Raw genomic sequence first — 115,343 nt, 5'->3', positions numbered from 1 at the left:
TAACAATGCCCACGGTGAGGATGCCCAGGTCGCGGCAAATTTGTGCAATGATGGGTGCACCACCGGTGCCAGTGCCGCCGCCCATACCGGCAGTAACAAAGGCCATCTTGGTATTTACCTCCAGCATGCTGCGGAGTTCTTCCAGGCTTTCTTCGGTTGCCTGGCGGCCAATTTCGGGGTTGGCGCCGGCGCCTAAGCCCTGGGTGAGGTGTGGCCCCAGTTGCACTTTATTGGGCACATTGCTCAGGGCAATGGCCTGTGCATCGGTATTGGCAATAATAAAGTTGACGCCTTCAATATTCTGGCTGTACATGTGGTTCACGGCGTTGGAACCGCCGCCACCAATGCCAATCACTTTGATGATGGATGATTTTTCTTTCGGCAAATCAAAATGGATCATAAAATATCGTTTGTACCGCACATGCGGCTGGTAAAAAATTCGGGTGATGAAGAATGGGCTTGTTCCTGTTTGTTGATTTCATAGTGTATCGTTCCGGGAGGGCATTTATTGCGCAACGCCCCCACAGAACTTCAGACCCAAACCGCTGCCTGTTTATAAGGTGCGGTCTTCTTCCTCCTTAAAAATGTTGATCAGGCCGTCCTTGAACTTGCTCCAGATACTGGGGCCTTTCGGTCCTTCGTTTCGTTTTTGATCAGCGCTTGCTCCGCCTACTTCAACAGGCTCTTCCTCCATTTGGCCCATCAGCGACTCCGGCACTTCCAGCCTGCGGAAATCAGTTGCAAACTGTTTGCGGTTGTGCTCGTAGTCGTCGTAGCCTTTCAGGATGAGGCCCAGGCAGGTGGCATAAGTTGGTTTTGCCAACTCCTCGATGTGGCCAGCGGCCAGGTGCTCGTTGGGCAAACCCAGGCGGCAGTTGAGGCCGGTAACATACTCGGTAAGTTGCACCAGGTGCTTGAGCTGCGAGCCACCACCGGTAAGGATGATGCCGCCGTTGAGCATCTTGTTGTCGAGACCTACTTGTTTCAGGTGATACGTTACAAAGTCCAGGATCTCACTCATACGTGCCTGGATGATGTTGGCCAGGTTGCGTACGCTGATTTCCTTGGCAGGCATGCCGCGCAAACCAGGAATAGTGATGAATGCATTGGCCTTGGCCTCGTTGGCCAGCGACGAGCCAAACTGTACCTTCATTTGCTCGGCCTGTGCTTTCAACACGCCCAAGCCGGTTTTGATGTCGTTGGTAATGTTTTCGCCGGCAAACGGAATAACAGCAGTGTGTTTCAAAATGCCTTCATAAAACACGGCCAGATCGGTGGTGCCGCCACCAATGTCCACGATGGCCACGCCTGCTTCCAGGTCTTCTTCGGCCATTACGGCTGCAGCCGAAGCCAAGGGCTGCAGTACCAGGTCTTTGGTAATAAGGGCTGCTTTTTCCACCGCACGGTTGATGTTGCGGATGGCGTTTTTATCGCCGGTGATGATGTGAAAATTGGCGCCCACTTTTACACCGCTGTAACCAATCGGGTCGGCAATGTTCTGGAAATTGTCCACCGTAAATTCCTGCGGGATCACATCAATGATCTGGTCGCCTGCAGGAATGTACGTCTTGTACTGATCAGCAATCAGCTGGTCAATTTCCCGTTGCGAAATTTCATTGTCGGTGTCGTGGCGCACAATGTCGCCGCGGGTTTGCAGGCTTTTGATGTGGTGGCCGGCAATACCCACGTACACCTCGTTTACTTCAAGGTTAGGGTTCGATGCATAACAGTTGTCCAATGCGGTACGGATCGCCTTGATCGTTTCGTCGATGTTCAGCACCTGGCCGTGCTTTACACCGTTCGAAGCCGCCCTGCCAAAGCCAAGAATCTCAAGTTTTCCAAACTCGTTTTTCCGGCCGGCAATTACAGCAATCTTGGTGGTTCCGATGTCGAGGCCAACAATAATCGGTTGCTCGTTGTTCATGTTCCGTGTTTTAGCTGTTTTAGTTGTTTAAGTAAGTTTGGTTTTTACAAGAGCTTGGATTGGTGGCGGCACCATCCTGTAACCTTTGGCCTGGTACAGGTCGGCTCCGCCGGGTTGTTCCTTTTTTGTTTTACGAAATTTTAATTCCGTTCTGTTCGCCGGGGCATCACGGCTTTTGGCTGCTGCGCCCCTTTTGATTTATTGATCTGTTCCTTTTTGCTCGTACTTTTTACTTCCTTCTTAGCAGCGCTGCGCACCGGCTGCGCTACTGCCGTTTTCGGCTTTGCTTTTGTCGCTGCCACTGGTGCCGCCTCCTTTTTCACCACTGCTGCAGGCTTGCTGGTTGCAGGCTCGGCAGCTTCCGCTGCTGCAGTTTGCGCCGCGGCATGGGCCTGCATCATCTGGTCGGATTTGAGCAGGGCTGCAATGTTTTTTTGCAACTGCACCGAATCAACCGCCGCATTGGTGCCGCGTTGTACGGCCACCACCTGCCCGGCATATTGCACATCCACCACCCTGTATTTATCAAAGCCTGCCTGGCTCAACACCTTTTTGTAAAACACTTCCAGCCGGTGCAGTTTTTCTTCCACCTTTTCGGCGTTGCCCAACCGAATGATGTGGTTGCCTACTGTTGGTAACAGTTCCAGCGTCCAGTCGGGCATGATGTCGATCTGCGCAACCTGTGCACTCCAAAACTCGTGGCCGCTGATGTACTGCACCATCCGGCGCACATCTTTCACAACAGCACTGTCTTTGGGCCCTGCTGCTTTTTTTGCCGAAGGATAACCGGTAATAACCGGCACCCGGGCACTGATGTGCGACAGCAGCGGCAACCTTGCCCCGGCGCTGTCGATGTAAAACGAAGTGCCGTTGCGGGCAAACACCCGCGCAATGGGCTGGCGTTCTTTAACCACAACATGCAGTTCATCGTCGCGATCGAAATACAATTCCGCATCGGCGATCCACGCATTTTGCTCCAGGTCTTCTTCCAGTTGCGCCAGGTCGATTGTTTCGATGAGGCGCCCTTTCAGCATCGACTGGCCGTTTTCGGAAAGCTGTTTGCCAATATCTTCCTTGCTGATAAAATAGCGCTCTCCCATTCCATTAACGGTAATATGTACCGCACCGCAACGGCGCTGCTGCCCCCTGCCATTAGCCGCCACCAACAGGGTAATGACCCCGCCGGTAATGGCAGCCCAAAGGATTGTGAGTACAATGCGTTTTATGGTTCGTTTTGAGGCCATCTTTGTTAAGTTAATGGTGAGTGGTGAATGGTGAATATGGGTTTGCTAGATTGCCCATTCACCATTGACCATTCACAAATTTTCTTATGCGCTTTCCAGCACTTTTTTAATCGGCTGCACCAGCGTCTCTATATCGCCGGCGCCGGCCGTAATGATCACTTCGCCAAATTCTTTGTTGATGCCAGTTGCGTATTGTTCCATCCACTGCACCAGGCTTTCTTTCTGCACTACTGTTTTTTGCTCCCGTGAAATGTGGCGCAACAGCATATCGCTGCTCACACCCTCCATGGGCAGTTCCCTTGCCGGGTAAATGGGCAACAGCACCACTTCATCGGCAATGGAAAGGTTTTCGCCAAAGCCTGCGGCAAAATCTTTGGTCCGCGAAAAAAGATGGGGCTGAAAAATCACCGTGATCTTTCTTCCGGGGAACAAAGCTCTGGCACTTTTCAACAAGGCCTGCAACTCTTCGGGGTGGTGCGCATAATCGTCGATGAACACCGGGTACACATAACCACCCTGCTCCCGTTGCTGTGGTGCAATGATGTATTCAAAACGGCGTTTAACACCTTTGAAATCTTTTACCGCCGCCCTTATTTTGTCCGCATCTATTTCCAGGTGTGCAGCAATGGCAATAGCAGCGATTGCATTCTCCACGTTGTGCATGCCACCGATGTTGAGCTCAAAGCCTTCAATATTGCCGGTGGGCAATACGGCATCAAAGCGGTAGCCGCCCTGGCGCATTTGTATATTGGCTGCATAGGCATCGGCAAAATCGTTGCTACCGCTATAGCTCACCGTTGCAACGCTTGCCACTTCGCTCATGCGGCGCAGGCCATGTTTGTGCAGCAGCAGCCCGCCCTTTTTCAGCCCTTGTGCAAACTGCACAAAAGCATCCTGCAGCGCCTCTTCGGTGCCATATATATCCAGGTGGTCGGCATCCATAGCTGTTACTACAGCTACATCCGGCGACAACTTTAAAAAACTGCGGTCGTATTCGTCTGCTTCCACCACACACACATCCCGTTCGCTGCTCCAGAAATTGGTGCCGTAGTTGGTGGCAATGCCGCCTAAAAACGCATTGCAGCCATAACCGGTGTGCCGCAGTATATGCGCTACCATTGTGCTGGTAGTGGTTTTGCCATGCGTGCCGCCAACGCAAATGTTGAATACGCCGTTGGTGATGGCACCGAGCACATCGCTGCGTTTGGCAACCGGGTAATTATTGGCCTGGAAAAACAGGAGCTCGCTGTGGTCTTTTGGAACGGCAGGTGTGTACACTACCAGTGCAGCATCTTTTGGCGCCAGCGTCACATCATCTATGTAATGAATGGCGATGCCGCTCTTTTCCAACTCACTGGTAAGGGTGGTGGGTGTTTTATCATAACCGCTAACCCGGGCGCCCTGTGCATGGAAGTAGCGGGCAAGGGCACTCATACCAATGCCGCCGATGCCGATGAAGTATACCCCACCGCCGGCTTTTGCTGCTTCCACTGCCTCATTTATGTTGCTGCCCGTTGCCGTCATGCTTACAATTCTTTGCTCCTTTCCAGGATTATTTTATTTACCCCAACACCTGCAAATTTTGCAAGTGCCCTATTGATTAAACCCGTGCAACAGCGCCTTTTACTGTTTCCAGTATGGCTGCTGCAATTATTTCGTCGGCGTTGCGAACGCCTTCCCTTTTTATGTTTTGCGATAGCGCTTTTTGCTCCGCTTCGTTTTGCGCCAATGCAATGATCGCCGGCACTACCTTTTCAATTGCTTCACTGTCTTTGATCATCACCGCTGCATGGTGCTCCACCAGGTAACGGGCATTGGCAGTTTGGTGATCTTCGGCGGCGAACGGATACGGCACAAAAACCGTTGGCTTTCCCAGCAGGGCCAGTTCGGCAATGGCCATGGCTCCTGCGCGGGATATCACTACATCGGCAGCAGCATAAGCCTGCTCCATTTGCGTGATAAAATCGCCCACCCAAATGCCTTCTTTACCTGCAGCACGCTGCGCACCTTTTGCGGAATACTGCTTACCCGTTTGCCAGATCACTTGCAAGCCTGCTGCAATCAGTTCGTCCAGGTGTGCATCGATGGCTTCGTTGATGCTTTTGGCACCCAGGCTACCGCCAATAATCAGTACCGTTTTTTTACCCGCACTTAATCCAAAGAACTGTAGCGCATCTTCCTGTTCAATAACACGGCCGGCGATGCTGGCACGTACCGGGTTACCGGTAACCTGCAGTTTTTCAGCAGGGAAAAATTTTTCCATACCGCCACTGGCTACAAATATTTTTGTTGCGCCTTTGCCCAACAGCATGTTCGATTTGCCGGCAAAAGAATTGGACTCATGAATAAAGGTGGGGATGCCCTTTGCCTGTGCCAAACGCAACACCGGAAACGAAGAATATCCACCCACACCCACAACCAAATGGGGCGCAAAATTGCGTACAATTGACCTTACCTGCCAAAAGCTTTTTAATAATTTATACGGCAGCGCAATATTTTTTAATAAAGAGCTGCGGTTGAAGCCCGCAATGTCGATTCCGCGAATAGCAAAACCGGCCTGCGGCACCTTTTCCATTTCCATTTTGCCATTGGCACCCACAAACAAAATATTGGTGGCCGGATGCTGTTTTTTTAACGCATGTGCAATTGCAATGGCCGGAAAAATATGGCCACCGGTGCCGCCGCCCGCAATGATGACGCGCAACGCATCCTTGCCGCTAATGGCGGCAGGTGTTACGGTCATGTTATTTGCGGACATATGTTCCATATGGCTCTACTTATTATTAAAATGGCAAAGCTGCTTCTTTGAGCGGCTCCAATGTGTTGATCTTTTTCTTTTTGGCAACTGATTTTTCTATGCTGTTGCCTTCAACCGGCGCAGGTGTTTTATCATCATCGTCGCCATCATCTGGTGGGTTGTCGCCGCCGGCAGCCTTACCTTCAATCTGCTCTACGTTGCGGGCCACGCTTAAAATAATACCGATGGCAAAACAGGTAAACAGGAATGAGCTACCACCCATACTTACCAGTGGCAGCGTTACGCCGGTTACCGGAAACAGGTTTACGTTTACGGCCATGTTTGCCATTGCCTGGATCACCAAAGTGAAGGACAGCCCAAGAGCCAAAAACGCGCCAAAAGCATACGGACAACGCTTAAATAAACGAATGCTTCGATATAAAAAAACGAGGTATATAAATATGATGAGTGCACCACCAATTAATCCATATTCTTCGATGATGATAGCGTAAATAAAATCGTTGTAAGCCTGCGGCAAAAAGTTGCGCTGCTCGCTGTTGCCGGGGCCCATACCAAGTAGTCCGCCCTTTGCAATAGCAATCTTTGCCTGGTTTACCTGGTACAGGTTATCATCGGCAGCATCGGGGCTGCTGTACATAAAATTTTCTACACGGCTCACCCATGTAGATACCCGCGCAGTAATGCGGGAAGATTTTTCTTTTTTAGCAACAACTTCTTCGCTGCCGCTGGTTTTATGACTGATCATAGCAGCCATGATCAACATGACCACGGGTATGGCGGCCACACCTACTACCATGAGTAAGTGCTTGCCGCTAACACGGCCAATGAACAGCAACAGCATACAGCTGGCGCCCAGCAGCAATGCAGTTGAAAGGTTGGCTGGCGCAATGAGCAAACAGGTAACCGCCACCGGGATGATCACCGGTACAAATCCTTTTTTAAAATCTTTGATAACGCCTTGCTTTTTACTGAGCAGGCGGGCCAGGTACATAAACAAACCCAACTTGGCCAGGTCGGAGGTTTGCATGGTGAGGTTGATGATGGGCAGCTTGATCCAGCGGCTGCCTTCGTTTAACGTAACGCCAAAGAACAACGTATATAACAAAAGCGGTATAGAAAGAAGGAAGATAACTTTTGCAATGCGGGAGTAAATGGTGTAGTTAACGCGATGCGCAAAATAGATCACCACAAAGCCGATCACGATAAATGCGAACTGCTTGAACAGGTACACTTCGGTGTTGCCTTTGTACATTTTGTACGCAAGCGAACCCGTGGCACTGTATACCACCAGCAACGACACCAGCCCCAATAGCAGCACCAGGCCCCAGATGGTTTTGTCACCATGCGGCTTATGCTTTAATCCCTTCAGCGAAGTGGGTATGTTCAGGAGTTCATCCATTTCATCAATGCATTTGAAGGCAAAATTCAAAAGGCAAAAGTCAAAAGAAGCGCTGCGATTGGCAGCCGGTTTTGACTTTTAAATTTTGACTTTTCACTTAACGATATTGCTCATTTCAATCACAAGCTCATTACTGCCTGTTTGAACTGTGTGCCGCGGTCTTCGTAGTTGCGGAACAGGTCGAACGATGCGCAGGCAGGGCTCAGTAAAACAGCATCGCCAACAGTAGCCGCTTCAAACGCAGCTTTCACTGCAGCTTCGGCACTGCCAGTGCTGATAACAGGCACTACACCCTCAAACGCAGCTACGATTTTGCTATTGTCTGTGCCCATGCACACAATGGCTTTTACTTTTTCTTTTACGCCATCCATCAGCAGGTCGTAGTCGTTGCCTTTGTCTACACCGCCCAGTACCAGCACGGTTGGCTTGGTCATGCTTTCCAGCGCATACCAGGTGCTGTTTACATTGGTGGCCTTGCTGTCGTTGATAAACTCAACGCCGCGAACGGTAGCCACGGGCTCCATGCGGTGCTCCAGGCTTTGAAAGGTTTGCACCGCTTCACGAATCTTGTTTTTGCGAATGTCCATAGTGGACCCGGCCACACAAGCTGCCATGGTGTTGTATTGGTTATGTTTTCCCTTCAATGCAAAATCGTACACACTCATCTCCAAATTCTCGTTACCGGTTTTCACCTGCAGCTCGTTTTCTTTGATCTGGCCTCCTTTGGTTACTTCCTTCTTCATGGTAATCGGTAGTTGATTAGCTGTGATTGAATATTGTTGTAAGTGATCGGTGATCACTTCGTCATCCTCGTTATAAATAAAAAAATCTGCGTCTGTCTGATTCATCGCGATGCGAAACTTGCTCCGGATATAGTTTTCAAACTTGTAATCGTACCGGTCCAAGTGATCTTCGGTGATGTTGAGCAGCACCGACACATCGGGACGAAACGTTACAATGTCATCCAACTGAAAAGAACTGATCTCTGCTACATAAATCGGCTTTGGATCTTCGGCCACTTGTTTGGCAAACGAATAACCAATATTGCCCACCAGTGCTGCATCTAATCCTGCAACTTTGCAGATGTGATAGATCAGCGAAGTGGTGGTGCTTTTGCCATTGCTGCCGGTAATGGCAATGATCTTGCTATCGCCTTTGTACCGGTAAGCCAGCTCTATTTCCGAAATAACCGGAATGCCGTTTTGGCGCAACTTTTTTACCCATGCATTCTTTTCCGGAATACCCGGGCTTTTCACCACTTCGTCTGCTGCCAGCAGTGCCGCTTCATCCACGCCTTGTTCCATGAATGAAATGCCTGCTGCCTGCAGTTCTTTTCTATATAGTTCCTTCAAAGAGCCTTCATCCATCAGCACTACGCTGTATCCTTTTTGCTGCGCCAGTAGCGCAGCGCCTACTCCACTTTCTCCTCCGCCTAATACAACCAGTTTTTTCTCTGTCATTTAATCCGGATGTTTTTATCTAAGCTTCAGCGTAACGATGGCAAACACCACACAAAGCAGCGTTACGATCCAAAACCTTGTTACAATCTTCGCTTCGTGATATCCTTTCTTTTGATAATGGTGGTGCAGCGGGCTCATTAAAAAAATCCGCCTGCCTTCACCATATTTTCTTTTGGTGTATTTAAAATAACTCACCTGCATTACCACGCTTAAATTCTCTACGAGGAACACCCCGCAGAAAATCGGGATCAACAGTTCTTTGTGCACGATGATGGCCAATGCTGCAATGATGCCGCCCAAAGTCAACGAACCCGTATCGCCCATAAACACCTGCGCCGGGAACGAATTGTACCACAGGAAACCCACACAAGCCCCAATCATGGCCCCAATAAAAATGGACAGTTCGCCAAGGTTGGGGATGTACATTATGTTGAGGTAATCGGCAAAAAACACGTTGCCACTTGCGTAGGCAAATATGCCCAGACACACACCGATCAACGCTGATGTTCCCGTCGCCAAACCATCCAATCCATCCGTTATGTTCGACCCATTTGACACTGCCGTAATGATGAAAATCACGATCCCAATAAACAGCACCCAAGAGTAAGGACGCAGCCCTTCTGGCAGGAGCTTGGAATAATTGAACTCATGCGACTTTACAAACGGAATGGTAGTGATGGGATCTTCCGCCTTTACTAATACTTTCTCTTTATCGTTTACCCTAACCCGGATCACTTCTGCATTTGCCGGCGGATTGGTGCCCTGGTACTCGCGAAATATTTTTACGTTGTCGTTGAAATAAAGCGTAGCACCAATGATCACACCCAAACCCACCTGGCCAAGAATCTTAAACCAACCAGCCAATCCATCTGCATCGGTCTTTTTATATTTCTCGCCACGTTCGAGTGCAATCTTCTTTGCTTTCAGTTTCAGGTAATCGTCAATAAAACCAATCACACCCAGCCACACCGTGCTTACAATCATCAGGCGGATGTATACTTTTTCCAAATTTGCCAGCAGCAGCGTTGGAATGAGTATCGCCAGGATAATGATGATACCGCCCATTGTAGGCGTTCCTTTTTTATGTTGTTCGCCCGCCAGGCCCAGGTCGCGAACGCTTTCACCAATCTGCATATTTACAAGCAGGTTGATGAGGCGCTTGCCATAAACCGTTGTGATGAACAGCGACAACAACACCGCCACCAGCACCCGGAAGGTGATGAAACGAAATACTTCGCTTCCGGGGAAACTGATTCCTTCATTGCGCAGCCATTCAAATAAGTGATATAACATTCAGCTCTTTGTTCTTTGTTGTTCTTGCAAACTATGAGTGATTAGCTGCGAGCCTAGAGTAAACATCTACTCATAGTTCGTAACTCGAAGCTCACTTCTCTAATTCTCTAAATAATTCCCACAACACTTCTTTGTCGTCGAAATGTGTCTTCACCCCATTGATCTCCTGATACTTTTCGTGGCCTTTGCCAGCAATCAGTAAAATATCTTTTGGCCCGGCCATAGTAACGGCTGTTTTAATAGCCTGCTTACGGTCAGCGATGGACAGTGTTTTGCGCCGCGCCGCAGTGTTCAATCCTGTTTCCATATCCGCAAGGATCTGTGCAGGGTCTTCGCTGCGCGGATTGTCGGAAGTAAAAATGACGCGGTTGCTGTGTTCGGTGGCTACCTCACCCATCACTGGGCGCTTTGTTTTATCGCGGTCGCCGCCACAGCCCACAACAGTAATTACCTGCTCTTCGCCGCTGCGCAATTTGTTGATGGTAGCCAGCACATTCAGCAATGCGTCCGGCGTATGCGCATAATCCACAATCCCGATCACACCTTCGTTTGGCGAGATCATATAATCAAAACGGCCTTCGGCACCGGTAAGATTGCTCAATACCTGCAGCACTTCCAGCTTGTCTTCATCAAGACTGATGGCCGCACCATACACAGCTAAAATGTTGTATGCATTGAACTCACCAATGAGGCGGAAATGCACTTCCTGCTCGTTCACCGTCATCACCAAACCCGCCAGCCCGTTTTCCAAAATTTTTCCTTTGAAATCGGCCACAGTGCGCAGGCTGTATGTAAGCTTGCGGGCAGCGGTGTTTTGCAACATCACCATGCCGCGTTTATCGTCGAGGTTGGTGATGGCAAATGCATCTGCACGCAACCCGTCGAAGAAGCCTTTTTTTGCCTTGATGTATTCGTCAAAGGTTTTGTGGTAATCGAGGTGGTCGTGGGTAATGTTGCTAAACAGGGCGCCGGTAAAATGCAAACCTGCGATGCGGTGCTGGTGCACGGCATGCGAGCTTACTTCCATAAACACATGTGTGCAGCCCGCCGCTGCCATTTGCGCCAGCAGCGCATTGAGCTTTACCGCATCGGGTGTGGTATGTGTGGAAGGAATGATATTTCCGGCAATGATGTTTTCCACCGTGCTCACTAACCCGCAGGTATAACCGAGACCGGTAAATAATTTATACAACAGCGTGGCAATGGTGGTTTTTCCATTGGTGCCCGTCACACCCACCAACTTCATTTTGTTGGAAGGCGCGCCATAAAACGTATGGGCCATTTGCCCCGCCGCTTCGGCACTATTGCGCACCTGCACATAAGTAACCTGCGGCTGTAAAGTTTGCGGCATGGCTTCGCAAACCACTGCCACAGCACCACCTTCAATTGCGCCATCAATAAAGCGATGGCCATCGGCGGCAACACCTTTTACGGCAATAAACAGGGCACCCGACTGAACCGCACGGGAGTCGATCTGCACGTCCCGCACTTCCACGTCAGTGCTACCCGAAACCGCTTCGAGGTGAACGCCGTATAATATGTCAGAAAGTCTTTTCAAATCAGTTCAATACAATGGTGATCGTTTGGTTTTTCGTTACCGGTGTGCCGGGTGCAATGTTCTGCGCCACTACTTTGCCCCGCCCTTTTACCGCCACTTTCAGTCCTTCGTTTTCGAGCAGGTACAGCGCATCGCGCAGCGCCATGTTGCGGGTATCAGGCACTTTCTTTTTACCTGCAGGCACCGGTTTTATTACCGGCTTATTATTCACGGTTACTGCACGGGTCCACTCAGCAGGGCCGGCCGAGTCGGTATAGCGCAGGCCGGTTTGTTTCAACACCTGCGATACTTCTGGGGCATAGCCTGCATAAGCATACTGCGCACTATCGGGCACCACCTCTAGGGGCGTTACTTTCTTTTTTTGTACAAAGCTTGCGTACATCTTAGTAGCCACTTCTTTAAACACCGGCGCAGCTAACTGTCCACCGTAGTGTATGGCTGCATGCGGCTTTGTTTTGATCACCACAATGCAGGAATATTCCGGTTTATCGGCCGGGAAATAACCTACAAAAGATGCCTGGTACACGCCATCGTAGTATTTGATATTGCCGCCGGCAAAATGCGCTGTGCCGGTTTTGCCAGCCACCGGGAATGGCATATCGGCAAACACATTTTTACCGGTTCCTTCGGTGATTACTGCTTCCATCGAAGCCCGTGCAGCTGCAACGGTTTCGGGTTTGCAGATGGCATCATCCAATACCTCGGGTTCAAAATGTTTTACCGCAACGCCATCGCTTTTGATGGTGTTCACCAGGTAAGGGCGCATCATTTTGCCCTCGTTTGCAATAGCATTGTACAACATCAGTGTTTGCAGCGGGCTTACTTCAATAGCGTAGCCAAACGACATGGTGAGCATGGCGTGCAAACCTTCTTTGTTGCGTTTCCAACGAGGCAGCAACGGCGCCTCTTCGCCTACCAGGCCAATACCCGTTTTGCGATCGAGGTGAAATTTTTTGAGGTAATCTTTGAATTCATCGGGGTTGGTTGCAAACGCTTTGTAGGCCAGTTTGGCCATACCCACATTGGAGCTGTGTGCAAAAGCTTCACGCACCGTCAGCACTGCTTTTGGCGAACGTTCGGCATCGGTAACATTGCGCACCGCCACATATGCATTGCCGGAAGTACCCACTTCCACTGCTTCATTTATTTTAGTATGACCGCCTTCCAGCACCGCCAGCAGTGTAGCCAACTTAATGGTAGAACCCGGCTCAGTGGTTTGCAAAGCGTAGTTCAGGTTTTCATCATACGTGCCGTCTTTTGTGCGACCGAGATTAGCAATGGCTTTTATTTTACCGGTGGCCGTTTCCATTACCACGCAGGTGCCATGCTGCCCTTCGCTTTCCACCATCATTTTCATCAATGCGTTTTCGGCAATGTCCTGCACGGTTACATCAAGCGTTGTGATGATGTCTTTACCATTCTCCGGTTCAATCTCATACCCGTTTACCGGCACAAATGCGCCGCCTGCTAAAAAGCGCACCAGCCGATGGCCGGTAGAACCTTTCAACAAAGTATCGTAAGTCCGCTCCAGGCCTACATTCTGTGCGTTTTCGCGGGCCAGGCCGATGGTGCGTTTTGCCAATAAACCAAAGGGGTTGAGGCGCCTGGTTTTTACTTCGGCAATAACACCGCTGCGGTTGCGGCCCATGCGCACCAACGGAAATTCGCGGAAGGTTTTATACTGGTCGAACGACAGGCCTTTTTTGATTAAATAATAACGGTTCTTTTGGTTGTAGGCCAACTGCAACTCCCGCTTGTAAGTGCCCACTGATTTATCATCGAACAGGGCCGAAAGATGCCATGCAAGCGAATCGATGTTATCGCGGAAACGCTTGCCGCTTTTATCGCGCAGGCCTTCGGCACCAAAGTCCATGTAAATGTCGAAATACGGAATGGACGTCGAAAGCATTTCGCCGTCCTCACTGTAAATGGTACCCCGCTCTGCATCGAGGGTTACAAATTTCTGGTGCAAACTGTCCGACATGCCGCGCCAATAATCGCCCTGCACTTGCTGAATGTAAAAGGCACGACCCAGCACGAGCAGGCTCAGCACGCCAATGCCGATAAAGCTCAAATACACCCGCCACAGTATGTCGCTTTTTACCTCCATTATTGATTTACGATTTGGGATTTACGATGTACGATTTGTTTTCAACTGAAAACGGATTTCAAAAAGGGCAACAGTCTTTTGTTGCAAGCCCAATCGTAAATCCAAATCGTCAATCGTAAATCAACTACTCACCACTGCTATCCACCAACACCACCGGTGCGGTGGTCAATTCTTTCAATCCCAACGGCTCCACGGCTTTCACCAGCTCGCTTTGGCGGCTGCGAAACAACACATCGCCTTTCACCGTTTTAAATTCGTATTGCAGCTCTTTCAATTCCTTTGTTGTCTTGCTAATGGCACGCTCCGTTTTATCAGCACGGTGTCCATTGTAGATATAGATCACAGCAAGCAACGCCAGAAACAGGAAGAAAGGGATCTGCTTGACTACCGACTGGTAGTTGAGCACCTTCTTCCAGTAGAACTGGACTTTTTTTTCTGCTTTTGCTTGTTGCATTTTTTAAGTTTCGAGTTTTTAGCTTTGAGTTTCGAGAAGGCAGATGGTGCAACTTTTCTCGCAGCTCATAGCTCGCTATTTACAGCTTACTTTCGTTCCGCAACCCGCAGTTTTGCGCTGCGGCTGCGGGTATTCAATTTCAATTCAGCATCGGTCGCTGTAACCGGTTTTCTGTTCACCAGCTCAAAGGCACTCATGCTTTTTTTACCGCCAAAAATTTCATCTTCCTCCAGCTCAAAACCACCATCCCGAAAAAACAATTTCACCAGCCGGTCTTCCAGCGAGTGAAACGTGATGATGGCCGCACGGCCGCCGCTTTTTATTACCTGCGGCAATTGCTCCAGCAGCTCCTGCAAGGCACCCAATTCGTCGTTCACTTCAATGCGCAGCGCCTGGAACACCTGTGCGAAATATTTATTCGGATTGCCTTTTACCACGCTGTGCACCGCTGTTTTAAAACCAGCAATGGTTTTGATGGGCCCCGTTTTTCGGGCCTCCACAATGGTGCGGGCCAGCGTTCGGGAGTTGGTAACCTCGCCGTATTGCTCAAAAAGCTTATGCAACTGTGCCTCACCGTAAGTATTCAGCACATGAAAAGCAGATTTCTCCTGGCGGCGGTCCATGCGCATGTCGAGGTCGGCATCAAAGCGGGTGGAGAAACCACGGTCGGCCTGGTCAAATTGGTGACTGCTCACGCCCAGGTCGGCCAGCACGCCATCCACCGGCATCACGCCATGCAGTTGCAAAAAGCGCTTGAGGTGGCGAAAGTTGTGCGGCACAAACAGCACCCGCTCATCGTCGGGCAGGTTTTGCCGCGCATCTTCATCCTGGTCAAACGCCACCAATTTTCCGTTGGGGCCAAGCTGCTCCAGTATGGCCCTGCTATGACCACCACCACCAAAAGTGCAATCCACGTAAACCCCATCCGGCTTGATGGCTAAACCTTCTACCACTTCGTGCAGCAGCACCGGCACATGATAGTCGGATGCCTCTGGCAATGCTTCCAATTCAACTTCCTTGCTATTGTTTTTTTTAGCCATTATTACCCTCCCCTCCTGCCATTACCGACGAAGCCAGCGAACTGAAATCATCAGCCGAATAGTTATCAAAGAACTGCTGGTATTTATCTTTTGCCCAAATCTCAATCTTGTCCACGGCCGATGCCAGCACAATGTCTTTTTCCAACCCCGCGTACTCTTTCAAGTTCGGTGGCAACAACAAGCGGCCAGCCGAATCGGGCTCCACGATGGTGGCGCCGTTGAGAAAAAACCGGCGAAACTCCCGAACCTTCGGATCGAAATCGTTGAGGGTTTTGATCCGCGCAAACAGGGGCTCCCAGCTTTCCATTGTGTACAGGCTCAGGCACTTTTCGAAGCCCCGGTTGACTACAAAACGCGTATTTTCACTCTCCGCCAGCTGCCTTTTAAAGCCTGCCGGGAGCAAAAACCGACCTTTGGAGTCGAGGGTTGCTTCAAATTCGCCGAGGAAACCTGTCATTCGCGTTTGTTTGGGAGAAAACCATCCAAGATTGACACAAAATAACACAATTTCCCACTCCTGAATTGGGATTGGAATTTTTGTTTTTATCCACAAAATGCCCGGTTTCAGAACCCTTGCGGAGCAAGGCTTTCGCGTCATTTACATAACTTTTCATTATGCGTATATGTGAATAGCATGTGGATAACTGTGCATAAGTTGTGCACAAGGCATAAGTTTGCGCCTTTTAGGCCCAATTGAATAGTTACATGCAGATAAAGCCAGAAGCGATTAAGATTGACGCATACGCTTACGACCTCCCCGATCCACGGATTGCCGCCTTTCCGCTGCCTAAAAGAGACGATTCAAAGCTGCTGGTGTATAAAAGTGGGAAAATTGAAGACGATCATTTTTACAACCTGCCGCAGCACTTGCCACATGGCGCTACGCTGGTGGTAAACAATACGCGGGTGATTGAAGCCCGCTTGCTGTTTCAAAAACCAACGGGTGGCGTGATCGAGATTTTTTGCCTCGAGCCGACCGACCTACCGATGGAAAGCGCTTTGGCGCAAAGCGGCACGGTGCAGTGGAACTGCATGGTGGGCGGCGCATCGAAATGGAAGCCCGGACAGGTGCTGCGTAAAGAGCTGCCCGGCGGCGCGGAACTGCAGGCCTATTATATAGATAAGCAGCGACAACATTTTGTTATTGGCTTTGAATGGCATCCTGCCCAACTGGCTTTTGCCGAAATACTGCACGAGGCCGGCGCCATTCCGCTGCCGCCATATATTAAACGAGCGGCCCAAACCGATGATGCCACGCGGTACCAAACCATTTTTAGCCAGGAGCAGGGATCGGTAGCGGCGCCAACAGCTTCGCTGCATTTTACTCCCGAAGTGTTTAGCGCACTGGCGCAAAAAGGCATCCACACCGCACCGCTGACGCTGCATGTGGGCGCCGGCACATTTAAACCGGTAAAATCGGAAACCATTGGCGAACACCAGATGCACGCCGAGCATTTTCATGTTAGCAAAGCCACGCTGGAGCAATTGATTGCTGCGGGGCAAATTGTGGCGTCGGGCACTACATCGCTGCGCACCCTGGAAAGCCTGTACTGGATTGGCGTCAAAATGTTGCGGCAACAATTTGACGGTGCCAGTGAACTGTGGCTGGATCAGTGGGAGTGCTACAATTTAATGGACGAAACGACTTCTTATACAGAAAGCCTGGCGGCATTGGTACAGCACCTGAATCGTATAAATGAATCGGTGCTGTATTGCAAAACCAGCTTGCTGATTGTACCGGGCTACCGGTTTCGGTCGGCGGCGGCGCTGATCACTAATTTTCACCAGCCGCAATCCACCCTGCTGCTTTTAGTGGCCGCATTTATTGGCGCCGACTGGCGCAAAGTGTATGATCATGCAATGGAAAGGGACTACCGGTTTTTGAGTTATGGCGATAGCAGTTTGTTGTATCGAAAGGAGCCGGAAAATGCGCCCTTGGGCTGATGGATTAAAATGTTGACGACTGCTTAATTCAGTACCCCGCTTTACTTATTGATATCACGCTGCACCGTTCATTTGTCATGCTGTGTGCAGCGACGCATCCAAGCAGTGCTTATATATTCCTTCAGCCCGAAGGGCTGAAAGTTGAATAGCCACCGGTGCAACCGGGGGTTAGGGAATTCAAACCATAGATGGAATTTGCCCAACCCCGAAGGAGTTGAACAATTGTATGCTGCAGAACAGGTTCAACCCCTCTGGGGTTGAGTGCACCATGGGGCATTGTTATCCGCCGGTTGCACCGGCGGCTATGGATGGTTCAAGCCCTTCGGGCTTAGGCTGTAAAAAGCTTGAAACTATAGTTTGCCGAATAGAATTACTAGCCGCACAAGTGTGCGACGCAACAGAGGCTGGATAGAGATCTAGCCGTTCGTTACAAAAAACAAAACAGCCACTTCAATGAAGTAGCTGTTTATTATTAAAAGCAATTATAACGAGCGGTACTGAGAGCAGGAAAAGTCTACGCTTTCTTCAGCGGAAACTCAATGGTAAAACAGCTGCCCTTGCCCAGCGTACTATCGGCTTTGATGCCGCCGTTGTGCGCTTCCACCACGGTTTTTACATAGCTGAGGCCAAGGCCAAACCCTTTCACGTTGTGCACGTTGCCGGTGTGGGCCCGGTAAAATTTTTCAAAAATACGTTTCAGTGTTTCGCGGGTCATGCCGATGCCGTTGTCCTCGATGCGCAGGATAAAACTGCTGGGCGTGGAATCGGTGGTGAGGCAAATGCGCGGCGCCACGTTTTCCTTGCTGTATTTCACGGCATTGTCCATCAGGTTGTTCACCAGGTTGGAGATATGCACTTCGTCGGCATCAATCAAATCATTGGTTGCGTTGAGATCGGTTTGGAGCTCGCCACTTTTTTCATTCAGGCGCAGCGCAAAGTTGTCGGCCACGTCTTCGATGATCTGGTGCACATGCAGCGGCTTTTTATTGAGCTGTATTTCCTGCCGCTCCATCAGCGCGGATTTTAAAATCGTTTCCACCTGTCGGTTCATGCGCTGGTTTTCTTCTTTAATAATGCCGGAGAAATACAGGAGCTTTTGCGGATCGTGCATCACCTTTTCGTTCTTCAGCGCATCCACCGCCAGGGATATGGTTGCAATAGGCGTTTTAAACTCGTGGGTCATGTTGTTGATAAAATCGTTCTTGATCTCGCTGAGCTTTTTTTGCTTCAGCATGGTGTGGATGGTGAGGTAAAATGCTGCAATAACTACTACCATCAACAGTATAGAAAACACCATGAGCGGCACCAGGCTTTTGGCCACAATATTTTTGATGCTGGGCACCACCACAATCAGCACTTCATCAAACGTCAGGTTCTCGGCAACAGAGCCTCCTGCAGGTACCAGCGGGTAGGTGTACGAATAGTGCGAAATCGAGTCTTCGTACCAATCGTAAAAGTTGGCCGATTTGCGTTCGAACACCAACGGCATATTGGTGCGGAACGTGGCAAGCCCAAATTCAAAGGGCACATCTTTCATGTGCTGCGCATCAAAGGCCAGCTTTATCTTATTATAAATTTCAAGGGTGGTAAAATGCTGCCCCACAATGTATGGCTTGGCCAGTTCCAGCGAAAAATTATCGGACAGGCCCGGGAATACCCGCACTTTGGCCGTAGGTGCATTGCCTTTGTACTCGGCCAGCTGCTGCCCCACCAACGTAGTGATGGCGGCTACTTTTTCCTTTACCTGTTCTTCCTTTAAGTGCAGCATATTGCGCAGCCACGACACCTGGATCCAGATGATGCCGAGCAGCGACAACGTGATGAGTGCGATGATGATGGGAAATGTCCGTTTCACTGGAACAAGTTGATGAAAAATTATGGGTTTACAAAAATCGGTGCCATCGGCGCATTTTGCTGGCACAAGATTATTGTACCCTACGGAAAGAAAGCTTGTTTCAACTGTTCGTTTACCTTTAATTTAACGTATGACAGAACCAGCCGCCGGTATTTTGCTTATTGCCGACCCGTTTTTGAAGGATCCCAACTTTATGCGTACCGTGGTGTTGCTGACGGAGCACCAGGATGAAGGCTCGGTGGGCTTTGTACTGAACCGACAGTATGAAAACACGCTGGACGAACTGATCCCGGAAATTGAAGGTTTTAAAGTGCCGGTGTACTACGGCGGGCCGGTACAGATGAATACGGTGCATTTCTTACACGGCCGCCCCGACCTGATTCCGGGCGGTGTTGAAATAATGGAAGGCGTGTTTTGGGGCGGCGATTTTGACACGGTGCTGGAGCACCTGCGGGACGAAACGCTGGACGTAAACGAGATCCGTTTTTTCATTGGCTACTCGGGGTGGGGCAACGGGCAACTGGACGGAGAAATGGCGGAAAAAACCTGGCTTACCGTGGAGGCAACTACCGACCTGATCTTTCATCCGAAGGTGGAGGAAATATGGAAAGATTCGTTGAAACACCTGGGTGGCGATTATGAAATGATGATCAACTTTCCTATCGACCCGCAGTTGAACTAATCGAATGCTATATTTATTTCATGTGATGAAATATGACGCATTTAATATTCGTGTACACCCTAAACATCCACACTTATGAGCAACGCTATTGAAAACGGTAAACCTTTTTCGCCTGCCGATGCGGTGGGCTACGCAGATGGCTCGGTAGTGAGCAAAACCATTCTTAAAAAACCTTCGGGAAACATCACGCTGTTTTCTTTCGACGCCGGCGAAGGCTTGTCGGAGCACAGCTCTCCGCATGAAGCACTGGTGCATATTCTGGATGGCAGTGCGGAAATATCCATTGCCGGTGCAGCGCAAACAGTGCAGGCCGGCCAGTGCATTATTTTACCGGGCAATGTGCCGCATGCACTGAAAGCGGTGGAACGCTTTAAGATGATGCTGGTGATGATTAAAAGCTAGCAGTGGTGTTATTGAGGTTTTGAACCACGAAGACACGAAGGGATGAAGGGGCAGGAAGGGTTTACTTTTGTGTTAGCCTTTTTATTATTGCTGAACGGTGGCGCTGGTGGTCGGTGTTGGTTGTCATTGCGAGGCGCAGCAGCGTATTACTACTTTTCTGAAATGGTGGCGCCGAAGCAATCTCCCGGAATTTATCGTGTCAAATAAACAATTACAACAAATACTCATTTGAGGAAAGGAGATTGCTTCGGCGCTCCAGTTACAACATGACAGGGACACCGCGGCTCCTCGCAATGACGACAGAGATGGCCGCCACTGCAGCGAAAATGCAACAGCATGAGCTGTCACAAAACTCCTACTCCAACACCACTTTACGATCCTTTGGATAACGAACCCGGTAACTGCTGGTCAGCTTTTTTTCTTCGCCGGGTGCTAGTGAAACATTCCAGGTCAGCAGGCCTGTTTCGCGGTCCCATTGTGCATCCGGGGCTTTTTGTTCGTCCACTTCAATTTCCTTATTTACCGATACAGGGAATTGGTCTTCAACAATCACGGTGATGGGTATGCGCTTATTATTGCGCACCGTAATTTCAAACGCTTTTGTTTCGGTGCGGTTGGCGCCAATCAGGCGCTTTGCCGTAAACTCCTTTACCAGCTTGCGTTGCACCCTTATGCCGTTGTCTTTACCCAACGCCAAGCCCAAGGTATCGCCGGCGTTGGCCAGGTCCAAATAAGTTTTACCCAAATAAGTGCCTTCGAAAAACAAGGATGCTTCACCCGGTTGCAGGTCCAGTTCCTGCCACGAAGTAATTTTCGCTGTTAAAAACGCAGCCGGATCCAATTTTGGCGCTGCATAATATTCAAACAGCGCAGGCACCGCCAATTTGCGAATAGGTATGATGGTGGTTTTGCCGTCGGTCTCCAGAGTGTATTTGTCTTCAATAGCATACACCGTGGTGGTAGGTTTATAATCGGTGGTTACTGCCACTGTTTGCAGCTCTTCTTGCTTCGCAGGTGCTGCAACCGCTCTTTTCAATTGAGCACCCGCAACACGGCCTTCCAATGCGGCATTTTGGGTGCCATAACCAACTACCACTACTTCATCCAAGGCGTTTTGCTGTTCGTTTAATTGAACATTAAAATATCCCGGTTTTAAAGAAAAGCTTTTAGATTCAAATCCAACAGCGCTAACCACAGCCACGGCCTGTACAGGCAGGTTTTGTAATTTAAAAAATCCATTGGCATCGGTAACGGTACTGCTACCACTGCGTACTTGCACAGTGGCGCCCGCCACGGGTTCGTTTTTATTGTTAGTAACACGTCCCATGGCCACACCCGGCTGCACCCGCTGGTTGCGCATCCATGCTGTGGAAGGGTCGTAAAAATTCAGTTGCCAGGGTTGCAGTTGCGATGGTGTGGCATTGTCGGTAGGGTTGCCGGTGCTCAGCAAGAGCGCCACATCTTTCCAGGTTTCGCCGCTGCGTTGAAATACGTTGGCGGTCATGGTCAGGTCGATGGGTTTGCCCACTTCGCCCACCCGCACATCGTAAGTGGCGTACCAGCCCGCGTCCTTCACCGTGTAAGTAAGCGTAAACCGGATGCTTCGTGTTTCCTTGCTTTCAATTAACGCAACAACGGAGTTGTGCACACTATCCCGCTTCTTGCCCATTTCACCAATCTGCATGCGGGTACGCTCCCACTCCTGCTGGGCCAATTGTACCCGTTTTGTGGTTTCCAATTGCTTTTGATATAACTCGGTCAGTCGCTGCCGGTGCAGGTCCAGCGCAGCTTGCAACTCGGCTGCTTTTACGCCGGTGCTGCCGCCAATAGCCTGGTTTTTGATCAGCATGGCTTCCTCCTGTTTGTACACTTCCAGCAGTTTGTTATCGGCGTCTATTTTATCCTTCAGACCCGCTTGTTTTTCCAGCAAAGCTTTTTCTTCCTGCTCCACTTTGCGTTCGCCAAAAAAGTCTTTCACAGCCTGCACCGACAACAGCGTGATGGCCGCATCTGCTTTAAGCTGTACGCTTTGTGCATCCAGTTGATTGGACAGGTTGGTAAACTGTATTTCGGACCGGCCGGGTTGCACCGCCACGGTTGCGGTTCGTTGGATTTGTGCACCGGAAGAAAACACGGTAACAGCCTGAATGGCCGTTTCAGCAGGTACTTTGCGCACCTGCGCCTGCAGCAAACCCTGGGGCAGCAAAGAAATGATAAGCAGTAGCTGTTTCATAAAGTATGTATTGGGCAAAACAAAGAGACGCAGGAACAATGGAATTACATAAAAATACGCAGCTCCATTTTGCTGCCTTGATGTAAAGGCAGCGCCGAGGGCCAAAAGGCTGCACATAAAAAAAGCTGCTGCCTCAGCGGACAACAGCTTTTTTATACAATGTAAAAACCGGTAAACTTATTCTACAACGGTAGCACCTTCTACCAGCACCGACACGCGGTTGTTGAGCACTTCTACAAAACCACCTTTGATGTCGTAATAATCAAAATGGTTCTGGCGGTCGCGCAACACCTTGATGCGGCCGGCCTTGAGGGCACTTACCAGCGGTGCGTGTTTATCCAGCACTTCAAACGAACCCGAAATGCCCGGCATCTGCACACCATACACTTCGCCGCTGAATAATTTGCGTTCCGGAGTCAATATTTCTAAAGTCATGAAATAGATTTTTAGTACTGAGTACTTAGTACCAAGACGCAGCACTCCTGGATTTATTCCAATTTGTTGTAAAAGCCCAGAATCATTTTGTAGATCTGGAACGCTTCATCAACAGCTGTCGTCCGTTGTTCCTCGGTTATAAACTTCAGCCTGCAAGCCAGTTCCAATTGTGTAACGACTTCGTTACAAGAACCCATCGCGATTTCCAAAAAATGCCGGAACTGCGCATTTGTGCTCCGGCCTGCGCCTTCGGAAATATTACTGGGTATTGAAACCGAGCTTCGCTTTAATTGACTTACCAAACCATAGCGCTCATCCTGCGGGAACTGTTTCACCAGTTCATATACTGCCGCCACAAAGTCAATCGATCGCTGCCAAATCTTAAGTTCCCGGAAATTGTGCATGGAGTTCAGTCTAAGTACTCAAATCTAAGTACTACGTACTGAAATCTTATCCCTGCGCCTGAGCCAGCAATTTCTTGCCTTTTTCAATCGCATCGTCGATGGTACCTACCAGGTTGAAGGCAGCTTCAGGGTACTCATCTACTTCACCGTCCATGATCATGTTGAAGCCACGGATGGTTTCTTCGATGGGCACCAGTACACCTTTCAAACCGGTGAACGCCTCGGCTACGTGGAACGGCTGCGACAGGAAGCGCTGTACCCGGCGGGCACGGCTTACAGTCAGTTTGTCCTCGTCGCTCAGTTCGTCCATACCCAGGATGGCGATGATGTCCTGCAGTTCCTTGTAACGCTGAAGGATCAGTTTCACACGGTTTGCTGTATTGTAGTGCGCTTCGCCCACTACAGAAGGCATCAGGATACGCGAAGTAGAATCCAGCGGATCCACGGCCGGATAGATACCCAAATCCGCGATCTTACGGGAAAGTACCGTAGTGGCATCGAGGTGGGCAAAGGTTGTTGCCGGAGCCGGATCGGTCAAGTCATCGGCAGGTACATAAACGGCCTGTACCGAAGTGATCGAACCATTTTTGGTAGAAGTAATGCGTTCCTGCATCAGACCCATTTCGGTAGCCAGCGTAGGCTGGTAACCTACCGCCGAAGGCATCCGGCCCAACAGGGCTGATACTTCGGAACCGGCCTGGGTAAAGCGGAAGATATTGTCCACAAAGAACAGGATGTCGCGGCCACGGCCGGTGCCATCACCATCGCGGAAGTATTCGGCAATGGTCAGACCCGAAAGGGCAACACGGGCACGGGCTCCGGGAGGTTCGTTCATCTGGCCAAACACGAAGGTGGCTTTAGAATCGGCCAGCTCTTCGGCGTTTACCTTGCTCAGGTCCCAGCCGCCTTCTTCCATGCTGTGTTTAAATGCGTCGCCGTATTTCATAATGCCGGCTTCGATCATTTCACGCATCAGGTCATTTCCTTCGCGGGTACGTTCGCCCACACCGGCAAATACCGACAAACCGGAATAAGCCTTGGCGATGTTGTTGATTAGTTCCTGGATGAGTACGGTTTTACCTACACCCGCACCACCAAACAAACCGATCTTACCACCTTTTGCATAAGGCTCGATCAGGTCAATAACTTTGATACCGGTAAACAGTACTTCGGTAGCAGTAGAGAGGTTTTCGAAAGCCGGCGGCTTGGCGTGAATGGGGCGGCCGTTCACTTTGGGCACGGGCGGCAATCCATCGATGGGGTCGCCGGTTACGTTGAACAGGCGGCCTTTAATGGCTTCGGAGGCAGGCATGGTAATGGGCGCACCGGTGTCTACTGCGTCCACTCCGCGGGTCAAACCCTCGGTACCATCCATGGCGATGGTGCGCACACTGTCTTCGCCCAGGTGTTGCTGCACTTCCAGCACCAGTTTTTCGCCGTTGCCGCGATTGATTTCAAGCGCATTGAAAATTTCGGGCAGCTGGCCTTCGAACTGTACGTCCACCACCGCGCCGATGATTTGTTTAACCTTACCAACTTTTGCCATAAATAGCGTTTGTAAAGGGGGAGTTATCTATAAAAGAACCGGCACCCTTTGACACCGGTTTTAGTTTCAGGCTGCAAAGGTAAGGGGATGGGGGTAATTAGCAAATGATACCCGCACATATAATATGGCCGCAGCGGCGGATTTTTCCCCAATTGTGGGATAAAATTTTTTACGCTGGTTTAAATGAGCGGTATTACTGGCGAATACACGTTTCCCCATCGTTTCCAACCATGCATGGTTCCAACTGGTTAAACATATGAGAAGCGGTTTTAATTCGCTAACTTTCTACAGCTTAAGCCTCCACCAGAAAATCAACGCATATGCCCTTCCGGCTCCAGCTCTTTTTATTGCTGCTTTTACCGGCAATTTGTGTGGCCCAAAAACAAGCCAGCGATTATAACCAACAGATCCGGCAGCTTAGCCAGCAGGTGCAACAGGCCGCCTCCGATTCGGAAAAGGTGGCGGCACTGGGGCGGCTGGCCATCCATTATTATATTTATAAAGACGCCACTAAAGGCGACAGCGTGCTGCAGGAGCAGCTTTCGCTGGCCGAAAGCTCTGCTAACCGGAACCTGGTATTGCAGGTGCTGTTTTCCTACACAGCCCAAAACATCAACTCCTGGAATTCGGTGGCCACATTCGACAAGGCGCTGCAGTTTGTAGACCGCGGCCTTGCCCATGCCCGTTCGATAGGCAGGCACGACTATCAGGCGATGGCGCATATCCGCAAGGCCGCCATCTTGCGCAACCGGAACCGGTTTGATGCCGCTTTGGAACAAACGGCACAGGCTGCGCTGGCTCTTGAAAAATCGCCGCAGGATTCGGTGCGGACGGCGCTACTACTGGAGATTGGTGATATTTTTTTAGGTAAAGGCAACGCACTGACCGCGTATGAACACTACAATCAGGCATACGACCTGGCTTATACCGAAAAGGCCTACGGGCAGCAAACAGCCGCATTTCACCACATAGCCATGCTATACAACGGCTTGGGCCGGGCCGACCTGGCCGAAAATATTCTGCACAAAAGCCTGGAGGCAAACCGCGGCCGGAAAGATCCACATGGCATGCTCTACGATTATGTGGACCTGGCGCGGGTGGCAGAACAGAAAGAATACATCCAGCGGGCACTGCAACTGTCGGACAGCCTCGGTTCGGAACGCAACCGGATGTTTGCCAAACAACTCATGTTTGCCTACCACATGGTGGTGGAGAAAAACAGCGCTGCCGCACTGAGCTACCTGCACAACAATCCCGACCTGTACCAATTGCAACTCAACCGCGGGCCGGCACAGTTTCAGTGGCAGATCGGCTCGGTATATTTTTACGCCAGTCAGCCCGATTCGGCAATTGTTTATTATAAAAATGCGGAGTCTGAACTACGCCAGGCACTTGATGCACCGGGGCTGATCGAGCTGAACCAAAACATTGGTAATTGCTACCTGCAGCTAGGCGCACCGGACAAGGCACTCCCCTATTTTGCATCGGCCCTGAGCCTTTCCCGCCAGTTGTGCACCTTGCTCGCCAACCGGCAACTGCTGCTATCAACCAGCCAGGCACAGGCGGCCATCGGCGATTATAAAGCAGCACACAGTTCCAACGAAGAGTACCTTTTATACCTCGATTCGGCCAACCGGGTAAACAGCGGACGCGAACTGGCGCTGCTGGAGGTGGAGCGGGCCAACAATATTCACCAGCACGACCTGCAGGAACTGGAGCACAAAATGGAGCGGGAAAAATACCTGCAATACAACATTATTTCGCTGGCTATCGTGGTACTTTTCGTGTTCCTGATTGTGGCCGGCATGTTTCCCGTATCGAAGTTTGTTACCAAGATGCTGGGGTATATTTCGTTTATCTGCCTGTTCGAGTTTATTATCCTCCTCATCGATACCAGCCTGCACCACGCAGCACACGGTAAGCCGCTCTACATCTGGCTGGGCAAAATTTTTATTATCGCCCTGCTGGTGCCCATTCACCACTTTTTGGAACACCTGGTGGTGAAGTTTGTACAATCGCAAAAACTGAAGCAACTCCGCAGCCGGGTTTCTTTAAAAAACTGGAACAAGGCCGGTGGCAAACGCATTAAAACTGTGGCGGCAAGCCGGCACGAGGATGCTGCCGCCACATGACCGGTTCCGTTTTAAAAAAAACAACCTCAATTCATTTCCAGCCCATCGCCGCAGGGCGACGGTGGCGGGCAAAGTTTGTTGGGTTCAAAATATTTGTAGGTGAGTGCAACTGCGGCGGCCTTGCTGGTTTGGGCCGGCGTGTAGGCCACCTGCATCAAAATGGTAGGATCGTCGCGGCGCATGGGCCCTTCATTATCGGTGTAGGAGGCAAGGAAAAACTTTACAGTCGGCTGGTCCGACTCCTGGCTCAGGATCTGGATCAGCTCTTCGCGGTCAAATTCGGCGATGAGTTGGTTCACCTTTTTTACCCGGCCTTTTTTGTGGTTTTCGTACATGCCGTTGGCCTTGGCGCGGTCCACTTCTCTGCGTTCGGATTGCTGTTTGCCCAACTTACGCAGCAAAGAAGCTTCCTGCGCATCCTGCTGGCCGTGCAGCGTACACGATGCAATGATGATGGCGACTAAACTGTAAACAATGATTTTCATGATGGAGTTTTTTGCGTGGTGTCTTTAAAGTTCCATATTAAAAAATCCAAATGCAAGTGCCGCAGCACAATTACCTGACACGGGTTATTGTATATTTGAAATTATCGGCGCATATTTAATTACCTGCTTTTCACAGTAAGGAAAAAAGCACTTGTTTGTTCCCGTTACATCGTTTTACTAACCCCAAATACCTGTAACAATGATCAACTTCAGGCAAAGCCTGTACACCGAGGAACACGCCTTTAAGCCGCTGCAGCCGGGCACCACGCCACCCGGCGACATTTGCGGGCTGGCCATCAACCTCAATCACGTGCTGGTAAAAAATAACAACACGCCGGCGGTGGCACCGTTACCGGGTTATGCAAAACTGTATTTCCTTAACATGGTTGCAGCCAATATGGGCGGCACCAGCCTGCGGCTGCACCTGAAGGCTTTTGAAAAAGTGGAGAACGACGATGCGCTGAACGTGGACAAAACCCTGTGTTCCTGGCAGCGCAACAAACCCGGCGAAACGGCCCCTGCCGACGTACATGTGTTTTCGGCACTGATCAAAAGCAAGCAACCGCTGCGCGACACGGCTTCGGTACTTTCGGAGGTGCAGCGCGACAGCAGTTTTAAGCTGCTTTCTGCAGCGTTGGATAATTTACTGAAAAGCAAAACCGGCGTGGAGGATATCAGCAACCTGGTGTTTAACCTGGCAGGCATTGTAGGCAAATACCTGGGCAAGGTGGATGAAAAGCCGCTGTTTTGCTGGCTGCAAAGTTTTACCGACATGGGCAGCAACAGCGAAGTGTTGGGCAAAACCGAAAAGGCTGCCGGCAACCTGTATGCCTCTATGGGTTTATCGATAACTATTAAAGATGAAGTGCGGGTAGAGGATGAAGCCCTGCTGGAGCGCACCGACCGCAGGCCTGCAGCAATCGGGCGGTTATTTTAATCAAAAGCCACCAGCTTCCGACTACGCACCTTTTTGCCTTTTGACTTTTGCGTTCTTACGCTGCTTTCCCGCCCTCCATCGCCACGCCCATATTGCTGCCGGCAATGGGGCCAAACTGCTGTAGGTAACGCTGCATGGCCAGTTCCTTCATTTTGGCTTCCAGCACGATATCCACTACGTAGCCGTATGTATTGATGGGCTCGTAAATAAAATCGGCGTGGGCCTCTTTCTTAGCCGTGGGGTCTTCGTTGTGCCGTCTGGATGAAGAATAATGGAAAAGCGGCTTGACTTTCCAGGTGCTGTACGCTGCTTCAAAAGCTTCTTGCTCCGTTAAGTTGCCGGGGTGCAGGCTGTGGTGAAAATAATCAAACACTATAGGAATGCCGATGTACTGATGCAGCGGCAGCAGGTTTTCCACCGTAAACAAGCCCGGTTTATCATCGTTCTCCACCGACAGGCGGCCCCGCAAGTTGGCCGACAGCAGCGCAAAGTTTTGCGCAAAGCGGCGTAGCGTTTCGACTTTATCGCCGTAGGCGCCGCCCACGTGAATGTTTATTTTGTGCCAATGCGTGGCGGGCAGGCCCATCAGGTCGAAGATCTCGGAATGCGTTTCCAGGTCTTTGATCGTGTTGTCCAAAGTGGCGCCGCTGCCTGCCAGTTTATTGAACGGACCGGGATGCGAGGTAAGCCGCACCGGGTGCCGGCCCACGGCTTCCAGCAATTCGCGTATTTCCCGGAAATCGGGCAGCTCGGTAATGCGGTATTCTGAGGCCCAAGGGAAAAGATCGGAAGTAACACGGAACAGGTGCACACCGTTGGCCACGTTCCATTCCACAATCTGCAGCAGTGCCTGCGCATTTTGCAACGCCAGTTGCGATGCATACTGCACGCCTTTTTCCAAAAAAGTACGGCGGATCATGCCCCGGTTGGTGGTCACGCCCTGTTCGTTCAGGCTCAGGTTAATGCAGGCATATCCGAGGTTAATCATTTCTTGTTCTTTTTGGTGGGTGTATTATTAACCGGCGCAGTTTCATATTGTTCAATATGTGCCTGCGCTGCCGCCCGGTAATCGGGGTCGTTTTTGGCCTGTTGCCATTGCTCGTAAAAAATGCGCGCAGCAGCTGCTTTCTCCGGGTCGGCATCCAACGGCAGCATGTCGCGGCCATGGGCGCCGCTGCGGCCTTTCTGATCCTGCGGCACCGGGCCATCGTATTTTTTGCCGGATTTATGATTGGCGTAGCGCCGGCTGCGGGTGTAGCCCATTTGCAAAAACTTGCGGGCCATATCCATGCCCACAAAATCGCCGGCCGCCTTATAATCCAGGAACATCTGGTACAGCGTATCGGCCGACTGCCGCGCTATTTCAGGTGTTTTGAAACGCCAGTGCGGCAACAGCTCCGATTTGTATGGCTGCACCAGCAAAACGCCCTGTTCGCCTTTGCCCACCCGGTACAGGTGTGGCTGCCGGCGCAGGTCCAGCCCAGCATAATCCAGCGAATAATCGAAGGGCAACCGCTTCATATGGGGCAGGGTGCAAAATGCTGTCCAAAAGAAAAACGGCGCGGCAATTTTTATAATACCAGACGTTTTTACGGACATACAACCATTTACAAACATGATTATAATTTAAAATCCATTACTTTTGCACGCCTTTTGCAACTAACTGCTTTACCAAACCCACTTTATGAAATCGTACAAACAAATCAGACGCGTTCAGATCTCGGTATTGCGCTTTTATCACAAGCATCCTGCAATGGCCCAGCGCACCCTTCACTTTAAAATCTTTGTTTCCGCCTTGGTTTTGTTTAGTTTCCTTGTTTTGTGTTCCTCCCTATTCCTGCACTAAGCAGCGTGCCTGAAATTTGGGGAGCATGGAAAAATACTCCACACATTGTGGGGAAAACTGAGCAGTAAAACAACAAAAGGTCTATTGCCGGAAAGCAGTACCAGCACTCTGAAGCACATTTGCCCATATAAAAAGTATGGGCATTTTTTTTGTCCAGCTTAGCTGTATGAAACAGCTATTAATCCTCCTCGCATTTTGCAGCACCCTATTGAGCGCCTGTGGCAATGCACAGGTAAATGGTGAAAGCTCGGACGAAGGCAGTACCGAAGAAAAAGCCAAGAAAAACGTAAGCCGCCGCGATTACAGCATTACCCCCGACGTTGCCTATTCGGATCTGTTCCTGGATAGTGCGGCGCTGGAAAATTTTATTAGCACCAAATCCACCCCCGACTCTATTTCCCGCCGGATGCGGTCGTTTTACAATACCCGCAACTACCAGTTTGCCTGGTTTACCTCCAGCGGGCTTACCGAGCAGGCCCGCGGTTTCTGGAACCTGCACGACTACCACACATCGGCCAACAGCCACGATACCGTACTCCACGACAAGGAATTGGAAAAACGCATGGACGACCTGCTGGCAGCCGAATCGCTTTCGGTAAAAAGCAGCGATGCAAAATCCATCAACACCGAACTGGCGCTTACCCAGCATTTTATCCAGTACATGATGGCGGAGTTTGACGGCGGTTATGTAAAGCGCAAGGAAATGGAGCGGTTTATTCCGCGGAAAAAAGAAGATGCCGTGTACCTGGCCGATTCGCTGTACAACAAAAAACACAAGGACAACAAATATTTTGAAGATGTGCACCGCCCCTACGGCCTGCTGAAGGAGCAGTTGGGCAAATACATTGAAATTGTAAAAGCCGGCGGCTGGCAACCCATCCCCGCAGGCACCAAAACGCTGCGCAAAGGCACTTCAAACCCGGTGATTGCGGTGGTGAAAAAACGCCTGCAAATTACCGGCGACCTGCCCGTTGCAGACAGCAGCTATGCTTTTTCCGACACACTGGAAACTGCGGTAAAACAGTTCCAGGCAAGGCATGGCCTTACCGACGATGGCATCATCAATGCGGCAACCATCAAAGAAATGAACGTACCGGCGGAAGCCCGCTTGCAGCAATTGCTGATGAACTTGGGCCGGATGCGCTGGCTGCCACCCGATCCATCGGGCAAACTGATCCTGGTAAATATCCCGGAGTTTATGCTGCACGTGTATGAGGGCAAAAACCGGGTGTTTGATATGGTAGTGGTAGTGGGCAAACAAGGCACCAACACCACCATGTTTACTGGTGACCTGAACCAGATCGTGTTCAGCCCATACTGGAACCTGCCCACTTCTATTGTAAAAAATGAAGTACTGCCGGCAATGCAACGTAACCCCAATTACCTGGATGGGCAGAACATGGAAATTGTAAGCGACAAAGGCGATCTGCCCACCATCCGGCAAAAGCCCGGGCCGGGCAACGCGTTGGGCAAGGTGAAATTTTTGTTCCCCAACTCCTTTGATATTTATTTCCACGACACGCCTTCGAAAAGCTTGTTTGAACGCACCAAGCGGGCATTTAGCCATGGCTGTATCCGTCTGGCCGAGCCGGAGAAAATGGCTAACTACCTGCTGCGCGACCAGCCCGAGTGGACGCCCGACCGCATTAACGATGCGATGAATGCAGGCGAGGAAAAATATGTAAAACTGAAAGACCCGGTGCCTGTAGTAATTACCTACTACACTGCATGGGTGGACGATGCGGGTAAACTAAATTTCCGCGAAGACATTTACGGCCACGACAAACGCCTGGCTGCTAAAATGTTCCCCAGCTCGCTGCAGCAAAACGGAGCCAGCACAAAGGATTCGATGGCAGTGGCACAGCGCTAAGGAAAGATCCGCGTGGTTATAAAACCACGGAGACAGGGAAGGCAGGGAGGAACACGGTTTAGTTAAACAATGTGTTGCTCACTGCCTTTCCTGTCTTTTTGTTTTACTAAATGCCCGACCTGCCCATTCCTCCCCTTCCGGCTATATTTGCGCTTCAACAATTTTGGTATGATGCAATTGGTGGAGGTTACGGGCCCCGCATTGGAAAAAGCTTTTCTGGCAGTGAACGTTTGGGTAAACAAGGGCAATCCAGCCTATATCCAACCGTTGGATAAAGACATCCTGGAGACATTTGACCCGGCGAAAAACAAAGCGTTTCGTTTTGGCACCGCCCGGCGCTGGCTGCTGAAAGACGATAGCGGCCAGTACGTAGGGCGCATCGCTGCATTTATCAATAAAAAATACCGCTCAAAAGGCGATGACGGCCCTGTTGGCGGTGTGGGCTTTTTCGATTGTATCAACAACGATGAAGCAGCCAACCTGCTTTTCGACACTGCCAAACAATGGCTTGAAAGCGAAGGCATGACCGCCATGGATGGGCCCATCAACTTTGGCGAACGCGACCGCTTTTGGGGCCTGGTGGTGGAAGGTTTCCAGGAGCCGCTCTATGGCATGAACTACAACCCGCCCTACTACCAGCACCTGTTTGAGCAGTACGGCTTTCAACCTTTTTTCAATCAAATTTGCCTGGGCATGGACCCCAAAAGCAAGCTTAAAAACAAAATGTTTGAGCGCCACGCTGCCCTTGCCGCCGACCCCGATTTTTCATCGCAGCACATTCGTAAAAATAGGCTCGACAAGTTTGCACAGGATTTTACCACCGTATACAATGCAGCATGGGCGGGCCATGGCGGCATGAAGACGATGAAGCTGGAACAGGTAAAACTGATGTTCAAAAAAATGGCGCCGGTAATGGACGAACGGCTGGTTTGGTTTACCTACTATAAAGGCGAACCGATTTCGATGTTCATTAACCTGCCCGACCTGAACCAGTGGTTCAAGCACCTGCACGGCAAGTTTGACCTGTGGCACAAACTGAAATTTTTGTGGATCAAAAAAACAAAGCCGGCTAAAAAGTTTACCGGGCTGGCCTTTGGCGTGGTGCCCGAGTTTCAGGGAAAAGGTGTGGACGCCTACATGATTGGCGAAGCCGCAAAAGTGGTGCAGCAACCCAACGTTCATTACGAGGAATACGAGATGCAGTGGATCGGCGACTTCAACCCGAAAATGGTGAACATTGCCCAAAGCCTCGGCGAAACCAACATTACCCGCAGGCTGGTTACCTACCGCTACAATTTCGACCGGACGAAGGAGTTTAAGCGGCACCCGGTTTTGAATTAGGGGAAAGACCGAAAAGTCAGTAAAGACAGTAAAGTCGGAAAAGGTGTGGCTGTATTTGGCAAATGCTTTTACAAGGAGGAATTGGAACGTTCTCCTTTTTCCTTTTAAACTGATTCGGCTGGAGAAAACTTCATTCTCGGGAATTGTCATGCCGAACTTGTTTCGGCATCTCCTTCAAAATGCTATTAATGGCATGTTAGAAAAACCTTCAGATTTTAATGATGCTTCATTGCGCAGGAGGTGCCGAAACAAGTTCGGCATGACACACGCCAGGCACAAAGTCTTCCTTTATTTTCAAACAGAATGTTTTAAAAAGGACACCTTCGATCACCCCAACTTTCTTTCCCGTCTTTCCTGTCTTTTCCGACTTTCCCGACTTCTCTCTTACCTTCGCCTTCAGCAAGCACTATGGAAAAATTTATTGTTTCGGCACGTAAATACAGGCCCCAAACCTTCGATACGGTGGTGGGCCAGCAACATATCACCACGACGCTTAAAAATGCCATCCGCACGGGCCACCTGGCGCATGCGTTTTTGTTTTGTGGTCCGCGGGGCGTGGGCAAAACCACCTGTGCCCGCATCCTGGCCAAAACCATCAACTGCGAAGCGCAGCAACCCGATGGCGAAGCCTGCAATGAGTGCCACTCCTGCCGCTCATTTAACGAAGGCACTTCGCTGAATATCCACGAACTCGATGCCGCCTCCAACAACTCTGTGGAAGACATCCGGGCACTGGTAGAGCAGGTACGTTTTGCGCCGCAGGCGGGCAAATACAAAGTGTACATCATCGATGAGGTGCACATGCTGTCGTCGGCTGCGTTCAACGCGTTTTTGAAAACGCTGGAAGAGCCGCCACCCTACGCCATTTTTATTTTGGCTACTACCGAAAAACACAAGATCCTGCCCACCATTTTAAGCCGGTGCCAGATCTTCGATTTCAAACGCATTACCCTGCAGGATACGGTGGACCATCTGCAAGGCATCGGCATCAAAGAAGCATTTGCTACCGACGAAGCGGCGCTGCAAATGATTGCGCAAAAAAGCGAAGGCTGCATGCGTGATGCGCTGAGTATTTTGGATAAGATCGTTTCTTTTACAAACGGCCAGGTTACTTACGACAATACCATTGAGCACCTCAACATCCTCGACGCCGATTATTATTTCCGGCTGATGGATTGTATGCTGGCCCAGGACCTGGCCGGTGCGTTGCTGCTGTACGACGACATCAATAAAAAAGGATTTGAAGGCGATGCCGTACTCAACGGCTTTGCCGAAACCATCCGCAACCTGCTTATTTGCAAAGACGACCGCGTGGCCGGTTTGCTTGAGGTTGTGGACAGCTTCCGCCAGCGCTACCGCGATATGGCCCGCCGCACTTCGGCCGGCTACCTCATTAGCGCCCTGAACCTGCTGACTGAAGCGGAGATTGCCTATAAAACGGCCCGCAACAAACGGCTGCACGTGGAGCTGGCCCTGATCAAACTTTGTTACCTGCAGCAGGCGCTGGAACTATCGGCCACGGACGGTGGGCTGGATAAAAAAAAAACAGCTGACGCCAGGCCCGTAGCTTTTAAAAACATCAATCCAATCGTTGCCCGGTCGGTAAGCGGCGCCACACCACCGGCAAGCAAACCTATACCACCACCACCGCCGCCACCCGTGGCAGCGGGTGCTACACTGGTTATTGAAACAGCACCGACTGCGGCAAAACCCGTCGCTCCGCCGCCGCCACAACCAAGGCCGGAACCAACGCCTGTGGCCACTGCAAACACGGCTACCACTGCGACTGCCAAACCCAAATTGGGATCGCTGGCGGCGCTGCGCCAAAAAATAGAACAAACAACCGGCAGCCAAACGGAAGCCGTGCATGTGCCGCTGGAACAGGACCGCTTGCAAACCGGCTGGGATCAATTCATTGCCATACTCGAAAGCGAAAAAAACCCGGCGGCGCAAAGCTTTAAACTGGCGCAGCTCATTATCAAAGACGAAAACAGTTTTGAAGCCACTGCTACCAATAACCTGCAGCAGAAGTTCCTGGAGCTGGAACGCAACCGTGCCTGCGGCTTTTTGCAAAAAGAACTGCACAACCGGCACCTGCAGTTTGCGGTAGCGCTCATCGAGTCCGACGAACCCGTGGATCTTTCCGACCTGCCGCTTTCGTCTAAACAACAATACCAGAAAATGATTGAACAATACCCGCTGGTAAAAGAACTGCGCGAACGGCTGCGGCTGGACCTGGACTTGTAGGCCGAGTTCACGGGTTCACAAGTTCACGAGTTTACCAGTTATCGAATCAGTTTATAATTTGTTTTAACCCAACTTGTGAACCTGTGGACTAGTGAACCCGTGAACTTTCTCCACGAAAAAATCATCTGGCGGCTTTAAACTGTTTTGGCTTAATTTCACGCCGCATTTTACTGCGCATTATTACATAAATATTTACCAATGGCTGAAGTGATTTTAATGCCCCGCCTGAGCGATACAATGACCGAAGGCGTGATTGCAGCATGGCATAAAAAAGTAGGCGACCCTGTGAAAAAAGGCGACCTGCTGGCAGAAATAGAAACCGATAAAGCTACCATGGAACTGGAAAGCTATAAGGATGGCGTGTTGCTGCACACAGGTGCCGACAAGGGCGGCAAACTTCAGGTAAATGACCTGTTGGCCATCATTGGCCAGGCAGGCGAAGATATTTCGCAGCACTTGAACGGTGGCGGCGCTGCTGCCCCGCAAGCCGCTCCTGCCCCGCAAGCCGCTCCTGCAGCCGAAGCTGCTCCGGCCCCCGCCGCTGCCCCACAAGCACAAGCTGCTGCACCAGTGTCGGCCGCACAGGCGCCGGCAATGGATTTGTCGAAAATGGAAGAAGTGGTGCTGATGCCCCGACTGAGCGATACCATGACCGAAGGTGTGATTGCTGCCTGGCACAAAAAAGTTGGCGACGACGTAAAGAAAGGCGACCTGCTGGCGGAGATCGAAACCGATAAAGCCACCATGGAGCTGGAAAGCTATAAAAACGGAAAACTCTTGTTTCAGGGTGCTGAAAAAGGACAAAAGATTGCCGTAAACGACCTCCTCTGCATTATTGGCGAAGAAGGAAAAGTAGATGTTGACGGTATTGTTGCGGCATCGAAAGGTGGCGCACCTGCAGGCGCCGCAGCTCCTGCACAGCCCGAAGCTGCACCTGCAGCCCAACCCGAAGCTGCTGCTGCAGAACAGTCAGAAGCATCATCTGACGGTGGCCGCATTAAAGCATCACCGCTGGCTAAAAAACTGGCTGCCGAAAAAGGCATCGACCTGAAACAGGTACAGGGAAGCGGCGATAGCGGACGCATTACCAAAAACGACATCAATAACTTCAAACCTCAGGCCCAGCCGGCTGCACAACAAGCTGCCGCACAGGCACCAGCCGCTGCACCGCAAGCACAGGCCCAGCCCGTAATTGCCGGCCAGGAAGGTTATACCGACCATACCCTTTCGCAAATGCGCAAGGTGATTGCCAAGCGCTTGGGCGAAAGCAAGTTTACCGCGCCGCACTTCTACTTGACCATGGAAATAAACATGGACAAGGCAATGGAAGCCCGCACGCAGATGAACGAGATCAGCGCAGTGAAAATTTCGTTCAACGATATGGTGGTAAAAGCCGCCGCTATGGCCCTGCGCAAGCACCCGGCTGTAAATGCTACCTGGATGGGCGAATTTATCCGCCAGTACCAGCACATTCATATTGGTGTGGCCGTGGCTATTGAAGATGGTTTGATTGTACCGGTGGTGCGCCATGCCGACCAAAAGCCGCTGAGCGCCATTGCTGCCGAAACCAAAGAACTGGCCGGCAAAGCAAAGAACAAAAAGCTGCAGCCCAACGAATTCACCGGAAATACTTTTACCATTTCCAACCTGGGCATGATGGACATTGAAGAATTTACCGCCATCATCAACCCGCCCGATAGCGCCATCATGGCCGTGGGCCGCATCAAGGAAATCGTGGTGCGCAAAGGCGACGGATTTGGTTTCAGCAACGTGATGAAAGTAACCCTCAGCGCCGATCACCGCACCGTAGATGGCGCGGTTGGTGCCGCCTTCCTGCAAACCTTCAAGCGCTTCCTGGAAAACCCGGTGACGATGCTAGTGTAACGGGAGGAGTTGACAGTTGGTAGATGATAGTTGACAGTAGAATTTTCACTGTCCTAAAACATAAAAACAGGCCTGGAATCAATCCGGGCCTGTTTTGTTTTTATAACCTATCTTAAAAAGTTCAACTACCAACTACCAACTACCAACTACCAACTACCAACTACCAACTACCAACTACCAACTACCAACTACCGCTCTTCCCGCACACTCCCATCAAACAGCATATTCACATTTGGATCCAGGAGTAAAACGGTTGGTTTTGTGGCGGTTGGCAATGAGAAGTTGTCCCTGATTTTATTGATGCGCAGCGTGTGCAACTCCTGCTTCCCAGCGCTGTTGACTAGGGCAATTTCCAGTGGAAAATCAAAAAGATTTTCGCCTGTTTGCTGTATCACCAATTGCACGGCGCCCCGGCTGTGTTTCCACCGTATTTCAATTTTGGGCACACCGGGATTGTACAACCATTGCTGGAAAAAATCAGCAAGCGATGCGCCACTAACCTCCTCAGCTACTTTCCGAAAATCCTCGGTGTCGGCATTGCCGCCGCGGTATTGCGCATAATAACTTTGCAGTATTTTCTGGAAATGGGCATCGCCCAGTTTACGGCGCAGCAGGTGCAGCACCCACCCACCTTTCTGGTAGGAATTTGCATTGAGCAGCGACATTAAATTGTCAGTGGCATCCACCACCGGGCGGCGCGTTTGCCGGGCAAACTGAATGACCTCTTCACGGTCGATGCGCAGCCGGTCCTGCAGTATTTTTACACCATATTGATGCTCCAGGTAAATATTGGTGAGGTAAGTAGCAAACCCTTCAGACAGCCACAAATGCGCAAAGCTCTTTTCGGTAGCCATATTGCCAAACCATTGGTGCGCCACTTCATGCGCCATCAGGTCTTCGTTGCGGCGGTCGCCGGTAACCGATGTTTCAGCATAAAAAATGGCGCTGGCATTTTCCATACCGCCAAACTCAGTTTTTGATTGCACATTGGCCAGTTTTTCAAAACCATATGGCCCAACGTAATCGGTAAAAAACTGTAGCATGCGGCCGGTGATGGCGTAATCGTGAAAGCCCTTGTCACGGTCTTGCGGGTACACCCAGGCACTAACGGGCACGCCTACTGCTGAATCGAGTAAAGCAGTAGCCATGCGTGCCGCACCAATTACCATCACCTTGGTGGGTATAGCAACAGATTCTTTCCAATGATGTTTTTTGAGGGTGCTGGAAACCGATGTTTCTTCTACCAAAATGCCGTTGGAAATAACCTGGTATTGCACCGGCGCCGTTACAATAAATTCAACAGAAGCCTTGTCATTGGGCTCGTCGTTGCAGGGCACCCATTGCCTTGCCCGGTTGGGCCAGTTGTCGGAAAAAAAAGTTCGGTCGCCGTATTTGTTTTTGGAAATGATCAAACCATCGGCAGGAATGCCGGCGTAGGTAATGGAAATTTCGGCCCCCACCTGCGCGGGCTGCGCCTGTTCAAAAGCAATTTGCAACACATCGCCACTGTGTTTAAAACCAACCGGCTTTCCCTCCTGCTGCACCGACGAAACCTTCATCCCGCGGCCGTTGCGAACACTTTGCAAATGCAGGTTGATTGTAGCAGATGTTTGCGGCAACTGGTACCGCACCACTGCTTGTCCGCGAATAGTATCATACGCATCCGACAGCTCCAAAGCAAAGCGGTAATGCTGTACATCGGGGGTTTGGGCCAGCAAAAAAAGAGGCAGAAAAAAGGAGAAAAAAAGCGCAGCTTGTTTCATTTGGTGGTAGCGTCAACCGGTAAAATTAGCGCAATGGTTTTAATTGCCACAATGCCACTGCCAACCTATTTGCCGCTTCGTTTTACAACTGCTCTAACAGCTCCACCACTTTCTCGCGGCGCAGAATTACATAACCAATCCGGTCGTTGGAAATGCCGTCTTTTAATTGATAGCTAAACGACAATTGGTCGTCGTGCACTTCGGTTTCAAAGTATTTAAATGATATAGATGAATAGCTTTTCAACTCCTCGCCTATTTCGTACAAATGCGTGCTCAAAATAAACAGCGAATTATTAATCTTGATGAGCCCGTTGATCACGGCCAGCGAGCATTTCATGGCATCCTGCACATTGGTGCCTTTAAACAATTCATCGATCAGCACCAGCCATTTTTTGCCGTCGTTTATTTTGTTGATGGTGGTTTTGATCCGCTGCACTTCGTTGAAAAAATAGCTTTCACCTTTGGCAATGTTGTCGGCCACGTTGATGTTCGAAAGAATGCCATCGAACAGCGTCAGCCTCATGCTAGCGGCCGGCACGCCCATGCCCAGGTGGGCCAGAAAAACCGACGAACCCGCCGCCCTGATGAGGGTGCTTTTGCCCGCCATATTGGCGCCGGTTAGAAAAAGAAAATGCCGCTCCTGGTCCAGAACCAGGTCGTATGCCACGGGTTCCTGCAACAGCACATGATACAAGCCGCGGGCTTCGATAAAAGGCTTGTCGGATTCGATGAATTGCGGGAATTGCAGGTTGTATTTTTTTACCGCAAATGCCATGGAATACCAGGCATCGAGGCGGCCGTAAATATCCATCAGCTCCAGTATGTCCGACTTGTACACCCAACGCGTATGGTGCGAAAAATACAGGTTATCGGTGAGGGTAAATTTGGCGCCTTCAGGCGCATCGGCCAGTATGGCCAGCGGCTCAATGTTCAGCGTCTTTTTTACCCGCTCCATTAAAAAACCCACCTGCGCAGGCAGGTCCGCCGCGGAAAGCAACACCTCCAGCTTTTTCATGCCGCGGAAAAAATCCGCAAAATGCCGGATGGAATACTTCATCATCGAATAGTCGGCGCTGTGCACCAGCCGGTACGACAGTGCCGTGATGGGGTTTGGATTGGCCGGCCCCGGGTCGAGCCGGTAATCTAAAAACTTGTCCATCACCAGGATGGTACCATTGGTTATTTCCGATGGCCATTCGTCGATATGCGCCATCATCGTTTTGATGATGTTTTGCGTACCGCGGATCTTTTTCAGATCGCTGTGCGGCTCCGAAAAAAAACGGCGCAGCCACTCTTTGCCACCAATGGTGCGGGTAAAATTGAGCTTGCTAAAAATTGAATATTCCTCCTCGCTGTGGAAGATGGAAATATCGTTGAATGTTATTTTATCAATCTGCATAAATGGGGTCCGTAGTTCAATGTCAATGGTTCATGGACTACCGACCATGAACAACTTTACCTGTCAAAAGTTAATCGTTTTCCCTTTATAGATTCATTAAAGCCCCCTTTTTCATAAACCAAATGTCCACTTACAAACGTATGGCTGATGGCGGCGCGGAGTGTAGTGCCTTCCAGCGGGCTCCAGCCGCATTTGTAATGGATGTTGGCCTTGTCAACCGTGGTCGATTGATCCAGGTCCACAATCACGAGGTCGGCAAAATATCCTTCGCGGATATAGCCGCGGTCTCTGATCTGGAAACAATCCGCCACCGCATGGCTCATTTTGCGGGCAATGGTTTCGAGGCCTATTTTTCCCTGCTGGTAATAATCCAGCATCAGCAACATGGAATGTTGCACCAGCGGCAAGCCAGCATGGGCTTTTTCATAAGGCTCTTCTTTTTCTTCCCACGTATGCGGCGCATGATCGGTGGCAATGATATCGAGGCGGTCGTCGAGCAGCGCAGCCCAAAGCGCCTCGCGGTTGTGTGGTGCTTTGATGGCCGGGTTGCATTTAATTTTATTGCCTAAACGGGCATAATCATCCGAGGTAAAATGCAGGTGGTGCACACACACTTCAGCAGTGATGCGTTTGTCTTTCAGCGGCAGCATGTTGGTAAACAACTGCAGTTCCCGTTCCGTTGAAATGTGCAAAATATGCAGCCTGGTGCCGTGGCGTTTGGCCAGTTGCACGGCCTTGAACGAAGACTCAAAACAAGCCTCCTCATCGCGGATAATGGGATGATCGGATGGCTCCAGCACCGCCTTCTCGGCTTTCAGCCTTTCGAGGTTGGCTTTAATGATGCTTTCTTCCTCGCAATGCGTGGCAATGAGCACTTCGCTGTCGCGGAAAATGCGGTCGATGGTGAGGTAATTATCCACCAGCAGGTTGCCGGTTGAAGAACCCATAAAAATCTTCACGCCGCAGATATCTTTTTTCCGATCATTTACCCGCAACACTTCATCCACATTGGTGTTGGAGGTGCCCATAAAAAAAGAATAATTGGCCAGCGAAGTAGCCGCACCAATGCTGTATTTCTGCTCCAGCAGTTCGTGGGTAAGTGTAGGCGGAACGGTGTTGGGCATTTCCATAAACGAGGTAACGCCACCCGCCACTGCAGCTTTTGATTCGGTGTAAATATTGGCCTTATGTGTGAGGCCCGGCTCGCGAAAATGTACCTGGTCGTCGATGGCGCCGGGCAGCAGGTATTTGCCTTCGCCGTTTAATTCAACGGCGCCTGTTTCATTGCCTATTGACGGTGCGATTTTTTCAATGCGTTCGCCGGCAATCAGCACATCCATCGCCTGGATGCTGCCTTCATTTACGATCTGGATATTGCGGATCAGATATTTTTGCATACTTTCTTTTAATTAAATCAGGTGCATGCAAGTTAAAACAACAGCGCTCAAACTTTTGGTTGCTTTATTTCCTTTTGCCGCAGGGGCACAAACTACCTACCTGCCCCTGCATGCCAAGGAAAATGTATTGCTGGAGCGGCTGGAGATCAAAGCGGGTACCGACTCGGTACTTAATTTTTCGAAAACAAGGCCGCTGAGCCGCAAAGCAGTGGTGCCGCAAATCGAAGGCATGGAGGATTTGCTGGAATCCAAGTCCGACCGCTACAACTGGTACAGCGCCATGGCGGGCAACCTCGAGTGGATTTCGGGTGACCCTTCGGGTTATGAAAGCAAAAAGCCCATCTGGAAACATTTTTATAAAACGCCGGCTAACCTCTATGAAGTAAACACTGAAGATTTTTACCTGGCTTTAAATCCCATTGTTCAATACAATGTTTCAAAAGAGCGGAACAATGACCAGCATCTTTTTCTAAACAGCCGCGGCTTGTCGCTGCGGGGCCGCATTGCCAACAAAGTGGGTTTTGCCGCATACCTCACCGAAAACCAGGAACGCGACCCGCTGTATGTGCAGCGCTGGGTAACCGAAAGAAAGGCCGTGCCCAACCAGGGCTATTATCAAAATTTCAAAGGCACGGGCTATGACTACTTTGATGCCCGCGGTTATTTTTCGGTAAACGCGGCCAAATACATCGACATCTCCTTTGGCTACGACCGCAATTTTATCGGCAACGGCCAACGTAGTCTTTTCTTGAGCGACTTTTCGAACAACACGCTTTTTTTGAAGCTCAATACCCGAATCTGGAAATTCAATTACCAGAATATTTTCATGGAGCTGCAGGCCACCGAGCCACGCGGCGCCGACCGGTTGCTAAAGAAAAAATATGCGGCCATGCACCACCTAGATCTGGCCGTTACCCGCTGGCTCAACATCGGGTTGTTTGAAGGCGTCGTATTTGGCCGCCCCAACCGGTTTGATTTTACCTACCTCAACCCCATCATCTTTCTGCGGTCGGTGGAGCAGCAGAACGGATCGAACGACAATGCAGTGGCCGGTATTGATTTTAAAGCAAACGCCGCCAAACGTTTTCAATTTTACGGGCAGCTTTTATTGGATGAATTTAAACTGAAAGAACTCCGCGACAACCGCGGCTGGTGGGCCAATAAATGGGGTTGGCAACTGGGCGCTAAATACATTGATGTGCTGGGCATCAACAACCTCGATTTGCAATTGGAAGCCAACAGGGTTCGGCCGTTTACCTATTCACACGACGACTCCATTGCCAACTACACGCATTACAACCAGCCGCTGGCGCATCCCGTTGGGGCCAACTTTCAGGAGGTGATGGGCGTGCTGCGCTACCAGCCCATTCCGCGGCTTACACTCAATGCCCGCGGCATGTATTATTTCCAGGGCCGCGACTCCAGCGCAGCTTCGTTTGGCAGCAACATTTTTTTACCCAACTCGCCGCAGTTCCGTGATGGCAAAGTCTATGGCTTCAACATTGGCTCCGGCCTCCGCACCGATGTGGCAATGGCCCTGTTCAACGTATCGTATGAGCTAAAACAAAACATGTTTTTAGATGCCGGTGCCACCATCCGCAACGAAAAGCCCGAAGGCCGTGCTGCCCGCAAAACCACCATTGTTTCCGCCGGCTTCCGCTGGAATATGGGACGGAGAGAGTTTTGGTTTTAAGACAGGAATGTCGAACAGACGAACAAGGAACAGACGAACAGAAGAATTTCAGAAAGAATAACGAACAAGGAACAAGGAATGACGAACCGCAGAAGGAAGAGAGAAATTGTGAATGATGAATTATAAGTTATGAATTGAGCAGCCCCAATAATTAATAATCCATAATTAATAATTCATCAATCATCCAACTTCGTCATTCATCAGTTCCTTGTTCGTCTGTTCGACATTCATTCCGCTTGGCCCGGTTTTATCATGCCCCTAGTGCCGCCGTCAAAACCTTTGTATGGAAAAAATGCCGCTGACCGTCCGCAGGGCCATTGAGCTCATGGGGCTTTACTTTTTGGGGTCCATCATCATCGTAGGCCAAAACATCATTACCCCGCTGCTCATGGCCTTTTTCCTGGCCATTATGCTGCTGCCGGTGTACCGGTTTTTGCGCAACCGGAAACTGGGCGAAGCGCTGTCTATTTCACTAGCCCTGCTGATGCTGGTATTGGTGCTGGCCGGCCTCATCTGGTTTTTTTCCGCACAACTATCCTTGGTCGTAAACGATTTTCCGCAGATCCGCAAAAACGTTACGCTGCACCTCAACTCGCTGAGCGCCTGGCTGCAGGGCCTCACTGGCGTGTCCACTGCACGGCAGGTAGAACTTCTCAACCAGCAAAACGAAAAGCTGCTCAACTGGGCTGGTGGTTTTGCCGGCACAGCAGCATCATCGGTTACGGGCATTTTTGTGTTCATTGGCCTCCTGCCCATTTATATTTTCCTGCTGCTGTATTACAAAAACCTGTTGCTGCGCTTTGTGTTCCTTTGGTTTCCGCCCGAAAGCCATAAACAGGTGGAGGAAGTAATGCGGGAGTCGGAAGTGATCATTAAAAGTTATCTCGGCGGGCTGCTCATTCAAATCACGTACATCACTGTTTTATTGGGTGGCATTTTGTTGCTCATTGGCATCAAACACGCCATCCTTATTGGGGTTATTTTTGCCATACTCAACCTTATTCCGTATGTGGGCGCACTCATCGGCAACCTAATCGGCGTGCTGCTTACACTGTCTTCTTCGCAGGAAGTGTGGCCCATATTTGCTGTACTGGGCACCATTGCATTCGTGCAGTTTCTCGATAACAACATCCTGATGCCGCGCATCGTGGGCTCCAAAGTAAAGATCAACGCACTCATTACAATCATCGGTGTAATTGTGGCCGGTGCCATGGCCGGCGTGTCGGGCATGTTCCTGTCGCTGCCGCTCATTGCGGTCATGAAAATTGTATTCGACCGCACCTCCAACCTCAAACAATGGGGTGTGCTGTTTGGCGACGAAAAGCCCAAATACAGCCCCATGAATTTCCCGGTGTTCCGCCTGGGCAGCCGCAAAGTGCAAAAGAAACTGGAAGTGCAAAACGAGATCGAACCCACCGACAAGGAGGGCAAACCAACGCCCACTCCACCCAAGGGCGAAGACGACAAAAAAGAACCTAAAGAATAATTTTTTTGTACCCGGCTGCATCAATACTATGTAGCGCCTGTTGCGTCGCACACTTATACGTTCGGTAACGCTGCGCAGCATTTTCATGCATCGCTACTGTAATTTACTGCCAGGTGCCGTGGCTTTGCTACAACCGCTCATACCGCCATTTATCCATCGTCCAGCAAAACGGTTTCAAACAATAGCAGCCCGAATTAGATTGGCGCCAAAACCGTTTTTATGCTGCACAAGCCTGCATTACTTGCCGTTTTATTTCTATGCTGCTGCACGGCAGCGTTTGCACAAATCACCCTCACCCAGCTGCCCAGCGGCGGCAATAAAAAAGCCTGGACCGGCGAACGGGTGGGCCTCACCGACATTACCATTCATTACGACCGGCCCGCAGTAAAAGGCCGCAATGGCAAATTATGGGGCGGCGTGGTGCACACCGGTTTTATCGACCAGGGCTTTGGCCCATCCAAAGCGGCGCCCTGGCGGGCCGGTGCCAACGAAAACACCACCATCGAATTTTCCGGCGACGTACGCATTGAAGGGCAGCTGCTGAAGGCGGGCAAGTACGGATTTTTCATTGCTTACGATGCTGCGCAGCCCACGCTTATTTTTTCGAGCAATGCCGGCTCCTGGGGCAGCTATTTTTATAAAGAGTCCGAAGATGTGCTGCGGGTAAAAGTAAAGCCGCAAACCCTTGCCCAGCCCGTGGAGTGGCTGCGCTACGCATTTTACGACCAGGCCGAAAATAGCGCCACCGTTGCGCTGGAGTGGGACAACCTGCGCATACCATTTAAAGTGGAAGTGGATTATGTTGCCGACCAGATTGCATCATTTCGCAAGGAACTGCGCACCGAACGTGGTTTTTACTGGTTGCCCTGGGAGCAGGCTGCGCAATGGGCGCTGCAGCACAACACCAATTTAGCAGAAGCACTGCTTTGGTCCGATTCCGCCACGGGTCCATCCTTTGGCGGCGCACAAATGTTTCAAGCCTGGGCCACCAAAGCCGCCATACTCGAAAAGCTGGGACGCCAATCTGCGGCAGATTCTATTTTAAAAGCAAAACTCCCGCTGGCCAACATGGCCGAAGTGCACCAATATGGCCGCGGCCTGCTGCAGCAAAAAAGACCAAAAGAAGCGCTGGCCATTTTCCAGGCCAACCACAAAAAATACCCGAATGATTTTACCACGCTTGTTGGATTAGCCCGGGGTTACTCGGCCACCGCCGATTATAAAAATGCACTGAAATATGCACGGCAGGCCCTGCCCCTTTCACCCAACGATACCAACAAACAATTTTTAACCGGCGCCATTCAAAAGCTGGAGGCGGGGACAGATATCAATTAAAAAGTACAACGACTTAGCAGTTATGGAATTTAAATGATTCGGCTACCTTTTGTTTTTAAAATAATGGCCATCATGCGCTCATTTTTCCATAGCCAACTTCGATCCGCTATTTGGGGCTGGCAATGCGCAAAATTGTGGCAGCTACCATCCCTGCAGTTTCGGTGCGCAGGCGGGTATCGCCTAATGCTACCGGCTGGTAGCCTCTTGCCAATGTAGCTTCAATTTCTTCTGGTGTAAAATCGCCTTCAGGGCCAATGAGAATGATGGAAGATTGACCGCCGGCCACGCTGGCCAATGCTGTTTTTTCGTTGGGCAGGCAATGGGCAATAAACTTTTGTTCATCGGTTCGTGAAGCAACCAGTTGGTTGAACGCAACGGGCTCGTGCAGCACCGGCATCCAGCTTTGCTGCGATTGTAACAGGGCACTGGTAATGATGCCTTGCAATCTATCTAACCGAAACTTTTCTTTTTCGGTGCGGCTACAGATCAGCGGAATGATTTCCGATACACCGATCTCTGTTGCTTTTTCCAAAAACCATTCAAACCGCGCTGCATTTTTTACCAACGAAATTGCAATGGCGATGCGTGGCTGCGGTTGCGGCTCGTCTTCTTTTTCCAACACCCGCACTGCGCAGCGTTTGCGGTGGTCGTCTTCAATGATTGCCGTTGCTTTTGTGCCCCTTCCATCGGTAAGCAGCAGTTCATCGCCTACTTTCATGCGCAACACTTGCGTGATGTGTTTGGAAGTATCTTCATCAAGCACTACTTGCGAACCGGTGATATCAGGGACAAAGAAAAATCGCATGGAACCGGTGATTTGTGTGATTGGAAAGGATTAAAATGATTGGTTAACGACGGTGCAAGTTTACCCATTTAAATTAAGTGTCGTTTATCTTATCACTCACTAAATAGAACGCCCATGCAAAACTGCATGGGCGTTCTTATAAATCATTCAAATCATTGCTCCATCATACAAATCACCGGTTAAAAGGGATCGTCCTCGTCTTCAAACGAGTTCATTTTACTGCCAGTCTGGATAAACATGCGGGCACCCGCGCCACCATCGCTATCGGTTACAGGCTTCCAGCTTCCGGGCATGTTTGGTCCGCCAAAGCCGCCATCGCCGCCCTGGTCGTCGAAAAAGCGCTGGATCTCGAGGCGGGCACGCAGCACGATGGTTTCCAGCGAACCGTTCCGGTGTTTGGCAATACGAATATGGGTTTCGCCTTTGTTGCTTTCGCCCATTTCATTTTGCGTCACGTCGTAATATTCGGGGCGGTAAATAAAGCACACCATGTCGGCATCCTGTTCGATGGCACCTGATTCCCGAAGGTCGGAAAGCTGTGGCATCTTGTTGCCGTCTTTACGTTTCTCCACTTCCCGGCTTAACTGCGACAGGGCAATCACCGGCACCTGTAGTTCTTTTGCCAAACCTTTAAGCGAACGGGAGATGGTTGAAATTTCCTGTTCGCGGTTGGAGTTGCGTTCGTTGGAGCCGCTCATCAGCTGCAGGTAGTCGATGATGATGAGGCCGATGTTGTTGATGCTTTTCAGTCGGCGGCATTTTGCCCGCAATTCAAAAATGTTCAAGCCAGCAGAGTCATCGATAAAAATGGGTGCCTGTGCCAGCCTTTGAATGCCTTTTGCATACAACTGCTTCATCTCATGCTCTTCCATTTTACCGCGGCTGATTTTTTCCAGCCAAATTTCGCTTTCGGCCGAAAGGATCCTTTGCACCAACTGGCTGGCGCCCATTTCAAGCGAAAACACAGCAACCGGCGTGGGCCTTGTTGGATGCAGTGCGGCATTACGGGCAAGGTTAAGCGCAAATGCGGTTTTACCCACGGCAGGACGTGCCGCAAGAATGATCAAGTCGGTGTTTTGCCAACCGTAGGTCACTTTATCCAGCGATGGGAAACCGCTGGGCACACCGGTAATGTCTTCGTTGCGATGCCGCAGGTCTTCGATGCGCTGGATGGTTTTCACCAACACCGAATCGATCGATTCGTAATTATTTTTCAAGTGTTTGGAAGTAACCTCATACATCTTGCTTTCTGCTGCGTCGAGGAGGTCAAATACGTCGGTGCTGTCTTCATAGGCATCGGAAATGATCTCGCCGGAAATGCGGATCAGCTCCCGCTGAATGAATTTTTGCAAAATGATCCGCGCATGGGCTTCAATGTTGGCCGACGAAACCACGCTGTTGGTCAGCCGCGTAACATAATAAGGACCGCCCACCATTTCCAGTTCCTCGCGAAACTTCAACTCTTCCACCACCGTTAAAATATCGATGGGCTGGCTTTTGTTGGCAAGGCCCTGCATGGCGCGGAAAATGCGCTGGTGCGCATCCACGTAAAAACATTCGGGCTTCAATATTTCGATAACGGTATCAAATGCGCCTTTCTCCAGCATCACGGCACCCAGCACTGCTTCTTCCAGTTCTTTTGCCTGCGGCGGCACCTTGCCGTACACCATGGTGCTCAGGTCTATCGGCGGCTTGTTGCCTTTCTTCTTTCGATCTCTGTTTAGGTTAGTCAGGTCCATATACTACACAATAAAATAACCCTGCCCGCGGGCAGAAAAGGGTGAACTCCTGGTGGTGCGCTAGGTGGTGGCTGATGCTTTTGTACCGGCTCAAACCGTTTGCTGAACCGGCTGGCACGGTCTGCTAAGATACATGCCGCAAGCTTCTGGAAGGGCATTTTGCAACGCCCTTTAACCCACAAATCGCCCACAGGTTATACACCGTTTTCCGGCGGTTATTCACGTTTTTGCCAAATACGAAATTCCAAAGAATTTAGCACTCCGCCCAACTTGTGGACAAATAAAATGGCAGGTGGGCTGTGGTCTCGGCCAAAGCTGCAATGGTTCGCTGCGTTCGGGCATTACCGGTTGTTCCTATCGGCTCGCCATCGAACCGGCAGCACCTGTTTGAATAAAAAATGGGTTGTTGAAAAATATTACGCTTAACAAAACGGCTGAACGCAGCAGATCAACGACTATGGAATTTATGCTTTGCTACCACCTACCTCAATGTAATCGAATAAATATCAAACGACTTAAAACCGATCAATACAAAAAAGATTGCTTCAACTATGTATTGTGACTTAGACAATGAATCCAATCACATTACACATAAATTTATTTTTGGATTAAATCTAAAGCCGATACATTAGCGCATCTGCTCCAACGATCCCTTAAACCGCCCTGCAGCCTCACCATTTTTTTATTTGCATTGCAAAAACACTGTCTGTAGCACTGGTAACAGCACCGAAGGTTTTGTTGTGCATAACTTGTCCCCTCCCCTCCCTTTGAACGCTAGTATAACCAATGTCTGCTGACTGCGTTTAACCAAAACCCATATACATGCGAAATCTTTTACTACTGTTTTCTTTTCTGTTATCCAGCTTGATGGTAATGGCCCAGCTAGGCCGGCCAGTTGCCAGCTTTGGCAATAATGGAAAGATGTTTACCATGTTTCCAGACAATTTTACTCCTACGAGTCGATCCTCTATTGGTAAGACCGTTATTCCATTGCAAGATGGCAAAACGCTGATCGCTATTGAATCTTCCGAAGGGATATTGCTCACCCGGCATCTTGCCAACGGGCAGCGTGATATTGACTACGGCTTTGCAGGATTTTCTGAGCAAGCTTCATTCGAACGCCTGAATGGTGCTACAATGCAGCCCAACGGATATGTTTTGGTTTTTGGTTTGACTGTAGACTTTTCAACAAGTGCAAAAAGGGCAGCAGTTGTACGGATACGTCCCGATGGATTTCTGGATCGCAACTTTGGCAACAACGGTTTATTCCTGTTAGAATATAGTAGCCTTACTTCGGAAAACGAACTGCTATTGCTGGCAGACAATAAAATAATGCTGGTCGGCACGGCCGTGGTAAATGGCATCGAAAATTTTTACCTGGCACGCCTGACCGCAAATGGCCAAATCGACGCGACGTTTGGTAACGGAGGTATGGTTACCTACGAAAACAGTTTGTTTAAATTCCAACTTCGCGATGCAGCAGTACAGGCCGATGGCCGCATAATAGTTGGCGGCAATGCAACTGCCCCTGCTCCGGACCCGCTGTTTCAACTTGCACGTTTTTTACCCGACGGCACACCCGACCGCAGCTTTGGTGGTGAAGGAACTGTGGTAACAAAAATCAGCGATAGCCACAACATGAAAGCTATTGCCTTGCAACCCGATGGAAAAATTGTTGTATTAGGCGGCCTTTATTCAGATGGAAGAGAAATGCTGTTGGCCCGTTATCTATCCAATGGCTCCTTAGACCACTCCTTTAGCAACGATGGAAAGCAAATCGTAGTCAATACTTTGATTACAGGTCGCAGATATCTGCCAGAAGATATCATCGTTTTACCCGATGGAAAGATAATGGTAGGCGGCGCGTTTGCCGAACATGCCACCATCTGGCGCCTCAATGCTAACGGCGAACTGGATCCATCATTTTATGGAACAGGATTTTTGCAATACGACCAAATGCATACCCGAGTTTTGGCAATGGCGGTATATCCTTCCGGAAAAATCGCCTTCACAGGCCTTATAGAACTGCACGACGCCAGCGGCTTTCCGGCTGATTCTTACCTATTCGCAAGACTTGACGCTGACGGGGCCGCCGACTTCTCTCTTGCAAATGCCAGCTACCTCTTTTCAAATTATCATAAGGGAGGACGCGGCGAGTATTTGGCTGTATCTACTTTGCCCGATGGAAAGATACTTGCTGCAGGTACAACCTGGAGCAGGCGCAATGGCGCACCATCTATCATTGTGTCACGGTATTATCCGGACGGCACCCTCGATTTTAGCTTTGGATCTGGTGGAATGGTAAACACAGGTTTTGAGCCTACTGCGGAGCTAAAATTAATGCAAGTCTACCCCGACGGCCGAATATTGTTGTATAGCGAAGGACGAGGTTCAACCTTTATTCGCCTGAATCCAGCTGGATATTACGATCCATCCTTCAACGGCGACGGCACCGTTGAAACTATCCCCGAAACCAAGGACCAGATGATCATCATGCAAGATGGTACTGTTGCTATGGTTGGCACCACATACAATTTGCCCAAAAACCAAATTCTTTTGCAAAAACTAATTGATATCAATGGCAATCTTTTGGGGCAGCCAGGTACGGTAATCAACACTGAGGAGAATATTACTGTGATGGGAGCAGTAGTGCTGGCATCAGGAAAAATCCTGATTGGTGGTAAAGCCTGGCACTATGGTGGCGCGTACGATTTCAGTGTAACCAGGCTAAACAGTGATGGTTCAATTGATAAGACATTTGGCAACGGAGGCACGCAAATATTTGACTTTGGCGGAAATGATGAACCCCAGTTTATGAAACTAATGCCCAACGGTGGCGCTTTCATAGCCGGGAAAGCGGCAAACGGGAATGTCAGCAGCCCGGATTTTGCTATGGTGCAATTCAATAATGATGGTTCGCTAAACAAAGCCTTTGGTACAAATGGTAAAAAGCGTTACGACCTGGATTTTTCATTTGCTGGCAATCGGCCTGATTATCACCAGGTGACTTCTGTTGATGTACAGGCCAACGGTAAGATCTTGATATCCGGCACATTTCGATTAAACGGAAAAATCCAATTTGGTGTGGGCAGGTTCAACGAAGCGGGTATATTGGACCCAACGTTTGCGAACGGGGGTTATTATATTGAAAACATCGGTATTCCATTCGAAATTCTAGCAAGTGCAATTACAAGCAACAGGCTTTATCTTGTTGGATTTGCCGGCACCTTTGTTCCGGAGCACTCCCTGCTTGCCGCCTACCACATCGACGACCAGCCCCTCCAAGCAACCCGCCAGGCCCCCGCTCCAGCCGGGATCGACGGAACCGTGCAGGTGCTGAACAACCCTACCACAACAGAATTCACCATCAACCTTGACTTGAATAAACCGGGCGGCATCCAGTTGCGCATACTCGATGCTTCGGGTGGCGTAATCGAACGCAGGCAGAATATTGCCGCACAGGGCGCCCAGCGTTTTGGTGCCAACTACCGCCCCGGCACTTATATGGCCGAAATAACACAAGGGGCCCAAAAAACAACCATCAAACTGATCAAGCTATAAACAGGAGCAACTAGGAACAACCACTTAAACGGCACAGAATGCACCTGCATTTTGTGCCGTTTTGCTTTGAACAACTTGAAAACACCCGCAGGCTGGAAACCTATGCAAACCTTTTCCGTTCTATCCCGCCGCAGGTTATCTTTGCCACCCACAGAAATTTTGCACCAATGACCATTTCCTATAATTGGCTGAGTGAATATTTGCCCGTAAAAGTTGACCCCGATCGCCTTTCCCGCATCCTTACTTCCATTGGCCTCGAAGTGGAATCGATGGAGGCGTACGAAGAAGTAAAAGGCGGGCTGAAAGGCCTGGTTATTGGCGAAGTGCTCGAGGCCGAACAACACCCCAATGCCGATAAACTGCGCCTCACCAAAGTGGCTGTGGGCGGCGCCGAGCCGTTGCAGGTTGTTTGCGGCGCACCCAATGTAGCCGCCGGCCAAAAAGTAGTGGTAGCCACCGTGGGCACCACCATTTACCCAATTACCGGCGAGCCGCTGACAATGAAAATAGCCAAGATCCGTGGCGTGGAAAGCCACGGCATGATCTGCGCCGAAGACGAGATCGGCATGGGCGATTCGCATGCCGGCATTATGGTGCTGCCGCAGGATGCACCTGTGGGCCAGCCCGCCGCTGAGTATTTCAAACCTTACGCCGATATTATTTATGAGATAGGCCTCACGCCCAACCGCATGGACGCGATGAGCCATTGGGGAGTGGCCCGCGATGTGTGTGCTTACCTGTCGCACCATGACCGCAAAAGCATCAGCCCGAAAATTCCTGCCGCCGGTTTCAAGGTCGACAACCACGACCTGAAGATTGACGTAGTGGTGGAAGCAGCACGGGCATGCCGCCGTTATTCCGGTGTGTGCCTTAGCGGCATCGAGGTAAAGGCTTCGCCGCAATGGCTGCAGCAGCGCCTAAAAGCTATTGGCCTGCGTCCTATCAACAACATTGTAGATATTACCAATTACATACAGCACGAAACCGGCCAGCCGCTCCATGCCTTTGATTACGATGCCATTACCGGCGGGAAAGTGGTGGTAAAACTGGAAGCCGAAGGCACGCCGTTTACCACGCTTGATGAAAGGGAGCGGAAACTCCATGCCGAAGACCTGATGATTTCCAACGCCACCGAAGGCATGTGCATTGCCGGTGTGTTTGGCGGCTTACGTTCAGGCGTAACCGAAAATACGAAAAACATTTTCCTGGAAAGCGCCTGGTTCGATCCGATTTCCATCCGCAAAACATCGTTCCGCCACGGGCTGCGTACCGATGCCGCTACGCGTTTTGAAAAAGGAGTGGATATTTCCAACACGGTTAATGTATTGAAACGTGCCGCGGCACTGATTAAAGAAGTGGCGGGCGGCGCCATTGCATCCGAGGTGGTGGACATTTACCCCGATCCGCAACCCAAACAGCAGATCATTTTTAAATACCAGTACCTTAAAAAATTAAGCGGTAAAAACTACCACCCCGATACCGTAAAAGGCATCCTGCAAAGCCTGGGCTTTACCTTGCTGCGCGAAGATATTGATGCGCTGTTTTTGGAAGTGCCCTATCACAAACACGATGTAAGCCTGCAGGCCGACCTGGTGGAAGAAGTACTGCGCATCGACGGGCTGGACAATATTGAAATTCCGCAGGCCATCCGCATGTCGCCGGCCGTAGAAAGCGACCGCCAGGGCGATGCCCTGAAAGAAAAATGGGCGGGCATGTTGAGCGGGTTGGGTTTCAACGAAATACTGACCAACTCCATTACCAACTCCAGGTATTTTGGCGAGCAGGAGTCGATGGTTAAAATGATCAACAACCTTAGCTCGGAGCTGGATGTGCTGCGTGCCGGCATGCTGCCCACAGCACTTGAAGTGATCGCATTCAATAGCAACCGCAAAGCTTCCGACCTGCGCTTTTTTGAGTGGGGTAAAACCTATAGCACCAGCGGTGTGGGCAAATACGCCGAGGCCGATCACTGCTGCATGTACCTCACCGGCAACAGCACCGAAGCGGGCTGGAAAGGCAAGGCCACGGCATCGGATGTGTATTATGCCAAAGGCGTAACCGAAGCCTTGTTTGCTGCGGCAGGCCTCACCATCAATTGGGCCAACGCAGAAGACAAAAATTTCGATGCGGTAATTACCGGGTCGGTTAACGGAAAGGAACTGGTAAAACTGGGACAAGTGGCCCGTAAAGTGGCTGCCGCCTTCGACGTCAAGCAGCCGGTTTATTTTGCCGACATTGATTGGAATGCATTGCTGGCCGCTGCTGCCAAAGTAAAACCTGCTTACCGCGAACTGCCTAAGTTCCCGGCTGTGCAGCGCGACCTGGCACTGGTGGTTCCTAAAGGCTTGCCCTACGAATCCATCACCGCACAATTGGGCAAGCTACGCCTTGCTAAATTGAAAGATGTGCGCCTCTTCGATGTGTTTGAAAGTGACAAGCTTGGCGCCGGCAAAAAATCAATGGCCATTAACCTCACGTTTCTGGACGAGGAAAAAACCCTTACCGATAAAGAGATTGACGGCTGGATGCAAAAGATCATGACCAGTTTTGAAAAAGAACTTGGCGCTGAAGTAAGGAAATAAGGGATGATTGATTATTCATTATTAAACGCAACAAACAAGCACCAATAATTAATAATGAATAATCAATAATTCCCCCTTTTCAAACCATCAAAATCATTGCTTTTGACCCCTGCGCTGGAACAACAACTGGGCTCCTTAACCGAAAAAGTGCAACTACTGGTGCGCCAGCAGGCCCGTTTGAAGAAGGAAAATGAGCGGCTGCAAAAAGAACTGGACGCCTGCCAGTCGGCCGAAAAATCGCACCTGGAGCTGGTGTTTCAGTTGGAGCAGCGCATTGCCATTTTAAAATACGCCGCCGGCGAGTTGCCCGAAAACGAAAAAAAGCAATTCGAAAAAACCATCAATGGCTATATCCGCGAACTGGATAAAGTGATTGCATTTCTAAGTCAGTAAAAAAAGTTGGAAGACGGAAGTCGGAAGTCCGAAGACAGGAACAAAATGCATTGCTCTTCGGTCTTCCGACGATCTTCAAACATGTAACTCAACTTCAGCACTTCGATATTACGATTGAGCCGAAATCTTTTTTGGCTGCAGGCCAGTGCAAATGTCTTTCGCAATAGAAGGGCCTTTGTAAATAAAACCGGTCCACACCTCGCAAAGAGCCGCGCCAGCGCCGAGTTTTTCGGCCGCATCGGCAGCGGTAAAAATGCCACCGCTGGCAATCACCGGGATTTGCCCCTGCAGCCTGCTGCACAGGTATTGCACTACTTCGGTTGCCCGTTCCCGTAAGGGTGCACCGCTGAGGCCACCAGCACCGATCTGCTCAATTGATCGCTGCGATGTTTTCAGTCCCTTGCGGCTGATGGTGGTGTTTGTTGCCACAAGCCCGTCGAGTTTTATTTCCAGCGCCAACGCTATCACATCATCAATCTGGCTGCGGGTAAGATCGGGAGCAATTTTTAGTAAAATGGGCCGCGGCTGCGCCAGGGTTTTATTGATGCCTTGCAAATGCGTTAGTATCTTATGCAGCGCATCGCGTTCCTGCAATTCGCGCAGGCCCGGTGTATTAGGCGATGAAACGTTCACCACGAAGAAATCTACATACGGATGCAATGCATTAAAACAAGTTTCATAGTCTTTCCATGCATCTTCATTGGGCGTCACTTTGTTTTTACCAATATTGCCCCCTACCAATAACGGATGATCCGAATTGCGGTGTTTGGCACGCCATGCTTTTAACCGTTGCACCACCACATCCACACCATCATTATTAAAACCCATGCGGTTGATCAGCGCCTCATCCTGCACCAGTCGAAAAAGCCTGGGCTGCTCATTGCCGCTTTGTGGCTTCGGCGTTACGGTGCCAATTTCCACAAAACCAAAACCCAGCGCATCCAGTTCAGTGAGGTAGGCCGCATTTTTGTCGAAACCGGCGCCAAGTCCCACCGGGTTGCGGAAGGAAAGTCCGAACACCTGTTGCGGCAAGCCTTGCTGCGGCGGCGCATACAGCGATTTTACCGTGGCAAAACCACCCGGTACAGCACAGGCCGTTTTCAGGGTTTGCATGGCTACATTGTGTGCTTTCTCTGGATCGAGCCGAAAAAAAAGGCGGCGAATAAGGGGATACATATTGGAGGACGAAGATAGTGTAGGAATGTAGAACAGATGAACAGACGAACAAGGAACAGGAGAAGTTGGATGGAGAATATCGAACAAGGAACAAGGAATGTAGAATGATGAAGGAAAATTAGGAATGATGAATTATGCGTTATGAATTTGGAGGCGCCCCAAAAATTTATAATCCATAATTAATAATTCATCGTTTCACTTCGTAGTCCATTTGCTCCTTGGCTTTAGGTTCGATATTCCAATTGGTTGCATAACTAACTATTTTTCCTAAATTCATGTTTTACAAAATTTCTGACCATATGCAGGAAGCTTATATAGTGGCGGGATACCGCACTGCGGTAGGCAAGGCCAAACGTGGCGGGTTGCGTTTTTTTAGGCCCGATGATCTGGCCATTGAAGTGATCAAAGGCCTGATGCAATCGGTGCCCGGCCTGGAAAATAAGGATGTGGATGACGTAATTGTGGGCAACGCTGTGCCCGAGGCGGAACAAGGGCTGCAGGTGGGGCGCATCATTGCCGCCCGTGCCTTGGGCCACGAAGTGCCGGGCATGACGGTGAACCGGTATTGTGCATCGGGGCTGGAAACTATTGCTATTGCCACGGCAAAAATTCGCATGGGCATGGCCGATGTCATCATTGCCGGCGGCACCGAAAGCATGAGCATGGTGCCCACCGCAGGGTGGAAAACAGTGCCTGCTTATTCCATCGCCAAAGATGAACCGGATTATTACCTCAGCATGGGGCTTACTGCCGAAGCCGTTGCCAAGGATTTTAAAGTAAGCCGTGAAGACCAGGATATATTTGCCTACAACTCTCATCAAAAGGCATTGAATGCAATCCAAAATGGCTATTTTAAGGAAGGCATTTTGCCCATCAATGTTGAGGAAGTATACCTCGATGAGCGGGGCAAAAAGCAAAAACGAAATTATGTGGTGGATACCGATGAAGGTCCACGTGCCGATACCTCAATGGAGGCGTTGGCAAAGTTGAAGCCTGCTTTTGCGCAGGGCGGCGTGGTTACGGCCGGTAACTCATCGCAAACCTCCGATGGCGCCGCTTTTGTGTTGGTGATGAGCGAACGTATGGTCACCAAACTGGGCATCAAGCCCATTGGCCGCCTGGTTAGCTGCGTGTCGGCAGGTGTGCATCCACGCATCATGGGCATTGGGCCGGTGGCCGCAATACCTAAAGCGTTGGCTCAAGCCGGTAAAAACCTGGGCGACATTGACCTGGTGGAACTGAACGAAGCATTTGCATCGCAGGCACTGGCAGTAATTCGCGAAGCGGCGCTGGACCCCGAAAAAGTAAACATCAATGGTGGTGCCATTGCACTCGGTCACCCATTGGGTTGTACCGGCGCCAAACTTACCATCCAGTTGTTGAGCGATATGAAACGACTCGATAAAAAGTACGGGATGGTTACTGCCTGTGTAGGCGGTGGGCAAGGCATTGCCGGCATCATTGAACGCATCAACTAAATGGCATAATCAATTTTACCGGTTGTTTCATTCTAGTTGATCGCACATCGAATCATTAAGCGGCTTAAAAGGAACATTCCTTCTTGCATCCGTTTGATTGCGCAACAAAACCTTGCCGGGAGGGCGTACTACCGAAGCCTTGCGAAAGAATAGGAAAAAGCAGAACGCTTGTCCACACTTATGCCAATGATGATTGCAACCAATGTAAACTGAAAAATTAGCCGGGTAATTGTATAACCATAAAAAAGGCAACAGGAAGTCCTGTTGCCTTTTTTTATGAATTAGCTCAGTTTAACAAGAGTGCATTAAGAACATTAGCTATCTATAGCACTTTACCAAAACCACTCAGGCAATAGCTCCAGCACCATGTTGTGTTTAATTTCATGCATACTTTTTTGTAGCAGCAAAAAGAAAAAGCAAAATCAAGAGCCGTGCTTTTAAAAAGACACTTGTAAAAATTGACCTTAAATAGCCGGTATCAACGGAATACTAGGTGCCGTAGAAGAAGCCGGTGCTGCAGCACCCAACGCTACCCACGAACTGCCCATGATTTGTTTACCAATACCACGGCGTACCTTACCCATGAGTCCAGGTGCATGTTTGCTTTGTTTTAAAATTACATAACCTACCGCCATGATCGCTGCCGCCGTGAGGATGCGTTTGAGCATGATGCCTTTGGGTTTGGGAATAAACGAGGGCACGCCATCTGTATCAAACAAAGCAGCCTCCTTCACATACCGGCCGGTAGCTGGTATGCCGCGCTGCCAAAAGTCTTTTGATAATTTAGTAAGCGCCTTACTGGCTTCGGGGCCATACATACTTTGGCCGTGGCCGGTGGCAATCACCGAAGGCTGCAGGGCGGCCAGTTCCCGCACCGAGCGGGCTGCTGCGCCCCAATCAGGCGTGAAATATTTGGGTGGGCCGCTCATGAATTTGGCTTGGGTTACCACAGAAATGAGCGATTCCTGCACCGTTGTTACACAAGCATCGCCAGCAATGAGCACGCCATCCCGTTCGCGCCAAAGGCTAATGTGCCCAGGCGTGTGCCCGGGTGTATGGATCCATTTCCATCCGGGCAGTTTTGGAATGGAGCCATCCAGTGGCAGCTCATATAAGTACTCCGAAATATCGATGGGGTATTTGGGATAAGCAAACGAAAGCACCGCCATGGCGCCGCCGCCCACAGCGGGGTCGGGTGGCGGGTACGATGCGGCACCAGTGAGGTAAGGCCGCTCCTGGTGGTGTGCATACACCGGCACCTGCCACTCTGCAGCCAGCTCCTCCAGCGCACCACGATGATCGAAATGCGCATGGGTCATGATGATGGCTGCCGGCCTGATGTTGCTACCAATAACATGCGCAGCCAGTTTGCGGATTTTATCGGCCGAGGTTTTCAGGCCCGCATCCACCAGCACCCAGTCCAGCGTATCCTGATGCTGGATGATGTACATATTGACAAAAAGATCTTTCAGTCGCCAGATACCGGGTGCCACCACCCAGGCATTGTCATACAATTCCCGCTCTTCCGTAACTGTGTTTTCGCGTTGGTTTGTCTTAGCGCTCATATAAGGGGGTTATTTGTTGTAGCAATGCGGGAACAAATAACATACCACGGGCGGCAAAAAGCAGAATGGTATTGCATTACCTGCAATGACCAAAACATGCTCAGCACCTAAATACCAAGCGGGCTCCAACAAACAGCAGCGGTTGATTTACTTACAAAACCTACACTACTGCAACTGCCGCTTGTACAATTGGATGGTATTTTCAAAACCTAGGTAAATGGCATCGCAGATGAGTGCATGCCCGATGCTTACCTCGTCAAGCGTAGGAATTTGCTGCGCAAAATATTTCAGGTTATGGAGGTCCAGGTCGTGGCCGGCATTCAGGCCAAGGCCCAGTTCGGTAGCCCTTTTGGCAGCAGCTACATACGGCGCAATGGCCGCCTCCCGGTTGCCAGCAGCAAAGCCATGTGCATAAGCTTCGGTATACAACTCTATGCGGTCGGTGCCGGTTTCGGTTGCGCCTTCCACCATTTCCACCAGGGGATCGACAAAAATGGAAACGCGGATGCCCACTTTTTGAAAAACGGCAATGATCTCTTTCAGGTAATCTTTATGGCGCACCGTGTCCCAACCGTGGTTGGAGGTAATCTGGCCCAGTGCATCGGGCACCAACGTTACCTGGTGGGGCTGCACTTCCAGCACGAGGTCCACAAATTTTTGCTCCTGCGAGTTGCCTTCAATATTGAATTCGGTGGTAATGATGTTTTTTATTTCCCGCACATCGCTGTAGCGGATATGGCGTTCATCAGGACGTGGATGTACCGTAATACCATCCGCACCAAAACGCTGCGCATCAACGGCGGCTTTTACTACATCGGGATTGTTGCCGCCACGGCTGTTGCGCAGTGTAGCAAGTTTATTGATATTGACGCTGAGTTTCATGAACCAGTGATTTGTATGATTGGGAAATGATTAAAAGGATACTCCAGTGCAAGTACCCTTCAGTTTACTGAAAAAAATACACGCAAAATTAATAAGGCCGATACAGTTGCCGCAGCAATAAACCTGCGGACAATAACAAATGAAAAAACCGTGCTGCGTTACAACACGGTTTGGTCGCTATGATACGTTAATCATTTCAATCTTTCCCAATCATACAAATCACTGGTTCCTGGTTAACGGAGCAGCACAAAACTGCCCTTGCGTTCTACCATTCGCCAACTGTTTTGTTCGCGGTAGCGCATCATCCACACATAAGTGCCGGTGCCCTGCGGTATGTTGGCAATGGTGCCGTTCCAACCCTTGCGGGCGTCTTTCGAACGGAACACTTCCTGGCCCCAGCGGTTGTACACCACAAACTCATACGCATCCACTTTTACCACGTTCAACGGCCGGAAAATATCGTTGCGACCGTCACCATCTGGCGTAAATGCGGTGGGTACATGAATGGTGCAACTGCTGTAAATGGAAATGGGCTTGGTGGCCGTTTTAGTACAACCAAAGCTGTCGACTACGGTGTACTTTACTTCATAATTGCGGGTACGCAGCGGTGCAGCAAACCGGTGCACCGGCGATGCCTCGGTGGATGTGGCGCCATCGCCAAAATCCCAATGGTGCACCAGGCCACGACCATTAGCGGTGCTCGAAAATTGCACCGGCTCGTTGGGACATTCCTCGGCAAACTGCATCATAAAGTCGGCCGTTAGTGCATTTGCCAGCGCAATTGCCACCCCAACGCTATCGCTGCACACGCCATTGGTTACTTTGAGGCCTATGTTTTTGGTATCGAAAATATCGTATCGGCCCACCGGGTTTTGTATCGTGCTTCGCTGGCCATCATCCAGGTTCCAGTCCCAACTAGTAATGCCGCGGCCACCTGCGTGTGTAAATTGAATATTGTCTACTTCGCAATCGTATTGAATGGTGTGGGTAAATGCGGCACTAACGGTGTCGGCTACACTAAAACCAACAGAGCCTTCCGGTATTTCAAAACCGCATTCATCTACAATGGTGCCGCCACCTGCATTGCGGCTCAGCACCACCCTGAAATCGCCGGCATCTTGCATGGGTGCCGAAAGCGTAAGGGTAATGATTTTGGAAACACCACCGACGCAATTGCCTGCAGCACCAGTGATCCGTACAGGGTACGGCCCAACGATGGTAAAATCAGAGCCGTTTGGCGCAATAGTATTGCAAAAAACAGGTTTTTTAAATACCAGTTGCAACTGGCTGGGACTGCAACCTACCGGCGCAATGCTATCGAGCTGTGTAGGCAATGCAGGCTCCACTTTAAACGAAAGCGATTGACCATCGGCGATGGCTGTGCCGCAATAATCGAGCAGCGTATTGTTGTCCGTTCCTTTTTTGATGTGCAACTCGTAATTACCGGGGTCCAGCGGGCTTTGCAGCCTGATGTCGATGGAGTCAGTATCAAAGCCATTGTTGCAAAAAGGCGATGATGCACCGGTGATAACATGGTTGCCGGGCATGATCACAAAATCAGACCCATTGGATGCCAGCGAACTGCACAGCAGTTTTTTGTTGAGGCGCAGCCTGATGGTTTGAGCACTACAATGCGCTTCGGCTGCTTCCATTGACGGCGGGTCGGGATCGGTGATCACTGCAGTACCGCCTTTAAACTCCAGATCGTAGCCGCTTTGCGATTGGGTAAAATGCGAGATCATGATCAGGTAGTTGTGCCCCTTTTGCAATTGGGGCATCGAGCTCCACACCGATTTACCAAAGCCCGAACAAATATGCAGGCTACGGCCGTTGGGACCGGCGCCTGTTTCGCCACCTTCGCCGCTCCAGTTGGAGGCAATTTTCATTGCCCCATCGGTATAAATATCGTTGGGGTCGCGGTCGGTAATATCATACACTTCCCAATCGTAATCATCGCTGTTGGTGCGGGGTTTTATGGAAAAGCCCAACGTGCCTGATTCAAAGCAGGTGAATTTGTAATAATAAGGATTGACATCGGCCAGGCCCTCGCCGGGGCAAGATGGTGAAGGCATTGTGCGGCCGGCACACAGGGGCACAGTGGCCTGCGAAAAAACAGAAGTGCCACACACCGGGAAAGCTGTGCTGGGTGTTTGCCCCGGGTTGTTGCAGGCCTGGGCCTGCAGCTTTGCCTGGAGCAGCACCATTACAAACAACAGTAAAATCAATCTCATTGCAGCCAAAATAAAATACAGCCGTTTGCGGCAGGGTGGAAAAATACATCAGTTTGCCCAACTGCACGACCCAACAAGGACAAACGGCCGACCGCTACCGTTGCACGGTTTGTTTTCACAGCCTTTTTCTCACTCTTTAAAAACGTCAATCACGAATTGGCGGCGCAGATTTTGCAGCATCAACTTCCCGGTCTTTTCTGTTTTCATTTACCAGAAAAGACCCTCTTTTTTTAAACAATGATTTTAGTCAGGTGAACGAAAAAAATAACTGCTTTTTCCCGGTAAAAAACCGGGCTCTTAGGCTCCTTTTAACAAGCGACACGGGCTTAAATGAGATACCTTTGCACAACGAAATACGAAACATCCTGCCCGCGCATTTTGCTTACCGCTTAACCAAAAAACAACACCTATGACCACCCATCTGCAAGTAAATGATGCTTCTGTTGCTGTATCGGGCAATGAGGAAGTTGTTTTATCGCTGCTGATTCCGTTTGAGCCAAAAATTACCAGCAAGGAAAAAATTGAAGCCAACCTGCGCCAGATGGCTGCCCGGGCTGCGGAGCAGTTGCAAAATCAATCGCTTGCACCCGAAGTGGTAGGCCAAATGATGATGCACCTGCAGGTTGCGCTGGCCGGTGTGGAGTACAACAATCAAAAGAAAAGCCTCGCCATTAAAGTTACGCCGCAGGGCGCCAAACTGCATTACTGGAACATGCCGGTGCAGGAAACCATCGTGGTGGGCAACTCCTTTGCCGTGCGGCAACTGGCAGCCCGCAAGCGCACCGAAAAAGCATACCTGTTGCTGGCCATTGGCGAGCATTTTGGCGGCATTTACCTGGGCAATGGCCCGCGCCTGTCGCGGCTGGTGGCCAACTCGCCTTCCAGCGATGGCGCCACTGCGTTTGATCCATCGCCAAGTGCTGCCATTCAGCGTGCTGTAAAGCATTTAGATAATGCACTTTCTATTTTGCGCCGCTCTTATCGCTATCCTGTTTTTGTAATTGCGCCTGGCCCCTACCTCAATTGTTTTAAAGAGCTTTCGCCCAACGCCGAAACTGCGGCTGCACTGATTGAAGCCAACCCGCATGGCAACGATGCACGGCTGCAGCAATTGATGGTGCCTTACCTGGCCGACTGGCAAACACTAACTGAAAAAGCCTTGGTGCGCCAACTGGACGAAGCATTGCAAAAAGGCAAATTGGCGGTTGGCATTACCGAATGCTGGACTGCCGCATTTGAGAAAAAAGGCCAAAAGTTAGTGGTAGAGGAAGACTATGTATTTCCTGCTTACCTCGATCAAAAAAACGGCGTATTGTATGCCGATGCTATACCCATGAATAAGGATGCCCGGAAAAGCACCGATGCAGTGGATGTGCTGATTGAAAAAGTGTTGGCCGATGGCGGTAAAGTGTATTTAGTGCGGCCCGGAGTATTGTCCGGCCACCTGCATGTGGCACTTAGCTGTTACTGATTGTAGCTTTATATAAAACTTATTGAAAGCCTCCGGAAAACGGGGGCTTTTTTATTGAGTACAGTTATGTAACGATGGAGTTTTCGTTTTGCCATTAAAAGCAATCGGGCAATTAAATATTGGTATCAGTAAAAAAATGCTGTTCTGAACGCAGCCACAATGCCATTTTCAACAAACCTTTTACCCATTTAAATAAACAAGCTTATCCATTGTAAATCAATTCATCACATTGATGTAAAGCAAAGCAGCAAAGCGCTTTTCCCTGTTGTCTGATAAAAATAAATAATGTAAGCTGCCATCTTACTTAATCACCGCTGATGCCGCAACAATGCGGTTGCTGCCATTTGCACAAACCACAAACAATTAAAGCCAACGATTGCGCATCCTTAACCTCAATATTCTGTTCACATCAATCTGCAAAAATGAAAAAACGACTACGTAAGCTTGTTTTAAGTTTGTGTGCCGCGCTGTTGCTGTTTGTTGCTGCACATGCACAGCAAACGGTACGCGGAACGCTTCGTTCGCCCTCAGGCGAACCGCTGCTTGGCGCTACTGTTACGGTAAAAGGCACCAACCAGGTAACTACTACCGATGCCAACGGGCAGTTTGTGATTTCCGCACCAACCGGCAGCACGCTGGTGGTTACTTCGGTAGGTTTTCAAACAAAAGAAATCCAGGTTACGGGCACCGACATCAGCGAAGTGCTGGAGGTAACCGATGCCACGCTGAACGAAGTGGTGGTGATTGGTTACCAGGCAGTGCGCCGCCGCGATCTTACCGGGGCTGCCTCTGTGGTAAGCACCCAACAGGCGCAACGCGTGGTGGCCAACTCGGTTGGCGAGCAACTGCAGGGCCTTGCTGCCGGCGTTACGGTTCGCACCACCGGCGCACCGGGCTCCAATCCCCGCATCGAGATCCGCGGCGTGGCATCGTTTACCTCCACCGATCCGCTGTTTGTAATCGACGGCATGATTGCCGATGCGAACTCCACGGTTAACCCCAACGACATTGAATCCATCCAGGTGCTGAAAGATGCATCGGCTGCAGCCATTTATGGCTCACGGGCGGCAAATGGTGTGATCATTATTACGACGAAACAAGGACGTGAAGGCCCGGCCCGCGTGGCCGCTTCGGTTAAGCATGGCTGGCAAAGCGCCCCCAAACGCTGGGACGTGATGAACGCAAGAGAATTTGCGGCGATGCAACGGCAGCAATACATCAACTCCGGCGCTACGCCCTTGCCTAGTGTAGACAGCGAATTTGACCCCAATATTGACACTGACTGGCAGGATGCGGTACTGCGCACCGGCACTATTTCCGACTATAACGTATCGCTTTCAGGCGGTGGCAGCGGCAACAATTACCTGATTTCGGGGGCCTATTTCAACAACACAGGTTTTGTTATTAAGAACCGCTTTCAGCGGGGCAGCCTGCGGGTAAATACCCGCGCCACCAAAGGCCGCTTTACGCTGGGCGAAAACCTGATGCTGAGCCACAGTGTAGGCCAGTCGCCCAGCGAGGGCAACCCATTTTACGATATGCCGCAAATGCTGCCCGTTATTCCCATCCAAAGCGATGCGCTGCGCGACCCGAGCCAGGCCGGCGACAACCCCGAAGGCTATGGCGTGGGCAACAACAAAGCCATCACTTATGCATGGAACCCGATAGCCTCCGCCAACCTTACCCGGCGCACCAGCAATTTTTCCAAACTGGTGGGCAATGCTTATCTCGATTTTAAATTCCTCAACTGGCTTACCTACCGCTTCAATGCCGGTGCCGAGGTTAGTTTTGATAACATCAACACGCTGCGCAAACAGGGCCGGTGGCAATATGTACAATCGTATGTAAATGCAAACGTACGGGAAGACCGCTCCAGGTTTTTTAGCTTGCTGTTTGAGCATACGCTGAACTTCAACAAGTCGTTTGGCAAACATTCGATCAATGGCGTGGTGGGTATTTCGGACCAGCAATTTCAACGCGATGGTTCGGAAAGCGGCCGCAATGGTTTGACCCAGATCAACGGCCAGTATTTTACCACCATATCTTCTGCAACGGGTACGCCCATTGCATTTGGCGGCATTTCGAAACACCGCATACTAGGATACTTGGGCCGAGTCAATTATAATTACAACGATAAATACCTGCTGACGCTTACCGGCCGCTACGACCAAGATTCGAGGTTTGCAGCCGATTACCGCAATGGATTTTTCCCATCCGCAGCAGCCACCTGGCGTATCAGCCGCGAAGACTTTTTTGATGTGTCCTGGATCAACGACCTGCGCATCCGCGGCTCGCATGGCAAGTTGGGTGTGGTAACCGTAGGACCATGGGAATACCTGGGTATGATCAACAACAACCCAAGGGTAGTTTTTGGCGTAAACCAGGGCATTCAATTAGGAGCCACGCAAGGTGTGTTGGCCAACCCCGATCTGCATTGGGAAGAACGCATCAGCACCAACATCGGGTTTGAAGCGAGCCTGTTTAATAATCGGGTAACCCTTACCGTTGATGGCTATCGCAACCGGTCGAACGATGTGCTGGTGCGCCTGCCCGTTGCATTTTACCTGGGCAGCCGCAGGGCATTTAGCGGCAATGCCGATCCTTTTGTAAATGCAGCCTCTATTCAAAACCAAGGCATTGAGGCATCGATTACTTATCGCAACAATGCCAATCCATTTAAATACGATTTTTCGCTCAACGCCACCACAATTAAAAACAAAGTGCTGGATGTGGGCAACCAGGGTGCGGGCATCAATTATATCCAAACCGGTCTTACCCGGTCACAGGTAGGCGAGCCGGTGGGCCAGTGGTATTTGGTCAAATCTCTGGGGCTGTTTCAAAGCCAGGACGAGATCAACAATTACCGCGATAAAAACAACCAGCTGATACAGCCCAATGCGAAACCCGGCGATGTAAAATATGAAGACGCCAACGGCGATGGCCGCATCACTGACTCCGACCGCCAGTTTGTGGGTTCGCCCTGGCCTAAACTGCAGGCTGGTGCGCAGTTCAACGCATCATACGGCGGCTTCTCGCTCAACCTGCAGCTGGTGGGCGTTTTTGGCTACCAATTGTACAGCGATGTGTACCGCATTTTGGAAAGCGGTCAAACCTCCAATTTCCTGAAAACCTACAATCCATGGACGCCCAACAACACCAACACCGATGATTCGCGGCTGGGCATTGGCACCGATATACCCGGGGTGGGCGCCGACCTGGGCATCTCCAACAACATCCGCGGCAACAGCTCACGCTGGCTCAGCGATGGCGGTTATGTACGCATCCGCAACATTGAACTTGGGTACCAGTTGCCCGAGCGGCTGCTGGGCAGGGCCAATATTTCCAATGCACGGGTGTATATCAGCGGGCAAAACCTGCTCACCATTTCCAACTATGTGGGCATTGATCCGGACGTGACCGGTGCCAGCATTGTGGAGCGTGGATTTGACAACGGTAACTGGCCTGCAGCCCGCATTCTTTCGGTGGGATTGAACCTGGAGTTTTAATGTTTAACAAGCAAAAAGAGCATCATGAAAAAATTATTGATCTTATTCATTATAACGGCGCTGAGTGTTGCGGGATGCCAGAAAAAGCTGGACATACCCAACCCCAATGCGCCCACCATTGAAAATTTCTGGCAAAATTCCGGCGATGCGGTTTTGGGTGTAAATGCTGTTTACAGCGTGCTGCATCGTGGTGCCATCTCCCGCTACATGCCCATGTTTTTGCTGGCCCGTGGCGATGTGGGCTACAGCACCTCTCCTTTCTTTGAACTGGCCAATGCGCTGGATAAATTCAACATCACCGACTACAACTGGTTTTTTACAGCCGATGTATACCAGGATAATTACCAGGGCATTTTCAGGGCCAACCAGGTGATTGTGAATGTGCCTAAAATCAACATGGACGAAACCATGAAACAGCGGGTGATTGCTGAGGCTAAATTCCTGCGCAGCCTGTATTATTTCCACCTGGCAATACTCTATGGAAATGTGCCTTTTTTACTGGAGCCATCCACAGCCGGTGCGCTGCCACCGCAAGCCACGCAGGCCGAGGTGTTTGCACAAATAGCCACCGACCTGAACGAGGCTGCTACGGTGTTGCCGGCCACCTACCCGGCATCGGAAGTGGGCCGTGCTACAAAAGGTGCTGCTTATGCGCTGTTGGCAAAAGTGTATATGCAGCAAAAGCTTTGGAACGAAGCACTAACCGCACTGCAGTGGCTGGTGGAGGGCGAAGGCCGAAACGTGTACAGCCTGATGCCCAGTTACCGCGACAACTTTTTGGTAACGACCGAGAATAACCGCGAATCGGTTTTTGAATGGCAGTTTGAAGAAAATACTACCGAAACCCACGACGATGACCTGCAGGATCCGAACCAGAACTACGGCTCTTCGCTGGCGCAATTTGTGGCGCCCAAGCCGGTGGGTTACCAGGATATTGAAGCACGTCGCTGGATCGTCAGCGTTTTTCACCGCGAAAAAACAACTACCGGTGCCCGTGACCCACGGCTGGAAGCCACATTTTTGTATGATTCGACCGATGTGCGGGGACCCAATTTTACGCAGCTCTATGGACAGGTTTGGAACAATGTGGGCGGCCTGAATAAAGAAGGCGTGTTTTTTCGAAAATTCCTGAACGATCATTGGAAAAACAACGAAGGCTTTCGCTCCAAAAACAACTGGCGCTACATCCGCTATGCCGATGTGCTGCTGATGTATGCCGAGGTGCTGAATGAAGTGGGCCGTACCGGCGACGCTTATCAGTATGTGGACCGGGTGCGCCAGCGTGCAGGCCTGGCAACGCTTACAGCGGCCCGCCCGGGTTTAGGTAAAGATGCTTTCCGCAGCCAGATCGAACACGAACGCCTGACCGAACTTACCGGCGAAGGCTGGCGCTGGCCCGACCTGGTTCGATTTGGTTACCTCTCCACCAATGCACCGGCAGTGCTGGTAGCCCGCGACCCAAGCTTTGCCAATTTCCAATTTCCACGCGACCTGTTTTTACCCATTCCCACAAGGGATGTGGACATCAATCCAAACATAACACAGAACCCAGGCTTTTAATCAGCCATAGCTGCGAAGATGCACCACCCAAGATGCGCTGGTGCATCTTCTTTTTTTCATTCCTGTTATTCTGCTTTACCTTCCTGCTGCCCTGCAATAAGCGGTTGCCAGGCAGTATAAGCTGCATTTTTTTGTCAAAAAATTGGGGTTGCGGTACTGCACCGGCCCGCACCATTTTGCCAACAAACACCAATGAACCTGACGATGTTGTACATCATGGAAAAAAGCTTTGGCTATGTGCTGCTGCTGGCAATGGCGGTGGCCTGTTCGAAACAAAAAGCGGCCAATACGCCCGACCCCTACGTTCCCAACCCGGTGGTAAAAGACTCGCTTTTTTCGAACCCGCTGCTGCCCGCAGGCCCCGATCCGTGGGTGGCGCAAAAAGACAGTTATTACTATTACACACATACCACCGGCGACCGCATCAGGGTATGGCGCACCACGGCCATGTCGGAGCTGGGCAAAGCCACCAACCAGGTAATTTGGAGCAAACCAGCCACCGGGCCCAATTCACAAAACATTTGGGCACCCGAGCTGCATTACCTCGATGGTAAATGGTATGCGTATTACACGGCCGGCGCTTCGCCCGACCTGGCTACACAGCGCACTTTTGTGCTGGAAAATACATCGCCCGACCCTTTTGCGGGCAAATGGGAAGACCGCGGAAAACTGGCCGATCCGACGGCTGATTTTTTTGCCATAGATGCTACGGTGTTGGAACATAGCGGTAAAAAATACTTGGTGTGGAGCGGGCACCAAACCGCTACCGACAACACCCAGCGGCTGTACATTGCCCAGATGGCTACGCCCTACACACTCGCCTCTACACGGGTGCTTATTTCTTCGCCCACTTACGATTGGGAAAAAGTAGGCACGCCTGCGGTAAATGAAGGACCGGAAATTTTGAAAGGCCCTACCGGAAAGGTGTTTCTGATATTCTCCGCATCGGGGTGCTGGACCGATGATTACAAGCTGGGCCTGATGACTTTGAAAGAAGGCGGTGATCCAATGAAGGCCGAAGACTGGACCAAATCGGCGCAGCCTGTGTTAGTGCAAAAACCCGAACACGGTGCTTACGGTCCCGGCCACAACGGCTTTTTCAAATCGCCGGATGGAAAAGAAGACTGGATCATTTACCACGCCAACCCGCAGCCAGGCCTCGGCTGCGCCGATCGCCGCAGTCCCCGCATGCAGCGCTTTTCGTGGAATGCGGATGGTACACCCAATTTTGGCGAACCGGTAAACATTGCCACCAAATTAAAAAGGCCGTCGGGTGAATAGCAGCAGGCTAAAGCACCATCACCACTTCATTGTAAATGCTATTTCCTTCGAAAAAAAGTTCAGATTTTTCGCCGCTAAAATTTTACCTGGAACATACTTGCATGCCTCTATTTTAAACATTGAATATGCCCATGATCAGAATCCTGTTCGTTCTATTATTTGCCTGCGTACAAACGGCTTTTGCTCAAAAACTGGTAATGCCCGGTGACCACCCAGACCCTTCGGTGGTAAAGATCGGCGACACTTATTGGGCCTCTGCTACGTCTTCAAACTGGACGCCCATTTTCCCGCTCCTCAGTTCAAACAACCTGACCGACTGGACCACTGTAGGCCACGTATTTAAAGAGCCGCCCGCCTGGGCCGACTATTATTTTTGGGCGCCCGAAATTTCGTACGACAACGGTAAAGTGTACGTGTATTATTCGGCACATAAAAAGGACGGAAACTTGTGCGTGGCCGTTGCCAGCGCCGACCGGCCCGAAGGTCCGTACCGCGACCACGGCCCGCTGATTTGCGAACCCGCCGGATCGATTGATGCCTTTCCTATGCGCGACAAAGCGGGAAAGCTGCACATGATTTGGAAGGAAGACGGCAATAGCGTGGGCAAGCCCACACCCATCTGGATTCAGGAAATGAATGAAGAGCGGACTGCGGTGCTGGGCGAAAAAAGGGAATTGTTTCGCAATGAGGCGCCATGGGAAGCCAACCTGGTGGAAGGCGTGGCCATTATGCGCCACGGCGATTACTTCTATGCTTTTTATGCCGCTGCCGGTTGCTGCGGCACCGGCTGCACTTATGCATCAGGTGTGGCCCGCGCCAAAGACCTGATGGGCCCCTGGGAAAAATTTAGCCGCAATCCTATACTCACACATACCGATCAATGGCGCTGCCCCGGCCATGGCACACCGGTGGAACGGGATGGCAAATACTACTTTTTATATCATGGATACAATACGGCATCGACGGTTTTTACCGGCCGCGAAGGATTGCTGCAGGAGTTCAGGTTTACGCCAGATGGTTGGGTTGAATTTGTACAGGATGAAGGCAACTTGGTGCGCCAGGTGAGCGACCGGGAAGACCGCTTTCGTGGCAACGCTTTGCCCCACTATTGGGAGTGGAATGTTTTTCAAAAACCTTCGTTTGCCCTGAGCAGTGGCGAACTACACCTGAATGCGCTGCCCACGGCGTCGGGGCATTTTGCCGGGCAAAAAACATTGAGCGGCAGCTACATAGCTTCGGTGGTGGTGCGGCCCCGCAAAGGCAACGCTGCGGCCGGGCTGGCGGTGCTGGGCGACGAACGCAACACGCTGACCTTGTATTATACAAACGACAGCATCAAACTGGTAAGCCTGCGCAACGGCCGCGACAGCACGCTGACTTCTACGGCACTACGTGGAGGCAAAAAAGTGCACTTGCAGGTAACCTGCACCGGCGGCAACAGCTTTGTGTTTGGCTACAGCACTAACGGCCGTTCGTTTACACCGATCAACAACCAGCCGGTTAGCGGCAGCCACCTGCCACCCTGGGACCGGGCCCTGCGCATTGGCGTAGCTGCCCGCGGGCCGCAAGGCACCAAGGCGGTGTTTGATGATTTTGAGGTGGACTATTAAGTGCGGCTACTAATTCAAAAGGCAAAGGTCAAAACCTAAAAGTGACAGGAGTAATCCTGATCAACCTATGGGTTTTGACCTTTGCCTTTTAACTTACTTACCTTATCCTTCCAGGTGGATGGAAAACATGATCATGCGGCTTTGCATTTTATCGAGCACATTAGAGTATTGTAACCCGGGGTTACGGGCATGTATGTTGCGGATGCCGTTGCTGATCTTGATCTCCGGCGAAAAAATAAAGGACGGGAAATAAAAATTAAAGCCAACGCCGCCTTCCAGGCCGTAATCGGCTTTGTCGAGTTTCAAAATATCGTCGGCCTTGCGGGCACGGGCATTGGAGGCCAGGTCATAATCTACCTTGCCGCCACCTACTAGGTACACCCGAAAATTACCGATGCGGTCGGAATTGAACTTTAGTTGCAGCGGCAGCGTTACCAGCACCGATTCCACTTTTTGGTCACGTTCTGTTTTTTGGTCAAAATCGGCATAACGCAGTTTGTAGTGCACACCGCGATCCAAAAAAGCCAGCTGCGGGTTAAAACGTGCCTCGAAGCGGTTGGTGAGTTTCAAAGTACCCAGCAACCCCAGCGCAAAGCCGCCGCCATTCATGGGTTCGGCCACCAGGATGCTGTCCTGGTTCAGAAACCGTGGGTGCAGCTCGCTTTGAAACCGCGACAGGTTGGTGGAAAGTGTGATACCAAAATAATAAGGCTTGTTGTCGTGGTCGCTCAGGTTGAGCGGCCGCTGGGCATGAACGGGCTGAAGTGCCGATAGTAGGAAACCAACCAACAAAAAACGGATTAAAAGCAGGGCTTTCTGGGTATGCAACATAAACACGGTTAAATGGGCTAAATGATTTTGGCGGCTTTTGAGCCTGCAAAAAACTCTCCAATTAACGATAACACTGCGTAATTAATTGCGCTTAGAATTCACATTGATAAAACATAACATATTATCGGCAAATAAATGTTAACAAACGTTAACAGATGTCTTGCAATGGCAGAATAATGGTTTTACATTAGGACTTATAATCATTTTACCAAAACGTCAGCTTACAACTAACGATTTATATAGTCTCATCTATTATCCTACCTAAGAAATCTAACTCCCCTTTCCTATACACTCATTCTTTGTTTGGATAACCGAACACGCTAATTATTGAAATGCAACATAGCAGACGGTACGCTCTGCTTGTGCGTATACCTTTTCTTAAAGCACACATTATGGTGGCTAACCTGTTATCCCCAACAGCAATCGTTCGGATGCCCATAACCGCATATGCCGTCCAGCAATTAAACGCCCATGCCCCACCTTGACGATTAAACTGCTATTCCTCCAAAGGCCTCCAACATCACTTTAATAGATGGTGGATTCATGTACTTCTTCACGACACCGTCAAATACTTGAAAAATGCGAATATTTACCAATAACATAACTGGCTGCAGTTTCCTGCACCAAACGATGTCCCATTGCCCCAAAATATTGAGAGGTATCGTTTTGGTGCTCATGATCTTACTAAACAACGACGTCATAATTGCCCAAACTGACAATCCAAACTTACCAACCGATTGTAACAACAGTGGAAAGCTGGTTTGCACTGCGAACGATGTAAAAATAGGTAGTGCTTTTCTTGCAGGCGAAACTCCCACTACCCCAATAAATTGTGTGCTGGGTCAGCCGGCTACAGCCTATATTTATTTAAGGGTAAGTTCTGATGCAGGCAGACAAGGATTATTCTTTTCTGCAAACCTTAAGATCAATGGAGAAGTGCAACCGGGAGTGATTTCTGATTGCTTTTCTGGCACCCTGGCCAAATCAGATGACAACGTCATTAGAATTAGCGAACCTATCAGCTTTACATGTGGCGACCGATTTAGCTTAACGAACATGTACATAGCTTACTCGCAAAATGATAATCAATGCACCCAGACCGTAAGGCCTAAATATTGCCCTGGCACCACGTCTAAATGCCGCGATCAAGTGCAGTCAGGTGATCCTGATATTGATATTGAACCACCATTGGTAATTGGTTTATCAAAACAAGAAGGAAGTTGCACAGGAAATAACCGTTCTATTACTTTCACTGCAACTGCCACTGGTGGCAAGGCGCCCTACATTTACAGCATTGATTATGAAAATGATGGTATTGTTGATGCTACTACCAATACAGTAAATACCTCAACAACCTTTACTCATTCCTATGCCAGTGGCCAATCTTATACTGCAAGCTTGTCTGTGGTAGCTTCTGGTACAGGCCAGAGCAAAACCACCAGCATCAGTAACTTTTTTGTAACGCCTTGTTGTTCCCTTAGTGCTACCTGCATTGCCAATAATACGGTTACAACTGTCTCGGGCTGCAGTACGAGTGATTTACCTGCCGCATTAACCAACCCAAGTTCTATTTTCCAAAATATCACGCAAAATCCTTGTGGCGCATTGGTTATGACCGCTGAAGATGTTGCGACGGGTAATCTTTGCCCGAACGGGATATCGGTAACAAGGACTTATACTTTGTTTGATGATTTAAACAATAACCAAAGATTAGATGGTGGGGAGCAATCGGTAACCTGCACCAGATATTTCAAAATTGTAGATGATGTGGACCCAAGCGTAACAGGAACCCTGTCGCCCATCAGCGTATCGGGTTGCAGCGTTGCAGCAGCACCGGCTGCCATGACCACCATCGCACAACTGACCGCAGCAGGACTGACCATCAGCGACAACTGCAATGGCAACCTCTCTGTTTCCAGCTCCGATGGTACACCAAGCGGCACCTGTGCCAAGTCCTTTACCCGCACCTACACCATCACCGATGGTTGCAACAACAGCACGCAGGTAAGCCAAAGCATCACCGTAACCGATGATGTGGCGCCGACCTTCACCAAACCAGCCAATATCACGATTTACACCAATGGAAGTTGCACTTACAATGCTGATCCTTCTATCACTGGTGATGTAACCAATGAATCGGATAATTGTGGTGGTAATTTACAGGCAACATATTCTGATGTAACTACACCGGCAACTTGTGGCTATGTGATTACAAGGACTTGGAGCTTGTCCGATCCATGCGGCAATCCTGCAGCAAACCAGGTGCAGACCATCACCGTAAGAGACAACATAAACCCTGTCATCACTATTTCCAACTACATTCCGACGCTTGGCTGCAGTCCAACTCAAGCCCAAATCAATGCTGCTTTTGGTACTGCTGTTGCATCTGACAACTGTGATCAGAGTGTGGCACTGACATCCGGTTTGTCCAATATTGCGATAAATGGCTGCGAACGTTCGCAAACGAAAACCTGGACTGCGGTTGACGATTGTGGAAATTCAGTAACCAAGTCCAAAACAGTGACCTGGACTATTCCGCCAACAGTTGATTGCTACAGCGTATTCTTGGACAACAGAACGTACAATGCAGCTTCCAACAGTACTACGTTCCGGTTCAGGATTTGCGCCAACAACTGTCCCAACGCAATTTCCTACGTAGCGTTTATCATCAACAACGGAATTCGCGTACTGAATCCGATCAACGGTTCGAACTACAATTATCCTGGTGATCCAAACATTAACTACAGAGTTGTAACTCCGGTTAAGAAAAACCAGAATGGTGTTAAGTATGAATCAGTTGGTGAAGGCCTGAAAAACGGCTGTGATGTGTTCGAATTCACATTAAGTGGAAATCAGTCAAACCTATCGATCAAGGTAGAGGTGAAAGCTGGCAACCGCACATCCACTGTAGATGTTAATCCAAATTGCCTCTGCACGCAGCCAGTTAATGCAGCGTTGACCAAAACGACCAACTACAAGCTGATTCCTGAGCTGCAGATAGAAGCACTGAAGGTAACAGCAAGCCCCAACCCATACCACGACCAGGTTCAATTCAGGATCGAGTCGCCGGTATCTGGCCAGGGTGTGCTGGAAGTGTACAACCTGCTGGGTCAAAAAGTACAGACCATATTCCAGGGCCATGTATTTGCAGGCAAAACACAAACCGTGAATTACACTGTGCCTCATTCGCTGCGTACCACCCTTATTTACCAAATGCGGGTAGGCAGCTATCGAACTACAGGCAAGTTGCTCAACGGCAAGTAACATCCTTTGAAGTAGCCAATAGTTTAGGATGCCCCGAGGGGCATCCTTTTTTATTACAGCATTTTCCGTTTTGGGTTATTTCCGCCCACTATACATGCAGCAAATACCAAAGTTCAACGGATTGAAAGTTGTTTGTTGAAAGCCGGCTTCATTCAGGATAGATACAAAATGTTCGCGGTCGGGGAACGCTTTGGACGACTCGTTGAGGTATTGGTAGGCCTTTTTGTTTTTGGTAAAGAGCTGCGCAAAAAACGGCGCAACGGAGTTCATGTACAAATTGTACAATGGCTGCACCAGCGGAATGCGTGGCTTGCTGAACTCGAGCACCACCAATTGTGCACCGGGCTTTAGCACCCGGTGTATTTCGCGCAGACCTTGGTCGAGGTGCTCAAAATTGCGTACACCAAAAGCTACCATCACGCCATCAAAAGTAGCATCGGCAAAAGGCAGCGCTTCGCTGTCGCCTTCCAGCAATTCAATTTCAGTTGCCAAACTCTCTGCGGCCACTTTTTTGCGGCCAACGGCCAGCATGCCTTCCGAAATATCAATGCCGGTAATTTTTTGGGGCTGCAGCATTCTTGCGGCGCGGATGGCCATATCGGCCGTGCCGGTGGCCACATCCAGCAGGTGTTGGGGTTTGTCCGCTTTAAACAGGGAAATGGCCTTGATGCGCCAACCCACATCGGTGCCCGCACTCAAAAACCGGTTCATAAAATCGTAGCGGCCGGCAATGCGGTTGAACATTTCACTCACCTGCTCTTTCTTACCGCCGGTTTCGGAAAACGGCTTGATCTGGTCGTGTGGGAACTGCGCCATAGGGCTGCAAAGGTAACCAGTGATGCGCAGGATTTGACAAGGATTAATAATGATTTGGCTCACTCTATCGTGAGCATTGTGGTCAACCAGGTGATTAAAGTTTGAGCGAAATATTACAACTCAAAGTTTGCAACCTGCCCGGTTCGCATTGTTAAGCAGCAAGCAAAATCTTGCGCTAATCTTTACACAATCCTGCAAATCACCGGTTGCGGTTACATTTGCACCATGGAAATCATAGCCGCTTCTTACCTCATCAGCAGTCCATCGGTAGATCTGTGCCCGCAACCCGACCGGCCGGAGTATGCATTTATCGGCCGCAGTAATGTGGGCAAATCGTCCATCATCAACATGCTGACGCAAAAAAAAGAGCTGGCAAAAGTTTCCCGGTCGCCGGGCAAAACACAGATGATCAACCATTTTGATGTGACCGGCAGCGACCGCAAAAAATGGTACCTGGTGGATTTGCCGGGATATGGTTTTGCCAAGGTGTCGCAGTCGCAGCGGAAAAGCTGGGAGAAGATGATTGAAGGCTATATCCGCAAACGCGAAAACCTCGTGAACCTGTTTGTGCTGGTGGATAGCCGACACGAACCGCAGGAAGCCGACCTGGAATTCATCAACCAGATGGGCGCCTGGCAGGTTCCGTTTTCGATCATTTTTACCAAGGCCGATAAAAGCACCCAAAAGGAAGTAGCCGCTAATGTGCGGCGCTTTATGGAGGCGCTCAAAGAAAGCTGGGAAGAGCTGCCTATTTATTTTGTGACATCGGCAGAAAAACACCTCGGTGGTAAAAAAGTGCTGAGCCTGGTGCAGGCAATGAATGATGACTGGTGGAAGCAGAAGGGGAAGTAGGTGAAAGATGACAGTTGGCAGTTGGCAGTTGAGAGTTGATAGTTGACAGTCGGGAGTTCAGAGTTTGAAGTAAGCCTCGCAATTGCCGTCATTGCGAGGCGCGGCAATAGCTTACGCAAGTATAAACTCCGGCGCCGAAGCAATCCCCTTCTGTAATTTGAGTTACTTTATCTGCGTCGGCAATGTGGCTCACGATAGCAGGAGATTGCTTCGGCGCATCAGGCACGAAGGGCTACGAGCCACCCATGCGCCTCGCAATGACAGACTAGCCTAAAACAATTCACCATTGATTCCCGACTGTCAACTCCCGACTACTAACTCCCAACTCAATTACACATCTTATTCGCGCAACTGCTGCTGGCGAAGGCTTCGGGTTTTGCTTTAAACGCAAAGCCCATCCCCAGGATATAGCCCATTGCTTCCTTGAGGGCATCGTTACTTTTGAAGTTGGGATTGGTATTTATATCGGCGTGCACTTCCATCTCCACATTGTATAAAGTAAAAAGATTGCATAGTTCGTATGCAATCTCTATACTCTTAGCTACTTCTACCAGCATCCGCTCTTTGATAGAATACTGGTGTGTGGTTTTGTCGTTGTGGATGAACATAAAGCCTCCATGACCTTCGCGTAAAAAAACAATCACAGTGGCAAACTCTGTTTCCAATCCTTTTACCTGCGAGTCAGTGCCGATGCACACCTTTAAGCGGTAGCCCGCAGCCGCTTCCCTTTTGATGGCACTTTCAACTGCCTGGTAAATGGGGAACGCAATCGGCTCTCCGTTGAATTTTCTCCAGCGCATAAAAAAAGAGGTTTTCCTAAATTAAGGAAAACCTCGGTGTTACCAATAGAGCACGGATTATGAAAGGGTTATAAATTTTATTTTTTCAACAGCTTTTCCACAAACGTGCCGCCGTCCCAGCTAAACTGCACCAGGTACATACCTGCACTCAGTTGGCCAGCCTGCACCGTGGTAGTGCCATGCTGCCCGTTGCCCCGCACTATTACTTTACCGCCCATGTCGGTTACGCGGTATTGGAAAGGCTCGGTGCTGGTGATGTTGAACGAAGAACCAGTGATCAATGTGGAAGCCAGTTTCGGACGGGCCACGTTGTTGGCAGCGCCGCGCAACGTGATGGTGTTGCTCAGGTGTTCGCGGCCATTGTCAAACTTTACCCGCAAACGGTATTGCACCATCGCGGCATCGAGGCCGTTGCCCTGCCATTTGCGGCCTTCTGCTTCCACCTGCTGTACTGTTTTAAACGTACGGCCATCGGTTGCAACTTCAAGCTCCTGCGTCACTACCGTTTCATCGGCATCGATTTCCCAACGCAGCAAGTGACTGTTGCCGCTGGTGCTGCCTTGCAGTTCCAGGCGGCGCAGGGGCAAAATCATCGAAGTCATCAGCGTACCTTTCAATGAGTAGCTACCTAAGCTACCGTATTCGGTAAAATACTGGCCGCCCGAGCCATCAACTTTCAGGTAATAATCGCCGGGTACTAGCACGGTATCAATGATCTTATTCAGCTTGCTGCCCGATTCAAATTTTGCAACTTCCTTGTGGTTGGCATCTACCAGTGCAACCCGCACGTTGAGGTTGGCACCCGAGTTATTTGCACCAATGCTGTACGGATTTGCTTCTAGGCGGAACGAGCTTGTTTTTTGAACATTCAACGCAAAATAATCATTGTCAGTAGGCTGCTCAATCAGTCCTTCTGCTATCAGCGAATCGGCTACAAAAGTCAGTGGAGTTGCAGTTGTCAATTCATTAGCATGATCGTCGGTGCGATAGCTTACGCCATTGATCGGGTTGATGATCATCTCCAGGTCGCTTTGGATGCTGGTGCAGCTGCGTGAGCTGGTGCCCATATGCCAGGTAGTTACATTGCGGTTGTAGCCGTTGCCCATAATAGGCGCCCAGCTAGCCTCGCCGGTGCCTTCGCCTGCATAGTAATCGCTAACACGAACACAGCTTTCGTTGTACACCGCCTGGTGGCGCAGGCCAAGTGTATGCCCTGCTTCGTGTGCAGCGGCTTCGGCAACGTTCTTTGTATTGTAACCCAGTAGTTTGGTAAATACAAAACAAGGCGTGTTGTCGCCACGCGAAAAAGAGCCGGTGCTGGCCACGCCGCCGGCGCCGCTGCCATACCATTCGTTGGTAACGGTAAGCACCACGCGGGCCCTGCTTTTGGCAGGTGCAGCCCAGTATTTTGTAGAGTCGGTTGTAACGTTGATATTAAACGGGCGATAATCTTCAGCTACCCGGCGAAAAATTTCTTCTATCTGCGTGTTCTTCATGCCCGAAGGGCCGCAGGTAAATGCACCATTCCAGTTCCAGGAAGTGCCGGTTACATAATGGCCATCAAAATCGAGGAAAATAACAGGTGCGGCTTTAGGATAACTGTTGAAAACCGGAACCTGGCCAAAGCTTTGTAGCATGCACAGCATTACCAGGCATACAGACAGGTACAGTTTTTTCATGATTGGACGGATTTAGATTTTACAAGGGATGGATTGGACTATCGGACACGGACAAACGAAAACAAGTTAACCAGCGGTGTTATTCTTCTACCAGCTCGCCGTGCTCCCGTTTTACTAAATAATACTGGCCAGCGCTTTGCACCAGCTCATATGCATCGGCATGCATGCGGCTTAAAATGCGGCCGGTGTAAACGGTAGTGCCATTGCTTTCACGCATGCCCGACAGTGTAAACACAGCACCCAGGCGGTTGCTCGATTTCAGCACCACGCTGCTCCATTGCTGATCGGGGTTGTGTGCGGCAGAAACAATTTTTCCTTGCAAGGAAAAATTAGGGGAGAATCGAACCTGCGCAACTGCATCCTGCTTTTGGTTAATTAAGGATTGCAATTGCTGTACTTCGATCAAAACAGAATCGGGCAGACCGGTAAATAATAGGGATTGCGAATGATTGGCAGCGGGTGAGCTGGCGGTGGGCAATTGTGCCGACGACCGCATTGAAATGCCTAAAAGCAGCAAGGCGCAAATAGCGCAGTTTGTTAGGAGTTTCATTGGATTTGGACTTATTGAAAGCAGTTGCCTGCCTTCAGGTTTGGCCCTTTCGGGCTATTGGATTTGGACGTGGTACAATTTTCCTCATTTATGCGCTAACTATCACCGCTTCTGCTTTACATTTTCCTTAAATTAAGAGTAAGCACTTAAAATAAATCGGAGAAATCCGCAAAGCCTGCAACGGAATTTTACTAAGTAAAAATTTAGCGGTGTGAAATGGCAACATGGCCTTCTTGAAAATTGTGACGCATCGGTTTGACTGGATAAAAACAAAACGTGCAGGCAGCATTTGCCTGCACGTTTTTGTATAACGGTTCATGCTATTTGATGCAATTGATTTTAGAAAAAACAAAAGCGTTTATTGGATACAACAAGTTATTAAACTGATGCATGATGTTGTAGCGACGATGCTCAAACAAGTATAGATATCAATACATCCCCGTATTCAACATCACCAGCGTACAACCTTCCACCGGCTCTATGCCGCGGCTTTTTGCCTGTTGCATCAGGTCCTCATTTTCAGTGCCCGGGTTGAAAATGATGCGCTTTGGCTGGAGCCCGAAAATATAATCGTAATAAGGCTCCTGGTTGCCCGGGTTTAAATAAAGCGTAACCGTATCCACGTCGGCCTGTTCCACGGGTTCGGCTTCAATGGCCACACCACCCACCTCGCCTTTTCGGCGGCCAACTGCTACTACCGGGTGCCCATGTGCCTGCAATTTTTTTATAGCCAGGTAACTATATCGTGATGGATTGGAAGAAGCGCCCAATACCAGTGTTTTCTTTTTGCTCATTGATTCAACATTTTGCGTCTGCAAAGGAAAGGACAAATGACATGCCTGAAACCAAACAACAGCATGAACCTAAAATGGCTGTCCATGTGTTTGCCGGATAATAGCCCTCGAGGCAAAAGGCAAATTACGCATCACCCCAACCAGCGCATTGCTGCGCCACTCCGATCCAAACAAGCCTTGCAGGCCACGGCCCAACCGCAATCTGGCTGCGAAATGCTGTTGCCATTGTCGCGTATACCCTTGCTCCATTTCGGTGCGGCTTATTTTTCCTTGTAAAAACGGCGCAATGGCCTCCGCAGCCAGTTTGCTTGCATGCAGCGCCATGCTCATGCCATTGCCGCACAGTGGCGCTATCATACCGGCCGCATCGCCCAACAATAACACGCCGCCTTCTACCCTGCTTTTGGGTTGGAAACTTACCTGCGAAATAGCCAGCGGGAAATGGGGCAGTTTCTGGCTGCGTTGTAAAATGCCGGCTAATGCCGGGTTGCGTGCCAGCACCGCGCCTTCCATTGCTGCCACCGATTGACCGTATTGCTTTAAGTTGGCAGCACGGGTTAGATAGCAAAGACAATGTTTGCCATCTTCAATGGCAGAAATACCACAATAACCATCGTGAAAATTATGTAGCGCGATCAAGTGCTTAGGCCATTCGGTATGCACATGGTATTTAATACCCACCCAATTGGATATGCGGGTGCCCGCATCCTGTGTAAACGGCCGCTTCCATTTCACATCCATGTTGCTGCGTTTGCCCCAGGCGCCGCAGCCAACCTTTGCATGAATATGGTTGGTAATGCCAGCACTTTTTGTTTCCAGTAAAACGCCATGCTGCTGCATTTCAATCGCTTCCACTTTTGTTTGTTGCAGCAAGGTCACACCGGCGGCTATAGCTATTTGCGCCAGTGCTGCATCGAGTTTATACCGGCTGATGCCAAAGCCACCCAATGGCAATTTTGACTGCAACATTTTTCCATTGGGCGCAGTAAGTTGCAGCGTGTTGATTTTCGGCAGGTTCCATTCGGGTAGGGGCAGGCCCAACCGGCACAAAAAATCCCAGGATTCCATACTGATGTATTCGCCGCAAACGCGGTGTAAAGGGTAGGTTTCCTTTTCGCACAACACCACGCCCCAACCACCACGAGCCAACTGAATGGAAAGCGCCAGGCCCGCAAGCCCGCCACCAACAATGGCTACATCATATGCTGCTCCTTCAGTTGCCATGCATTTGTGTTGTTTTAGGTATTGCCGCATGCTGATTTTGCTGCAGCATTTTATTTTGCCACACAATCAACCAACGGAACGCCCATTTCCATTTAACCTCAGCTTCGGCTATACCTGACTGTTGTAACAGTGCACGCCATTCCTTTTTGGAAAAACCACGAAGCACCGAAAGCGGCGCATCGTTTTTTACCAGGTAACTTTTTGAAAACAGTTGCGTGAGTATTCGAATGCTGTGGTAGGCAAATGGATGTCGGTGCAAGTCGTTAATAAAAAAACCGCCTGTTGCATTTTGCTGCATCCAATACAGTTGTTCCACCAATTGTTCATTGCTAAAATGATGGCAGAACAGGGACGAAAAAATAAAATGAGGTTCTGTTTCGAGCGGTGTATTGCGATAATCGGAAAAATAGAATTGAATGCCCCTATTGCTTGCCAAACTTTCAGCATATGCCATGCAGGCTTCGTTATAATCCACTCCTGACAGTTGCAGTTTCCACCCGTTTTGTTCCGCCCATTTTCGAATCACCCGCAGGTTGTTACCATCACCGCAACCAATTTCCAATAGCGAATATGTTTGCTCCTTACTGCAGCCATGAAGCAAAAAAGAAAGCCCTTTTAAAGTAATGCGGTGCCCGCCCAGCAAGGTATTGATGGTATCAAGCTCCCGCATGTTTTGCCGTATGTCGGCAAACGGAATATGCGGTGCATCGAGCAATTCCAACTCGGGTGAACGGTGGTTGAAACGGGGCATGAATGCGTATTAATTTTTCAACTAAACAGTGTTGAATAATCTATTTGCTTCCTTAAGCGGCTGCATAGCTTGCAGTAAACGTTTCCATAGTAAGGCCCGGACCAAACGCAGCACCAAACACCCGTTTACCGGCCTCGGGTTGCTGCATCAATTGGTGCAAAACAAACAAAATGGTAGCCGACGACATATTGCCATATTGTTGCAACACGTTGTACGATGCGCCGAGTTGTTCAGCCGTTACGCCGGCACTGCGGGTAATGGCTTCCAGTATCCGCTTGCCGCCAGGATGAATACACCATTGGCCGATGGATTCTTTGCCTAATCCTTTGCGTTGCAGGCAGCGGTCAATCACAGCACCAAAATCGCCTTCGATCAACTCGGGCACATAACCGCTCAGCGTCATCAAAAAGCCGGTTGAGGAAAGTTCCCAGGCCATGTCCTTTTTGCCGCCAGGCAGCACTTCCGAATAAAAATCGGTAAGCTCCAAACCTGCTGCGGCATGATCATTTCCCGTCATTAGTACCGCCGCAGAGCCGTCAGCAAACAACAACGATGAAGCAATATTATCGACCGTGCCTTCGCGCTGAAAATGCAGCGTACACAGCTCCGTACAAACAATCAACACCTTGCTATCGCTATCGGCACGACAAAATGCATCGGCCAATTTTAATGCATGAATGGCTGCATAACAACCCATAAAATTTACCGAAGTGCGGATGATGTTTTTAGGCAGGTCCATCAACTCCATTACATGCAGATCGAGGCCCGGTGCACTGAGGCCGGTGCAGGTAACAGTAATCAGATGTGTAATATCGTTGTGGTGCAGCACGCCTTCCAAACATTGCCGGATGGCATCCACCGAAAGTGCCGGTGCATGTTTATTGAACAGGTCCATGCGCTGCTCCAATCCGGGAAATGGTTCCAGGTTTTCCGTTTGCGGGTAAAAGGTCCAATCGGTGGCCGGCCGGCTGTAATCGGCAATCACCGAATAGCGCTGGTCGATGCCGCAGTGCTGGTACAAAAAGCGCAGCTTTCGGCGCTCCACTTCGCCTGGCGCATACACCGCCTGCATGAATTGAAGAATGTCGGCCTGGCGGTGGCAATGAGCGGGCACCGCGGTACCTATGGAAATTATTTTACTCAAAATGATGTTTGTAAATAAGGGTGCTAAAGAAAATGATGGTACATCCGGTTGCCACAAGGTTCATGCGCAGGCTGTTCCTGAAATCTGCCGACTGTTCGTTTTGCCACACAGCCCGCATCCACCAGCTAAAAAACAGTACCACCGGACCTGTGAGTAACAAAAACAGCCAGAAATCGTTCAGCCGCCCCTGCCGCTGGTACCAGAAAAAAAACAGGAGCCCGGCCAGCAAAAACAAGCCGCCACTGAATAGAAATGTACCGCGTTTGCCCAACCGGTAACTGATGGTGGTAACCCCATCCTTCAGGTCTGCTTCGTGCTGGTACACTTGCGTTAACGGGTACAGGGCGCCAATGAGCAAACTGGCCAGCATCGGCGCCACCAGCCCGGCGTTAGCCAATCCTTGCCCGGAGGCAACGCTATAAGTGATCAAATAGACCAGTGCGCCTTGGAACAGGAACACAACTGCAAAGCCGAGGTAAGGATACCGCTTTAGCCGGATGCCCCGGTAGCTATAAGCCCGTGAGGCGGCGATGTAGAGCAATATACCCAGCGCCGTCTGCCAGCCCAGGAACAACAAAGCCAGCAGCAGCGCAATTGCATCGAGCAAAAGGGTTGTATAAAACAATTGCCGCGTGGGCTGCAGCGGGTTTTTCAATCCACCAATCGGTGTTTCATCGCGGTCCATATACGAGTTGTAGCCGTTGGAGGCGGGGTACACCAGCCCATGCAGCACAAAGCCCAACAGCAGCGCCTGCTGCCAGTGCACTTCAGGCACTTCGCTGAGTGCAAACAGGTACACCGGCAATAAAAAAAGCGAGAAATGAAACCGCAGCAGTTGAATGGTGGAAGGATGCAGCATGGTATGGTTTAAACATAGAAAAACAAAGCAACACAGTGGAAATAGCGCTGCGCAACAGGGCCGGAAATACCTGCAGCAGCAACACCTTTTTTCCACACTGCATCACTTATCCCGGTGTTGTGACCGGCCGTTTTACCGGTTGGTTTCGCTGCAAATATTTCGGGCGGCCTGCCGTAAAAATTACCTTCTTCTTACCCGGTTCAATATCCAAACAATGATAACGATCACCAGTACGATCAATACAATGGCGGTCCAGAATCCTGCCTTGAAAATACCGCCAATCACCTCGCAGGAGCTAAGCGTTACCATCAGCACCAGCATGGCAGTTATCAGTGAAAATCCGTTTTTCATGGTTCCTTGTTTTGGGTAAATATTGCAAAAGCTTTGCCGTTACGGGTACGCTTATGCGCTTCACCCTTTTTCTGCTATTTTCATCGCAGAAATAGGAGTATGCTCGTAAAAACCTTTGGCAGTGCCGTGTATGGTGTAGAGGCTATTACCATTACGGTGGAAGTAAACTCGATGGAAACGAATATTGGCTACCTCATTGTGGGCCTGCCCGACAACGCTGTAAAGGAAAGCCTGCAGCGGATTGAAAGCGCCATGAAGACCAACGGTTTCGACATGCCCCGTACCCGCATTGTGGTAAACATGGCGCCGGCCGATATCAAAAAAAGCGGCTCGGCATTCGACCTTACCATTGCTGCTGGCATACTGGCCGCATCGGGCCAGTTGGCCAATCCCGAATTGTTGGCAGGTTACGTGATCATGGGCGAACTAAGCCTCGACGGTGCCGTGCGGCCCATTAAAGGCGCCCTGCCCATTGCCATCCAGGCCCGTAAGGAAGGGTACAAAGGACTGCTGGTTCCAAAAGCCAATGCCCGTGAAGCGGCTATGGTCAACAACCTGCAGGTGTATGGCGTGGATCACCTCAACGATGTGGTGCAATTCTTTGAAAGCAGCGAGCAAAGCCTGCAGCCGCTGAAGGTGGATACCCGCGATGAATTTTTCAGTGCGCAGTACGACTTTGAAATTGATTTCTCCGATGTAAAAGGTCAGGAAAACATCAAGCGGGCGCTGGAGATTGCCGCCGCAGGTGGGCACAATGCCATACTGATTGGACCGCCCGGAGCGGGCAAAACCATGCTGGCCAAAAGGCTGCCCACCATTTTGCCGCCCCTGTCTCTGCACGAAGCCCTGGAAACAACCAAAATACATTCGGTGGCAGGCAAGCTGCCCGAAAATGCAACGCTTGTTTCGAAGCGGCCGTTTCGCAGTCCGCACCATACTATTTCCGATGTAGCCCTCGTCGGTGGTGGCGGTGTGCCGCAGCCCGGCGAAATTTCTTTGGCACACAACGGCGTATTATTCCTCGACGAGCTGCCCGAATTCAAACGCACTGTGCTGGAGGTAATGCGCCAGCCCATGGAAGAACGCCGCGTCACCATTTCCCGCGCAAAAGTGGCGCTGGATTTTCCCGCCTCGTTTATGCTGGTGGCCTCCATGAACCCATGCCCTTGCGGCTATTACAACCACCCAGAAAAGCAATGCACTTGCCCGCCCGGCACGGTGCAGAAATATTTAAACAAAATCAGCGGGCCGTTGCTCGACCGCATCGACCTGCACGTGGAGGTAACGCCGGTTGCGTTCAGCGAGCTGTCGGCGCAAAGTTCCGGCGAGCCCTCCGCCTCCATCCGCGACCGGGTGATCGGAGCCCGCGAACGGCAGGCCAGCCGCTACAAAGGGCAAGCCGGCATTTATTGCAACGCACAAATGAGCGCCAAACAACTGCGGGAAATTTGCGCCATCAGCCCCGTGGGCCAAAAGCTGCTGAAAACCGCCATGGAACGCCTCAATCTTTCGGCTCGTGCCTACGACCGAATTCTAAAAGTTAGCCGCACCATTTCCGACCTCGCCGGCACCGATGAAATAAAAATCGAACACTTGGCCGAAGCCATTCAATACCGCAGCCTCGACCGCGAAGGATGGGCAGGGTAGAAATTTCGAACAGACGAGCAAGGAATTTCGAACAGAAGAAGTTTGGGAGAATATCGAACAAGGAACAAGGAATAACGAACCGCAGAATGAAAAAGACATTTGGGCAAATTGAACTATAGAATGCTCAAACTCGAGTCATGCTTAATTCGATATTTTGTAGCCAACTTTAGAATTTTTATTGGGCTTTACTTGCGTCGCACCCTTGTACGGCTGGTAACGCTGCGCAGCAACCAATAGCATTTGCTGCTCTCTCCTTCCCTCTTTACTACCGCGCAGCCTTTTGCCCTTGTCATGCTGAGCGCAGCGAAGGATCTGAGCCCGCACTAATATACCTTCCGAAAAGAAACAAATCATTTCAAATAGAAGCCCTATTTATGAAAATCGGATCCTTCGCTGCGCTCAGGATGACAACCACGCTGTTCAGTACTATAAAAATTGAATAGACCCAATTTCTATTCCCGCCATTGGCTATGCCATTAATATGCACCTAAACTCCCAACCTCCCATTCCGCCTATAACACACCCAACAAAAAATCCAGCCGCTACAACTTTAGTTCCCCCTTCACCTGCGCGGTGCATCTATCTTTGCACCATGAAAATTTTGATTCAATACCTCAAACCCCATAAATGGCTGGTGGGGCTGGTGCTGCTGTTGGCGGCCTGCAACATCGGCTTTTCCCTCATCGATCCCATCATCTTTGGTAAGTTGATCAACTTTGCCTTTGAATACAACCGCAACCGGGCGGCATACCCCACTTTTTCTGATTTTGCTGTGCCGGTGCTTACCCTGCTCGGTGCCTCCATTGGCGTGGCCATGATCAGCCGCATCGCCAAAAATTTCCAGGATTATTTCATGAATGTGGTGGTGCAAAAATTTGGCGCGAAGGTATTTACCGACGGCCTGCAGCACGCCATGAAACTGCCTTACCACGAGTTTGAAGACCAGCGCAGCGGCGAGACCCTTTCGACGCTCCAAAAAGTGCGTACCGATACGGAGCGGTTCATCAATTCGTTTGTCAACATCCTGTTTACCGTATTCATCGGCATCGTCATTGTGGCGCTGTTTGCATTTCGCATTCACTGGTCGCTGCCGCTCATTTACTTTGGTGGCATTGCCCTCTTGATGGTGATCTCGAATTTGCTCAGCAAAAAAGTGAAGACCATCCAAAAAACCATTGTATCGCAAACTACGGCACTGGCCGGCACCACCACCGAAAGCCTGCGCAATATTGAACTGGTAAAAAGCCTTGGCTTGACCGGCCAGGAAGTAGACCGGTTGAACAAAAACACCTACAAAATACTGGGGCTAGAGCTGACCAAGGTAAAACGCATCCGCTCCATTTCTTTTATCCAGGGCACGTTTGTAAACACGCTGCGGCAGGTAATTTTATTCATGCTGATGTGGCTGGTGTACGGCGACCGCATGAATGCCGGCGAACTGGCTACGATGCAAATCTTTTCATTCTTTGTGTTTGGCCCGCTGCAGGAAATTGGCAACATCATCCTCACCTACCGCGAGGCCGAAGCATCGCTCAATAATTTTAAAAACCTGATGCAAAAGGCACCGGAACCCATGCCGCTGAAACCGGTGCACTTAGGGCCCATCCAGGAACTGGCTTTTGATGCCGTTTCGTTTAAACACATCACTGCCAAACACAAAGCCATCGATGGCATTTCCTTTACGGCATCGCTGGGCGAAACCATTGCATTTGTAGGTCCTTCGGGTTCGGGCAAAACAACCTTGATGAAATTGTTGGTAGGCCTGTACCGGCCGCTGGAAGGACGCATTTTATACAATGGAAAAGACGAAACCAGCATCGACTTCAACGACCTGCGGTCGCAGATTGGTTTTGTAACACAGGACACACAATTGTTCTCCGGCACCATCCGCGAAAACCTGATGTTTGTGGCACCCGCTGCAACCGAAGAAGACCTGAATGATGCGCTAACAAAAGCCTCCTGCCAAACGTTATTGTCCCGTGCCGAAAAAGGGTTGGAAACCATGATTGGCGAGGGTGGATTGAAACTGTCCGGCGGCGAAAAACAGCGGCTGTCCATTGCCCGTGCCCTGTTGCGCAAACCACGGCTGCTTATTTTCGACGAAGCCACATCGGCGCTGGATTCACTTACCGAAGAAGAGATTTCCAAAACCATCCGCAGCGTATCTGCCAGCCGGGAACAAATCACCATTTTGATTGCACACCGCCTCAGCACCATCATGCACGCCGACCGCATTTATGTGCTGGAGCGTGGTGAGGTGGAAGAACTGGGTACCCACGAAAGCCTGATCACGGAGAAAGGCTTGTATTATGCCATGTGGCGCCAGCAAATTGGCGAACGCAAAGAAGCCGAAGTAAATGCATGATGCAATACTGTCTAACGTTTATGCATAACCGGTAAACAAGAAATAAAAAAAGGCGAAGCAAATGCTTCGCCTTTTTTTATTTAGCAGTACCAACAGGTGGCTGCACCGGCACATATTTTTCAATAGTGCCGTCGGCAGCAATAACACTGTTGTACAGCACCAGCGTATCCCGCACAAATTGATAATGCAATTTAAGGTTGCCGTTTTGCGGCATCACAATCGCGTCCAGCACGGTGCCGGTGGCTGGTGCAATGTCTTTGGTTCGTTGGTACGGTCCTGTGTTAAGCACTTGCCCTTGTCCGTACATCGTATAACTGGTATCGGTAAACACCCAGATGCGGCCGTTTCCCGGCGCATGGTTGGGACTGGTATTGGGTAAGGTAAAGCCGCCATAACCGGTGCGCAGTTCCCAGGCACCAACCAGCCCGGTTGCATCGGCGGGTTCTGTTTTTTCCGTGTTGTTGCTGCTTTTTTCGCAACCGGTAAAAGCCAGCATTGCTACACACATTGCTGTTACAAAAAGGGGTTTCATACGCATTTACTTTCCTTTACTGACCTTGCTTTTGAACAGACCGTTGCACAAGGATTTTTATTTTTCAATTGATGCTCATTGCAAGAAAAAATGCAGCGGCAAAACAGCTACTCACGTTTCCACAGATCGGTAAATATGTTTCCTTTTTCCAGTTCCTCGATATCGCCCAGTTCCAGTTCCAAGGCATAAGTGCTTTGGATGATTTCGAGCAATGAAAGAAAAAGCGAGGTAAGCAGGCTCAAAAGCGAAATAGTAAAGATCACTTGCGCAGCTGCATTCCAGCCATTGTAAATACAATACATACTTACCACGCAACACAAAAACGAAAAAACACCCAACCCCTGCATGTATTTGATCAGGTTGATGCGTTTGCGCAGGCTGCGGATCTGCTGCAGTATGGTTTGTTTATTTTCAACTTTCAGGTATTCGGAGTGCAGGTTGCGAACCCGGTTGGCAATGGCCACAAAACGGTTGGTATAAGCCAGCAACAAGAGGGAAATAGCAGGAAACAGCAGCGCCGGCGTATTAAAGGTCAGTTCCATAACCTGAAGATACATTGGGTGTGTCTTAAATAACAGCACCCGGCCACTGTGCTAACTGTTTAACGAGGTTTGTGGTTGCACCAAATGCATCAACTGGTTTACTACCACCTGCCATTCGGTGATGGTATCAGGTTTGGTTACAAAAAGATCGGCGCCCAGGCGTTTGCATACTTCCATATCCATGCGGCTGGTAGATGTGGTAACAATAGCTACGGGTATATGTGCAAAGCGCGGATCGGCTTTTAGCTTTTGCAGTGTTTGCCGGCCATCAAGGCCTGGCATATTGAGGTCGAGTACAACCAGTGAAGGCAGTGCGCCATCTGTCGTTGCCTCCAGGTAATCGAGGGCTTGTTTGCCGTTGTCGACAAAAGAAATCTCCAGCGGATGACCTGCAGCATGGCATGCCTCAATGATCCAGGTTTTATCATCGAGGTCATCATCGGCGTAAAGCACTTTCTTTTTGTCGGTCACGTGTACTTGTTTTAATCGCAGTTCACTGGGCAAAATAGCAGATAAATTGATAGGGCCAGCGTTACTCCAGCCTCATCAATAAGCCAACAAAATAAAAACAAATCAACATATAGTAAATGTAATTATCAATAAGATTTTGAAAAAGTTTGCACTGAAATGATTCAATGTTTGCACTTTTTCTGAGTGTTTAAGATAATTCACTTACACTTTTAATATTAAGTGGCTAGAAAAATAAAAACGATCCTATCAGAGTCTCCTTCTATATATTATTCGTAATTTGAATGATGTTAGCTGGCTTATCTAAAAAAGACAATCAGCTCCAAAAAAAAGAAATAACAAAGTTTGTCGTCACTATTCTTCATCGACTATATCGCATCTATGTTGAGTTTTTAGAAAACAAACGAGCTATAAAAAGAAGTTTACCTGTAAATCTTCGCCGCCAACAAATAAGCACTTCAAGAAAGCAAATTTTTTGACATGAACGCAGATGACGACCTGCTGGCCCAAAAAGGTACCTTACCACCAGCTTTGGCAAAACCTCACTTTATCCCGATAAATTCAGGCGTCTGCTTATCTTGCCCTGCACTATGGCCGAACTTATCCCCACCAACCTCGTCATCGCCGACCGCACCTACCGGGTACGCATCCAGCCCAAAGACGAAGAAATTGTGCGCCGCACCATCAAAACCGTCAACGACAAACTGGTTGAATACAAAACCCAGTTTGCCGGCAAAGACATACAGGATTACATCGCTATGGTGCTTATTTGGCTGGCCACCGAGCAGCAGGGCGCAGGCGCCAGCCCCGTGCAAACCGAAGCATTTTCCGAGCAGCTCCAATCCCTGGAGCGCATGATCGACGAAGCCCTCGAACCCTGATTTGAGTACCCGGCAGCCGTGCACCCATTAGGCGCCTGTTGCGTCGCACTCTTGTACGTTCAGTCCGCTGCGCAGCCCATTTGGCGCACCGCGCCTTCCCATTTCGGCCGGCCAACAGGGCCGTCGCAACTCATCAAAAAGGCCGGGCTACAACCCTAAAATCGAATAGGCCCTTTTAGTATCTTCGCCACCCTGCCCTTGTAGTAAGGAGCAGTTTTATATTTATTATTTTTCAATCAATTACACACCCATGGATCCCATGATACTTGCAATAATTATAGGTATAGTGGCGCTAGTGGCCGGCATTGTGGCCGGTAAATTTATTTTTGCCAAAGACACCCAAAAGCGCATCGACGAAGCCGAACTCCAGGCACAAACCATTGTAAAAGAAGCCGAACTCCGCGGCGAAACCATCCGCAAGGAAAAAGAGCTGTCTGCCAAAGAACGCTTTGTACAACTGAAAGCAGAGCACGACAAAGAAGTGCTGAAGCGCAACCGCGAACTGGGCGACGCCGAAAACCGCATCAAGCAAAAAGAAACTTCTGTTGACCAGAAATCGGCGCAACTGGACAAGCAACTAAAGGAAAACGACATTTTAAAGCAAAACCTGAACAAGCAGCTCGACATTGTAAACCAGAAGCAGGCCGAACTGGCCCGCCACGAAGAAGAGCAGCGCCAGCGCCTCGAAAAAATTTCGGGCCTCACCGCCGACGAAGCCAAGGCCCAACTCATTGAAGGCCTGAAGCAAGTGGCCCAATCGCAGGCACTGGGCATTCAGCAGGAAATTGTAGACGAGGCCAAACAAAAGGCCAACAAAGAAGCCCGCAAAATCATCATCCAAACCATCCAGCGTACCGCCGCCGAGCAGGCCATCGAAAACGCCATCACTGTATTCAACCTCGAAAGCGACGAGATCAAAGGCCAGATCATTGGCCGCGAGGGCCGCAACATCCGCGCCATCGAAGCCGCTACCGGTGTTGACCTGATTGTAGACGATACCCCCGAAGCCATCATTCTTTCCTGCTTCGATCCGCTGCGCCGCGAAATTGCACGCCTTTCCCTGCAGCGCCTCGTAACCGATGGCCGCATTCACCCCGCCCGCATTGAGGAAGTGGTGGAAAAAACCAAGCGCCAGCTGGAAGAGCAGATCATGGAAATTGGCGAACGCACTGTTATTGAACTGGGTGTGCACGGCCTCCACAAAGAGCTGGTGCGCCTGGTGGGTAAAATGCGTTTCCGCTCCTCGTACGGTCAAAACCTGCTGATGCACAGCCGCGAAGTGGCCAACCTCTGCGGCCTCATGGCTGCCGAGCTTGGTATGAACCCCAAACTGGCCAAGCGTGCCGGCCTCCTGCACGATATTGGCAAAGTGCCCGATGAAGAAACTGAACTGAGCCACGCACTGCTGGGTGCCAAGCTGGCCGAAAAATATGGCGAAGTACCTGCGGTAGTAAACGCCATCGGCGCCCACCACGATGAAATGGAGATGCAGTACGTGATCTCTCCCATCGTTCAGGCTTGCGATGCTATTTCCGGTGCCCGCCCCGGTGCCCGCCGCGAGATCATGCAGCAATACCTCCAGCGTATTAAAGAATTGGAGAAACTAGCTACCAATTATAATGGTGTGGAAAAGGCCTATGCTATCCAGGCCGGCCGCGAACTGCGGGTGATTGTAGAAGCCGATAAAGTTTCGGATGGCGACAGCGATAAACTGTCGTTTGAAATTGCCCAAAAGATCCAGACCGAAATGACCTACCCCGGCCAGATCAAAGTAACCGTTATCCGCGAAAAGCGGGCGGTGAATGTAGCGAGATAAGCTTTTAGCTTCGAGCTACAAGCTGCAAGTAAAGCCTGATGATTTGAGTTGTTTTTATACTCCGGTCATCAGGCTTTTTTGAAACCCAACGAACATTTTTTGCTCTTCTCTTATTTGTCCAAGCAATTGGATGCACAACTCAGGATTGCCCATAGCCGTGGCTTGTGTAATCAGCACTTGGGTTTCCAACTCATAGCTGGAGCCCAAAGCAATTTCTACAAAACGGTTATAATCTTTCACACTGCTCCTGCTGCTACCTTCTGCAATGTTTGACGTGATTGATACTGCAGCCCTGGTCATTTGCGTGCACAACCCAAATTGCTCCGTTTTCGGCATGGTAGCAACAAACCGAAAGGTTTGAACGGCAATCTCCAAACCCTTTTGCCAGATTTTCAACTGCTTAAAGTCCCTCATTTTTCTCAAAAAATACATTTGAATCGGCTGCAAACCAAGCTTGCAGCTCGTAGCTATTGGCTTGCAGCCAAAAAAAAATCATACCTCTGCGCATTTATCCACCACATTCCCTACCTTTGCCGTCCTTAAAATTGAAGTTATGAACCCCGCTGTCCAATTTGTGCAAGAGCAGCTTACAGGAAAAAAGGAATATCCTAAATTCAAAGCCGGTGACAACGTTACCGTGAACTATAAAATTATTGAAGGCAACAAGGAGCGTATCCAGTCCTTCAAAGGCGACGTGATCAAACTGCAGGGCCAGGGTGCTACTGCTACCTTTACCGTTCGGAAAATTTCCGATGGCATCGGTGTTGAGCGTCTGTTTCCTTTCTTCTCGCCCAACGTCGAGTCGATCCAGGTGCATAAAGTAGGCCGTGTTCGCCGTGCCAAACTGTTTTACCAGCGTGGCCGCAGTGGTAAATCTGCCCGCATCAAGGAAAAGCGTCAGGCAATCGAAACTGCATAATCAACTTTTTCGTATATCGAAGCGTCCCGTCACCAGGCAGGGCGCTTTTTTATTTACTGTATATTAGCAGCACGGGTATATTTTTAGGGTACCTTTGTTGCTTATTCCTCAATTCAAAAAACTTTTTTATGAGCCTTGGTTGGAACGAAATTCTGCTCATTCTGATGGTGGTGCTGCTCCTGTTTGGCGGCCGCAAAATTCCCGAACTGATGCGTGGCCTGGGTAAAGGCATCCGCGAGTTCAATGATGCAAAAAACAATGTGCGTAAAGAAATAGAAGAAGGCATTAACGAAAAAGAGCGCCCTGCTGCTACTGCTTCTACCACCACTTCTACTACCACCCAGCCCTAAGTTTTTTGTTTCGCGGACCCTCCAACAAAACCGTTTTGTTTTCCTTTACTACTATTCTGCAATACCATCAGCAGTTGCAGGCAGGTGCTCTCACCTGCCTGCAGGCTGTTAGGCACTACCTGCAAGCCATTAAAGCCCATCAGCACCTGAATGCATTTATTGAGGTGTATGCCGACGAAGCCCTGAGCCGCGCCGCATCGCTCGATGCAGCCGCAGCCGAAGGCCGCCCCATGGGCAGGCTGCATGGCGTGGTGGTAGGCATCAAAGATGTGTTGTGCTATGCCGGCCACGGCGCAGCCGCTTCTTCCCGCATGCTCACCGGTTACGAATCGCTGTACACCGCCACATCGGTGCAGCGCCTGATTGATGAAGGCGCCATCATTATTGGGCGGCAAAACTGCGATGAGTTCGGCATGGGTTCCACCAACGAAAACTCGGTGTATGGTCCGGTGCTCAACCCGGTTGACCAGGACTATGTTCCGGGCGGCTCCTCGGGCGGCAGTGCTGCTGCAGTAGCGGCCGGCCTTTGCATGGTGTCACTTGGTACCGATACGGGCGGTTCTGTTCGCCTGCCGGCAGATTTTTGCGGCATTGTGGGCGTAAAGCCTACGTATGGCCGAGTTTCCCGTCATGGATTGATCGCCTACGCTTCTTCCTTTGACCAGGTGGGTGTGCTGGCGCAAAATGTGGCCGATGCCTCGCTGGTGCTGGAAATAATGGCCGGAGCCGACGGGCGGGATGGTACTGCGTTGGCGCAACCTGTTCCTGAAATATCAGCCGGGTTGGATGGCGCAAAAAAGGCTTACCGCATTGCCTATTTTCCCGAATGGGTGGACCATCCATCGGTAGATCCGCAAATTTCCCGAAGCCTGAAAGACCTTTTAGCGCAGCTACAAGCCGAAGGGCATACCGTAGAGCCTGTACAATTTAGCCTCACTGAATACATTGTGCCTACGTACTATGTGCTCACCACGGCCGAGGCCTCTTCCAATTTGTCGCGCTTCGATGGCGTACGCTACGGCTACCAGTCTAGGACCGAAGCAACCGACCTGCGCCAGTTTTACCGCCGCAACCGCTCCGAAGGATTTGGCCCCGAAGTAAAACGCCGCATCATGCTGGGCACCTTCGTGCTGAGCACCGGTTATTTTGATGCATATTTTACCAAGGCACAACAGGTACGGCGTCTGCTGCAGCAACAAACCGATGCCATTTTTAACCAGTACGACCTGATTGTGGCACCCACATCGCCTACGCCTGCTTACCGTGCCGGCGAAAAAACAGCCGACCCGGTGGCCATGTACATGGGCGATATTTTTACCGTGTTTGCCAACTTGGCCGGCGTGCCCGCCACATCGGTGCCGCTATTTAAACATTCTTCTAACTTACCGTTTGGGGTGCAGGTTCTGGCAAAAAGGTTTAATGAGCTAACTTTACTCCGCTTTTCACAACAGCTGGAAGCTTTAAAGCAAGGCATTTGAGGCGCAGGAAATAATGGAGTAACCGTTGCATTTCTGCGCTGTACATGCACTTAAACCAATGTTCATGCGCAAAACCTTTATCCTCTTTTTCGGGCTTCTTGTAACAGCCGCGGCTACCCATGCCGGCGGCCTGCAAGCGCCTTTGCCTGCCGACACCTTGGTAAAGGGCCTGCCGGCGGATCCGAAAAGCGGTTTTCGCAACCTGTTTGAAAGGGGCAACAAAGGCCTAAATACTGCCAAACTCAATCCATTGGCCATTACCTATGTGCAGGATTATATGCAGCGGTTTGGGCCGGGTTTGCAACGGATGAAAGACTGGGCCAAGCCACAATTCGATATGATGGATGGCGTGCTGGCTAAGCACGGTTTGCCCATCGAATTAAAATACCTCGCTGTTATTGAATCGCGCCTGCAGCCTTTTGCCGTTTCTTGGGCCGGAGCCGTTGGCCCCTGGCAGTTTATGGAAGGCACCGGCCGCGATATGGGCCTGCGCATTGGCGCCACCATCGACGAACGCACCGATTTTTTCAAAAGCACACATGCTGCCGCCCGTTATTTAAACCAGCTGTACCGCCAGTATGGCGACTGGCTGCTGGTGATTGCCGCTTACAACTGCGGACCCGGCGGCGTGCAAAATGCCATCCGCCGCAGCGGCAGCCGCAACTTTTGGGACCTGCAATACCACCTGCCCGAAGAATCAAGGATGCATGTAAAGAAATTTATTGCTACGCACTACATCATGGAAGGGCAAGGCAGCGTGGCTACGCTAACGCAAAAAGAAGCGGCCAATGAGCTGATGCAGCAAGTGACCGAAGCCGATGCTAACACCGAGGTGATCCCGGTAAGTGGCAAATATCATTCGCTGGTGATTGCGCAGCACCTGCAAATGGACAAAGTTCGGTTTGATAAACTTAACCCCAATTTTGACAAAGCCCTTGCAGCCAATGGCAGTTATAACCTGCGCCTGCCGGCAGATAAGGCATTGCAGTTCCAGGCATCCAAGCCGCAAATTTTGGAGCAATCCATCCGGTTGATGCTCAGCATGAATTAGTATTGCGGATGGCTGATGTCGGATGTTTCGATGTCGAATTTAAAAAGTAATCATCCGACATCGAAAGATCAGAAATCAGCCATTGGTCATTCCTTCTAAAACCTTCCGGATGGTGGCCACTTTCAGCAAGCATTCTTCCCACTCCTTTTCTGCGTCGCTGTAAAAAGTAATACCCGAGCCTACCGGGCAGGAAACATAACCGGTTGCGGCATTGTACAGCACGCTGCGGATGATCACGTTAAAATCAAAATCGCCATTGGGTTGGATATAACCTACCGAGCCGGAAAAAAGGCCACGGGCTGTGGCCTCGTATTGATCGATCAATTGCATTACCCGCAGCTTGGGCGCACCGGTCATGGAGCCCATGGGGAAATTTGCTTTTAATATCTCGATAAATGAAACGCCGGGCCGTTGCTGGCCGCTCACCGTGGAAACCATCTGGTGTACCTGCGGAAAACTGTAAATGCCAAATAATTCATCCACGCCTACCGAAGCCTGCTGGCACACCTGCGACAAATCGTTGCGTACCAGGTCTACAATCATCACGTTCTCCGAACGTTCTTTCGGGCTGGTGTACAAATCCTTTTTCAACTGTTCGTCGGCTACAGCATTGGTGGTATTGCGGCGGGCCGTGCCTTTCATAGGCTGCGCAATGAGCCGTCCGTTTTGCCGAGTTAAAAAACGTTCGGGGCTGGCGGAAATAAGATAATGTTGGTGCAGTTTGTACAAAGCGGCGAACGGCGCCGGGCTGGCCGTAGCCAGCTTCTGAAACAGGTGCACCGGGTTGATAGCAGCCTTTTGTGCAAAAAACTCCTGACAAAAATTGATCTCGTAACAATCGCCCCGCACAATGTGTTGTTGCAATTTGCGGATGGCATCGAGGTACTCCTCTTTGGTTAGCCGAGGCTGCAGTTGCACCGGTTGCTGCTGTCCTTTTCCTGTGATTGATTCGGCTAATATTTGTTGCCAAACGGCGTCTGGGTTTGTTGCGGTAATGGTGGCTTCATTACCGTTAATAGTAATGACTGTTTCCGGCTCAAAAAAATAAAATGCGGGAAAACCGACCGGGTCGTTTTTTACGGTGTGGATTGGGTGCAGGCTGTTCTTTAGATCGTAGCTTAAGTGACCAAAACACCAGCGGCCACTGCTGGTAAAATCATCCAGTTTCTGCAAGTTTTCGGTTACGCTTGCCCGTTGGCCCACAGCAAGCAGACACTCGTAATGACGCGGCGCAAAATTGGATTGCTGCCCATCCAGAAAAAGAAAAATGTTGAACCGGGAGGCCCAGTTCAACATTTTCTGCTGGAGCAATTGCAGATCAGGAAAAGTAAAGACTGCAGTTGCCAGCGGTGCTGTATCGTGCTTCATTTAAAAATCGTCGTCCTCATCATCAAAGCTGTTGCCACCGCGTCCGCCGCCGCCAAACAGGTCTTTGAATTCGGGGTCGTCTTCGATCTTGAAATCCTCATCGTCGTCCGCGTCTTTTTTACCACCGCCTTTCTTTGATTTGGGCAGGTCAAACTCCTCGAAGTCGGGATCCCAGGCTTCTTCTTCTTCGCCTTTTTCCCAATCGTCCTTTTCGTCTTCGTCGGCTACATCGTCATCATCGTCTGCTGCTTCGTCCTCGGCTTTTTTGGCCGAACGGCCTTTGGCCATTGCTGTAAATATCTGGGGCTCCAGGGCCTCTTCCAATCCGAACTCAAGTGTGTGTGCAACCATAATCTTATAAGCGTTATCGGGTGTAAAATTTGGGCCCAATTTTCATTCCGCCAAATTTTTTACAGAGCATTTTTTCAACCACTAAGACGCGAAGAAAAAAAGATGCACCAAGAGAATCTCCTGGTGCATCTTCTAGCCTTTGTGCCTGTATGGTTCAACAAAATTATCCGTCGATCTTCACGATCTGGTCGCGGCCGGGACCATTGGAAATATAGCGTACCGGGGCACCCGAATGGGCGTTCAGGAACTGCATGTAAGAGGTCATTGCCTCGGGCAGTTCGGCTTCCGATTTTAATACAGATGAATCCATTTTCCAGCCTTTGAATTGCTGGTAAACGGGCTCAATTTTATTCCAGGTCATTTGGAAAGGCACCTGGTCGGTTTCCTCGCCATTGATCTTGTATTTGGTGCACACCTGCAGGTCTTCAAACTTATCGAGTACGTCGGCTTTGGTGATCACCATTTGCGTAACGCCGTTGATCATGTTGGCAAAACGCAGGGCTACCAGGTCCATCCAACCACAGCGGCGTGGACGGCCGGTGGTGGCGCCAAATTCGTTGCCTATTTTGCGCAGCTCTTCGCCGGTTGCATCTTCCAGTTCGGTGGGGAACGGACCGCTGCCCACGCGGGTGCAATAAGCTTTGGAAACGCCAATCACCTCGCGGATTTTTTGCGGCGCCACACCCAGCCCATTACATACGCCGGCAGAGATGGTGTTGCTTGATGTAACAAACGGGAAGGTACCAAAATCGATATCGAGCATGGAGCCCTGTGCGCCTTCGGCCAGCACTTTTTGCCCCTTGCTGATGCGGTCGTTGATAAAGTATTCGCCGTTGACGATGTTGAGGCTGCGCAAAAATTCGATGGCCTCAAAAAAGTCTTCTTCCCAGGCCGTGATGTCTTCCTGGAAATTATAATTATCCAGCAGGCGCTGGTGTTTCAGGCGCAGCTTGATGTAGTTGGTGGTAAAGCTTTTGTGCAGCAGGTCGCCCACACGGATGGCATTGCGGCCGGTTTTGTCCATATACGCAGGCCCGATGCCTTTAAGCGTAGAACCGATCTTGTCGTTGCCCTTGGCTATTTCGGCGGCTTTGTCCAGTGCACGGTGCGTAGGCAGAATAACATTGGTACGTTCGGAAATAAACAGGTTCTTTTTCAGGTCCACTCCAAACTTTGCCACCGAGTCAGCCTCGCGGCGCAGCGTAACCGGATCGAGCACCACGCCATTGCCAATAAGGTTCACGGTATTTTGATGAAATACACCAGATGGGATCTGGTGCAGTACAATCTTTTGATCGTTTACATACAGGGTGTGGCCGGCATTGGGGCCGCCCTGGAAACGGGCAATAAGGTCATAATCTTTTGCAAAGTAATCTACGATCTTGCCCTTGCCTTCATCGCCCCACTGAAGGCCCAGAATAACGTCAACCATAATAGATAATGATTATTAAGTGGCAAAAGTAGGAGAAAAGGGGGTTGGAATGACGAACAGATGGATAAGGAAAGGGAGAATATCGAACAGACGAACAAGGAATTTCGAACAGATGAAGTCGGGAGAAAGGGAAATTATTAATTATGAATAATTGATTATTAGTTGGGGATGAATGTGTGGGAAAGGGATTGAAGATCAATAAATGAAGTGCGATTTTTTTAGATAAATATTTTGAATGCAGCCATAAAAAGTTGGCAGCAAGTTTTGAAAGAGCGATTTTTTGAGGCAATGCGTTTTGCAATATTGACGGCAACAATTCAATTCATAGGGTTGATCTACGATCAACGAACAAGGTTGTATTCGTTGCAGAAATTTGCTACCAACAGGATTGGGCTATGCCCAATCATCGGCAATAATCTATTGTTCGTTATTTACTATTTCGCTCCGCCAAATTCATAAATCATATTGCATCATTCATACCCCCCCTTCGTCATTCGACATTCCTTGTTCCTTGTTCGTTATTCTATCTCCAACTTTATCCGTTCGAAATTCCTTGTTCGTCCGTTCGACATTCCCTACGCTGCCGTGTCGGTTTCAAAGCGTTCCACAGTGTGGATGCCGTTGAGGCTCAGGAGGCGGCCTACCAATTCTTCTAGTTCCTCTTTGTCGTGCACAAACAGCTTGATGGAACCTTCAAACACGCCTTCGGTCGACTCGATGGTGAGGGCTGAAATATTGAGGCGCATATCGCCGGAAATAATGTTGGTGATTTTATTGATGATGCCCACATCGTCCATACCAATGATGCGGAGGCCGGTGAGGAAAGAAATTTCCTTGTTTTTGGCCCACTTGGTTTTTACAATGCGGTGGCCGTAGTTGGCCATCAGCTTGGCGGCGTTGGGACAAGTGGTGCGGTGAATGGTAAGTCCTTTTCCGGTTGTAACAAAGCCAAATACATCGTCGCCCGGAATGGGCTTGCAGCAATTGGCCAGGTTGTACATGATCTTGTCGCTGCTTTCACCAAAGATGATCAGCTCCGTGTCTTTGTGCGGAATCTTGGCGGGATCGTGGGCTGGCTTCGGCTCCAGGTGCACCTTTTCGGGCTTCGGTATTTCCAGGCGGTCGCCAATAACCTTGAATTCTTTCAGGTCTTTGAGGTCAATGCTTTTGACCGCAATGCCATAATACAGGTCCAGCGCCGATCCCAGCTTGTAGTGGTTCATTAGTTCCTCCACATTGTGTGGGTTCAGTGCGGCGCCAATGGCTTCCAGCTTGCGTTGCAGCGTGTATTTACCTTCTTCGGCAATGGTCTTTTTCTGCTCTTTCAGCGCATCTTTGATCTTGGTGCGGGCCTTAGCCGTCACCACAAAGTTGAGCCAGTCCTCGGTGGGTTTTTGTTTACCCGAAGTAATGATCTCCACCTGGTCGCCGCTGCGCAGTTTGTGCGAAATGGGCACCAGCTTGTGGTTTACCTTGGCGCCAATACATTTACTACCCACCTGGCTGTGCACCGAAAAAGCAAAGTCCAGTGCCGATGCGCCAACCGGTAGCATTTTTACATCGCCCTTGGGCGTGTACACGTAAATTTCTTCGGCCAAGAACGAACGCTTGAAATCGGACAGGAAATCCACCGAGTCAATATCCTGCGTGGTGATTACCTCGCGGATCTGGTTGAACCATTTATCAAAACGGTTTTCCTCGTTGTTGCCTTCTTTATATTTCCAGTGGGCGGCCAGGCCTTTTTCGGCAATCTCGTTCATGCGGCGGGTACGGATCTGCACTTCCACCCATTTACCGTTAGGGCCCATCACGGTGGTGTGCAGCGCTTCGTAGCCGTTGCTTTTCGGGTTGCTCAGCCAGTCGCGCAGCCGCTCGGGCGATGGGTTGTATTCATCCGTCACCATCGAGTACACTTTCCAGCAGTCCTCTTTTTCCCGCTCGGGCGGCGCGTTCAGGATCACCCGGATGGCAAACAGGTCGTACACCTCTTCAAAGGCGACGCCTTTTTTCTTCATTTTGTTCCAAATGGAATGGATGCTTTTGGGGCGGCCGTATATTTCAAAATCAAGACCGGTGGTGTCCAGTTTATCTTTCAGCGGCTTGATGAATTCGTTGATGAACCGGGAACGTTCGCGGCGGGTTTCTGAAAGCTTGCGGGCAATTTCGCGATAGGTGTCGGGCTCGAGGTACTTCATGGAAAGGTCTTCCATTTCCGTTTTCATGTTGTACAGGCCCATGCGGTGCGCCAGCGGCGCATACACGTACACCGTTTCCGAAGCAATCTTGAGTTGCTTTTCCTGCTTCATGCTGTCGAGGGTACGCATGTTGTGTAGGCGGTCCGACAGTTTTATTAAAATAACCCGCGGGTCGTCGGTAAGCGTCAGCAGTATTTTCTTAAAATTTTCCGCTTGCTGCGATGCATTGACATCGATTACGTTGGAAATTTTGGTAAGGCCGTCCACGATCTTAGCGATCTCGGAGCCAAACTCCCGTTGGATATCGTCCAGCGAAATATCGGTGTCTTCGACAGTGTCGTGCAGCAGCGAACAAATGGTGGAGCGCACACCCAAACCTATTTCTTCCACACAAATGCGGGCCACGGCCAGCGGGTGCAAAATATAAGGCTCACCGCTTTTTCGGCGCATGCTTTTGTGTGCATCGGCGGCCATTTCAAAGGCATGCCGCAGCAGGCGCCGGTCGCCGGGCTTGAGGCGGGTTTTGAGGCATCGGAGCAGGGCACGGTATTCACGGAGAATGAGCTTTTTCTCCTGTTCTTCATTGAGGTTGTACTTCGGTTTCTGCGCTACGGTTTCCATGAACCACGAATTTACACCAAAGCAGGGGTAATTTTTTTTACCTGCAAAAAGGCTGTTCAACTTTAGCAAAAAGACTTACTTTTGCCGCCCTGTTGCGAGCTTTGAGCCTTTAGCTGCGAGCTGCGAGTAATTTACTCGGAACTCACAACTCACTTCTCGGAACAAAAAAAAGCGGGTGTGGCGAAATTGGTAGACGTACCAGACTTAGGATCTGGCGCCGCGAGGCATGGGGGTTCGAGTCCCTCCACCCGCACAGACTGAACGGAACGAATAAAGAACAAGGAACAAGGAACAGATGAATGATGAAGTAATTTTTCCTTCGCCATTCTTTATTTCTTGTTCCTTGTTCGACATTCATACACAACCTATTTACACATGGCAACAATTATCCAGCAGGAGGTTGCCCCCCTGCATAAGCACCTGAATATTACCATTGCAAAAGAGGACTACCTGCCTGCTTTTGAAAAAGCGCTGAAAGATTACAGCAAAAAAGCCAACATTCCCGGCTTCCGCAAAGGCATGGTGCCTTCTGGACTGATCCGCAAAATGTATGGCAAATCCTTGTTTGTTGACGAGGTGCTGCGCATTGTAGACAAAGAAGTGTTTGGCTACCTGCAGACCGAAAACTTGGACATTTTTGCCCAGCCCCTGCCCGTTGACCTGAACCTGGGCCAACTGGATATGGCTAAGCCTGCCGACTACTCGTTTACTTTTGAAGTAGGCATGAAACCCGAGTTTCAAACGCCTGACCTCGGCTCGTTGAACATTACCCGCTACAAAGTGGATATTTCCGACGAAATGCTGAACGAGGAAATTGAGCGCCTGCGCAACCGCTTTGGCAACATGAGCGAACCCGACGCTGTAAACAGCGACGAGAATGTACTGAACGTAACTTTTGTTGAAACCGACGCAGATGGCAATGAAGTGGAAGGCGGTATCCGCAAAGACAATTCGCTGCTGGTAAAATATTTTGCTGAAAGCATCCGCCCCTCGCTGATGGGCAAAAAAGTAGGCGACACCATCCAGGTTTCGCTGGATGAAGCGTTTGACGGACAGGACCGCAAAGCCGCTGTGCTCACCGACCTGGAACTGGACAGCGCCACTGGCCGCCACTTCCGCCTCGACATTACTAAAGTAGGACTGGTAGAACCCCGCGAACTGAACGAAGAGTTTTTTGCGCAGCTGTTCCCCAACGCCGAAGTAAAAACCGAAGAGGATTTCCGCAACAAACTGCGCGAAGAATTGCAAAAGCAATGGAACGCTGAAACCAGCAACCAACTGCACCATACGCTGTACCACCAGTTGCTCGATAATACTCAGGTTGATTTCCCTGCCGAGTTCCTGAAGCGCTGGCTGAAAACACAGGGCGAAAACAATACTGCTAAAACCGACGAACAGGTTGAAGCCGAGTTCCCCGGGTTTTTGAACCAGCTGAAGTGGAGCGTGATTACCGAGAAGCTGATTGCCGACAACGAGATTAAAGTAGAACAAAGCGACCTGCGCCAGTTTGCCAAGGATCAACTGCTTGGCTACATGGGCGGCATGGGTGCCGGCGATGAAGAGCAAGAGTGGATGCGCGACTACATCGACCGCATGATGAAGGACCGCAAGTATGTTGAGGATGCATACAACCGCCTGCAAACACAAAAACTGTTTGAGTGGGCCGAAACAAAAGTAGCCGCCCAGGAGCAGGTGATTTCAAAAGACGAATTCATTAAAATGAATGAAGAGCACAACCACGTGCATCATTCATAAGCCCTGATATTTTGAGTTGATGATAATAAAAGAGCACCAGTTTCCTGGTGCTCTTTTATTATTGCCCGTTTTGTAATTGTTGAAATTGCAAAGCAGTATTTCATTGTTGAAAACAGAGCTCGCCTTTCCTAATCATTCAACGACTGCACGCCTGCTGCCTTTAGTTTAGCCAGGCCATCTTTCATTGCCTGCACCTGTTCTGCATTGTGGCCCTGCCATGCCGCCACCTCTCCCACCACTCGAAATGGCTGCGTAGAGCGATATGATTTAGTTGGATTGCCGGGAAACTTCCGGTCCGTCAGGTCCGGGTCATCTTCGATGGGGCCGGTAGGTTCCACTAAATAGATGCGTTCCCTACCGGTGCCTTCAGCCAGTTCAGCGCCCCAGATTGCCGCATCCAATGTTGCTGTTAAAAAAATATATTTTGCTTTTACCCGTTGCCCAAAATTGGAGCTAAAGCCAACCTCGACCAGGTCGCCAATGCTCAGATCGGCTTTTGTACCGTGGAAGTAAGTTTGCTGAAACGGCGTGGGGGTGCCTGCGCCGGAGTTAGTATTAGTCATGGCTTTTATTGATTTTGTTGCTTAATATCATTGCCCGTTACAACATGATTGTTCGCTCAATACCCAAATGCTCCAGGAAACTCTCATCGTGTGAAACCACAAGCAGCGTGCCCCGGTATTGATTGATGGCAGCAGTCAGAATTTCTAAGTTGGCCAGGTCTAAATTATTTGTGGGTTCGTCTAAAATAATCAGGTCGGGTGGATAACTGCCAAGCGTAAGGCAACAAAGCATTAGCCGCATTCTTTCGCCTCCACTCAATGCATTACAAGGCTTTTCCCAATCTTCTTTGCCAAACAAAAAGCGGTTCAGCCGGATCTTTACTTCATGCTCCTGCAATGCTGCAGTATTGAAACGCTGCGCCTGCTCGTAAACGTTGATGCTGTTGTCCAGCAAAGAATAGTCCTGATCGATATAAATCGACCTGCTTTCCGCCCGGTGCACCGATCCTTTCTGTGGTTTCAGTTCGCCCAAAATCAATTTGATCAACGTTGTTTTTCCGGATCCATTACTTCCTATAAGTGCCACCCGTTCGCCGCTCAATAATTGTATGTTCAGGTTGCTTTGCCACAGATCCATTTGGCCGTAGGCAAAATTGATGTTTGTGCCTGCAAACAAAACCTTTCCCTTGTGCAAACCCGAGTGATCGAATCCCAATTTCATCCCGTCAATATCCGGCACCGTTGCACGCAGCTGTTGCAGTTCCTGCGCTATACCGTCAATCTTCTCCGCATGAACCGATTTTAATTTCGAGGTACTGTTTTCTGCATTGTTGCGCAAGGTGTTCATCATAATGCGTGCAACACCCGACTTTTCCTGTTTGCCTTTGCCCCGGCTATTGAGTTTTTGTTGGCGCTCCAGGGTTTCCTGCTGCTTTTCTTTTGCCTTATGCAAAGCTTTTTCTTTGCTCTCAATTTCCTGGCTCAGCGCATTAGCTTCCAGCGCTTTTTGTTCGGTATAAAAATCAAAATTGCCCCCATATATTTTGATACCGTTTTGGTTTAACTCGCAAACTGTAGGAAACAGGTTGAGCAATTTTTTGTCGTGGCTCACGACTATCGTTGTGCATTTAGCCAACTCGATAAAACGATACAAAAGTTGCCTGCTTTCGGCATCCAAATGGTTGCTTGGCTCGTCTAGTAAAACCAACTGCGCCTGATGGATAGCAATGCCTGCCAGGAAGACTTTTGTCTTTTGCCCACCACTTAAAGTAGCAAGCGGCTGGTGCAGGTCTAAGCCATCCAATTGCCAATATTGAAGCGCTTCAAAACATCGCGTTTCTATGGTCCAATCATCCTGCAGCGCATCGAAATGTTTTTCTTTTGTATCGCCTGCTAAAATTGCCTGTAAAGCTGCCAGCTTTTCGCTGATGCCCAGCGCCTGCGCAATCGAAAGATCGTTGTATTGCCCAAAATGCTGTGGCACCAGGTAGGGCGTTGCTTCTGTTATTATGTGGCCTGCATGCGGCTGCACTGCACCTGCAATAATTTGCAGCAGTGTAGATTTACCCGCACCGTTGTTACCGATTAGTGCAACCTTCTCGTGGTTGGCTACTGTGAGATTGATGTTGCTGAACAACAGTTCCCTGTCGGGATGTATATGTGTGATGTTTTCTAAACGCAGCATTATTTCTTTCGTTTGAAATGAACCAAATCAACATACCGCGTTGCGGTTGTTGGTTATGTCCGTTTGAAAGAAATATTGTTCTACATGCTGCTCTTATTTAAATAAATGGAGGCTGCAAATATAGTGCGTTCTTAATATTTGCACCGATGCCGATCGATTCGGCGTTAATTGTTGAACTAAAAATGGCTTCTGCCAAGCTATTGGTAGCGATGCCTGTTTGCTATTAAAAGGCTTCTTCAAATTTATGCCGGCAAATAAATTTCAAATGTTGATCCCACGCCCAATTCGCTGTACACTTCAATCAAACCGTCGTGGTTTTCCACCACTTTTTTAACGATGGAAAGGCCTACGCCGGTTCCGCTGTATTCTGCTTTTCCGTGCAGCCGCGCAAACATCTGGAAAATCTTTTCGCGGTATTGTTGCTCAAAGCCAATGCCATTGTCGGTAACCGAAATCACATGATACAGCTTCCCGCCTCTTTCTTCCTGTCGTGCGGCAATGTTGATTTTCGGCGCTTCATCGGTCTTGCTGTATTTAAGCGCATTGCTCAACAGGTTTTGCAGTAATTGCTGTATTTGCCTCCGGTAGCCTTGCACCACGGGCAGCTCGCTTACCTGCACCACTGCCTTTTTTTCTTCAATATCCACTTCCAGATCTTCCAACACCCGCTGTACTTTTTCACCCAGGTTTACCTGCTCTGTTTCGTGCGGCCGCTGGCTTACATGTGAGTACAGGAGGAGGTCATCCACCAGGTTGCCCATGCGTTGCGTGGCATTTTCAATGCGGCTAAACAACCGCACTTCATTATCGTTTAAATGCTTGCTCAACTGGTCTTTCAACTGGTTGGTAAACACATGTATTTTCCGGATCGGTTCTTTTAAATCATGCGAAGCAGCGTAAGCAAATTCTTCGAGGTTGGCATTGGAGCGTTGCAGTTCTTTGTTGATGGATTGCAGGCTTTCGTTGGCCCTGGCCAACTCCTGGGTCCGCTCTTCCACCGTGTGTTCGATGCACTGCATCGCCGTCATCTGGTCGGTTACATCCAACATCGATCCAATAAAGCGCACCGGGTTTTGTTCGGCATTAAAATACACTTTGCCTTTTGCTTTGATCCAACGCTCCACGCCATCATCGGCGCCGATGGTGCGGTACACCACATCAAAATCGCCATCGCTTTCGGCTTTGTTATATGCACGCTCCACCACCTTAATGATCCGTTCGCGGTCATCGGGATGCAGGCCTTGCACAAAATCTTTTTCGTAGGTAACCGGGTTTTGATGCCTGATGCCAAATAAATCGCGGCAGCGTTTGTCCCAGTGTGCCGTGCCCGCTTTTACGTCGATATCAAAAGTGCCCAGTTCCGCAGCGTCCTGCGCCAGGCGGATTTGTTCCAGTGCGGTTTGCAATTTTTCCCGGTCCTTTTTGGCTTCGTTGATGTCAATGCTCGATCCCACGTAGGCAAACACAGCGCCATTGCCATCGTATGCCGGTATGGCCTGCGACATCACCCAGCGGTACTCGCCATCGTGGCGGCGCAGGCGATGCTCAAACTGGTAGGGTTTGAGGTTTGCCACTGCATCGCTCACTGCGGCTTGCACTGCTGGTAAATCATCGGGATGCTGGTACGGTCCCCAGCCCCTCTCGGCCATCTCCTCCTGCGTTACACCCAAATACTCCAGCGTAGTTTTATTTACATAACCATATGTACCATCCGGTTTCAACATCCAGATAAAATTGGGCGAAGCATCGGCCAACAGGCGAAAACGGCCTTCGCTTTCTTCCACTTTCATTCTGTTCACCACCTGCGCTGTAACGTCGACACAGATATCCAGCACAGCATACACTTCGTTATTATCGTTGAACAGCGGGATAAAGTTGATATTGAAATACCGCGATTGCCCGTGGCGCTTGAAAAACACTTTTACTTCCGGCGCTTCAAACGGCTTACCTGATGCCCGTACGCTATCAATCAGGTTGATGAATTTTTCGCCATCTTCAACGAGGCCGGATAGTATTTTACGAAACGATTTGCCCTCCAAGTCAGCGTCCACTCCGAGCACATCCAGCAACACCTGGTTGGGATTTTCTACAATCAGGTCCGGCCCCACAAACACGCCAATGGCGGTTGGTGCGGAGTTTAGCATGGTGCGGAGCTTGGCCTCGCTTTCGTCTTTGTTTCTCCTCGTCAGCACCTGCTCTGTTACATCCATTGCCATGTGCAAAAGAGAAGCACCGCCAAGAGCGTTGACTACGCGGCTATAGTTGATATTAAAATACCTACGTTGCAGCACACCATCTGTTTGCAACAAGGCTTCCACTTCTGTTCCATGATAATTTTTGCCGGTGCGCAACACTTCATTGATTCGTTGAAATATAGGCTGGCTCACCACTTCGGGCAACACTTCGGCAAGGGGTTTTCCAAGCACATCCTGCTCTGTGCTTTTACCAATCAGCCGCAGCATGGGCGCATTGATGCTTTCAAAAACCAGGTCGTCGCCACGCGTAAGCGCTATGGCCACGGGTGCCTGCTCAATGATGTTGCGGAAACGTTCCTCACTTTGTTGCAATGCTGCCTCTGCAACTTTGCGGTCGGTGATATCAAGCGACACACCCAGCATAGCAGCAGGCTGGTAGTTGTCATCGTACCGCAGCTGGCCCCTTATGTTTACCCAATGCAGCGAACCATCGGGCCAGATCACCCGGTATTCAATATCGTAATCGGCGCCGGTGCTCACGCTGTGCATTACTGCTGCTTCCTGCCGCTGCTGGTCGTCGGGGTGAACGGCGCTGCGCAATATTTCATACGTAAATACTTCATCGGGCTGGCGGCCAAAAATCTGTTTACAAATGCTTGAAGCTTTTAACTCAAAAGTTTTCAGGTCGAGCTGCCAGCTACCCATATGGCCGGCATGCAGTGCAAAATGCAACCGGTCCTGGCTTTGCTCCAGCTTTTTGCGGCTCAGCACGGCATCAGTGGTTTCCATACAGGTTACCAATACGCCGGCCGGCTGGCCTTCGTCGTCGGTAAGCAGGCTGTAGCTAAAGGTCCAGTAAATGTCTTCGATGCGGCCGTTGCGGTAAAAAGGCACCAGCTGGTTTTCCGACCACACCGGTTTTCCTGTTTGCAGCACGCCATCAATGAGCGGACCGATCAGGTGCCATATTTCGCTCCATACTTCAATGCCCTTTTTCCCGATTGCAGGGTGCTTGCCGTTGATGCCCAAACTGGGCCGAAAGGCATCGTTGTAAAAACAGGTAAGCTCGCTGCCCCAAAACAGGAACATGGGAAAGCCGGAGTTGAGCATATTGGCTAGCGAAATATGCAGTGATTTAGGCCACTGCGCAGGCTCGCCCAATGCAGTTTGCGCCCAGTTAAAATTGCGTATTATGGCACCCATTTCCCCGCCACCCTGCAGCAAGGAATTGGTGTTGATCAGCTGTTGTGTTTCCAACGAATGCGATTAAGGGTTTAAGGCTATGAATGTATGAAACTTAGCAAACACGGCGAATTTTACTGTTTCAACACCCAATTTAAAGCGGGCCTGTGTTTTAAAGCGTTTAGTAGAAAATAAAACATCCGCATTTTGATGCAAGCTGCAGCAATTTCTTTGCCGTTGTTTGTGCAGTAAAATGACAACTTACCGGTAGGATCGGAGGCGTTTTTTAAGCGGCCGTTTGGCTAGTTTTTTTAACGATAAAAATTGCTGTAGCTAGGGCTCGATGTGCCGTCAGTAAATTCAATTTTTCTAAAATGCGTCAGTCAAAAAATGCTGCACCCATATTTGGGAAAACATACGAAATGTAACGGGCCGCTTTTACCTTTTATGCCGATTGTAATACTGTGTTTTTATATCATTTATTCAATAGCGTTGTGTGATTTACTATTTGTTATAAAATTTAGTCCACTCAATTGCTATCAGCCTATTTAAATAAACGCAACGAATTGATAACATTTCTCTGCACTGGATTGCAATTACTGTTAATGCCGCAATAGCCAATTGCTGCATGGCCTTATTTTTTCTGATGTACTGCAACGGATCTTTTTCTCCCTGTTGCATTTTATGAACCAGCCCCAGGCTCCAGCCAGTTTGTATAAAACATTGTTGCGAATTGTATTTGCCGCAGCAGCGGTCATCATCCTGTTGTGGCTGCTGGCGCGTACCTACCATATGGTGCTGGTGTTGTTGTTTGCATTGGTGCTGGCCATTGTCATCAACACGCCGGTTGCCCGCCTCGAAACAAAAGGCATCAAACGCGGGTGGGCTGCGCTGATTGTGTTTGGCGCCATTGCCATTGCGCTGGCGCTGATCGGGTGGCTGGTGGTGCCCAAAGTAATGGAGCAACTGCGAACGCTGATTGCCAACCTGCCCGGCTATGCTGCGGTACTGCAAGATAAAATGTCGAAGCTGCAGGAAGCTTTCCCCGACCTGGATGGCAAACCGGGCAACAACAGCCTCGATCCGGCCAACTGGCTGCCGTCCATATCGGAAGCCATCAACCGGCTTACCAACTTTTCGCTTACGGTGCTCCAATCGGTTTTGCTCCTGATCATTTTCTTTAGCCTGGTGGTGTATGCAGTGGTTAATCCAAAGCCGCTGCTCGAAATATATTTTTCGCTGTTTCCACCGCACAAACGCGACCGCGCAGCAACGGCATACGCCAATGCCAGCGTGATGCTTACCGGTTGGTTGAAGTCGAACCTGATTGGCGGTGTCATTTCCGGCATTGCCACCACCATAGTGCTATCGCTGCTGGGTGTGCCCGGTGCATGGGTGTGGGGTGCACTGGCCCTTTTTTCCGAATTGATTCCACGACTGGGATTTTATATTTCTGCAGTGCCGCCTACGCTGGTGGCGCTTTCCATCAGCAACACCACGGCATTGTGGGTAGGGATATTCTTTATTGCGATGGATGAAATCATGGCCGATGTGGTGATGCCGCAGATCCGCTCCAATGCCATGAACATTCACCCGGTTTCCATCTTGTTTTTGGTTATGGCATTTGGTGCGGCGTTTGGTTTCATCGGCATTTTGCTGGCTACACCGATGGCTGCCATCATCAAGGCTTACTACGAAGAGTTTTACATGCATCACCAGGCACCGGACCCGGATTGGAAGGAGCGGATTCAGCGTGCTGTGAGTGGCGGGAAATAGTGGTTGCGATTGTTGTAAAGAAGCGCAAAATAGTCACTAAATGATATGCAAATATTGTAATGCGGCTTACTATATCCTTTTAAATTTTTCTGTAACATAGCATCGCCCACACGCAGTGTTGTCATGCCGAACTTGTTTCGGCATCTCCTATATCTCGCGGAGTTTACTAAAGCACAAGGGGATGCCGAAACAAGTTCGGCATGACAGACTCAAAGCAGATAACGTCTTTCCTATGTAATCATTTGAAATGGATCAAATCGTAACCGCGCCACCGGGATCGGGTACCATTTCAGCACGCTGTTTATTTTTTGCTAAACGCTGCGCCAGCATGCTTACCACCACCAGTTGCAATGCATGATACAACATCAACGGCAAGAGCAACACACCTGCAATGGTGCTGTTGGCAAACAATACTTTTAACATCACCGAGCCGTGCACCAATGATTTTTTGGAACCGCAAAAGGTGGCAGTGATGGTATCCTCGCGGTTAAACGAAAGTGCTTTGCACACCAGTTGGATGATGGCGTACACAACAAAGAACAGGGCAAGCATCCCAATGCTGAGCAGCACTAATTCCATTGGGCCGATATTGCTGAACAGGCGTTGTTCAAACGATTCGCAAAAGGCAGTGTACACAATGGAAAGGATCACGGCCTGGTCGAAATACTTTAATCCTTTTTTGTGCCGCGCAGCCCAATGCCCCCATTTTTTATTGAGCAAAATGCCCAGCACAATCGGCAAGAGCACCTGCAGTATGAGTTTCAAAAAAACGTCCGAAGCATTGGCGCTGCCTGCAGCTTCCACATTTACCAAACCCATTAAGAGCGGCGTAATAAATACACCCAGTATGCTGGAAATGCTGGCGTTGAAAATAGCGGCCGGTATATTGCCTTCCGCAATGGATACCATCACTACCGATGACGATACGGTGGAGGGCAAACTGGCCAGGAAAAAAGTGCCGAGCCACAACGGATATGCATCTTGCGGAAATAAACCTTTACACAGCAGCACCAGCAATGGGAATAAGATAAATGTGCTGCCATGCACCAGCAGGTGCAGCTTCCAGTTGCGGAGGCCGGCTTTGAGCCCGGCAAGGTTTAGCTTTAACCCATAGAAAAAGAAAATAAGCGACACGCCATAACCCGATAGCGAAGACAGCGACCAAGGGCCGTTGCCGGTGCCGCCCTGCGGGTAAAGTTTTGCCAGCACCACCATCCCGATCAATAACAGGATGAATGTATCCAATCCAAAGCGAGCCAGTATTTGCAGCACTTTTTTGCCGTAAGGCTCCTTTATCTGCATACCCATTATTTGGCAGCAAAGGTAAATGATGGGAACAGCCAACGGCCCGCTGCCGTAAATTGCAAGGAATCAATCTTTGTGAATACAGGTTTTAGCCCCATGGCTTTTCATCGCTTCATAGCGCAAGCGTATTAAAGACTGCAACAATTGCCTAAGCTGTATGCTAATGCATTGTTTAAACCAAATACAATAATCAGCCATTAAAACACACCACTTCACTCCTGCGCTGCAAGGGCAACAGCGCTGTTTTGGCGCAGGTATTCGAGGAAGCGGGAAATTTCCCGAAGGGTGCCTTTACGGCCGCCCTGCCCGATGATCCACGGAACGGAAAATTGTTTGTTGGTGCTTTGCAACACACAACTATACAGGTTGTTTCGGCGCTGCAAAAACAAGTGCACATGCGGGGCGGAAAAATTTCCCGTTGGCTCCTGCACTGCATCAGGCGCAGCCAGTTGTTGGGCATAATCTTCCAATTGCTTAATCACCGCGGGAATGTCTTCGATGTAGATCGGAAAAAATCCGGTGGCTACATCCTGCAGGGTAAACGTGTCGCGAAGTAAAAAAGGATCCCGCAGGTTGCGGTCGAGCAGGGCCAGTTGTTGTGCACTTGCATTTTGGG

87 protein-coding genes and 1 tRNA gene (2 of these 88 cut by a window edge) are annotated in these 115,343 nt (G+C 50.0%); 34 read left to right on the top strand and 54 right to left on the bottom strand.

Annotated features, from left to right (window positions below):
• The 13 genes from ftsZ to mraZ form a co-directional block, all read right to left on the bottom strand.
• Positions 1–400: the 5' end (the start) of a cell division protein FtsZ gene (gene ftsZ, locus DRJ53_RS12310; RefSeq protein ID WP_114235927.1), read on the bottom strand. Its footprint begins 1,538 nt before the window's first position; the window shows 400 of its 1,938 coding nt (coding positions 1–400); the start codon lies at positions 398–400; the stop codon falls past the left edge of the window.
• A 153-nt stretch (positions 401–553) separates the two neighbouring features.
• Positions 554–1,924, bottom strand: a complete 1,371-nt coding sequence (gene ftsA, locus DRJ53_RS12305) for a cell division protein FtsA (protein ID WP_114235926.1) — start codon at positions 1,922–1,924, stop codon at positions 554–556.
• 140 nt (positions 1,925–2,064) lie between these two features.
• Complete coding sequence (locus DRJ53_RS12300; RefSeq protein ID WP_114235925.1) at positions 2,065–3,168, bottom strand: cell division protein FtsQ/DivIB; 1,104 nt, start codon at positions 3,166–3,168, stop codon at positions 2,065–2,067.
• 84 nt (positions 3,169–3,252) lie between these two features.
• The gene (murC, locus tag DRJ53_RS12295) at positions 3,253–4,692 is read right to left on the bottom strand and encodes a UDP-N-acetylmuramate--L-alanine ligase (RefSeq protein ID WP_114235924.1); all 1,440 of its coding nucleotides are present in this window, start codon (positions 4,690–4,692) and stop codon (positions 3,253–3,255) included.
• A 76-nt stretch (positions 4,693–4,768) separates the two neighbouring features.
• Entirely contained in the window at positions 4,769–5,926 is a 1,158-nt protein-coding gene (gene murG / locus DRJ53_RS12290) for an undecaprenyldiphospho-muramoylpentapeptide beta-N-acetylglucosaminyltransferase (protein WP_114235923.1), read from the bottom strand.
• A gap of 25 nt (positions 5,927–5,951) precedes the next feature.
• Entirely contained in the window at positions 5,952–7,325 is a 1,374-nt protein-coding gene (locus DRJ53_RS12285) for an FtsW/RodA/SpoVE family cell cycle protein (protein ID WP_114235962.1), read from the bottom strand.
• Positions 7,326–7,444: 119 nt separating this feature from the next.
• Positions 7,445–8,785, bottom strand: coding sequence for a UDP-N-acetylmuramoyl-L-alanine--D-glutamate ligase (murD, locus tag DRJ53_RS12280; protein ID WP_114235922.1), 1,341 nt, complete (start codon positions 8,783–8,785; stop codon positions 7,445–7,447).
• A gap of 15 nt (positions 8,786–8,800) precedes the next feature.
• A complete protein-coding gene (mraY, locus tag DRJ53_RS12275) occupies positions 8,801–10,078 on the bottom strand; it encodes a phospho-N-acetylmuramoyl-pentapeptide-transferase (protein ID WP_114235921.1) in 1,278 nt (425 codons plus the stop codon).
• A 91-nt stretch (positions 10,079–10,169) separates the two neighbouring features.
• Positions 10,170–11,636: a UDP-N-acetylmuramoyl-L-alanyl-D-glutamate--2,6-diaminopimelate ligase gene (locus DRJ53_RS12270; protein WP_114235920.1), complete on the bottom strand. Its 1,467-nt coding sequence runs from the start codon at positions 11,634–11,636 to the stop codon at positions 10,170–10,172.
• 1 nt (position 11,637) lies between these two features.
• Positions 11,638–13,746, bottom strand: coding sequence for a penicillin-binding protein (locus DRJ53_RS12265; RefSeq protein ID WP_114235919.1), 2,109 nt, complete (start codon positions 13,744–13,746; stop codon positions 11,638–11,640).
• A gap of 124 nt (positions 13,747–13,870) precedes the next feature.
• Positions 13,871–14,200, bottom strand: coding sequence for an FtsL-like putative cell division protein (locus tag DRJ53_RS12260; protein ID WP_114235918.1), 330 nt, complete (start codon positions 14,198–14,200; stop codon positions 13,871–13,873).
• An 86-nt stretch (positions 14,201–14,286) separates the two neighbouring features.
• Positions 14,287–15,240, bottom strand: a complete 954-nt coding sequence (gene rsmH, locus DRJ53_RS12255; RefSeq protein ID WP_114235917.1) for a 16S rRNA (cytosine(1402)-N(4))-methyltransferase RsmH — start codon at positions 15,238–15,240, stop codon at positions 14,287–14,289.
• Complete coding sequence (mraZ, locus tag DRJ53_RS12250) at positions 15,233–15,697, bottom strand: division/cell wall cluster transcriptional repressor MraZ (protein WP_114235916.1); 465 nt, start codon at positions 15,695–15,697, stop codon at positions 15,233–15,235. The genes rsmH and mraZ overlap by 8 nt, the downstream gene beginning before the upstream one ends.
• A 248-nt stretch (positions 15,698–15,945) precedes the next feature.
• Between mraZ and DRJ53_RS12245 the strand changes: the two genes are divergently transcribed.
• On the top strand, positions 15,946–17,184 hold the full coding sequence (locus DRJ53_RS12245) for an S-adenosylmethionine:tRNA ribosyltransferase-isomerase (protein WP_114235915.1): 1,239 nt from the start codon (positions 15,946–15,948) through the stop codon (positions 17,182–17,184).
• 514 nt (positions 17,185–17,698) lie between these two features.
• On the opposite strand, the gene DRJ53_RS12240 is transcribed toward DRJ53_RS12245, so the two are convergent.
• Positions 17,699–19,039, bottom strand: coding sequence for a sensor histidine kinase (locus DRJ53_RS12240; RefSeq protein WP_114235914.1), 1,341 nt, complete (start codon positions 19,037–19,039; stop codon positions 17,699–17,701).
• 130 nt (positions 19,040–19,169) lie between these two features.
• Here DRJ53_RS12240 and DRJ53_RS12235 point away from each other — a divergent pair, with 130 nt between their 5' ends.
• A complete protein-coding gene (locus DRJ53_RS12235; RefSeq protein WP_114235913.1) occupies positions 19,170–19,721 on the top strand; it encodes a YqgE/AlgH family protein in 552 nt (183 codons plus the stop codon).
• Between the two features lie 75 nt (positions 19,722–19,796).
• Complete coding sequence (locus DRJ53_RS12230) at positions 19,797–20,123, top strand: cupin domain-containing protein (protein WP_114235912.1); 327 nt, start codon at positions 19,797–19,799, stop codon at positions 20,121–20,123.
• Between the two features lie 355 nt (positions 20,124–20,478).
• Here DRJ53_RS12230 and DRJ53_RS12225 read toward each other — a convergent pair whose 3' ends face one another.
• The 4 genes from DRJ53_RS12225 to atpD form a co-directional block, all read right to left on the bottom strand.
• Entirely contained in the window at positions 20,479–22,356 is a 1,878-nt protein-coding gene (locus tag DRJ53_RS12225) for a DUF4139 domain-containing protein (protein ID WP_162303865.1), read from the bottom strand.
• Between the two features lie 177 nt (positions 22,357–22,533).
• Positions 22,534–22,791: an ATP synthase F1 subunit epsilon gene (gene atpC / locus DRJ53_RS12220; protein ID WP_114235910.1), complete on the bottom strand. Its 258-nt coding sequence runs from the start codon at positions 22,789–22,791 to the stop codon at positions 22,534–22,536.
• Positions 22,792–22,844: 53 nt separating this feature from the next.
• A complete protein-coding gene (locus DRJ53_RS12215) occupies positions 22,845–23,195 on the bottom strand; it encodes a four helix bundle protein (protein ID WP_114235909.1) in 351 nt (116 codons plus the stop codon).
• A gap of 46 nt (positions 23,196–23,241) precedes the next feature.
• A complete protein-coding gene (gene atpD, locus DRJ53_RS12210; RefSeq protein ID WP_114235908.1) occupies positions 23,242–24,741 on the bottom strand; it encodes a F0F1 ATP synthase subunit beta in 1,500 nt (499 codons plus the stop codon).
• Between the two features lie 320 nt (positions 24,742–25,061).
• Here atpD and DRJ53_RS12205 point away from each other — a divergent pair, with 320 nt between their 5' ends.
• Positions 25,062–26,873: a tetratricopeptide repeat protein gene (locus tag DRJ53_RS12205; protein WP_114235907.1), complete on the top strand. Its 1,812-nt coding sequence runs from the start codon at positions 25,062–25,064 to the stop codon at positions 26,871–26,873.
• 26 nt (positions 26,874–26,899) lie between these two features.
• Here the strand turns inward: DRJ53_RS12205 and DRJ53_RS12200 are convergent, their stop codons facing one another.
• Complete coding sequence (locus DRJ53_RS12200) at positions 26,900–27,358, bottom strand: hypothetical protein (protein ID WP_114235906.1); 459 nt, start codon at positions 27,356–27,358, stop codon at positions 26,900–26,902.
• A gap of 199 nt (positions 27,359–27,557) precedes the next feature.
• Here DRJ53_RS12200 and DRJ53_RS12195 point away from each other — a divergent pair, with 199 nt between their 5' ends.
• Positions 27,558–28,295 carry a hypothetical protein gene (locus DRJ53_RS12195; protein ID WP_114235905.1) on the top strand — a complete coding sequence of 246 codons (738 nt, stop codon included), beginning with the start codon at positions 27,558–27,560 and terminating at the stop codon, positions 28,293–28,295.
• A 55-nt stretch (positions 28,296–28,350) separates the two neighbouring features.
• On the opposite strand, the gene uvsE is transcribed toward DRJ53_RS12195, so the two are convergent.
• Both uvsE and DRJ53_RS12185 read right to left on the bottom strand, forming a co-directional pair.
• Complete coding sequence (gene uvsE / locus DRJ53_RS12190) at positions 28,351–29,283, bottom strand: UV DNA damage repair endonuclease UvsE (protein WP_114235904.1); 933 nt, start codon at positions 29,281–29,283, stop codon at positions 28,351–28,353.
• Positions 29,280–29,816 carry a DUF4385 domain-containing protein gene (locus DRJ53_RS12185; protein ID WP_114235961.1) on the bottom strand — a complete coding sequence of 179 codons (537 nt, stop codon included), beginning with the start codon at positions 29,814–29,816 and terminating at the stop codon, positions 29,280–29,282. The genes uvsE and DRJ53_RS12185 overlap by 4 nt, the downstream gene beginning before the upstream one ends.
• A gap of 491 nt (positions 29,817–30,307) precedes the next feature.
• Here DRJ53_RS12185 and DRJ53_RS12180 point away from each other — a divergent pair, with 491 nt between their 5' ends.
• From DRJ53_RS12180 to DRJ53_RS12165, 4 genes are all read left to right on the top strand, one after another.
• Positions 30,308–32,011 carry a L,D-transpeptidase family protein gene (locus DRJ53_RS12180; RefSeq protein ID WP_114235960.1) on the top strand — a complete coding sequence of 568 codons (1,704 nt, stop codon included), beginning with the start codon at positions 30,308–30,310 and terminating at the stop codon, positions 32,009–32,011.
• Between the two features lie 168 nt (positions 32,012–32,179).
• Positions 32,180–33,352: a hypothetical protein gene (locus DRJ53_RS12175; protein WP_241558531.1), complete on the top strand. Its 1,173-nt coding sequence runs from the start codon at positions 32,180–32,182 to the stop codon at positions 33,350–33,352.
• Positions 33,353–33,760: 408 nt separating this feature from the next.
• On the top strand, positions 33,761–35,599 hold the full coding sequence (locus DRJ53_RS12170; protein WP_114235903.1) for a DNA polymerase III subunit gamma/tau: 1,839 nt from the start codon (positions 33,761–33,763) through the stop codon (positions 35,597–35,599).
• A gap of 198 nt (positions 35,600–35,797) precedes the next feature.
• The gene (locus DRJ53_RS12165) at positions 35,798–37,483 is read left to right on the top strand and encodes a pyruvate dehydrogenase complex dihydrolipoamide acetyltransferase (RefSeq protein ID WP_114235902.1); all 1,686 of its coding nucleotides are present in this window, start codon (positions 35,798–35,800) and stop codon (positions 37,481–37,483) included.
• Positions 37,484–37,671: 188 nt separating this feature from the next.
• Here the strand turns inward: DRJ53_RS12165 and DRJ53_RS12160 are convergent, their stop codons facing one another.
• The 3 genes from DRJ53_RS12160 to DRJ53_RS12150 all read right to left on the bottom strand — a co-directional run bounded on the left by DRJ53_RS12160 (position 37,672) and on the right by DRJ53_RS12150 (position 42,042).
• A complete protein-coding gene (locus tag DRJ53_RS12160; RefSeq protein WP_114235901.1) occupies positions 37,672–39,246 on the bottom strand; it encodes a M1 family metallopeptidase in 1,575 nt (524 codons plus the stop codon).
• An 82-nt stretch (positions 39,247–39,328) separates the two neighbouring features.
• The gene (locus tag DRJ53_RS12155) at positions 39,329–40,645 is read right to left on the bottom strand and encodes a MutS-related protein (RefSeq protein WP_114235900.1); all 1,317 of its coding nucleotides are present in this window, start codon (positions 40,643–40,645) and stop codon (positions 39,329–39,331) included.
• Positions 40,646–40,701: 56 nt separating this feature from the next.
• Positions 40,702–42,042 carry a dihydroorotase gene (locus tag DRJ53_RS12150; RefSeq protein ID WP_114235899.1) on the bottom strand — a complete coding sequence of 447 codons (1,341 nt, stop codon included), beginning with the start codon at positions 42,040–42,042 and terminating at the stop codon, positions 40,702–40,704.
• 25 nt (positions 42,043–42,067) lie between these two features.
• On the opposite strand from DRJ53_RS12150, the gene DRJ53_RS12145 reads away from it, so the two are divergent.
• The 3 genes from DRJ53_RS12145 (at position 42,068) to DRJ53_RS12135 (ending at position 46,556) form a co-directional block, all read left to right on the top strand.
• Positions 42,068–43,735, top strand: coding sequence for a hypothetical protein (locus DRJ53_RS12145; protein ID WP_114235898.1), 1,668 nt, complete (start codon positions 42,068–42,070; stop codon positions 43,733–43,735).
• 283 nt (positions 43,736–44,018) lie between these two features.
• Positions 44,019–45,221, top strand: coding sequence for an AI-2E family transporter (locus DRJ53_RS12140; RefSeq protein ID WP_114235897.1), 1,203 nt, complete (start codon positions 44,019–44,021; stop codon positions 45,219–45,221).
• A 219-nt stretch (positions 45,222–45,440) separates the two neighbouring features.
• The gene (locus tag DRJ53_RS12135; RefSeq protein WP_114235896.1) at positions 45,441–46,556 is read left to right on the top strand and encodes a DUF2911 domain-containing protein; all 1,116 of its coding nucleotides are present in this window, start codon (positions 45,441–45,443) and stop codon (positions 46,554–46,556) included.
• Positions 46,557–46,662: 106 nt separating this feature from the next.
• Here the strand turns inward: DRJ53_RS12135 and DRJ53_RS12130 are convergent, their stop codons facing one another.
• Both DRJ53_RS12130 and dnaB read right to left on the bottom strand, forming a co-directional pair.
• Positions 46,663–47,361: an RsmE family RNA methyltransferase gene (locus tag DRJ53_RS12130; protein ID WP_114235895.1), complete on the bottom strand. Its 699-nt coding sequence runs from the start codon at positions 47,359–47,361 to the stop codon at positions 46,663–46,665.
• A 179-nt stretch (positions 47,362–47,540) separates the two neighbouring features.
• Positions 47,541–49,100: a replicative DNA helicase gene (dnaB, locus tag DRJ53_RS12125; protein ID WP_114235894.1), complete on the bottom strand. Its 1,560-nt coding sequence runs from the start codon at positions 49,098–49,100 to the stop codon at positions 47,541–47,543.
• An 822-nt stretch (positions 49,101–49,922) separates the two neighbouring features.
• Between dnaB and DRJ53_RS12120 the strand changes: the two genes are divergently transcribed.
• The 3 genes from DRJ53_RS12120 to DRJ53_RS12110 all read left to right on the top strand — a co-directional run bounded on the left by DRJ53_RS12120 (position 49,923) and on the right by DRJ53_RS12110 (position 55,636).
• Positions 49,923–52,661 (top strand): T9SS type A sorting domain-containing protein, encoded by a 2,739-nt coding sequence (locus DRJ53_RS12120; protein ID WP_114235893.1) that lies wholly within the window; start codon positions 49,923–49,925, stop codon positions 52,659–52,661.
• Positions 52,662–52,699: 38 nt separating this feature from the next.
• The gene (gene pheT, locus DRJ53_RS12115) at positions 52,700–55,243 is read left to right on the top strand and encodes a phenylalanine--tRNA ligase subunit beta (protein WP_241558530.1); all 2,544 of its coding nucleotides are present in this window, start codon (positions 52,700–52,702) and stop codon (positions 55,241–55,243) included.
• Positions 55,244–55,345: 102 nt separating this feature from the next.
• Positions 55,346–55,636 (top strand): hypothetical protein, encoded by a 291-nt coding sequence (locus DRJ53_RS12110; RefSeq protein ID WP_114235892.1) that lies wholly within the window; start codon positions 55,346–55,348, stop codon positions 55,634–55,636.
• Between the two features lie 108 nt (positions 55,637–55,744).
• Here the strand turns inward: DRJ53_RS12110 and DRJ53_RS12105 are convergent, their stop codons facing one another.
• A complete protein-coding gene (locus DRJ53_RS12105) occupies positions 55,745–56,812 on the bottom strand; it encodes a quinone-dependent dihydroorotate dehydrogenase (RefSeq protein ID WP_114235891.1) in 1,068 nt (355 codons plus the stop codon).
• Positions 56,813–57,111: 299 nt separating this feature from the next.
• On the opposite strand from DRJ53_RS12105, the gene DRJ53_RS12100 reads away from it, so the two are divergent.
• Entirely contained in the window at positions 57,112–58,290 is a 1,179-nt protein-coding gene (locus DRJ53_RS12100; RefSeq protein WP_114235957.1) for a thiolase family protein, read from the top strand.
• 464 nt (positions 58,291–58,754) lie between these two features.
• Here DRJ53_RS12100 and DRJ53_RS12095 read toward each other — a convergent pair whose 3' ends face one another.
• The 3 genes from DRJ53_RS12095 to DRJ53_RS12085 all read right to left on the bottom strand — a co-directional run bounded on the left by DRJ53_RS12095 (position 58,755) and on the right by DRJ53_RS12085 (position 62,968).
• Complete coding sequence (locus DRJ53_RS12095) at positions 58,755–59,855, bottom strand: MBL fold metallo-hydrolase (RefSeq protein ID WP_114235890.1); 1,101 nt, start codon at positions 59,853–59,855, stop codon at positions 58,755–58,757.
• A 165-nt stretch (positions 59,856–60,020) separates the two neighbouring features.
• The gene (locus DRJ53_RS12090; protein WP_114235889.1) at positions 60,021–60,737 is read right to left on the bottom strand and encodes a pyridoxine 5'-phosphate synthase; all 717 of its coding nucleotides are present in this window, start codon (positions 60,735–60,737) and stop codon (positions 60,021–60,023) included.
• Positions 60,738–60,970: 233 nt separating this feature from the next.
• The gene (locus DRJ53_RS12085) at positions 60,971–62,968 is read right to left on the bottom strand and encodes a T9SS type B sorting domain-containing protein (protein ID WP_114235888.1); all 1,998 of its coding nucleotides are present in this window, start codon (positions 62,966–62,968) and stop codon (positions 60,971–60,973) included.
• A gap of 409 nt (positions 62,969–63,377) precedes the next feature.
• Here DRJ53_RS12085 and DRJ53_RS12080 point away from each other — a divergent pair, with 409 nt between their 5' ends.
• The 5 genes from DRJ53_RS12080 (at position 63,378) to DRJ53_RS12055 (ending at position 72,396) form a co-directional block, all read left to right on the top strand.
• Positions 63,378–64,439 (top strand): baeRF3 domain-containing protein, encoded by a 1,062-nt coding sequence (locus DRJ53_RS12080; protein ID WP_114235887.1) that lies wholly within the window; start codon positions 63,378–63,380, stop codon positions 64,437–64,439.
• A gap of 422 nt (positions 64,440–64,861) precedes the next feature.
• Entirely contained in the window at positions 64,862–67,945 is a 3,084-nt protein-coding gene (locus tag DRJ53_RS12075; RefSeq protein ID WP_206609769.1) for a SusC/RagA family TonB-linked outer membrane protein, read from the top strand.
• Between the two features lie 24 nt (positions 67,946–67,969).
• Positions 67,970–69,505: a RagB/SusD family nutrient uptake outer membrane protein gene (locus tag DRJ53_RS12070; protein WP_114235885.1), complete on the top strand. Its 1,536-nt coding sequence runs from the start codon at positions 67,970–67,972 to the stop codon at positions 69,503–69,505.
• Between the two features lie 192 nt (positions 69,506–69,697).
• Complete coding sequence (locus tag DRJ53_RS12060; protein ID WP_206609768.1) at positions 69,698–70,786, top strand: glycoside hydrolase family 43 protein; 1,089 nt, start codon at positions 69,698–69,700, stop codon at positions 70,784–70,786.
• A gap of 125 nt (positions 70,787–70,911) precedes the next feature.
• Positions 70,912–72,396, top strand: a complete 1,485-nt coding sequence (locus tag DRJ53_RS12055; RefSeq protein WP_206609767.1) for a family 43 glycosylhydrolase — start codon at positions 70,912–70,914, stop codon at positions 72,394–72,396.
• A gap of 102 nt (positions 72,397–72,498) precedes the next feature.
• Here DRJ53_RS12055 and porT read toward each other — a convergent pair whose 3' ends face one another.
• Complete coding sequence (porT, locus tag DRJ53_RS12050; protein ID WP_114235882.1) at positions 72,499–73,227, bottom strand: type IX secretion/gliding motility protein PorT/SprT; 729 nt, start codon at positions 73,225–73,227, stop codon at positions 72,499–72,501.
• 579 nt (positions 73,228–73,806) lie between these two features.
• Between porT and DRJ53_RS21130 the strand changes: the two genes are divergently transcribed.
• A complete protein-coding gene (locus DRJ53_RS21130) occupies positions 73,807–76,491 on the top strand; it encodes an HYR-like domain-containing protein (protein WP_123893536.1) in 2,685 nt (894 codons plus the stop codon).
• A gap of 75 nt (positions 76,492–76,566) precedes the next feature.
• Here the strand turns inward: DRJ53_RS21130 and ubiE are convergent, their stop codons facing one another.
• Positions 76,567–77,307 (bottom strand): bifunctional demethylmenaquinone methyltransferase/2-methoxy-6-polyprenyl-1,4-benzoquinol methylase UbiE, encoded by a 741-nt coding sequence (ubiE, locus tag DRJ53_RS12030; protein WP_114235878.1) that lies wholly within the window; start codon positions 77,305–77,307, stop codon positions 76,567–76,569.
• A 225-nt stretch (positions 77,308–77,532) separates the two neighbouring features.
• Between ubiE and yihA the strand changes: the two genes are divergently transcribed.
• Entirely contained in the window at positions 77,533–78,159 is a 627-nt protein-coding gene (yihA, locus tag DRJ53_RS12025; protein WP_114235877.1) for a ribosome biogenesis GTP-binding protein YihA/YsxC, read from the top strand.
• Positions 78,160–78,485: 326 nt separating this feature from the next.
• On the opposite strand, the gene DRJ53_RS12020 is transcribed toward yihA, so the two are convergent.
• The 9 genes from DRJ53_RS12020 to DRJ53_RS21480 all read right to left on the bottom strand — a co-directional run bounded on the left by DRJ53_RS12020 (position 78,486) and on the right by DRJ53_RS21480 (position 86,311).
• Entirely contained in the window at positions 78,486–78,959 is a 474-nt protein-coding gene (locus DRJ53_RS12020; RefSeq protein WP_114235876.1) for a ribonuclease H-like YkuK family protein, read from the bottom strand.
• Positions 78,960–79,036: 77 nt separating this feature from the next.
• Positions 79,037–80,638 carry a T9SS type A sorting domain-containing protein gene (locus DRJ53_RS12015; protein WP_114235875.1) on the bottom strand — a complete coding sequence of 534 codons (1,602 nt, stop codon included), beginning with the start codon at positions 80,636–80,638 and terminating at the stop codon, positions 79,037–79,039.
• Between the two features lie 79 nt (positions 80,639–80,717).
• On the bottom strand, positions 80,718–81,188 hold the full coding sequence (locus tag DRJ53_RS12010) for a hypothetical protein (protein WP_123893535.1): 471 nt from the start codon (positions 81,186–81,188) through the stop codon (positions 80,718–80,720).
• A gap of 428 nt (positions 81,189–81,616) precedes the next feature.
• Positions 81,617–81,982, bottom strand: coding sequence for a CoA-binding protein (locus DRJ53_RS12000; RefSeq protein ID WP_114235872.1), 366 nt, complete (start codon positions 81,980–81,982; stop codon positions 81,617–81,619).
• 69 nt (positions 81,983–82,051) lie between these two features.
• Positions 82,052–83,206 (bottom strand): NAD(P)/FAD-dependent oxidoreductase, encoded by a 1,155-nt coding sequence (locus tag DRJ53_RS11995; RefSeq protein WP_114235955.1) that lies wholly within the window; start codon positions 83,204–83,206, stop codon positions 82,052–82,054.
• On the bottom strand, positions 83,196–83,957 hold the full coding sequence (locus DRJ53_RS11990) for a methyltransferase domain-containing protein (protein WP_114235871.1): 762 nt from the start codon (positions 83,955–83,957) through the stop codon (positions 83,196–83,198). Before DRJ53_RS11990 ends, DRJ53_RS11995 begins: the two co-directional genes overlap by 11 nt.
• 52 nt (positions 83,958–84,009) lie before the next feature.
• Complete coding sequence (locus DRJ53_RS11985) at positions 84,010–85,101, bottom strand: type III polyketide synthase (protein WP_114235870.1); 1,092 nt, start codon at positions 85,099–85,101, stop codon at positions 84,010–84,012.
• The gene (locus tag DRJ53_RS11980; protein ID WP_114235869.1) at positions 85,094–85,960 is read right to left on the bottom strand and encodes a UbiA family prenyltransferase; all 867 of its coding nucleotides are present in this window, start codon (positions 85,958–85,960) and stop codon (positions 85,094–85,096) included. Before DRJ53_RS11980 ends, DRJ53_RS11985 begins: the two co-directional genes overlap by 8 nt.
• 180 nt (positions 85,961–86,140) lie before the next feature.
• Positions 86,141–86,311, bottom strand: coding sequence for a hypothetical protein (locus DRJ53_RS21480; RefSeq protein WP_165929552.1), 171 nt, complete (start codon positions 86,309–86,311; stop codon positions 86,141–86,143).
• A gap of 99 nt (positions 86,312–86,410) precedes the next feature.
• Here DRJ53_RS21480 and DRJ53_RS11975 point away from each other — a divergent pair, with 99 nt between their 5' ends.
• Complete coding sequence (locus DRJ53_RS11975) at positions 86,411–87,958, top strand: YifB family Mg chelatase-like AAA ATPase (RefSeq protein WP_114235868.1); 1,548 nt, start codon at positions 86,411–86,413, stop codon at positions 87,956–87,958.
• 592 nt (positions 87,959–88,550) lie between these two features.
• Complete coding sequence (locus tag DRJ53_RS11965; protein ID WP_114235866.1) at positions 88,551–90,323, top strand: ABC transporter ATP-binding protein; 1,773 nt, start codon at positions 88,551–88,553, stop codon at positions 90,321–90,323.
• Positions 90,324–90,399: 76 nt separating this feature from the next.
• Here DRJ53_RS11965 and DRJ53_RS11960 read toward each other — a convergent pair whose 3' ends face one another.
• From DRJ53_RS11960 to DRJ53_RS11950, 3 genes are all read right to left on the bottom strand, one after another.
• Positions 90,400–90,855: a hypothetical protein gene (locus tag DRJ53_RS11960; protein ID WP_123893533.1), complete on the bottom strand. Its 456-nt coding sequence runs from the start codon at positions 90,853–90,855 to the stop codon at positions 90,400–90,402.
• Positions 90,856–90,962: 107 nt separating this feature from the next.
• The gene (locus tag DRJ53_RS11955; RefSeq protein ID WP_114235864.1) at positions 90,963–91,397 is read right to left on the bottom strand and encodes a DUF2721 domain-containing protein; all 435 of its coding nucleotides are present in this window, start codon (positions 91,395–91,397) and stop codon (positions 90,963–90,965) included.
• 51 nt (positions 91,398–91,448) lie between these two features.
• On the bottom strand, positions 91,449–91,868 hold the full coding sequence (locus tag DRJ53_RS11950) for a response regulator (protein ID WP_162303864.1): 420 nt from the start codon (positions 91,866–91,868) through the stop codon (positions 91,449–91,451).
• A gap of 587 nt (positions 91,869–92,455) precedes the next feature.
• On the opposite strand from DRJ53_RS11950, the gene DRJ53_RS11945 reads away from it, so the two are divergent.
• Entirely contained in the window at positions 92,456–92,746 is a 291-nt protein-coding gene (locus DRJ53_RS11945) for a cell division protein ZapA (RefSeq protein ID WP_114235862.1), read from the top strand.
• A 250-nt stretch (positions 92,747–92,996) separates the two neighbouring features.
• Positions 92,997–94,562, top strand: a complete 1,566-nt coding sequence (gene rny, locus DRJ53_RS11940; protein ID WP_114235861.1) for a ribonuclease Y — start codon at positions 92,997–92,999, stop codon at positions 94,560–94,562.
• A gap of 54 nt (positions 94,563–94,616) precedes the next feature.
• On the opposite strand, the gene DRJ53_RS11935 is transcribed toward rny, so the two are convergent.
• The gene (locus tag DRJ53_RS11935) at positions 94,617–94,976 is read right to left on the bottom strand and encodes a four helix bundle protein (RefSeq protein WP_114235860.1); all 360 of its coding nucleotides are present in this window, start codon (positions 94,974–94,976) and stop codon (positions 94,617–94,619) included.
• A 139-nt stretch (positions 94,977–95,115) separates the two neighbouring features.
• On the opposite strand from DRJ53_RS11935, the gene rplS reads away from it, so the two are divergent.
• The 4 genes from rplS to DRJ53_RS11915 all read left to right on the top strand — a co-directional run bounded on the left by rplS (position 95,116) and on the right by DRJ53_RS11915 (position 98,360).
• On the top strand, positions 95,116–95,481 hold the full coding sequence (rplS, locus tag DRJ53_RS11930; RefSeq protein WP_114235859.1) for a 50S ribosomal protein L19: 366 nt from the start codon (positions 95,116–95,118) through the stop codon (positions 95,479–95,481).
• A gap of 128 nt (positions 95,482–95,609) precedes the next feature.
• Positions 95,610–95,831: a Sec-independent protein translocase subunit TatA/TatB gene (locus tag DRJ53_RS11925; RefSeq protein WP_114235858.1), complete on the top strand. Its 222-nt coding sequence runs from the start codon at positions 95,610–95,612 to the stop codon at positions 95,829–95,831.
• A 35-nt stretch (positions 95,832–95,866) separates the two neighbouring features.
• A complete protein-coding gene (gene gatA / locus DRJ53_RS11920; RefSeq protein WP_114235857.1) occupies positions 95,867–97,309 on the top strand; it encodes an Asp-tRNA(Asn)/Glu-tRNA(Gln) amidotransferase subunit GatA in 1,443 nt (480 codons plus the stop codon).
• A 64-nt stretch (positions 97,310–97,373) separates the two neighbouring features.
• On the top strand, positions 97,374–98,360 hold the full coding sequence (locus DRJ53_RS11915; RefSeq protein WP_162303863.1) for a lytic transglycosylase domain-containing protein: 987 nt from the start codon (positions 97,374–97,376) through the stop codon (positions 98,358–98,360).
• Between the two features lie 75 nt (positions 98,361–98,435).
• Here the strand turns inward: DRJ53_RS11915 and DRJ53_RS11910 are convergent, their stop codons facing one another.
• The 4 genes from DRJ53_RS11910 to DRJ53_RS11890 all read right to left on the bottom strand — a co-directional run bounded on the left by DRJ53_RS11910 (position 98,436) and on the right by DRJ53_RS11890 (position 104,327).
• Entirely contained in the window at positions 98,436–99,728 is a 1,293-nt protein-coding gene (locus DRJ53_RS11910; protein ID WP_114235855.1) for an anthranilate synthase component I family protein, read from the bottom strand.
• On the bottom strand, positions 99,729–100,079 hold the full coding sequence (locus DRJ53_RS11905) for a hypothetical protein (RefSeq protein ID WP_114235854.1): 351 nt from the start codon (positions 100,077–100,079) through the stop codon (positions 99,729–99,731).
• Between the two features lie 163 nt (positions 100,080–100,242).
• On the bottom strand, positions 100,243–101,511 hold the full coding sequence (locus DRJ53_RS11900; RefSeq protein ID WP_114235853.1) for an adenylosuccinate synthase: 1,269 nt from the start codon (positions 101,509–101,511) through the stop codon (positions 100,243–100,245).
• Between the two features lie 575 nt (positions 101,512–102,086).
• On the bottom strand, positions 102,087–104,327 hold the full coding sequence (locus DRJ53_RS11890) for a RelA/SpoT family protein (protein ID WP_114235954.1): 2,241 nt from the start codon (positions 104,325–104,327) through the stop codon (positions 102,087–102,089).
• A 171-nt stretch (positions 104,328–104,498) separates the two neighbouring features.
• On the opposite strand from DRJ53_RS11890, the gene DRJ53_RS11885 reads away from it, so the two are divergent.
• A tRNA-Leu gene (locus tag DRJ53_RS11885) sits at positions 104,499–104,580 on the top strand.
• A gap of 122 nt (positions 104,581–104,702) precedes the next feature.
• Complete coding sequence (gene tig, locus DRJ53_RS11880; protein WP_114235851.1) at positions 104,703–106,082, top strand: trigger factor; 1,380 nt, start codon at positions 104,703–104,705, stop codon at positions 106,080–106,082.
• A gap of 128 nt (positions 106,083–106,210) precedes the next feature.
• Here tig and arr read toward each other — a convergent pair whose 3' ends face one another.
• The 3 genes from arr to DRJ53_RS11865 all read right to left on the bottom strand — a co-directional run bounded on the left by arr (position 106,211) and on the right by DRJ53_RS11865 (position 111,721).
• Complete coding sequence (arr, locus tag DRJ53_RS11875; protein WP_114235850.1) at positions 106,211–106,645, bottom strand: NAD(+)--rifampin ADP-ribosyltransferase; 435 nt, start codon at positions 106,643–106,645, stop codon at positions 106,211–106,213.
• 37 nt (positions 106,646–106,682) lie between these two features.
• Positions 106,683–108,269 carry an ABC-F family ATP-binding cassette domain-containing protein gene (locus DRJ53_RS11870; RefSeq protein WP_114235849.1) on the bottom strand — a complete coding sequence of 529 codons (1,587 nt, stop codon included), beginning with the start codon at positions 108,267–108,269 and terminating at the stop codon, positions 106,683–106,685.
• A gap of 242 nt (positions 108,270–108,511) precedes the next feature.
• Positions 108,512–111,721, bottom strand: coding sequence for a PAS domain-containing protein (locus DRJ53_RS11865; RefSeq protein ID WP_114235848.1), 3,210 nt, complete (start codon positions 111,719–111,721; stop codon positions 108,512–108,514).
• A 648-nt stretch (positions 111,722–112,369) separates the two neighbouring features.
• Here DRJ53_RS11865 and DRJ53_RS11860 point away from each other — a divergent pair.
• Complete coding sequence (locus DRJ53_RS11860; protein ID WP_162303862.1) at positions 112,370–113,422, top strand: AI-2E family transporter; 1,053 nt, start codon at positions 112,370–112,372, stop codon at positions 113,420–113,422.
• A gap of 252 nt (positions 113,423–113,674) precedes the next feature.
• Here DRJ53_RS11860 and DRJ53_RS11855 read toward each other — a convergent pair whose 3' ends face one another.
• Together DRJ53_RS11855 and DRJ53_RS11850 are read right to left on the bottom strand one after the other, a co-directional pair.
• Positions 113,675–114,724, bottom strand: a complete 1,050-nt coding sequence (locus DRJ53_RS11855) for a bile acid:sodium symporter family protein (RefSeq protein ID WP_114235953.1) — start codon at positions 114,722–114,724, stop codon at positions 113,675–113,677.
• 215 nt (positions 114,725–114,939) lie between these two features.
• Positions 114,940–115,343: the 3' portion of a hypothetical protein gene (locus DRJ53_RS11850; protein ID WP_114235846.1), read on the bottom strand. 34 nt of this gene lie beyond the right edge of the window; only the last 404 of its 438 coding nucleotides appear in the window; its start codon lies beyond the right edge, outside the window — the gene reads right to left on this strand; it ends in the stop codon at positions 114,940–114,942.

The sequence above is a fragment of the Paracnuella aquatica genome (assembly GCF_003332885.2).
Taxonomy (GTDB): Bacteria; Bacteroidota; Bacteroidia; order Chitinophagales; family Chitinophagaceae; genus Flavisolibacter; species Flavisolibacter aquaticus.
The sequence above is the reverse complement of the archived record's forward strand: the minus strand, read 5'-3'. Positions and strand labels throughout refer to the sequence as shown.

Bases quoted from the DNA above. Each gene is read 5' to 3' on its own strand.
- ftsA (WP_114235926.1), bottom strand. From the start codon at position 1,924: ATGAACAACGAGCAACCGATTATTGTTGGCCTCGACATCGGAACCACC.
- DRJ53_RS12300 (WP_114235925.1), bottom strand. From the start codon at position 3,168: ATGGCCTCAAAACGAACCATAAAACGCATTGTACTCACAATCCTTTGG.
- murC (WP_114235924.1), bottom strand. From the start codon at position 4,692: ATGACGGCAACGGGCAGCAACATAAATGAGGCAGTGGAAGCAGCAAAA.
- murG (WP_114235923.1), bottom strand. From the start codon at position 5,926: ATGTCCGCAAATAACATGACCGTAACACCTGCCGCCATTAGCGGCAAG.
- DRJ53_RS12285 (WP_114235962.1), bottom strand. From the start codon at position 7,325: ATGGATGAACTCCTGAACATACCCACTTCGCTGAAGGGATTAAAGCAT.
- murD (WP_114235922.1), bottom strand. From the start codon at position 8,785: ATGACAGAGAAAAAACTGGTTGTATTAGGCGGAGGAGAAAGTGGAGTA.
- mraY (WP_114235921.1), bottom strand. From the start codon at position 10,078: ATGTTATATCACTTATTTGAATGGCTGCGCAATGAAGGAATCAGTTTC.
- DRJ53_RS12265 (WP_114235919.1), bottom strand. From the start codon at position 13,746: ATGGAGGTAAAAAGCGACATACTGTGGCGGGTGTATTTGAGCTTTATC.
- DRJ53_RS12260 (WP_114235918.1), bottom strand. From the start codon at position 14,200: ATGCAACAAGCAAAAGCAGAAAAAAAAGTCCAGTTCTACTGGAAGAAG.
- rsmH (WP_114235917.1), bottom strand. From the start codon at position 15,240: ATGGCTAAAAAAAACAATAGCAAGGAAGTTGAATTGGAAGCATTGCCA.
- mraZ (WP_114235916.1), bottom strand. From the start codon at position 15,697: ATGACAGGTTTCCTCGGCGAATTTGAAGCAACCCTCGACTCCAAAGGT.
- DRJ53_RS12245 (WP_114235915.1), top strand. From the start codon at position 15,946: ATGCAGATAAAGCCAGAAGCGATTAAGATTGACGCATACGCTTACGAC.
- DRJ53_RS12235 (WP_114235913.1), top strand. From the start codon at position 19,170: ATGACAGAACCAGCCGCCGGTATTTTGCTTATTGCCGACCCGTTTTTG.
- DRJ53_RS12230 (WP_114235912.1), top strand. From the start codon at position 19,797: ATGAGCAACGCTATTGAAAACGGTAAACCTTTTTCGCCTGCCGATGCG.
- DRJ53_RS12225 (WP_162303865.1), bottom strand. From the start codon at position 22,356: ATGAAACAGCTACTGCTTATCATTTCTTTGCTGCCCCAGGGTTTGCTG.
- atpC (WP_114235910.1), bottom strand. From the start codon at position 22,791: ATGACTTTAGAAATATTGACTCCGGAACGCAAATTATTCAGCGGCGAA.
- DRJ53_RS12215 (WP_114235909.1), bottom strand. From the start codon at position 23,195: ATGCACAATTTCCGGGAACTTAAGATTTGGCAGCGATCGATTGACTTT.
- atpD (WP_114235908.1), bottom strand. From the start codon at position 24,741: ATGGCAAAAGTTGGTAAGGTTAAACAAATCATCGGCGCGGTGGTGGAC.
- DRJ53_RS12205 (WP_114235907.1), top strand. From the start codon at position 25,062: ATGCCCTTCCGGCTCCAGCTCTTTTTATTGCTGCTTTTACCGGCAATT.
- DRJ53_RS12200 (WP_114235906.1), bottom strand. From the start codon at position 27,358: ATGAAAATCATTGTTTACAGTTTAGTCGCCATCATCATTGCATCGTGT.
- DRJ53_RS12195 (WP_114235905.1), top strand. From the start codon at position 27,558: ATGATCAACTTCAGGCAAAGCCTGTACACCGAGGAACACGCCTTTAAG.
- uvsE (WP_114235904.1), bottom strand. From the start codon at position 29,283: ATGATTAACCTCGGATATGCCTGCATTAACCTGAGCCTGAACGAACAG.
- DRJ53_RS12185 (WP_114235961.1), bottom strand. From the start codon at position 29,816: ATGAAGCGGTTGCCCTTCGATTATTCGCTGGATTATGCTGGGCTGGAC.
- DRJ53_RS12180 (WP_114235960.1), top strand. From the start codon at position 30,308: ATGAAACAGCTATTAATCCTCCTCGCATTTTGCAGCACCCTATTGAGC.
- DRJ53_RS12175 (WP_241558531.1), top strand. From the start codon at position 32,180: ATGATGCAATTGGTGGAGGTTACGGGCCCCGCATTGGAAAAAGCTTTT.
- DRJ53_RS12170 (WP_114235903.1), top strand. From the start codon at position 33,761: ATGGAAAAATTTATTGTTTCGGCACGTAAATACAGGCCCCAAACCTTC.
- DRJ53_RS12165 (WP_114235902.1), top strand. From the start codon at position 35,798: ATGGCTGAAGTGATTTTAATGCCCCGCCTGAGCGATACAATGACCGAA.
- DRJ53_RS12160 (WP_114235901.1), bottom strand. From the start codon at position 39,246: ATGAAACAAGCTGCGCTTTTTTTCTCCTTTTTTCTGCCTCTTTTTTTG.
- DRJ53_RS12155 (WP_114235900.1), bottom strand. From the start codon at position 40,645: ATGCAGATTGATAAAATAACATTCAACGATATTTCCATCTTCCACAGC.
- DRJ53_RS12150 (WP_114235899.1), bottom strand. From the start codon at position 42,042: ATGCAAAAATATCTGATCCGCAATATCCAGATCGTAAATGAAGGCAGC.
- DRJ53_RS12145 (WP_114235898.1), top strand. From the start codon at position 42,068: ATGCAAGTTAAAACAACAGCGCTCAAACTTTTGGTTGCTTTATTTCCT.
- DRJ53_RS12140 (WP_114235897.1), top strand. From the start codon at position 44,019: ATGGAAAAAATGCCGCTGACCGTCCGCAGGGCCATTGAGCTCATGGGG.
- DRJ53_RS12135 (WP_114235896.1), top strand. From the start codon at position 45,441: ATGCTGCACAAGCCTGCATTACTTGCCGTTTTATTTCTATGCTGCTGC.
- DRJ53_RS12130 (WP_114235895.1), bottom strand. From the start codon at position 47,361: ATGCGATTTTTCTTTGTCCCTGATATCACCGGTTCGCAAGTAGTGCTT.
- dnaB (WP_114235894.1), bottom strand. From the start codon at position 49,100: ATGGACCTGACTAACCTAAACAGAGATCGAAAGAAGAAAGGCAACAAG.
- DRJ53_RS12120 (WP_114235893.1), top strand. From the start codon at position 49,923: ATGCGAAATCTTTTACTACTGTTTTCTTTTCTGTTATCCAGCTTGATG.
- pheT (WP_241558530.1), top strand. From the start codon at position 52,700: ATGCACCTGCATTTTGTGCCGTTTTGCTTTGAACAACTTGAAAACACC.
- DRJ53_RS12105 (WP_114235891.1), bottom strand. From the start codon at position 56,812: ATGTATCCCCTTATTCGCCGCCTTTTTTTTCGGCTCGATCCAGAGAAA.
- DRJ53_RS12100 (WP_114235957.1), top strand. From the start codon at position 57,112: ATGCAGGAAGCTTATATAGTGGCGGGATACCGCACTGCGGTAGGCAAG.
- DRJ53_RS12095 (WP_114235890.1), bottom strand. From the start codon at position 59,855: ATGAGCGCTAAGACAAACCAACGCGAAAACACAGTTACGGAAGAGCGG.
- DRJ53_RS12090 (WP_114235889.1), bottom strand. From the start codon at position 60,737: ATGAAACTCAGCGTCAATATCAATAAACTTGCTACACTGCGCAACAGC.
- DRJ53_RS12085 (WP_114235888.1), bottom strand. From the start codon at position 62,968: ATGAGATTGATTTTACTGTTGTTTGTAATGGTGCTGCTCCAGGCAAAG.
- DRJ53_RS12080 (WP_114235887.1), top strand. From the start codon at position 63,378: ATGACCACCCATCTGCAAGTAAATGATGCTTCTGTTGCTGTATCGGGC.
- DRJ53_RS12075 (WP_206609769.1), top strand. From the start codon at position 64,862: ATGAAAAAACGACTACGTAAGCTTGTTTTAAGTTTGTGTGCCGCGCTG.
- DRJ53_RS12070 (WP_114235885.1), top strand. From the start codon at position 67,970: ATGAAAAAATTATTGATCTTATTCATTATAACGGCGCTGAGTGTTGCG.
- DRJ53_RS12060 (WP_206609768.1), top strand. From the start codon at position 69,698: ATGAACCTGACGATGTTGTACATCATGGAAAAAAGCTTTGGCTATGTG.
- DRJ53_RS12055 (WP_206609767.1), top strand. From the start codon at position 70,912: ATGCCCATGATCAGAATCCTGTTCGTTCTATTATTTGCCTGCGTACAA.
- porT (WP_114235882.1), bottom strand. From the start codon at position 73,227: ATGTTGCATACCCAGAAAGCCCTGCTTTTAATCCGTTTTTTGTTGGTT.
- DRJ53_RS21130 (WP_123893536.1), top strand. From the start codon at position 73,807: ATGCGAATATTTACCAATAACATAACTGGCTGCAGTTTCCTGCACCAA.
- ubiE (WP_114235878.1), bottom strand. From the start codon at position 77,307: ATGGCGCAGTTCCCACACGACCAGATCAAGCCGTTTTCCGAAACCGGC.
- yihA (WP_114235877.1), top strand. From the start codon at position 77,533: ATGGAAATCATAGCCGCTTCTTACCTCATCAGCAGTCCATCGGTAGAT.
- DRJ53_RS12020 (WP_114235876.1), bottom strand. From the start codon at position 78,959: ATGCGCTGGAGAAAATTCAACGGAGAGCCGATTGCGTTCCCCATTTAC.
- DRJ53_RS12015 (WP_114235875.1), bottom strand. From the start codon at position 80,638: ATGAAAAAACTGTACCTGTCTGTATGCCTGGTAATGCTGTGCATGCTA.
- DRJ53_RS12010 (WP_123893535.1), bottom strand. From the start codon at position 81,188: ATGAAACTCCTAACAAACTGCGCTATTTGCGCCTTGCTGCTTTTAGGC.
- DRJ53_RS12000 (WP_114235872.1), bottom strand. From the start codon at position 81,982: ATGAGCAAAAAGAAAACACTGGTATTGGGCGCTTCTTCCAATCCATCA.
- DRJ53_RS11995 (WP_114235955.1), bottom strand. From the start codon at position 83,206: ATGGCAACTGAAGGAGCAGCATATGATGTAGCCATTGTTGGTGGCGGG.
- DRJ53_RS11990 (WP_114235871.1), bottom strand. From the start codon at position 83,957: ATGCCCCGTTTCAACCACCGTTCACCCGAGTTGGAATTGCTCGATGCA.
- DRJ53_RS11980 (WP_114235869.1), bottom strand. From the start codon at position 85,960: ATGCTGCATCCTTCCACCATTCAACTGCTGCGGTTTCATTTCTCGCTT.
- DRJ53_RS21480 (WP_165929552.1), bottom strand. From the start codon at position 86,311: ATGAAAAACGGATTTTCACTGATAACTGCCATGCTGGTGCTGATGGTA.
- DRJ53_RS11975 (WP_114235868.1), top strand. From the start codon at position 86,411: ATGCTCGTAAAAACCTTTGGCAGTGCCGTGTATGGTGTAGAGGCTATT.
- DRJ53_RS11965 (WP_114235866.1), top strand. From the start codon at position 88,551: ATGAAAATTTTGATTCAATACCTCAAACCCCATAAATGGCTGGTGGGG.
- DRJ53_RS11960 (WP_123893533.1), bottom strand. From the start codon at position 90,855: ATGAAACCCCTTTTTGTAACAGCAATGTGTGTAGCAATGCTGGCTTTT.
- DRJ53_RS11955 (WP_114235864.1), bottom strand. From the start codon at position 91,397: ATGGAACTGACCTTTAATACGCCGGCGCTGCTGTTTCCTGCTATTTCC.
- DRJ53_RS11945 (WP_114235862.1), top strand. From the start codon at position 92,456: ATGGCCGAACTTATCCCCACCAACCTCGTCATCGCCGACCGCACCTAC.
- rny (WP_114235861.1), top strand. From the start codon at position 92,997: ATGGATCCCATGATACTTGCAATAATTATAGGTATAGTGGCGCTAGTG.
- DRJ53_RS11935 (WP_114235860.1), bottom strand. From the start codon at position 94,976: ATGAGGGACTTTAAGCAGTTGAAAATCTGGCAAAAGGGTTTGGAGATT.
- rplS (WP_114235859.1), top strand. From the start codon at position 95,116: ATGAACCCCGCTGTCCAATTTGTGCAAGAGCAGCTTACAGGAAAAAAG.
- DRJ53_RS11925 (WP_114235858.1), top strand. From the start codon at position 95,610: ATGAGCCTTGGTTGGAACGAAATTCTGCTCATTCTGATGGTGGTGCTG.
- DRJ53_RS11915 (WP_162303863.1), top strand. From the start codon at position 97,374: ATGCGCAAAACCTTTATCCTCTTTTTCGGGCTTCTTGTAACAGCCGCG.
- DRJ53_RS11910 (WP_114235855.1), bottom strand. From the start codon at position 99,728: ATGAAGCACGATACAGCACCGCTGGCAACTGCAGTCTTTACTTTTCCT.
- DRJ53_RS11905 (WP_114235854.1), bottom strand. From the start codon at position 100,079: ATGGTTGCACACACACTTGAGTTCGGATTGGAAGAGGCCCTGGAGCCC.
- DRJ53_RS11900 (WP_114235853.1), bottom strand. From the start codon at position 101,511: ATGGTTGACGTTATTCTGGGCCTTCAGTGGGGCGATGAAGGCAAGGGC.
- DRJ53_RS11890 (WP_114235954.1), bottom strand. From the start codon at position 104,327: ATGGAAACCGTAGCGCAGAAACCGAAGTACAACCTCAATGAAGAACAG.
- tig (WP_114235851.1), top strand. From the start codon at position 104,703: ATGGCAACAATTATCCAGCAGGAGGTTGCCCCCCTGCATAAGCACCTG.
- arr (WP_114235850.1), bottom strand. From the start codon at position 106,645: ATGACTAATACTAACTCCGGCGCAGGCACCCCCACGCCGTTTCAGCAA.
- DRJ53_RS11870 (WP_114235849.1), bottom strand. From the start codon at position 108,269: ATGCTGCGTTTAGAAAACATCACACATATACATCCCGACAGGGAACTG.
- DRJ53_RS11855 (WP_114235953.1), bottom strand. From the start codon at position 114,724: ATGCAGATAAAGGAGCCTTACGGCAAAAAAGTGCTGCAAATACTGGCT.